Origin of the sequence: Mesorhizobium sp. M0195 (assembly GCF_040322115.1) — a bacterium.
Taxonomy (GTDB): Bacteria; Pseudomonadota; Alphaproteobacteria; order Rhizobiales; family Rhizobiaceae; genus Mesorhizobium.
Genome location: NZ_JAMYSV010000010.1, coordinates 1 through 112,066, shown reverse-complemented (window position 1 = coordinate 112,066; position 112,066 = coordinate 1). Strand labels below are relative to the sequence as shown.

Sequence of the window (112,066 nt, the reverse complement as noted above, 5' to 3'; positions counted from 1 at the left end):
CAACGCACAAGGTCGTCAACGGGTCGGTTCCGGACGATAAGCGAAGGTCCGCTCCTGAAAAGCGTCGGGAATGTCTGGAAATGGCGCAACAACGATGTCCAAGATGGTCGCCGGCAACGTCCGCCATCGGGCAACAGCGAAGATCACCTCAACGGCCCATGGGGCGCGAAGCTGCCGATCATTAGTATTTCCGCGCGCTAGTCGCCAGTCCTGCGATCGCGGCTTGCGAAAGAATAGGCGGGGGCGGGCGAGGCCGCTATTCTGCGCTTGATTGCATCCGTCCTCGACGCTCTGACACAAGATCGAAGCGTAGGGAAAAATCGCACGCCGGCATGCAAAATCGCGACTTGGCGTAGAAATGAGCGGCCCGAGACATAGGTGACGATTTGTACCGGACACATAGGTAACACTTTTCGGTTTTTGCCGGGAGGTGTTGATGCCGTGGAGAGAGTGTTCGGTGATGGAGGAACGTCTTCGCTTTGTGGCTCGCCTGCTCGACGGAGAAGGCATGAGCGCGGTGTGCCGGGAGTTCGGGATCTCGCGCAAGACCGGCTACAAGATCTTCAACCGCTACAGGCAAGAGGGGTTGGAGGCGCTTTGCGACCGCTCGCGGCGGCCGGTACGCTATGCCAACCCACTGCCCAAGCAGATCGAGCGGCTGATCGTCGAGAGCAAGCGCGAGAAGGCGAACTGAGCGAGTGGACAAATTGTCCAGACGGCCCGCTGCCTCACGGTCGGTGGCGGGCTTTATCTTGTGGCAGAAAAGTCACGCAGCTTGAAAATGCCGAGCTTCAACCGCTGCGAGCTTTATTATCCAGCTAAGCGAGGCGTACCCTCGTCGAGGGGCAAAAAGGGGACGCTGCCTCTGAGACTCCTCCGAACTCGCGCCCGCTGCCTGCCTATTTCTTCTGTGAGCATGGCCACGCCGCGAGAAGCGCATTGTGGACGATGCCAGGACCGGCCATGTGACGGATTTCTGGGTGAGCAGCCAGGTAGTTGCAGGTAACATCCTCCACTTGTTTGGAGGAAGCACCAATTGGCACACAAATGAACCGCCTCGGGATAACGTTTGAGCCAGTGGCATCATCTATAACGCATACTGACACCTTGGACATCAGCGATTGCCATAGCGTAGCCCCGCACCAGGACACGACTCCCAGCCGATCCATTGGTGCAGAGCTCGTTCAATGCGTTGCCGTCTTCGAAGTATTCAGCAAGCGCTGAAGGTGCGTACGCACTTATCGCGAGAAGCGCCAATGCCAGCGTTGCTGAATAACCTACCATCGTCTTCATACTGGCACCGGTGTAAGACCGGCTGGGTATTCATTGTAGCCGTCTATCTTGAACTCGAACCCTGTGAGGGCCTCGAAGCCTTCCGCAGCATCGTCAACGTGCTCGAAGCCGCGGCCCAGCTCCTTCCACATGTCGCGGCCTAGTTGCCGCAGATCTGGATTCTTCGCGGACCGGACAGAGTGCAGCCACACAAAAAATCCGACGGCGAGCTCGGGTCGATTTTTGGCCTGGAGATCCCTGATCAGTTGCCCGATTTTCAGCGCAAGCGCGGGCTCCTGCATTTCGCACAGGGCTGGCTCAAGCAGGTTCCAACCTCTCGTTTGGGCTACCAAATTCCTGTGGTTGGTCGCGCAGGCCACGATCATACCGACCTCGGAACCATCCATGGCTCGAAGTCGGCCGACAAACTCCTCCAATTCACGCTTCTGAACGTTCGTCGACCAGCCAAGAACCTTGTTGCCCAACCAGCCCATGATCCCCTCCCAAAGTCCCGGGGCGATAGTGGCAGGAAGGCGCAGGAATGCAAGGAGTGCTCAAGCTTCTGGCGAATAGTCCTCGGGGTGCACCAATTTGGGTGAGGAGAACCACAGGTCTCTGAAGGCGACCAGGGGCAGCGTCCAAGGCTCCCATTTGTCCATGGCGCGCAAGATGAACAGGCCAGCTTCGAAGGCGACCAAAGCGCGCGTTTGTTCAGGCCTATCATGCTTGAGCCAGTCTCGCGTCTCGTTGAGACGCCGGATCCAGACTTTGTTTTCCTCGATAGGGCGAGATCGGTTATCCCGAATGGTCGTCCAAAGGCCGCCCGTCTTCTCAGGCCCCATGTCTTCAGCAGCTCCCGCCAGTGTGACAGTGACGGCAAACTGCCCAGCGTGGAACGCAGCAATCGCGGCTTCGATCTGTTGAACCGCTGCTTCGTGCTTGGTGACCGTGAAGACCCGGTAGAAAGGCCGCTTCTCTCGCATCTGTAGCCCTAGGTGTAGCCCAGTCAGCCAATCGCGCAAAACTGCGGAACTCGAAAACGCCTCTAAGCCTTTGAAATTATTGGCTCCCCGGGCCGGATTCGAACCAGCGACCAACCGGTTAACAGCCGGTTGCTCTACCACTGAGCTACCGGGGAACAGAGGCTCTTGCGTGAGTGGGGCAGCCTATAGCAAACCCGTTTCGGCTTTGCAAAGAAGCATTTCGCATTTTTTCGACGCTTTTTGGCGCGGGGCATCCTGGCAGTGGCCGGCAAGCGCCCTCATATGAGCTGTCTCTCGCCTGTCACGGAACGGAAAAGGCCGTTGCGGCTTTCTCCGGGTGATGGTGGTGCTACTGAAGCAAACGGATCGATATTTCACATGACGGCAATGAGCGACGACCAGCCACCGGCCCGGAAAATCTCGGTCTTCGGCCGCCAGTTCACCATGCCGCGCTCGCGCGGCCTCCGGATTGCGATCGGCGTCGTGCTGATCATCGGCGGCATTCTCGGCTTCTTGCCGATCCTGGGTTTCTGGATGGTGCCGATCGGATTGCTGGTGCTCTCCTACGAATTCGCGTTGGTGCGCCGTCACCGGCGCCGCTTCGTCGTCTGGTGGGAGCGACGCCGCCGGCCGGATTGAGGTTGCCCTGCTGACAGGCGGGAAACAGGGCAATTGTTTGAGAGCGGCGTGGTCATCACCGAGGCTGGTCGAAACAGCTTTCCAGGCGTTCGCAGAGCTCCTTGAGAACGGCGGTAGCCGATGCCAGCCGCGCCCGGTCGCGCGGCGGCAGGCTGTTTGCGCCTTCTATGCTGAGGCGATCGATGGCATAGCGCACAAGCTCTGCAGACTGCGACAATCCGCGCGGTGTGCCGTCTTTCGTAGCTGCTCGACCCATGGCGGAACCCTTCTTTCTGCCCAACGTGGCCGCCGGTTTCGGGTTCCTGTCGCCGAGGATCATCCTTAACGATAAGCTAATATGTTATTGCTAGCATGGCATTGCATTGATAAGCAGTGCCTCGATGTCGGAAGAACCGTTGGGAATGCATGGTGGCCGCTTGACGGCATTTTCGCCGCAACCTATTGGAGCCGGGTGGAACGCCGGGAGCAATGAGGCCTCGTGGCGGAGTGGTTACGCAGAGGACTGCAAATCCTTGCACCCCGGTTCGATTCCGGGCGAGGCCTCCAATGCCCGAGCTCCCGCGCGTCAGCGCCAGGGGGCTTCAGTTCCGGTCGAAACAGCCGCGGCCTTTGCGCGGCAAGCGGATGGTTGGAACATGAGCGCTGATTTTGCCGAACGCCGGGTGAAGATGGTCGACGGCCAGATCCGCACCACCGACGTGACCAGCGCACCGCTGCTCGAGGCTATGCTTGTCGTGCCGCGCGAGGCCTTTGTTGCCCCCGGCCAGCGTGACCTTGCCTATATCGACGAGGACATCCGCATTGCCGATACGGCCGATGGTCCGCGCTATCTGATGGAACCGTCGCCATTGGCCAAGCTGATGCAGCTGGCCGATATCGGCCCAAGCGATTCGGCACTCGATGTCGGCTGCGGCACCGGCTATGCGGCGGCGATCCTGTCGCGGCTGGCAAGGTCCGTCGTCGCGCTGGAAAGCGATCCGGCGCTGGCCGAGACCGCCACTTCGACGCTTGCTGCGCTGGGTTCCGGCAATGTCACCGTGGTCCAGGGACCGTTGCCGCAAGGCCATGCCGCCAATGGGCCTTACGACGTCATCTTGATCGGTGGCAGCGTCGGCGAGGTGCCGGCGGCGCTGTTCGACCAGCTTGCCGAAGGCGGCCGACTCGTCGCCGTTGAAGGGCAGGGCAATTCGGGCGTAGCCCGGCTTTTTTTTAAGACTGGGGGGGTTGTAACGGGAAGACGCGCATTTAATGCGGCAATTAAGCCACTACCGGGATTCGAACGCATTCCCGCCTTCGAATTCTGAGTGATTTTGCCTTGCAGCGAAGGCGTTGTCATGATCGCTTGCGTTTGAACAATCGTTGCTGATCTGCATAACCGGGCGTTTCTGGGGCTTTCAGCGGGGGAACGATAAAAAACGCGGCGCCGGCTGATCAGAAGGAGAAGCCAGCGTGGCGCAGTTCCCGTGCAAAACGAATGAGGGAATATAACGTGCCGTCTGTACGCAAGTTGCTTTTTACCGCCGTCCTCGTTTCGGCGACCGCGCTTTCTCCATTGGCCGCCTCGGCCGAAACCATTCTCGGGGCGCTGTCAAAAGCCTACCAGAACAATTCCTCGCTTAATTCTTCGCGCGCCGGCGCCCGCGTCACCGACGAGGGCGTTGCTATTGCCAAGTCCGGCTACCGCCCGACCATCACCGGTTCCGGAAGTATTGATTATACCGCCAGCCACAGCAACCGGTTGCACCGAAACATCTCGATAACCACCGGCAACTTCGGCGTCGAGATCGATCAGACGCTGTTTGACGGTTTTCAGACCAGGAACAATGTGGCGGCCGCCGAATCGCGGGTCCGCGCTTCGTTCGAAAGCCTGCGCAACGCCGAAGAAAACACTCTCTTCAACGCGGCAAGTGCCTATATGGACGTTATCCGCGACCGTCAGGTCGCCGTGCTGACCGAACAGAACCTGCAATTCCTGACCGAGCAGGCGCGTGCGGCGCGTTCGCGCTTCGAGGTCGGCGAAGGTACGCGCACCGACGTCGCGCAAGCCGACGCCCAGCGCGCCTCCGCGGTGGCGCAGTTGAGTGCCGCCCGCGCCACGGCGCTGGCAAGTGCTGCGACCTATCGCCAGGTCGTCGGCGACGAGCCGGGCAAGCTCAGGCCGGCTGCGCCGGTGTCGAAGCTGTTGCCGTCGAGCCTCGATGCGGCGATCGCGATCGCATCGGCCGAGCATCCGGCCATCCTCGCCACCGCGCATCTGGTCGACGCGGCGGCGTTTTCGGTGAAGTCTGCCGAAGGCGCGCTGCTGCCGCAGCTCTCGGCGTCGGCGGGTGTTTCGAGTGCCATTCGCGGCACCGCGCCGGGCTCGCTCTCCTCGACACAGGATGGCGTAACCAATTCGGCGAACATCGGCGCGACACTGACGATACCGATATATTCCGGCGGCCGCACTTCGGCACTGGTTCGCCAATCAAAGGAATCACTTAGCCAGGCCCGTATCGAGGTCGATGTCAGCCGCGACACCGTGCGCCAGGCTGTGACCTCCGCATGGTCGCAATACACTGCCGCGCAGCAAAGCGTCACGGCCAATCGGCAGGTGGTCGCAGCCGCACAGCTTGCCCTGAACGGCGTCATCGAGGAGCGCAATGTCGGCCAGCGCACCACGCTCGACGTGCTCAACGCGCAGGCGACCCTCATCACCGCCAAGATCAATCTTGTCAGCGCCGAACGCGATGTGGTGGTGGCAAGCTATGCCATCCTCTCGGCGGTTGGCCATTTGTCGGCAGACCGCCTTGCTCTCAACGTGACGAAGTACAGGCCGGAAGAGCATTACGACGCCGTCAAGGACAAGTGGATCGGCCTGCGCACGCCGGACGGCCGCTGATCGCCAGGCCGTGTCTTCAGCCCGCGCTCGAACGACGCGCGGGCTCCAACTCCCGACCCTAATCTGTTGAAATCCGAGATGTCGCCAGATTGGGGATTCTCGCAAGGCGTTCCGTCGGTTACGCTGTTGCCATGATTCGAATCCGGCATTGCCGGACAGGAAATCTGAGAACGAGTCACAAGGGCGGCGGATGTGACGATGGCGACGGCGAGCAGCGTACAGCGCGAACCTTCCATGGAAGAGATACTGGCTTCCATCAGAAGGATCATCGAGGACAGCGATACCGGCCGCAAGCAGCCGGGCGAAGCAGACGAGCTGCGCCAGGATCTGCAACCGGCACCGGCAGCCGGACGCACAGCGGAGGCGGATGCGTTCCGCTCCGAACTGCGCGGCGGACTGGAGATCGCCAAGCCGGCCACGCGGGCCGAGGTGCAGCCAACGGCCGCATCAGTTATTGAGCGCCTGGAAACGCCGCTCCGCCCCGGCCCGGTAAAAGCACCGGTGACGCTGGCTGAGGTGAACGCCGCTCCCGCACCGGCTGCAAAGCCGGATCGGCCTGCGATGGCCAACGCTGGCGAGACGACCGACACCATCATTGCCGATTGGCGGCGCGAGATCGCCGCGGTCGGCGACGCGATGGCCAAGCCGGAGCGCGCCGAGCCACCCCGGACGCCGGACGCCGAGCCGAAAGCCGAGGTTTTCGAGGACGAGGCGACTGCTGGACCTGCGCCGGAGCATTCGGAAATTGGGCCGGAGCTTTCGGAGGGCGGCCCGCAACCTTCGGAACTCGGCCCGGAACCTTCGAAAATCGACCTGGAATCTTCGAAAATCGGCCCGGAATCTTCGAAAGTCGGATTGGCGCGTCCGGCGGCGAGCGAGCCGCCGCCCGCACGCCCGGCGATCCTTTCGGAGCATACGGGCCGGCAGGTTGCCGCCGCCTTCGGCGAGCTTTCCGACGCGTTTGCCAGCCGCAGCAAGAAGACCTTCGACGAGATGGCTGAAGAGATGCTGCGGCCCATGCTGCAGGACTGGCTGGACAACAACCTGCCGACGCTGGTCGAGCGGCTGGTGCGCGAGGAAATCGAGCGCGTCGCGCGCGGCGCACAATAGCAGTTCGGAGGAAACGCCGCCGATAGGCGGCTCGACCGGCGAATTGTCGAAGTCGGCGCTGCCCCTCATCCGCCTTGCCGGCACCTTCTCCCCGCATAGTGAGCGGGAGAAGGGATTGGCCGCAACCTGGGGCGCCTTTTCCGCAACGTTTGTGATTGGCGAAAGCTTCGGTACAGGCGTCTTTCTCCCCGTCACCATACGAGGAGAAATGCCCGGCAGGGCAATGAGGGCGGCGCAAACCTGAAGCGATTGCCTTGCAACATTCAGTTGCGCGAGTTGCACCGAACCATCCCGGCGCTATCTATTGGCCATGCCGCCGTTGCGGTTGACTTGGCAACAACCTTCCGATTTACACCGGACCACAGATTCCGGACAGCGCGGACCGTTTTCCCATGCTCGAAAAGACCTACGACGCCAAAGCCGTCGAGCCGAAGATTGCCAGGATCTGGGAAGAGGCCGACGCGTTTCGGGCCGGCGCCGGGGCCGAGGAGGGGGCTGAAGCCTTCACGATCGTCATCCCGCCGCCGAACGTCACCGGCTCGCTGCATATGGGCCACGCGCTCAACAACACGCTGCAGGACATTCTGGTGCGCTTCGAGCGCATGCGCGGCAAGAACGTGCTGTGGCAGCCGGGGATGGATCATGCCGGCATCGCCACGCAGATGGTGGTCGAGCGCCAGCTGATGGAAAAGCAGATCCACCGCCGCGACCTGACGCGCGATGAGTTCATCGACAAGGTGTGGGAGTGGAAGGCAGAATCCGGCGGCGCCATCCTCAACCAGCTGAAGCGGCTCGGGGCCTCGGCCGACTGGAGCCGGGAGCGCTTCACCATGGACGAGGGCCTGTCCAAGGCCGTGCTCGAAGTGTTCGTGACGCTCTACAAGGAAGGGCTGATCTACAAGGACAAGCGCCTTGTGAACTGGGACCCGAAGCTGTTGACCGCCATCTCGGATCTCGAGGTCGAGCAGCAGGAAGTCAACGGCAACCTCTGGCACTTCCGCTATCCGGTCGAAGGCATGACCTTCGATCCGGAAAATCCGAAGACCTTCATCACCGTTGCGACGACCCGGCCGGAGACGATGCTGGGCGATACGGCTGTCGCAGTCCACCCCGACGACGAGCGTTTCCGGCATCTTGTCGGCAAGAAACTCATCCTGCCGATCGTCGGCCGCAGGATCCCGGTGGTCGCGGACGAGTATTCCGATCCTGAAAAAGGCAGCGGTGCGGTCAAGATCACGCCGGCGCATGACTTCAACGATTTCGAGGTCGGCAAGCGCCACCGGCTGCCGGCGGTCAACATCCTCGCCGTCAATGCGGCGGTGAGCCTCAAGGACAATGAGGACTTTCTCGCCGGGCTGGAAGTGACGCCGGAGCACCAGGCCGTATGGGACAGCCTCGACGGCCTGGACCGTTTCGATGCGCGCAAGAAGATCGTCGAGTTGATGGAGGCGGGCGGCTTTCTCGAGAAGGTCGAGCCGCATCGCCACACGGTGCCGCACGGCGACCGCGGCGGCGTGCCGATCGAGCCGTTTCTGACCGACCAATGGTATGTCAATGCGGCGGAACTGGCCAAGCCGGCGATCGCCTCGGTGCGCGAGAGCCGTACCAATTTCGTGCCCAAAAACTGGGAAAAGACCTATTTCGACTGGATGGAGAACATCCAGCCCTGGTGCATTTCGCGCCAGCTCTGGTGGGGCCACCAGATCCCTGCCTGGTATGGGCCGGACGGGCATGTCTTTGTCGAAAAGACCGAGGAAGAGGCACTCGGTGCCGCCGTCGAATATTATCTGGCGCTGGAAGGGCCGTGGAAGGCCTGGGTCGAGGACAAGCTCGAGAATTTCCAGCCTGGCGAGATCCTGACCCGCGACGAGGACGTGCTCGATACATGGTTCTCGTCGGCGCTGTGGCCGTTCTCGACGCTTGGCTGGCCGGACCAGACGCCGGAGCTGAAGACCTATTACCCGACCGACGTGCTGGTGACCGGTTTTGACATCATCTTCTTCTGGGTCGCCCGCATGATGATGATGGGCCTGCATTTCATGGATCAGGAGCCGTTTCATACCGTCTATGTCCATGCGTTGGTTCGCGACAAGAACGGGCAGAAGATGTCGAAGTCGAAAGGCAACGTCATCGATCCGCTCGAGCTCATCGACGAATACGGCGCCGATGCGCTGCGCTTCACCTTGACGGTGATGGCAGCGCAAGGGCGCGACGTTAAGCTCGATCCGGCCCGCATTGCAGGTTATCGCAATTTCGGCACCAAGCTGTGGAACGCGACGCGCTTCGCCGAGATGAACGAAGTGGCGCGCGACGACGATTTCTGGCTGCAGGACGCCAAGCTGGCGGTCAACCGCTGGATCCTGACGGAGCTGACGCGAGCCGCGCGCGACATAACCGACGGCATCACCTCGTATCGCTTCAACGAGGCGGCGGGTGCTGCCTACCGGTTCGTCTGGAACCAGTTCTGCGACTGGTATCTGGAACTGCTGAAGCCGGTGTTCATGGGCGCCGACGAGGCCGCCAAGGCCGAGAGCAGGGCATGCGTGGCCTTCGTGCTGGACGAGATCTACAAGCTGCTGCATCCGATGATGCCGTTCATGACCGAAGAACTGTGGGCCGAAACCGCCGGCGAGGGCAGGCAACGGCCGTCGCTGCTTTGTCATGCGGCTTGGCCGTCGCCCGACTTCGAGGACGAGGCGGCCGCCGCCGATATTAACTGGCTGGTCGATCTCGTCTCCGGCATCCGCTCGGTGCGTTCGGAGATGAACGTGCCGCCGGCGGCGATCGCACCGCTCGTGGTGATCGGCGCCAACGAAACGACGCGCGAAAGGCTCGAGCGTCAGGGCTCGGCCATCAAGCGTCTGGCGCGGGTCGGCGACATCTCGCTAGCGGAGGCGCCACCCAGGGGATCCGCCCAGATCGTCGTCAACGAGGCGACCATCTGCCTGCCGCTCGGCAGCCTGATCGACCTTGCCGCCGAGGCAGCGCGCCTGCACAAGGAGCTTGCCAAGGTGACCGAGGAAATAGCGCGGCTCTACAAGAAGCTGTCCAACGAGAAATTCGTCGCCAACGCGCCGGAAGAGGTAGTGGAGGCCGAGCGTGAAAAACTCGCCGAATATCGCGAGGCGCAAGAGAAGCTTTCGGTGGCATTGGCGCGGGTGCGCGATGCGGGCTGATCAAACAAACCGGGCCGGCTGGCCGCAATAGATTCGCCGGTCACGAATCTGCTTTCCAGCTAGGCCGCCTGCCACGAAAACAGGCATTCCGCAGCGTAAATCTTGAGGCAAACTGAATGTTTTTGCCCCATTGTTGCCATAATGTAACAATGGCCGGCTGGGCAGGCAAAATTCCCTGTTCCCTGGTGATTTAGGCGGTTTTACCAAGTTTTCTCGTCGATTTGCATTGAGGCGGCCATTTTCCTGCCTCGGTAAGAAGGCCGACACCTTGTCGGAAATGCGGTCCGCCAAGGTATACATGTACGCACGGCGAATTCGTTGTTGCGCCGTTAACCTGAATTGGTTCTAGCTTGATGCAAGGACATTTCGGGGAGGAGATTCATGTGTTGTTCGCGTCTGAACGTGCTGCTGGGCGCGGGGGCTTTTTCGCTGGCTTTTGCCGGGACGGTGCAAGCCGGGGGCTTTGATCGGGGCGGCGTCAACATCGACCAGCTGTTCGACGCGGCGCCATATTCGTTCGATGCGGGCGTCACCTATGTTTCGCCACAGCGCAAGCTGAAGAACGTGCAGCGCCTGGATGGCTCGGGATTGTCGACGTCGGCGGTGGATGTTAGTGGCGACTATGCGGTGCCGCATGTCGGCATCAAGGCCAACATCTTTGAGCCCGTAGACTGTCTTGCCACCTATACGAGACCGTATGGTGCGGACGCAAATTTCGGCATGAACAACGCCTATTCGCCGACAGCGGTCAAATACGCCGTCGACACAGACGATTTCGGTCTCACCTGCTCCTATAAGGTGAACGTCGGCAAGGGCGCCATACGATTCATCGGCGGTGTCTCCTACCAGCAGGTAGACGCGTTTCTTTCCCGTCAGACACTGCTCGCCTTCGGCAATACCGGCCTCGGCATCTTCAAACTATCCGACGAGGCATGGGGTTGGCGTGCGGGCGCAGCCTATGAGATCCCCGAGATCGCTCTGCGCGCCAGCCTGATGTACTCTTCGAGCTACAAATATGACGGGCTGTCGGGAACCGTCGACACGACCGGCTTCAGGGGCGCCTTTCCAGCGGATCTGATTCCCGGCTCTACCGGCGTGTACCCAGTCTCGGCGTCGGCTGAGATACCTCAAGCTCTGGAATTCAAGCTGCAGAGCGGCATAGCTCCTGGCTGGCTGGCCTTTGGTTCCGTCCGCTGGCAGGAGTGGAGCAAGCTTGGCGTCATTGCCATCAATGGCGTGCGCAGTCCGGTAACCGGTGCTCCCTCGCCCGTTTCATTCGATCTGCTTTATCGCGACGGCTGGACGGTCACCGGCGGTATCGGTCACAAGTTCACCGATCAATTGTCGGGCGTGGTTTCGCTGACCTGGGATCGCGGCACCTCGACGACCTCCGGCTATCAGTCGGATACCTGGGCCGTGGCCAGCGGCGTCTCCTATTCGCCGAACGACCAGATCGAGGTCAGGCTCGGCGGCTCGATTGGTGTGCTGACGAGCGGGTCATCGACTTTCAGCGGTGTCGGCGACGAGGCAAATGCCGTCACCTACACTTACGACAACGACCTGCTTCTCGCCGGTTCGGCTTCCGTCAAGATCAAGTTCTAACCACGGATTTTTAAACGACAAAACGGCCGGGCACTGCCCGGTCGGTTCGTTCGGCGCTCGTCCGGCATTCGGCGGCGCAACAATTGCCCCCAAGATGTTCGCTCCTGTAATTGTGACGTTTTGGCAACAGTTTCTGAACAACCCTCGCGCCACCCGGCCGCCCGGGAACATTGCCCATTTCCCGCCATAAACGCGGCGCACCTCGAATTTGTCTCGGGACACGCGCCAAAAGGCTAGGCGAAGAGGCAGGCCGCACCGCCCGCGGCAAGGACGAGTATGGACACCAGAGCGATCTCCAAGGCCAAGCTGCCGAGCCGCCACGTGACCGTTGGTCCCGAGCGGGCGCCGCATCGCTCCTACCTCTATGCGATGGGGCTGTCGGCGGCCGAGATCGCGCAGCCTCTAGTCGGTGTTGCCAGCTGCTGGAACGAGGCCGCACCCTGCAACATCTCGCTGATGCGCCAGGCGCAAGTGGTCAAGAAGGGTGTGGCGGCCGCCAACGGCACGCCACGCGAATTCTGCACCATCACCGTCACTGACGGCATCGCCATGGGTCATCAGGGCATGAAGTCGTCGCTGGTGTCACGCGAGGTCATTGCCGACTCGGTCGAGCTCACCATGCGCGGCCATTGCTACGATGCGCTGGTTGGATTGGCCGGTTGCGACAAGTCGCTGCCCGGCATGATGATGGCCATGGTGCGCCTCAACGTACCGTCGATCTTCATCTATGGTGGCTCGATACTGCCCGGCAGCTACCGTGGCCGGCAGATCACCGTGCAGGACGTGTTCGAGGCGGTGGGCCAGCACTCGGTCGGCACCATCGGCGACGCCGAGCTGCTCGAGATCGAGCAAGCCGCCTGTCCGTCGGCCGGCTCCTGCGGCGCCCAGTTCACCGCCAACACCATGGCCACCGTCGCTGAGGCCATCGGCCTGGCGCTGCCCTATTCCTGCGGCGCGCCTGCACCCTACGAGATGCGTGACCGCTTCAATTTCGCTTCCGGCGAAAAGATCATGGAGCTGATCGCAAGGAACATCCGCCCGCGCGACATCGTTACCATGGAAGCGTTGGAAAATGCCGCGACCGTGGTCTCGGCCACCGGCGGCTCGACCAACGCGGCGCTGCATCTGCCGGCGATCGCGCACGAGGCCGGGATAAAGTTCGATCTTTTCGACGTGGCCAGGATATTTGAGAAGACACCCTACATCGCCGACCTCAAGCCGGGCGGCAAATACGTCGCCAAGGACATGTTCGAGGCCGGCGGCATTCCGCTCTTGATGAAGACGCTGCTCGACCATGGCTACCTTCATGGCGATTGCCTGACGGTGACTGGCCGCACTTTGGCCGAAAATATGGAACATGTTTCCTGGAATGACAGCCAGGATGTGGTCCGTCCCGCCAACAGGCCGATTACCCAGACCGGCGGGGTCGTGGGCTTGAAGGGTAACCTTGCCCCCGAAGGCGCGATCGTGAAGGTCGCCGGCATGACGGAGCTGAAATTCTCGGGTCCGGCGCGCTGCTTCGATTCGGAAGAGGAATGTTTCGAAGCGGTTACGCATCGCAACTATAGGGAAGGCGAGGTTCTCGTCATCCGCTACGAGGGTCCGCGCGGCGGCCCGGGCATGCGCGAAATGCTGTCGACGACGGCGGCTCTCTACGGCCAGGGCATGGGCGGCAAGGTGGCGCTCATCACCGACGGGCGTTTTTCGGGCGCAACGCGCGGTTTCTGCATCGGCCATGTTGGGCCGGAAGCGGCAGTGGGCGGCCCGATCGGGCTGCTTAGGGATGGCGACTTGATCTCGATCGATGCGGTGAACGGCACGATCGAGGTTGCATTGTCCAAAGCCGAACTGGCGGCGAGGGCAAAGGCATGGAAGGCGCGCACGACCGATTATCAGTCGGGCGCGATCTGGAAATACGCACAGACGGTCGGATCTGCCCGCGACGGCGCGGTCACCCATCCTGGCGGTGCCAAAGAAACACACTGCTATGCGGACATCTGAGTTGTTGAGGTCGTCTGTCCTTTCGGCACTGGTTGCGCTCGCCACGTTTGGCGCGACCTTGGGCGCCGTCGGCCAGGCCATGGCCTTCGACGACAAGGTGTTCGACGACAAGACCGGTGTGAAGCCGCAGTCGAGCCCGTGGGCGGTGTTCCAGTTCGGCTTTTCCGCCTACAAGAACGGCCATAAGGAGCAGGCCGCGGAAGCCTATAAATATGCCGCGGAGAACGGCCAGATCGGCGCCACCTGGAAGCTTGCGCGCATGTATGCCGAAGGCGACGGCGTGGCGCGAGACGACTACGCGGCGTTCAAGTTCTTCTCAGAGATCGTCGACCAGGATGTCGAGCCCGGTTCGCCCGAGGAAAGCTATGTTTCGGACGCACTGGTGGCGCTTGGCGACTATCTGAGGAAGGGCATTCCCGGCAGCCCCGTCGAGGAGAACGAGGTGGCGGCCCAGGAATATTACATGCGTGCCGCCGCCAACTACCGCAATCCGAACGCCCAGTTCGAGATGGGCCAGATGTTCCTCAAGGGTGAGGGCGGCGTCAAGGCCAGCGTCAAGCAGGCCGGACGCTGGTTCCAGCTGGCGGCCGAAAAGGGCCATGCGGGCGCGCAGGCGACGCTCGGCAATCTGCTCTTCCAAAGCGGCAAGATCGTGCGGGGGCTGGCGATGATGACCGCGGCGCTCGAACGGGCCTCACCTGCCGACCAGCCATGGATCCGCGGCATGCAGGAAGAAGCGTTTGCCGCCGCCGGCGAAGCCGACCGCCGCACCGCGATCTCGCTGGCCGACGACATCCTCACCAAGGGTGGCGGCGACCAGTAGGCCGGCAGAAATTCCGTTTTGAGATCAATTCTCGTTCGGTTCCGCCGGCATGCCGCTGGGCGTCGGCGTTGAGATCGGCGTGCCTTGCAAATGCGGGGCCGGCGTGTCCTCCGGGCATCCATCCCGCTGCTTTGTCCAGGACGTGTTGTTGAGCACCATCTCGCAACGGGCGAGGTAGCTTTGGCCGGCAGGCGTCAGACAGGCGACCCGGCCGATCTGGAATGATTTGCCGTTGGCAAGGCACTCTGCATCGGCAAAAGCCGGGGTCGCCACCGCCATCGCAAGCGCGCAGCCAATCGGGCAGAGTGCAAATCGAGTAGTCATGGGAACCCCAGCCACCATGATGATTTCGCATCAAGCGCGCGATTTGTGGCGATAAGAGGTCAACTTATCAATGTGCCGCCGGACGGCAGGTCCGGTCAGGCTGGCCGCAGCGCCAGATCGATCGCCACCGGCACGTGGTCGGAGGGTTTTTCCCAGGCGCGCACCTGCTTCTCGATCGAAGCCGAGGAAAACCAGTTGGCGGCTTCGGGCGACAGAAGCAAATGGTCGATGCGGATGCCGTTGTTCTTCTGCCAGGCGCCGGCCTGATAGTCCCAGAACGTAAAGGCGTCCGCGGAGTCGGTGACGGCACGCACGGCTTCGGTGAAGCCGAGATTCTTCAGCCGCCGGAACGCCTGCCGCGTCGCGGGCTGGAACAGTGCATCGCTTAGCCAGTTTTCCGGATATTTCGCGTCGATCGGCTCGGGAATGACATTGTAATCGCCGGCCAGGACCAGCGGCTCTTCCAGAGCAAGCCGCTCCTCGGCCCAGCGCTCAAGTCGCGCCATCCAGGAAAGCTTGTAGGAGAACTTCTTCTCGTCGTCGATCGGGTTGCCGTTCGGCAGATAGATCGAGGCAACGCGCAAGGCGCCCTTGTCGGTCGAGAACACGCCCTCGATGAAACGCGCCTGTTCGTCGGCATCGTCGCCCGGCAAGCCGCGATTGACCTCATCGAAACGCAGCTTCGACAGGATGGCGACGCCGTTGAAGCCTTTTTGGCCGTAAGTCTCGACATTGTAGCCGAGCGCCTCGATCTCGGCGCGAGGAAACTGCTCGTCGACCGTCTTGATCTCCTGCAGGCAGGCGATGTCGGGCGCGCTTTCCGTCAGCCAGTGGGTCAAATTGCCGATGCGGGCGCGAACGCCGTTGATGTTCCAGGTGACGATTTTCATGGCGGCCTCGATAGGCTGGTGGTCCGGAGACTAGCGATCCGGTGGATGACGTTCGACAAGGCCGATCGTATTGCCTGCCGGGTCCTTTAGGAAGGCCATCCATTCGCTTTCCCCGGCCTGGCCGAACAGGCCTTCGGTGTCGCGATGAACGAGCGCCGGCGGCGCGGTGAAGGGGATGCCGGCGGCCTTTGCCGAAGCGTGGAATTCTTCGAGGCCCGATATATCGAGATAGACGGTGCCGGCCGACAGGCCGTCGGTGAAAAGCAGGCGCACGTCACCGGCCAGGATGAAGGCGATGCCCGGCGGGTCGAAACGCGCGTGCAGGCTCATGCCGAGCACTTCGCGCCAGAACGCCAGCGTCGCATCGAGGTCGCGCCCGGCGGAAAGCGCGACCTGACGGACCGCGCCGATGATCGGCATGATCTAGATGGAGAAGCTGGTGCCGCAGCCGCAGGAGGCGACCGCATTCGGGTTTCTGATCTGGAACGACTGGCCCATCAGATCGTCGACGAAATCGATTACCGAGCCGCCCATGTAGACCAGCGACAGGTCGTCGATAAGTACGGTGGCGCCGTCCTTTTCGATGGCGACGTCGTCGTCATTGCGCCTGTCGACCAGATCGAACTTGTAGGAAAAGCCGGAACAGCCGCCGCCCTCGACCGAAACGCGCAGCGCCGTCTTACCGGCTTCGCTCGCCACAATCTTGGCGATCCGCCTGGCGGCGGCGTCGGTCATCTCGACTTTCATGGCAGTCTTGGCATCAGCGCCCATGGGCGTCACCTTGCATTCGGTTTCGTATGATAGGTATGAAGCGCGACGGGGCAAGTCAACTGCGGCATACGCTATGACCAACGAGTTGGGCGACATCGGATTCGGCTATCGGCCGCGCGCGGCCTATGCCAGCGACCCGGCAAAGTCGCGCGGGCGGTTGTTCGACGAGGTGGAAAGCCCGACGCGCACGCCGTTCCAGCGCGACCGCGACCGCATCATCCATTCGACGGCGTTCCGCCGGCTGAAGCACAAGACGCAAGTGTTCGTCGCGCACGAAGGCGACCATTACCGCACGAGGCTGACGCATTCGATCGAGGTCGCGCAAATCGCACGCGCTCTGGCGCGGGCGCTGCGCGGCGACGAGGACCTGGCCGAGGCGGTGGCCCTGGTGCACGACTTCGGCCACACGCCCTTCGGCCATACCGGCGAGGACGCGCTGAATGAGAAGATGGCCGCCTGGGGCGGATTCGACCACAATGCGCAGTCGCTGCGTGTGGTGACGCGGCTGGAGCGGCGCTATGCCGAGTTCGATGGGCTGAACCTCACCTGGGAAACGCTGGAGGGGCTGGTCAAGCACAATGGCCCACTGACCGATGCCAAGGGCAAAGGGCTGAAGGGGCCGGTGCCGCAGGCAATCCGCGACTATTCCGAACTGCACGACCTCGAGCTCGACCGCTTCGCCGGTATCGAGGCGCAGTGCGCCGCAATTGCCGACGACATCGCTTACAACACCCACGACATAGATGACGGCTTGAGGGCAGGGCTGTTGACGCTGGATATGCTGGAGGGCGTTTCGCTGCCGGGGTCGATCCTCAAGGGCGTGCGTCAGCGCTATCCGGCGCTCGATGACGTACGCACCGGCCACGAGCTGATGCGCCGGCAGATCACCATCATGGTCGAGGACGTGATCGTCTCGACGACGGCCAATCTGGCGCGCATCAAGCCCGACAGCGCCGAAGCGGTAAGGGCGGCCGGCGAGACGATGGTGAGCTTCTCCGCCGAAACGGCCGTATCGGAAAAGGAGCTGAAGGCCTTTCTTTACAAGCATCTCTACCGGCACGCGGACGTCATGCGGGTGCGCGCCGAGGCCGACCAGATCGTCCGAGACCTGTTCGACGTCTATTTCGCCGATCCGCGCGCCATGCCGGATGGCTGGCGCGAAGGGCTCGACCGGGCAGAGGACCGCGTCAAGGCGCGCAGTGTTGCCGATTTCCTGGCCGGCATGACGGACACTTATGCGCTCAAGGAACACAGGCGTTTGTTTGACCATACGCCGGATTTGAGCTAGGGCGGGCTCGATTTTGCCGGCCAGCGAGCCGGACCCCTGCAAAACCGTCAGAGCCACAGCAATGAACATCTTCGCCGATTTCAACGCGCGAATCATAAAGGCCGTCGAAGCGCTTGATTTGAAAGACAAGGATGGCGCGTCGCCGGACCTGTCGCGCATCGCTGTCGAGCCGCCGCGCGATGCCAGCCATGGCGACCTCGCGACCAACGCTGCCATGGTGTTGGCCAAGCCGACCGGCCAGAATCCGCGCGCGCTGGCAGAAAGGCTGGCTGAGGCGCTGCGCGCCGACGAGGATATCGCGGCCGCCGAGATCGCCGGCCCGGGCTTCGTCAATCTCAGGCTCAAGGACGGCTTCTGGCAGGCGCATCTGACGGCGCTGCTCGGCGAAGGCCGCAATTACGGCCGCTCGACGATCGGCGGCGGCAAGAAAACCAATGTCGAATATGTCTCGGCCAACCCGACCGGGCCGATGCATGTCGGCCATTGCCGGGGTGCCGTGGTCGGCGACGCGCTCGCCAATCTGATGGCCTTCGCCGGTTACGACGTGACCAAGGAATATGTCATCAACGATGCCGGTTCGCAGATCGACGTGCTCGGACGCTCGGTCATGCTGCGCTACCGCGAGGCGCTTGGCGATGAGATCGGCGACATTCCGGCCGGGCTTTATCCAGGCGACTATCTGATCCCCGTTGGTCAAGCGCTGGCCAGCGAATTCGGCCGCTCCCTGCTGCAGATGCCGGACGAGGAGGCGCTTGCCATCGTCAAGGACAGGACAATCGATGCGATGATGACGATGATCCGCGAGGATCTGGCGCTGCTCAACGTGCATCACGACGTCTTCTTCTCCGAGCGGACGCTGCATGCCAACAATGCGAAGAAGATCCGCTCGGCGATCAACGACCTGACGCTGAAGGGGCACATCTACAAGGGCAAGCTGCCGCCGCCCAAAGGCGAGAAGCCGGACGACTGGGAGGACCGCGAGCAGACGCTGTTCCGCTCGACCGCAGTCGGAGACGACATGGATCGGGCGCTGGTCAAGTCGGACGGCACCTTCACCTATTTCGCCGCCGATGTCGCCTACCTCAAGGACAAGGTCGATCGCGGCTTCGTCGATCTGATCTATGTGCTTGGCGCCGATCATGGCGGCTATGTGAAACGGCTGGAAGCGCTTGCCCGGGCGATTGCCGGCGACGAGGTCAAGCTTACCGTGCTGCTTTGCCAGCTGGTGAGGCTGTTTCGCGCCGGCGAGCCGGTGCGCATGTCGAAGCGGTCGGGCGAGTTCGTGACGTTGCGCGAAGTGGTCGAGGAGGTCGGCCGCGACCCGATCCGCTTCATGATGCTCTATCGCAAGAACGACGCGCCGCTCGACTTCGACTTCGCCAAGGTGACCGAGCAGTCGAAGGATAATCCCGTATTCTACGTGCAGTACGCCTCGGCGCGCTGCCATTCGGTGTTCCGGCAGGCGAGCGAGCAATTGGGCGAGGGCATGTTCGACCGAAACCAGCTGGCCGCCGAAGTGGCTTTGCTGACCGACGAGGGTGAGATCGGCCTGATCAGGAAGCTCGCCGAATATCCTCGGCTGATCGAAGCCGCGGCCCTCGCGCTCGAGCCCCACCGGCTGGCATTTTACCTCTACGAACTCGCTTCCAGCTTCCACGGACACTGGAACCGGGGCACCGACAATCCCGACTTACGTTTTGTTAAGGTTAACGACCGACAATTGACGTATGCCAGACTAGGGCTGGTGCAGGCTGTTTCGGACGTTTTGACGTCCGGCCTGACGCTGATCGGAGCCAATGCGCCCACCGAAATGCGTTAGGTTTGAGTAAAAAACCTGTCACCTTTTGCCCACATTGCGCTGGTAAGGGCCAACCCTACGCGACGTCCATGGCGTCCGAATGAGTGCGAGTTCGGGAACAATAATGGCAGACAGAACCCAGCTGAGAGCAGCCGACCACAACGACATCGCCAACGATGATCCGTTCGCGGAACTGACCAGGATCATGGGGTTCGACCCGCGCCAGCCGGTCAAACCGCAAACGCCGGCCCAGCCGAAAACCGCTGCCGCCGAACCGTCGGTGGACGAGGGCGATTTCGAGATCGATCTCGAGAAGGAGTTGATGGGCGAATTCGGCGCCGACGCCAACGACAATGCTTTCCCTGTCGAGCTTCGCGAGCCGGCACCCGAACCGGCTACCACGGATGAGATGGAGGACGCGCTTGCCGCTTCGTTCGAACAGGATTTCGCGTTCGACGACAGTGCGGTGGATGATGGTGCTGCTGTTGCGGCCGCTCCTGTTGCCGCCGACGAAATTGCCGCCGGCCCCGAAAGGGCGTTCGCTCCCGCTGTCGAGCCGGAGTTCGACGAAGAGTTCGATAATGCCGTCGCCGGCTCGCTCGAAGACGTGTCGCCATTCGAGGACGACCTTTCGAGTGACGATGAACTTGCCGCCTCGCTCGACCAGGATTTTCGGCTCGACGACGGCGTGACCGGCGAGGACGAACCTAGGGCCGCAGCCGAGGCGATCGAGCCGGTCGACCAGCCCGCCTTCGACCCCGCCTTGGACCATGAGTTCGACGACGCCGTGGCAAGCTCGCTCGAAGACGAACTGATGCTCGAAGAGCATGAGCCGATGGAGCAGGCGGTCACCGTTGAAACGGCGGCGCAAGCGGCCGCGCCTGCATTCGATGACGAGTTCGACGACGCGGTTGCAAGCTCGCTTGAAGACGAGCGGATGTTTGACGAGCAGGAGCCGGCCGATAACGCCGCCCCGGCATCGCCGGTGGAGGCGGCCGATGAGAATGCCGGCCATGCCGATGATGCCATGGCCGATGTCGACATGGACTTCGACGTTCGCCCGAACGAGCCTGCCGAAATCGAAGAACCAGAGTTTATCGAAGAGCTGTCGATCGAAGAGCCAGAGGCCGCCCGGCTTTCCGGCACGGCCGCTGAAGCGGCGCTCGACGACGATTTCGATCTGAGCTTCGACGATGCGCCTGCCGAGCACGCCGAACAGCCCGTAGCGCAGGTCGTTGCAGCCGAACCAGCGGCCCAGGCCGCCGCCGTCGTCCCAACGGCCCCAGTGGCCGAGGAACGCAGCCTGGAGGACGAACTGAACGCGCTGTTGGGTGCGATGAGCACACGGCCGGCACAAGCGGTCAACGAACCTCAGACAAGCCAGCAGCCTGCCCAGCAGACTGCCCAGAAGCCCGTGATGGCTGTTCAGCAGCCCATCGCGCCGGTAATTCAGAAGCCAGCAGTGGCTGCTGAACAGCCAATGGCGGCGGTCAAAGACGTCGCCAACGACCCGGTGCATGCTGTCGACGAGCTGGATTGGGAACTCGACGAGCACGAGCCCGCTGAGCCGCAGCAGTCCAGTGCCGCCGATGACGCCGATCTTGGCAGTGTCCTCCTCGATGAGCTTGAAGGCGAGGATTTCGGTGTTGAAGCCGCTGCCGGACCTGCGGGTGACTTAGACAACGATGCGCTCGACGCCGACTTCGCCAGGAACATCGGCCTGGATCATGACTCGGCCGACAAGAGTGCGGCAGCTGTCGCCGAAGAAGACCCGCTCGATGCGCTGAACTGGCTGACGACACGCGCCACGCCGCCCGAGCCGGCCCGCTCGTGGAGCCGCGTGACGCCGGTCGCACAGCCTCAACCCGCCTTTGCAAGCCAGCCGGTGGCTTCGGCGCGTCCGGCACCACCACCGCAACCGGCTGCAACGCCATCCTATCGGGCCGCACCGGTCGAAGAGAGGCCGTCCTATGAAGGCCAGGCATCCCGTGAAGATAGGTCATCCTATGAAGATCGGCCCACCTACATGGAAGCTGCGCCAACCTCGCATCAACAGCCTTCCGCCTATGACGAGATGCCCGATGTCGAGACGGTCGACGTGCCCGAGCGCGTCGTGGCGCTGGCGGACGATCTCGACATTCCGGAGCTCAACTTCGACGATGACGAGCCGGTGGCGCCCGCCTACGACGATCTCGATGCCGATTTTGCCAGCCTTCTCACCGAAATGAATGCCACGGATATAGCGCCGGCCCCGGTGCGCAGTGCTGGCTATGACGATGAATACGATGCCGGCTTCGCGTCTGGCTACAAGCAAGATCGCGGCGAGACGCGCGCCTATGGCACCAAGCCTGCGGAAGCCCCTGTCAGCCCGGCAACCGCTTCCTATGCGGATGCAGCGGACGGTTTCGATCTGGGCTCATTACCCGGCGGCCAGCCGGTTTCGCAAGCCGACGATTTCACCTTCGATGAACTCGACTACGATCCCGAACTGGACGAGGAGATGTCGGTTCCCGGCCTCGCCGAACGCGAGGCCGAAAGGCAGCCGCGCAGGCGCGGGCTGCTGATAGGTGCGGTGGTCGGCGCCGTTGCGATCGCCGGAGGCCTTGGCGCCTTTGCGTTGACCCTCGGCGGCAAGAGCGGCGGCGATGCGCCGGTCATCGTCAAAGCCGACAACAGGCCGATCAAGATCAAGCCGGAAAATCCAGGCGGCACTGTCGTGCCGAACCAGGACAACAAGGTTTATGACGCTGTGGCCAAGGGCGCCAAGCCCGCCGAGCCGGTTCAGCAGAAGCTGGTCACCAATACCGAAGAGCCTGTGGACCTGAAGGCCAACGAACCGGAGAGCCGCGTCGTCGATCTTTCGCCCAATGACCCCGATGCCGCAGACGATATCGACGCACCCGGCACCGAGGCGTCCGATAGCAATGCGTCTGGCACCAACGCGCCTGACACCAGCGCGCCTGACACCAATGCGCTTGGCGCCAGTGCGGCTGGCGCTACCGACACCGCCGCCGCACCAGCGCCCAAGTCCGAGGATCGCATCGCGCAGGTTCTGCAGGAGGTCGACAAGGGTGCCGAGACCGTCGCCGTTGCGCCGCGCAAGGTACGGACCATGGTCGTGAAACCTGACGGCTCGCTGGTGGCGCGCGAGGATCCGGCGCCAGCCGCCCCGCAGATGGCCGCTGCCGAGCCGGCCGATCCGGCGCCGCAGCACGTGGCTCCGGCCGCCCAGGCCGACGCCGCCGCGCAGACCGGCACCGTGCCCCTGATCGACCAAATGACAAGCGACCCGAAGATTGGCGACCCGAAGATTGGCGACCAGCCGAGTGGCGATCAGGCGAGCGGCGATCAGGCCGAAACCTCCAAGCTGCAGCCGGCGCCCAAGCCCGACACAAAGGCTGAAGCCAAGGCCCAGGCGTCAGCCAGCAAGCAGTCGGCCACCACCCCGGCCACGGTTCCGGTGGCGCCGCAGCGCCCGTCCGACCAGCCGGTCGACGTGGTCGGCGAGGTCAAGCCCGATCAGGTTGCTTCCATCGATCCGGCCGCTGCCGGCGCTGGTTCGTGGTCGATACAGATCGCTTCGCAGCCGACAGTCGAAAGCGCCCAGGCGACTTACCAGGATCTGCAGCGCCGCTACGGCAGCGTGCTTTCCGGCCGCACCGCCAACATCGTCAAGGCCGAGATTGCCGGCAAGGGCACCTTCTACCGCGTCCGCGTTCCGGCGCAGTCTCGCAACGAGGCGATCAAACTGTGCACCAGCTACAAGGCCGCCGGCGGCAATTGCTTCGTGTCCCACTAGCGGCACCAAAGCCCCTCGAAAAGCCGGCGCCCGCGCCGGCTTTTTTGCGTGAACGGAAACCTTTGGAGGCAATTGCGGGCGATTCCCTTTGTCGTCGCGAAGCTCTAAACTGTTCCGCATGACCGAATCAAAATCCATGATCCTCGGCTGCGCCGGGAAATCACTGAGCCGCGACGAGATCCGATTCTACCGCAACGAATGCCCGTGGGGCTTCATCCTGTTTGCGCGCAATATCGGCGAGACCGAGCAGATCCGCGATCTGGTCGCCGCCATGCGCGACTGCGTCGGGCGTGCGGACGCGCCGGTATTCATCGACCAGGAGGGCGGCCGCGTGCAGCGCCTGCGGCCGCCGCTGGCGCCAAACTATCCGGCTGCCGGTGCACTCGGCGCCTTGTGGCGCGACGACCATGACGCCGGCACCCGTGCCGCATGGCTAATGGCGCGGCTGCATGCCTTCGACCTGCTGCGCTACGGCATCACGGCGGATTGCCTGCCGGTGCTCGATGTGCCGATCGAGGGCGCCAGCGACGTCATCGGCGCGCGCGCCTATGGCAAGGAGCCGCGCGCCGTCATCGAATTGGGTCGCGCCGCGGCGGAAGGCCTGATGGCAGGCGGCGTGCTGCCGGTGATGAAGCATATTCCCGGTCATGGAAGGGCCTTCGCCGATACGCATTTCGAACTGCCCACCGTCGATGCCTCGATCGGCGACCTGCAGCGGCATGATTTTGCGCCATTCAGGGAGCTCAACCATTTACCGATGGCGATGACGGCGCATGTCGTCTATAGCGCGATCGACCCGAAGAACCCGGCCACCACATCCGGCAAGGTCATCGAAAAGATCATCCGCGGCGAAATCGGCTTCGACGGTCTGTTGATGAGCGACGACACTTCGATGAAGGCACTTTCTGGGGATTTCCCGTCAAAGGCGGCCGCTATCCTTGCGGCGGGCTGCGATCTGGTCCTTCACTGCAACGGCGTGTTCGAGGAGATGGCCGGCATTGCATCGCGAACGACCGGCCTTGAAGGCAAGTCGTTTGAGCGCGCGGAGCGGGCGCTGACCTATATCAGGAACCGTGACGTTGCGGACGAGACCGAGATTCGGGCCGAATTTGCCAGTTATTTCGACGCGGTAGCCTAGCATCAAAGGAAGCTAAGTGGCGGAAGCATTGGACCTGAAGGCCGGCAAGGCCGCACCGATGGACCGCTTGTGGGCCGAGAACGACGATTCCCGGCTGACCGGCGATCCGGCGTTGGTCGTCGATGTGGCCGGTTTCGAAGGTCCGCTCGATCTTCTGCTGCATCTTGCCCGCAATCAGAAGGTCGACCTGTCGCGCATCTCGATCCTGGCGCTGGCCGAACAGTATCTGGCATTCGTCGAGAAGGTGAGGGCGCTCAGGCTGGAGCTTGCCGCCGACTATCTGGTGATGGCAGCGTGGCTGGCGTTTCTCAAGTCGAAGCTCCTGATCCCCAAGCAGCCCGGCGACGAAGGCGAAAGCGGCGAGGAACTGGCGGCGGTGCTGCAGTTCCGGCTGAAGCGGCTGGAGGCGATGCGCGACGCGGCGGCACGGCTGGTCAACCGCAACCGGCTCGGACGCGACGTGTTTGCACGCGGCATGCCGGAGATGGTGATCGTCGAGAGGCGCAATGCCTATTCGGCCTCGCTCTATGACCTGTTGACCGCCTATGCCCAGCAGCGCCAGAAGCAGGCGATCACCAATGTGACGATTGCCAGGCGCGGCGTGTGGTCGCTCAAGGATGCGCGCGACGTGCTGACCAGGCTGATCGGGTCGCTGCGCGACTGGACGGCGCTCGACAGTTTCCTGGTCGAATATCTGGCCGGCCCGGAAGACCGGCGCACCGCGGTTGCCAGCTCGTTTGCCGCGACACTGGAACTGGTGCGCGAAGGCAAGATGGAAATGCGGCAGGACCAGGTGTTCGCGCCGCTTTATCTGCGCGGCCGCGCCCAGGCCATCAAGATAGTCGAGGTGACATCATGAGCGAACGCGCCAACGCTTCGATCATTCCGTTCAAGGTCGAGGACGACGCCGAGCAAGGCGCGGTCGCCGAGAATCCGGCACAAAATCAGGGGCAAAATTTGTCGCGGAATCCTGGCGAGCGGCTGCATATAGCGGAGGCCGTACGGATGGCCGAGGCGATCGTATTCGCCAGCGCCGAGCCGGTCAGCGAAAAACAGCTCACTTCGCGACTGCCCGACGGCATCAACATTGCCGCGGCAATGGCCGAACTGCAGCAGATCTATGCGCGGCGCGGCGTCAATCTGGTGCGCGTCGGCGATGCGTGGGCGTTTCGCACCGCCGGCGACCTCGCCTTCCTGATGAGCCGTGACACGGTGCAGCAGCGCAAACTGTCCCGCGCTGCCCTCGAAGTGCTGGCGATCATCGCCTACCACCAGCCGGTAACGCGCGCCGAGATCGAGGACATCCGCGGCGTCGAGACGTCAAAGGGGACGCTCGACACGCTGATGGAGACCGAATGGGTGAGGATGCGCGGCCGGCGCCGCACGCCCGGCCGTCCCGTCACCTATGGCACGACCGATATTTTCCTCGACCATTTCGCACTGGAGGAGATACGCGATCTCCCCGGCATGGAGGAATTGAAGGGTGCGGGGCTGCTGTCCGGCCGTATGCCGTCGAATTTCTCGGTGCCGCTGCCGCCGGCCGACCCCGATGCGCTCACCGACGACGAGGATCCGCTGACCGATATCGACCTCGAGGAACTCGGCCTTTTGACGCCGCGCGTCACGGAAGATTGAGCCAAGCGCCATCTTAAAGCCACAGGCAGGATGGAACTGCGCCGATTGGTAGCGGGCCGCTGTGCCGAAAGTGCGTGACTTCGGCCACTCATTCATGAACTCTGTCGCAGTTCTGTTTGAATCCGAACCCGAAAGCGCATAGATCAGCGTCTGGGAAACCGTTCGAGAGAGATTTGCTATGGGTTCATTTTCGATTTGGCACTGGATGATCGTTCTGGTGATCGTGCTGCTGGTCTTCGGCCGCGGCAAGATCCCCGAGCTGATGGGCGACATGGCCAAGGGCATCAAGAGCTTCAAGAAGGGCATGGCGGACGACGACGCTGCCGACGACAAGCGTACCGTCGAACACCGTGCCGACGAAACCGTTTCGGTACCGAAGGAAAAGGCCAGCAAAGGCTGAGCCCAAACTTTAGTCGGAACGTATAGCCATGTTCGAAGTCGGCTGGACCGAGATGCTGGTGATCGCGATCGTCATGATCGTGGTCGTCGGGCCCAAGGATTTGCCCAACATGCTGCGCACCTTCGGTCGCACGACGGCGAAGCTGCGCGCCATGGCGTCCGATTTCCAGCGGCAGTTCAACGACGCGTTGAAGGAAGCCGAACTCGACGACGTCAAGAAGTCGGTCGATTCGCTGAGAAGTCTCAATCCGGCAGCCGAGATCAGGAAGCAGCTCAATCCATTCGAACAGGCCGCCGCCGACGTCCGTTCCGGCGTCGACGCCGTGATGAAACCCAAGCCGGCCGTCGATGCCGCCGCTTCGACGGAGCAGGCAGCCGAGCCGCTGAACAACGGCGCAACGACGATGCCGGGCGTCAGCCCGCCGGAGCCGACGCCGGCCACGCCGATCTTTCCGGCGATGACGGACGAGTCCGTCGTGGCGCCGGCCGTGCAGGCGCAAACGGCTGCGGCGGCAGTGCCGCAAAAAGCATCTACGGCAAGGAAGAAGCCGGCGCCCGCGAAAGCCGCGGCCGCCGCGCCGGCCAAGCCGGCAAAGACCGCTGCGCCAAAGGCCGCCGCAAAAGCTGAGCCGAAACCGCAGTCGCCAGCAGCGAAGAAGCCGGCGTCAGCAGCGAAGAAGCCGGCCGCCAGGAAAACGGCGGGAGCCGCCAAGTGAGCGTTTCGGACAAGGAAAAGGACGAGATCGAAAAATCGTCGGCTCCGCTGATGGAGCACCTGATCGAGCTGCGCCGGCGCCTGATCTGGTCGATCGGCGGTTTTTTTGTTGCCTTCCTGGTCTGCTTCTTTTTCGCCAAGCGGCTGTTCAACCTTCTGGTCATTCCGTTCAAATGGGCCACGCAATGGGCTGGGCTCGACCCGCACAAGGTCGAGCTGATCTATACGGCGCCACAGGAATTCTTCTTTACCCAGGTCAAGCTCGCCATGTTCGGCGGCATGGTCATAGCCTTTCCGCTGATCGCCACGCAGATCTACAAATTCATCGCGCCCGGCCTCTACAAGAACGAACGCAATGCCTTCCTGCCGTTCCTGATCGCCTCGCCGATCCTGTTCCTGATGGGCGCGTCGCTGGTCTATTTCTTCTTCACGCCGATGGTGATGTGGTTCTTCCTCGCAATGCAGCAGACCGGCACCAATGACCAGGTGCAGATTTCGCTGCTGCCGAAAGTGTCCGAATATCTCAGTCTGATCATGACGCTGATCTTCTCCTTCGGCCTGGTGTTCCAGTTGCCGGTAGTGACAAGCCTGATGACGCGGGTCGGCATGCTGTCGTCCACGGCCCTTGCCGAGAAGCGCAAATGGGCCATCGTCATCGCCTTCGTCGTGGCGGCGGTGCTGACGCCGCCCGACCCGATGAGCCAGATCGGCCTCGCCATTCCGACGATCCTGCTCTACGAGGTCTCGATCTGGTCGGCCCGGCTGATCGAACGCAGCAAGGAGCGCGACCGTGTGGCTCGCGAAAAACAGGACGCCACGGAAGAGGTGGCCGACAAGCCGGCGGACGCGTCTTCGACGTAGGTTCGGTTGAAGCGGACAGCATCTTTCTTCCGGCCGCTGCAACTTTGTTCTTGCTTTGTGCCGGCAGCTATGCTACTAATTTGGCTATGGTGCCAATTGGCTCCAAAAACCCGCCCACTCAGGGCGGGTTTTTTTGTTTCTTCCTTTTGAAGTTCCGGTGTTGCCGCCTGAGGTCGGCGGGACAGCGCCCCCCTCTGTCCTGCCGGACATCTCCCCCACTTGGGGGGAGATTGGCAACTTCGCCGATGGCTTGCTTTTTCAGCGCCGGAGATTGGCGAAAGCCGCAGTGACGGCCGATCTCCCCACCCGTGGGGGAGATGTCCGGCAGGACAGAGGGGGGCGCGAAGGAACTCTGCCTTGACGCCTTGCATCGATGCGGTTTACCCCCTCTGGCCTACTCAAGGACGAACAGACCATGCTTGACATCAAATGGATTCGCGACAACCCGAAGGCCCTTGTCGAAGCGCTCCAGAAGCGCTCGTGGTCGGCTGAGGATGCGCGGTCCACGGTCGACGACTTGATCGCGGCGGATGAGGCGCGGCGCGAGCATCTGACCGAGCTGCAGGCCAGACAAGAACGCCGCAACGCCGCCTCGAAGGAGATCGGCAATGCCATGCGCTCGGGCGACGCCGCTCTTGCCGAAAGGCTGAAGGCCGAGGTCGGCGAGATCAAGGCCTTCATCCAGAATGGCGAGGCGCGCGAGCGCGAGCTCGACAAGGCGCTGAACGATGTGTTGGCTGTGCTGCCAAACGTGCCGTTCGACGACGTGCCGGTCGGCAAGGACGAGCACGACAACGTCGTCAAGCGCGTCGTCGGCGAGGTGCCGACGCGGCCGAACTGGGTGAAGGAGCATTTCGAGATCGGCGAAGCGCTCGGCATGATGGATTTCGAGCGGGCAGCACGGCTTTCCGGCTCGCGCTTCACCGTACTCAAAAGCGGCCTGGCGCGGATGGAACGCGCGCTCGGCCAGTTCATGCTGGATCTGCACACCACCGAGCACGGCTATGTAGAGATCCAGCCGCCGTTGATGGTGCGCGACGAGGTGCTTTTCGGAACCGGGCAACTGCCGAAATTCGAGGAGGATTTATTCTTCGTTCGGCACGGGGACGGCAGGCTTGGCCTGATCCCAACCGCCGAAGTGCCGCTCACCAATCTCGTTCGCGACGAGATCACGCCGCACGAAAAACTGCCGCTGCGCTATACGGCGCTGACGCCGTGCTTCCGCTCCGAGGCGGGCTCGGCCGGGCGCGACACGCGCGGCATGCTGCGCCAGCACCAGTTCTACAAGGTCGAACTGGTGTCGATCACCGACCAGGAGACTTCGGTTGCCGAGCATGAGCGCATGACCGAATGCGCCGAGGAGGTGCTGAAGCGGCTCGGCCTGCCGTTCCGCACCGTGACGCTGTGCACCGGCGACATGGGCTTTGGTGCGCGCAAGACCTACGACATCGAGGTCTGGCTGCCCGGCCAGAATGCCTATCGCGAGATATCGTCGTGCTCGGTATGCGGCGATTTCCAGGCGCGGCGCATGGACGCCCGCTACAAGGACAAGGACGGCAAGGGCAACCGCTTCGTCCACACGCTGAACGGTTCGGGCACCGCCGTCGGCCGCGCTCTCATTGCCGTCATCGAAAATTACCAGAACGAGGACGGCAGCGTAACCATTCCTGAAGCGCTTCGGCCTTACATGGGCGGTCTGGAAAAGATCGAATCGACATAATGCGCATCCTTCTGACCAACGACGACGGCATCCATGCCGAGGGCCTTGCATCACTCGAACGCATCGCGCACACGCTGTCGGACGACGTCTGGGTGGTGGCACCGGAACAGGATCAGTCCGGCTATGCGCATTCGCTGTCGATCTCGGAGCCGCTGCGGCTCAGGAAAATCGGCGAAAAGCACTTTGCGGTGCGCGGCACGCCGACCGACTGCGTCATCATGGGCGTGAAGAAGATCCTGCCCGAAGCGCCTGACCTGATCCTGTCCGGCGTCAATTCCGGGGCCAACATCGCCGACGACGTCACCTATTCGGGCACGGTCGCCGGCGCCATGGAAGGCGCGCTGCTCGGCGTGCGCTCGATCGCCATCAGCCAGGCCTATTCCTATGTCGGCGAGGACCGCGTCGTTCCCTACGAGACCGCCGAAGCGCTGGCGCCGGCGCTGCTCGAAAAGCTCGTCGCCATGCCGTTGCCGGACGGCGTGCTGCTCAACGTCAATTTTCCGAATTGTACGCCGGAAGAGATCGCCGGAACTGTGGTTACTTCGCAGGGCAAGCTGGTCCACAGCCTGTGGGTCGACGAGCGGCGCGACGGGCGCGGCTTGCCTTACTACTGGCTGCGCTTCGGCCGCGAGCCGGTCGAGGGCAAGCAAGGCACCGACCTCCATGCCTTGCGCAATCGGCTGGTGTCGGTGACGCCGCTGCAGCTCGATCTCACCGCGCATGAAATCCGCGATCAACTGGCCAAGGCGCTCGCATGAACTCAAACCACGCTGCAACGGTCGACGAGCGCGAAGGTTTCGCTGCCTTCCTGCTTCGCCTGCGCGGCAGGGGCACGGTGCCGAAGGCGCTGATCGCCGCCTTTGAGGCGACGCCGCGGCGCGGCTTTCTGTCTCCGCATTTTCACTCCATAGCCTGGTCGGACCGTATGCTGCCGATCGAATGCGGCGAGGCCATCGAAGGCGCCGACCTGCAGGCGGCGGTGATCGCGGCACTTGCGATCGAGCCGGGCAACCGCGTGCTCGAGATCGGCACCGGGTCGGGCTACACGGCGGCGGTGATGTCGCGGCTTGCCGCGCGGATCGTCACCATCGACCGTTACAAGACGCTGGCCGAACAGGCCCGGCAGCGCCTTGAGGCACTCGCCATCGGCAATGTCATCGTGCGTCAGGCGGACGGTTCCAACGGACTGGCCAACGAAGCGCCGTTCGACCGCATCGTTGCCTGGGCGGCCTTCGACAGCCTGCCGCGCTTTCTCCTCGATCAATTGTCGAGCGGCGGCATCGTCATCGCGCCGATCGGACCCGACGAGGGCGAGCAGGTGCTGGCCAAGCTTACCAAGGTCGGCAGCCGCTTCGAACGCGAGGATATCGGCCTGGTGCGCCTGCAGCCGATCCTGCACGGTGTCGCCGCAGTGATCTAGGCTGTGTCGATATTCAGGTGAGGTCGGCCTGCAAATGGCGGTTTCCTCCGCTTCCGGTGCTCATGTACCCAAAAGTACGCTCCGCTCCGGTTCTCGGAACCTACCATTTTCGGCTCGGCCTGACCTGAATCTCGGCACACCCGGCGCCCGGATCCTGGAATATTTTAAGAAAATTTGCGCCTGATTCTACAGGTTTAACCGACCGGTAACATTAACGCGCTTTAATCACACTCAGTTGTACCGGGTCTGTGCGGGTTAGTGCGATGCAATTCAGTGTTTTGAAGGCAAACGGACGCAATCTGGCGCGTGGCTGCGCCGTCCTCATGATCGCAGGCGCTGCGACGGGGTGTAGTTCCCAGGTGGCGCGGTTCAACAGCGTCGACGACGTGTTCACCGCCTCGACCAACAACCAGCGCGCCATCATCGACAAGCAGGATGCTGCCCAGCCCTATCCGGGCGATGTTGCGGCCGCGCCGATCGACGGCAGCCACACCCAGTCGGTCAGCCGCTCAAGCCTCGAACCGGTCACGGCGCAGCAATTGCCACCGCCGGCTCCCGCCCTGGCACCTGCCGCCCGGCCGGTGCGTACCGCTGCCGCGCCGGCCCTGGCGCCTGCCGCTCCTCGTGTCGACAGGACGGCAACCGGCACCGTCGCTCCGGCGGCAAGGCCGTTCAAGAACGCCGAGCCCGACGCGCCGCGCATGGCGACGGCCGCCGGCGCGCCGCATGCAACCGAGATCGTCGTCAAGGACGGCGAGACCATTTCCGGCCTGTCACGGCGCTACGGCGTGCCGGCCGATGCCATCATGAAAGTCAACGGGCTGAGCGCGACCAAGGGGCTGAAGACCGGCCAGAAGCTCGTCATCCCGGCCTATGCGTATTCGAGCAACGGCGCCGCGCCGAAAGTCGCCGACGCCAAGCCCGCGAACGGCACCAGGCACGACCAGCCGGCCGAGGCGCCGGCGAAGGTGGCCGTGCTGCCGCAGCAACCGAAGCTCAGGGAAGGCAAGTCTGCCGCGCAGGTGGACGCCTCGGCTGCCGCGAGCCAGCCGAAGGATGGAAAGACTGCGGCGAAGGTGGCTTCGGCGACGGCCAAACCGGCCGGTGCCGGCGGCACTTACACGGTTCAGCAAGGCGATACGCTGTCCGCCATTGCCAGAAAGACCGGCGTCGGCGTCGTTGCGCTGAAGCAGGCGAACGGCATGCAGGATGGACTGCTCAAGATCGGCCAGACCCTGAAAGTGCCGGCAGGCGGAACCGCTGTCGTCGCCGGCGTGAAGCCGGCAAAGGTCGATCCGGTGACGACGGCCACCACCCAGCCGCCGGCCAAGGCCACGCCGACGCAGACGCTCGCCTCCTACACGCCGCCGAAGAAGGATGCGAAAGTCATCCAGCAGGCCGAGGACGACGATGCGGTGGCGCCGGACGCGACCGGCATCGGCAAGATGCGCTGGCCGGTGCGCGGCCGCGTGATCTCAAGCTTCGGCGGCGGCAAGGACGGCGTCGACATTGCCGTGCCCGAGGGGACGCCGGTCAAGGCGGCTGAAAACGGTGTCGTCATCTATGCCGGTGACGGCCTCAAGGAATTCGGCAACACGGTGCTGGTGCGGCACGAAAACGGTCTGGTCACCGTCTACGGCCACGCCAGCTCGATCGAGGTGCAGCGCGGCCAGAAGGTCAAGCGCGGCCAGGAAATCGCCCTGTCCGGCATGAGCGGCACCACCGACTCGCCGAAACTGCATTTCGAAGTGCGCAAGAACTCGGCGCCGGTCGATCCTTCGACCTATCTCGAATAGACGACGAAAAGCGATTTGCGGGCCACCTGACCTTCAGCCCGCCGAGGAAGTCCGCTCCGCAAGGTGCGGGCTTCTTCTGCTGTTAGCCCTTGAGCGGCTAATCCTTCAGCGGCTTGCCGAGCCTGCCGGCCAGATCCTGGGTGAACTGCCAGGCGACGCGGCCCGAACGGCTGCCGCGCGTCGTCGCCCATTCCAGCGCCTCGGCGCGCAGCGTCTCGGGATCGATGGCGAGATCGTGATGGCGGACATAGCCGTCGATCATGTCGAGATATTCGTCCTGCGAACATTTGTGGAAGCCAAGCCACAGGCCGAAGCGGTCCGACAGCGAAACCTTCTCCTCGACCGCTTCGGACGGATTGATCGCCGTCGAGCGCTCATTGTCGATCATGTCGCGCGGCAACAAATGCCGCCGGTTCGAGGTGGCGTAGAAGATCACGTTGGCCGGGCGGCCCTCGACGCCGCCTTCAAGCGCTGCCTTCAGCGATTTATAGGACGTGTCGTCATGGTCGAATGACAGGTCGTCGCAAAACAGGATAAAGCGTAAGGGCGCTGCCTTCAGCAGGCTCATCAGCTTCGGAAGCGTGTCGATGTCTTCGCGATGGATCTCGATGAGCTTGAGCGGCAGGTCGAGCTTGGTCGAAGCGTTGACCGCGGCGTGCACGGCCTTGACCAGCGACGATTTGCCCATGCCGCGCGCGCCCCACAACAGCACGTTGTTGGCGGCATAGCCGGAGGCGAAGCGCTCGGTGTTGTCGACCAATATGTCGCGGACGCGGTCGACCCCGCGGATCAGGCCGATGTCGACGCGGTTGACCTTGAGCACCGGCTCCAGATAGCCGGGATCGGCCTGCCAGACGAAGCAATCGGCGTCGCCGAGGTCGGTTTGCGGCACCGGCGGCGGCGCGAGGCGGGCGATCGCCTCGATCAGACGGTCGAGCTTCTGGCTCAGGATATCGATGGTGCTGTCGGTCATCTCTTGTCTTTTTGTTCGCATTCGGGACGGTGCGGCAGGCCAACCTACCTGATTTCAGCGGTTTCGAAACTCGTCCCAAGCATTTGTTCGGGCATCATCTTTTGCGAAAACCGAGCGTCGCTTTTCGGGATCACCCTCTAACACGGCTCACCAGGCCGGAAAAGCAGCCGATTTGCCCGGCCGCGCAGTTGCATTGGCAACGTTACCGACTATATTCCGGCCAAATTTGGCGGGGCCGTCAAATTCCCAGAACGGTTTGCGGCTGTTTTTAAAATTCAGGAGTACCTCGATGTTCGTGACACCGGCATACGCCCAAGGCATCGGCGGGGACTCGTCCGCAATGTTTATCCAGATCGTGCCGTTTGCTCTGATTTTCGTGATCATGTATTTTCTGATCATCCGGCCGCAGCGCACGCAGCTGAAGAAGCGCGGCGAGATGCTGGCGGCGGTTCGCCGCGGCGACACCGTTGTCACCGGTGGCGGCTTGGTCGGCAAGGTAACCAAGGTGATCGACGACAACGAGCTCGAGATCGACCTTGGCGGCGGTACCAAGGTGACGGCGCTGCGCTCGACGATCGCCGACGTGCGCGTCAAGGGCGAGCCGGTGGCGAACCAGAACGCCAAGAAATAACCGAATTGTCGGCGGAACGATCCGCGGGCAGGGCTCTGACGAACGACGGCATATGTTCCACCTTTGGCGCCTGAAGATGATCCTGAAGTGGCTTGCCTTGGCCGGCACGGTTGTCTTCCACGCGACTAATATCTTCGCCGCCGGTTTGCATACCACGCGACCCGAATGGCTTGCCGAAAGCCAGTCAATAGTTGAAGCAAGCCAGCAGGATGGTCCACACATCCTGCTCAGGTTGGATGTGACCGACGTGATCGAGGGCCGGCTGAAAGCGACACGCGACGAGGTCCGGTCGCTGCTACGCGAAGCAAGGATCGGCTATACCGGCCTTGCCAGTTCGGCTCGGACCGTTCAGGTGCACATAACAGATCCGGCTCAGCTTGACCTCGCCAAGGCGGCAATCAAAACGGTGACCGATCCTGTCGCGGACAGCGGCGTCCAGGAAATGACCCTGGACGACAGTGAGCCCGGCCTGCTCAAATTCACCGTAACGGATGCAGGTTTGAAGTATCGAACTTCGGCCGCGCTTGCACAGTCGGTTGAAGTCATCAAAGATCGTATCCGCGACCTGGGCGCCACCCACCCGGTGGTTCGGTCAACGAATGAAGACGGCATATTGGTCCGCACGTCGGGCGTTGCCGATCCGCAAAGGCTAGGACAAATTCTCACCCGGCCCGGTCACCTGAGCTTCCAACTCGTTGATCTGTCGATGCAGTCGACGAGGCAATCAGCGGCCGCCCGCCCGTCGGCTCGGCGGTTTTTTATTCGATGGACGATCCTCCGGTTCCCTACTTGATCGAAAATCGGGTTATCCTTTCAGGTAAAAATGTGCTGGATGCGCAAGCAACCCGCAATTTGGCGACCGATGAACGCGTCGTCTCATTCCGACTTGATTCCCGGGGTACGGCGCGTTTCAAATGGGCTACGACGCAATATATCGGCAAGCCGTTTGCGGTTATATTAGACGATAAGGTTATTTCGGCGCCTGTTATCCGAGAGCCCATTGAAGGCGGCACCGGTCAGATATCGGGAAATTTCACCGCTGAAAGCGCCAATGACCTCGCCCTGCTGCTGCGCACCGGCCCCTTGCCAGCAAGATTGACAATCGCCGAGGAAGCACGATAGGGCCGGCCGTGGTCAGAATTAGAAATATGCCCGCAAACCGACCGATGGCGGAATGCTGCCGCTTGTACGCCTGAACGGATAAGAACTGATGCTTTATTTTTCGCGCTTCAAGATGATCCTGATCTGGCTGGCCGTGGCCGCCACAGTGGTCCTCGCTGCGCCCAACCTCTTTTCCGCCAGCACGCTGGCCAAGCTGCCCGACTGGGTGCCGAAGCGACAGATGACGCTCGGCCTCGACCTGCAGGGCGGCTCGCACATCCTGCTCAGGATGGATCCGAACGATCTGATCAAGGATCGGCTGGAGACGACGCGCGACGAAATCAGGACGCTGCTGCGTGACGCCAAGATCGGCTATACCGGCCTTTCCGGAACGGGCCGCACGGTGCAGGTCCGCATCACCGATCCCGCACAGATCGACGCTGCCAAGACAGCCTTGAAACCATTGACCAATCCGGTGGCCGCAGGCCTGTTCAGCGGCGGCTCCATCCAGGAGATGACGCTGGATGATTCCGAGCCCGGCCTGCTCAAATTCTCCGTCACCGATGCGGGAATCAAATATCGCACCTCGACGGCGCTGACGCAGGCGATCCAGGTTGTCGAGCGTCGTGTCAACGAACTCGGCACCACCGAGCCGATCGTGCAGCGCCAAGGCGACGACCGTATCCTGGTGCAGGTGCCTGGTCTGCAGGATCCGCAACGGCTGAAGGAAATTCTTGGCCAGACTGCCAAGCTGACCTTCCAGATGGTCGACCAGTCGATGCCGGTGCAGGATGCGCTGAACGGCCGGCCGCCGCCGGGATCCTCGGTGCTGTATTCGCAGGACGATCCGCCGGTTCCGTACCTGATCGAGAACCGCGTCATCGTTTCGGGTGAAAACCTCGTCGATGCCCAGGCGACGTTCAATTCCCAGACCAACGAGCCGGTTGTTTCGTTCCGGTTCGATTCGAAAGGGGCGCAGCGGTTCGGCCAGGCGACGGCACAGAATGTCGGCAAGCTGTTTGCCATCATCCTCGACAATCAGGTGATTTCGGCGCCGCAGATCCGTGAACCGATCCCCGGCGGTACCGGCCAGATATCGGGAAATTTCACCGCCGAGAGCGCCAACGACCTCGCCGTGCTGCTGCGCGCCGGCGCCTTGCCAGCGACGCTGACGGTAATCGAAGAGCGGACGGTGGGGCCGGGACTTGGCCAGGACTCCATCCATGCCGGCAAGGTCGCCGGCATCATCGGGTCGATCCTGGTGGTGGCATTCATGTTCGTCGCCTACGGTTTCCTCGGCTTCCTCGCCAACATCGCGCTGGCGGTGCATGTGGCGATGATCGTCGGGCTGCTGTCGCTGCTTGGAGCGACACTGACCCTCCCCGGTATCGCCGGTATCGTGCTGACCATCGGCATGGCGGTCGATTCGAACGTTCTCATCTATGAACGCATCCGCGAGGAGCGACGTGCCGGCCGCTCGGTCATTCAGGCAATCGATACCGGTTTCAGCAAGGCGCTGGCGACCATCGTCGATTCCAACGTGACCTCACTGATCGCGACCGTGGTGCTGTTCTGGCTCGGAACCGGGCCGGTGAAGGGCTTTGCCGTCACCTATGCCATCGGCATCCTGACCACGGTCTTCACCGCCTTCACCTTCACACGCCTGCTCGTGTCGATCTGGCTTCGCCGCGCCCGTCCGAAGGAGTTGCCGCGGGCGCCTGTGACGTTCATTCCACCAGGCACGAAAATTCCGTTCATGGGTATCCGCCGCTGGACGTTCACACTGTCCAGCGTGCTTTCGGTGCTGTCGGTCATCGGCTTCATGACCATCGACATAAATTACGGCATCGATTTCAAGGGCGGCTCACTGATCGAGGTGCAGTCCAAGGTCGGCAATGCCGATCTGGCCGACATCCGCGGCAGGCTGACGGAACTTAATATCGGCGAGGTGCAGGTTCAGCAGTTCGGCGAACCGAACGACGTGCTGATCCGCGTCGGCACGCAGGCGGGCGGCGAGAACGCTGAGCAGACCGTCATCGACAAGGTGCGCGGCGAGCTGCAGGATCAGTATGATTTCCGCCGCGTCGAAGTGGTGGGGCCGACGGTCTCGGGCGAGCTTGCCAAGCAAGGCACCATCGCCATGCTTATCGCGCTGCTCGGCATCCTGATCTATGTCTGGTTCCGCTTCGAATGGCAGTTCGCGGTCGGCGCCATCGTTGCGACCGTGCACGACGTGGTCATGACGATCGGCTTCTTCGTCATCACCGGCCTGGAATTCAACCAATCGTCGCTGGCGGCGATCCTCACCATCATCGGTTATTCGCTCAACGATACGATCGTCGTCTATGACCGCGTTCGCGAGGATCTGCGAAAATACAAGCGAATGCCGCTGCCGCAACTGCTGAACAACGCCATCAACGAGACGCTGTCGAGGACGACGCTGACCTCGGTGACGACGATCCTGGCGTTGCTGGCGCTGGTGCTGTTCGGCGGCGAGGTGATCCGCTCGTTCACCATGGCGATGCTGTTCGGCGTCGTGTTCGGCACCTATTCGTCGATCTTTATCGCCGCGCCACTGCTTATCCTGTTCAAGCTGCGGCCGCAGGCCACAGCGTCCGATGAGGAAAAGCCGGTGGGCGGCGGCAAAGCCATAGCTACCTGACGGCTTGCCTCAAAAGTGGCCAAGGGCATCGTCATCCGCGAGGCGCATTTCCCGGGCCGCGCACCGATCGAGGCTTACGGCAATGGCGGTTTCCGCTTTGCCGACATGTCGCATCGCGGCTCGCTGCTGTGCCTGCCTTCGGGCATCTATGGCTGGGAGCCGGCCGATCCATTGGCGCTGACGGCAGCGGATTTCGCCAAGCTGTTCAACGAGGCCGCCAAGGTTGAGATCCTGTTGGTCGGCAGCGGCAAGGATCTGAGGCCATTGCCTGCCGCGCTGCGTACGGCGCTGAAAGAAGCGGGCATTTCCGCCGATCCGATGTCGACGGGGGCGGCGGTGCGGACCTATAATGTGCTGCTGGCGGAAGATCGCGCCGTGGCCGCAGCGCTCATCGCCGTCGACTGACGTGGCCGAAAACACCAAAGTCGTCATGGACACGGTGCGTGCCGCCGACCATGACCGCTATCTCAGTGTGCTCTATGCGCCCGACAACAAGCGCGACGCGCTGTTTTCGCTCTATGCCTTCAATGCCGAAGTCGCCGGCATACGCGATCGCATCCACGAGGCGCTGCCGGGCGAGGTGCGGCTGCAATGGTGGCGAGACGTCATCGCCGCCGAAGAGGATCGGACTCAGATCGGCCATCCCGTGGCGGACGCGCTGAGGGCGGCGATTTCCGCCCACCGCCTGCCTAAGGCCGCCTTCGAGAACATGCTCGAAGCGCGCATCTTCGATCTCTATGACGATCCGATGCCGTCGCGCACCGATCTCGAAGGCTATTGCGGCGAGACTGCCGCAGCACTCATCCAGCTTGCGGCGATGGTGCTCGATCCGGTCCAAGCACCACGCTTTGCCGAACTTGCCGGCAGGGCAGGTTGTGCGCAAGCGATGACCGGTCTCCTGCTTCTGTTGCCGCTGCATGGCAAGCGGGGACAGTGCTTTGTCCCGGCCGATATTTTGGCTGCGGCGGGATCGTCGCCGCAAGAGTTCGTTACAGGTGACGGCGGGCCGGGCGCGGAACGCGCGGTCGCCGCGATGATCGCGCTGGCACGCGAGCATCTTTCCGCTTTCGAGCAGGGGGCGTCCACCCTGCCGGTTTCACTGCGTCCGGCGTTTCTGCCGCTGGCTCTGACGCGCGCCTATCTCGACAGAATAGAGAATGCCCGCCGCTCGCCTCTCAAGGATGTGGCGCGGCTCTCAGCCCTGCGCCGGCATTGGCTGTTGTTCCGGCGCGCCACGCAAGGCTGGACAGCGGTATAAAGGCCGGAATTCGGGGAACCGGAACCGTAGCTGCCGCCGCGAGGGAATTCCATTACGATGGGTCGCTCGATCCGCCGTCGCGCATCAACACTTCATAGTCGCGCCCCCCATAGAAGATGTTGACGATACGGACGAGGTCATCGCCGACAATATAGGCGATAATAGCCGAGTGCTCGAACGGCACCGTTCGTAAACCCGGTGCAATGTCGTCGCGCGGTCGGCCGCCACGCGGTGCATTGCCAATATTTCCACAGCGCACCTTGATCCGATCGACGAAACTGTTGGCTATGTTTTCGCTTCCACCATTATCGAGGATGTAGGCGGCAATCGATTCCAGGTCTATGAGCGCGCTTTCGTTAAGAACTACGGCGAGACGCTGAATCATTGCTGTCTCTCGCCAATTCCGAAATCCTGTTCTTTACTCTCGTGATTGCCTGGTCCAGTGGGATGTCAGGCCTCGTGTCCTCGATCGATGTCTTTACGCGTGCCCTGATCGAGGCCATGCGCTCGGCATGTTCTTCCTCTTCGCGCCGAAAGGCGCGAAGTGCCGCGCGGACGACCTCGCTCGCCGATCCATAGGAGCCGTCCTCGACCTTTTCGCGGATCATGCGCGCCATGGCGGGGGTGATCGTGACTGAAAGTTTCTCGGCGGATTCCATAGATTTAGCCTCGGGTTAGGAGTGGGATATTATCCTACTCCTCCGCCGAGCAATCCGCAAGAACGAAGACCGGAACCTTATTCCGCCGCCTCTGACCGCGCGGGCATCCCCAGCCATTCGCGGCAGTCGGCGAGCGCACGCGATGTCACCGCGTGCCGCTTGGCGACCGTCTTGTCCTTGCCGCGCAGCCGCTTGCCTTCGATCTTTGGCGCCTCCACGGGCGGGAACAGGCCGAAATTGACATTCATTGGCTGGAAAGAGCGCTTTCCCGGCTCGTCGTCGGAGACAATGTGGCCACCGGTGATGTGGTTGAGCAATGCGCCGAAGGCGGTGGTCAAGGGCGGCAGCGACGGCGCGTGGCCAAGCCTTTCGGCGGCGGCGAAACGCCCGGCAAGCAAGCCGATGGCGGCGCTCTCGACATAGCCCTCGCAGCCGGTGATCTGGCCGGCAAAACGCAGGCCGGGCCGCGACTTCAACTGCAGCGAAGCGTCGAGCAGCGTCGGCGAATTGATGTAGGTGTTTCGGTGCAGGCCGCCGAGGCGGGCGAACTCGGCGTTTTCCAGCCCGGGGATGGTGCGGAATATGCGCACCTGCTCGGCGTGCTTCAGCTTGGTCTGAAAGCCGACCATGTTATAGAGCGTGCCCAGCGCATTGTCCTGGCGAAGCTGAACGACGGCATACGCCTTTACAGACGAATTATGCGCATTGGTCAGTCCCATCGGCTTCATCGGCCCGTAGCGCAATGTCTCGACGCCGCGCTCGGCCATCACTTCGATCGGCAGGCAGCCGTCGAAATAGGGCGTGCCTTCCCATTGCTTGAATTCGGTTTTCTGGCCGTGGACCAGCGCCTGCACGAAGGCAAGGTACTGCTCCTTATCCATCGGGCAGTTGATGTAGTCCTTGCCGGTGCCGCCGGGGCCGACCTTGTCGTAGCGCGACTGGAACCAGCAGATGTCCATGTCAATCGTGTCGAAATGGACGATCGGCGCGATGGCGTCGAAGAAGGCGAGCGCGTCGGCGCCGGTTGCTTCCGCGATCGACTGGGCGAGCGACGGCGCTGTCAACGGTCCGGTGGCAACGATCGCCTGGTCCCACTCCGTCGGCGGCAGGCCGGGCACTTCCTCACGCTGGATGGTGATGAGCGGATGGGTTTCGAGCGTTCTGGTCACCGCGTCAGAAAACCCGTCGCGGTCGACGGCAAGCGCACCGCCGGCCGGCACCTTGTGAGCATCGCCGGCGCTCATGATCAGTGAACCGGCCAGCCGCATTTCGGCGTGCAGCAGGCCGACGGCATTGGTTTGCGCATCGTCGGAGCGGAAGGAATTGGAACAGACGAGCTCGGCCAGTCCGTCGGTCTTGTGCGCGTCGGTACCGCGGACGGGACGCATTTCATGCAGGACAACGGGAACGCCGGCTTCGGCCGCCTGCCAGGCGGCTTCGGAGCCGGCGAGACCGCCGCCGATGACGTGAATGGGATTGTTGCTCATGAGCGCCGAAATAGTCGCTTGGCGCAAGAATTGCAATTGCCACGCGGGAGAATGGCTGACGGGGGAAGCCGCCTCAAAACAACAACACCCGCCGGGGGAGGAGGTCCGGCGGGTGTCGTTTTGTTGGTCGATCCTCGGGAGGAGGTGAAGATCGACCGTATTCGTCATTGCCGGGGAGGAGGTCGGCTTTGACGAAATTCTTTTCGCCATTTGAAGGGCGCGAAACCCTTTTAGAAACAACCTGGAAACAGCGCCCGCCGGGGGAGGAGGTCCGGCGGGCGCCGTTTTTGTGGTCAACCCTCGGGAGGAGGTGAAGGCTGACCGTATCCGTCAGGGTCGGGGAGGAGGTCGACCCTGGCGAAATTCTTGTGGTTAGATCGCCTTGCGAGCGATCATCTTGATTTCGTCGCGGACGATGCCGAGATCGTTGAGCTGGCGGTTCGACAGGCGACCCAGCTCGGTAACCGTCTCGCGGTAGACGCGCCAGTTACGGTAGTTGCGGATCAGGTTCATTGTCGTTCTCTTTTCAAACTGGTTCGGACCATTTGCGGCCCGAAGGATTAGACCGACTTGCGGGCGACGTAGTGAATGTCGCTGCGGCTGATGCCGAGATCGGTCAGTTCACGGGTGCTCAGGCGGCTCAGCTCGGACACGGTGTCCCTATAGCGGCGCCAGTTGCGATAGTTGCGGATCAGGTTCATGGTAGTCTCGTTTCGTCTTTCTTTCGGATCATTCCGTCTTTGTGTGCACCGTGAAAATAGGTGGGGTCATATCGATTTAAAAGCGCTATTGGTGCATGGCAGCAATGCAATTTGTGCAATGCAACATTAACGCGCGTCCGGTTTTCCGCCCAGATCGGAAAATGCCGTTAGGTCAAACGCTTGGCCGGACAAGCTAAAAGGAACCAAGCAGAGGGGGAGGGGCATGGCGAGCTATTCGTCACGGGTCAGGTCGGATATCGCACGATGGCAACAGGCCGGCCTGATCGACGCGCCGACAGCCGTTGCGCTGACGCGCGACGTCGAGGCAAACGAACGCAAATCGCTGAGTTTCGGCTCGATCCTGGCGATGATGGCGGCGCTGCTGTTCGGCGCCGCTATCCTGATCTTCATCGCCGCCAACTGGGAAGTCATCCCGCGGTTGGTGCGGGTCGCGGCACTTTTTGCGGTTATCCTTGCCGGCTATGTCGGCGGGGCGGTGCTGAAGATGCGCGACCATGCGGCGATCGGCGAGGCGCTGTGGATCGTCGCGGCAGCAGCGTTCGGCGGATCGATCGCGCTGATCGGCCAGATGTATCATTTGTCGGGCGACGAGGCCTCGGCCTTGATCACCTGGGGCGCCGGCACGGCGCTGGCGGCGGTGGCGCTGCGCTCAAACCCGCTGACCGTCGCTGCCGTCGGCATCGCCGATGCCTGGCTGTTCCTGAGAGGGTTCGACTACTTCCGGCGCACGGAATTTCCGCATCTCTTCGTGGTCATGGCGCTAATTCTGTTCGCCGTTTCGTTCTGGACGCGCAGCCAGACGGCGCGCCACCTGATCATCCTGTCGGTCCTTTTCTACCTCGTGCTGTTGGCCATGGAATACGACACGCTGCAAGTCGCCATCCCGCTCGTTGCCGCGTCGGTGCTGCTTTTTACCGCTGCGATCTTTGCTGCCGGGCCGGTCGAGAGGGTTTTGCAACTCGGCGGCAGGTTACCCTTGCACGCGCTGATCGGCTTTCTCACCGGCCTGGCGATGATCCAATTCGAACTGGCGGATGAAAGCAGCTACAATAGCGGCTTCGCCATTGCCTCGGCTGTTGCGCTGGCCGGCATCGTCGCGGCGATCGTGCTGGGCGGCCGCGAGAGCCGGGGACTGCGCTGGGTTGCCTATGCCGGCTTCGCCTTCGAACTCGCCATCATCTATGTGGTGATGCTGCAATCAATGCTCGACACGGCAGGCTTCTTCCTTGCGGCGGCGGTGCTTCTCGCCGTTCTTGCTTTCATTATCATCCGCATAGAAAAGCGCATGAACGCCTCGAACATGACAGGAGCGGCGGCATGATGACCGGCAAAAGACTGATCATCTCGGCGCTGGTCGTGGCGCTCGTCCAGATTGGCTTTCTGAGCTGGATCATCGCCGGACGCGCGGCAATCCTGCGCGATGGCAAGCAGGTCCTGCTCAGAGTCGAGCCGATCGATCCGCGCGATCTCTTGCGCGGTGACTACATTCTGCTCGGCTACGATATTTCGCGCATACCGGTGAAACTGATCGGCAACATTCCGGCCGGCAAGCTTTCCAGCGAGGAAACGTCGATCGTGGTCAGGCTGAAGCAGGGCGCCGATGGCTATTGGGGGCCGACCGCGGCTTGGTTCGGGCAAGCGCCGGCGCCGGCAGCATCCGGCGAAGCCGATATCGTCGGACACGTCTCCGAGGGCTGGGATATCAGCCAGGGAGCAACGACGATCGCGCCGGAGTACGGCATCGAGCGCTTCTATCTGCCGGAAGGCGAGGGGATAACGATCCAGAACGACATGCGGGTGCGGCCGTTCGGCATCCGCGTGGCGATCGCGGCCAACGGCACGGCGCAGATCAAGGCGCTGGTCGACGGCGACAAGACACTGTTCGAGGAGCCGCTTTATTAGAATTAGATCGCGCGACGGCCTTGCCAATGATCCTCCTTCGCCAGGGCTTCGGAGGAGCTTCGAGTGGCCTGCCACCCGAAGCTCGAAGAGCGAGGATGGTGCGGATGAAGGGACTCGAACCCCCACGCCTTTCGGCACTGGAACCTAAATCTGTTCCGCTAAGGGAGCTGGTGCGGGTAGAGGGACTCGAACCCCCATGTTTCTCAACGCTTGGACCTAAACCAAGTGCGTCTACCAGTTCCGCCATACCCGCGAAAGTTTGTCACTTCGTCACCGTTTGTCACGGGCATTGTCACAAGTCAACGCGGCGGTTTTGGTAGCGGGGTCGGGGTCATTCACCCGATTCCTGGGGCGTAAGCGATGTGCTCCTCACACATTGGTCGTATAGGGTATCAATGCCAATTAAACTCTTGGCACTGAGCGCCGGGCTGCAAGCCGTCTTTCCAGAGGTGGTGATTGGGCTAGAAGACGGGCGACGTGGAGGAGCGACGGATGGATTTGCTCGGGGATCGCATACTTGGAAAGGCCATACGACAGCTAAACCATTCACCCGACGATTTTTCCGTCGTTTTTGAAGATGGCGCTATTACTGCTTGGACCCCAGTGGATGTCGCTATCAGTTTCGGTATTGATCCGGTCGTCGTGGAGGAGCTGCAATGGTCGGGCGAACGGCTCACGATTGTCACGAGTGGCGGTAATATTCGCATTGGACGCGTTCCGATTACCTCAAATCCAGAAACCTTCGCTTATGGTGCCGCTGATGATCCTTCCATCATCATCGTGGATCGGGGAGAGGAATAGTGGATCTTGGCCGCAGTCGGCCCGACTAGGGCTTGTGCCACCACCATTTCAAGAAGCGCGCAATCGCGATCAGTCCGGCCACGACGCCGAACACGCTTGCGGTCAGGGTGAGCACCTGCCCGAGGTCGAGAGTGATTATCATGGGAGCGTTCCTTTCAAGACAGATCTCGCCATTGAGAAAAGTTCTAACAAGGAACTGCTAAGATAAGCGGTGAGCCGTGGCGCGATGTCAATGGCTTAAGTGCAGTTGTCCCGAGACGCCTTGGGGAAACAAACAAATAGCAATCGGCATTAACAGGAATAGAGTGGAACCAACGGACATAGATCGGAACGAACTTACTCGAAACGGGCCGATCACGTTTGTATGACTTGGCGGGGGACGACCCTTTCCTGGTCGGCAGCCTTTGAGCGTCTACCCATTCTTCACAACCTCCAGCTTCGGCTTGTTGTCATCGAGGCTGTCACCGAGAATGTCGCCGGCAAGGTCCAGATCACCGGTAGCCAGCTTGGCGTATTTGGGGGTGGTCTCTATGCGCTTGTGGCCGAGCCACGTATGGATGCGCTTGAGGTCGACGCCGTTCTTGACCAGCCAGCTCGCACAGGTGTGCCGCAGCGTATGGACCACAACATCGTCCCACCCGAGGGTCTTCTGCATCTCGTCCCACATCCCACAGGTCTCGGAGGTGATGTGCCTTTCCATCCGAGCCTTTCATATGTTGGAACGGTCCCCTGATATCTGGGTAGGCACCATGTAGCCATCATTCTGTCAATGTCAGAGCCCACATCGGCACCATTGGCCGGAGTGCAAAGATGGTTGAAAATCGGCCGCGGCTGTGACAAAAGGCGTGTCGAATGTGACGGGACGCGACGATCCGCTTCTGCAGAATGTGATAAGAAGTAGGAAAAACAAAGACTTATTCACATTTTGGAGCGTATTTCTGGAGGATTTGTGCCGCGTTGAGCGGACAGATCGCCAAGTCCCGCACCAAAAGCCATTCCCGGCAAGATCATACCGGCAGGCTGTAAGCGGCAGGGGCCGTTTGACGGCCTCATTGGTGGAAACAAAGGTTTTATGATGCAGGTCACCGAAACGCTCAACTCCGGTCTCAAGCGCGAGATCAAGATCACCGTGCCGGCTGGTGACATGGAAGCCAAGCTGATGGCGCGGCTCTCCGATGCCAGGAACAAGGTCCGCATCAACGGCTTCCGCCCCGGCAAGGTGCCGGTGCAGCATCTGCGCAAAGTATACGGCAAGTCGTTCATGGCCGAAGTGGTCAACGAGATCCTCAACGATTCGACCCGTTCGATCATCACCGGGCGCGGCGAAAAGGCTGCCATGCAGCCCGAAGTGATCATGACCGAGGACGAGAAGGAAGCCGAGAAGATCCTGGCAGGCGGTGCCGACTTCGAGTTCCGCCTGAACTATGAGGTCATTCCGCCGATCGAGATCAAGGATTTCTCCGACATCAAGGTGACGCGCCAGGTGTTCGACGTGCCGGATGAAGAGATCGATGAGCAGGTCAAGCGTGTCGCTGAATCTGCCCGCACTTACGAGCCGAAGACCGGCAAGGCCGCCGAGGGCGACCGCGTGACCATCGATTACGTCGGCAAGATCGACGGCGAAGCCTTCAACGGCGGCGCCGGCACCGATCAGCCGCTGGTGCTCGGCTCGAAGGAATTCATCCCCGGCTTCGAGGACCAGCTGGTCGGCAGCAAGGCCGGCGACGAGAAGCAGGTCACGGTTACCTTCCCGGAAAACTACCAGGCGGCGCATCTGGCCGGCAAGGAAGCCACTTTTGACGTGACGGTCAAGGAAGTGTCGAAGCCCGGCGCGCTTGAGATTAACGACGAGATGGCCAAGAATCTCGGCCTGGAATCGCTGGAGCGCCTGCGCGAGGTGGTGCGCGGTCAGATCGAGAACCAGTTCGGCTCGATAACGCGCCAGAAAGTCAAGCGGCAGTTGCTCGACCAGCTCGACGCTGCCTACTCGTTCGAGGCCCCGTCCAAGCTCGTCGAGGCCGAGTTCAACAACATCTGGAACCAGGTCAATCGCGATCTCGAAGCCGCCGGGCGCACCTTTGCCGACGAAGAGACGACGGAAGAAGAAGCGCGTGCTGAATACATGCGGCTTGCCGAGCGCCGCGTGCGTCTCGGCCTGGTTCTCGCCGAAATCGGCGAGAAGGCCGGCGTCACGGTGACGGACGAGGAACTGCAGCGCGGCCTGTTCGAGCAGGTACGCCGCTACCCGGCCAACCAGCAGCAGGAAGCCTTCGAATTCTATCGCAACAATCCCGAAGCGCTGAACACGTTGCGCGCGCCGATGTTCGAAGAGAAGGTGGTCGACCATCTGCTCGGCCAGATTTCGGTCACCGATGTCAAGGTCAGCAATGAAGAACTGCTGGCCGACGACGAGGATACGGAGACAACCAAGGCCAAGCCGGCGAAGAAGGCGGCTGCGAAAAAAGCGGACGCAAAGAAGGCCGACGACGACGCCGAAGAGCCGAAGAAAAAGGCCGCGCCGAAGAAGAAGGCCGCCAAGGACGCTGAATAACGTTCCTGCTGAATTCCGAAAGGCCGCCTTCTCGAGGCGGCCTTTTTCGTTGTGGCGCAGACGCAACGGATTTCACGTATCTGGCGGTCGAGGTAGCGATACGAAGCTTTGATGATTATCTGCGCTGGGTTGCGAAATCGCAGCGGTTGTTGGAGGCATCGTTGAGACAGTTCTTCGGTATCGGAAGCGTGGCGGCGGCGTTCCTGCTTGCGTCGGTCTTCGGCATTGCCCAGGCTGATACGGTTCTCGACAACTGGCGGTTCGACAAGAGCAGCGATGGCCTTGTCACCGCCTCGCTTTACGCGACCAACAAGCTCATCACCGGTGGCGGCGCATTGAGCTACAGCCCGGTGTTGACGATCGCCTGCCGGACCGCCGGCGAACCGCGTTGGAGCGAATGGCTGCAGCTGAGCGATACAGTGTCCGCCAGCCGAACCATCGCCATGTCGGTGACTGTCGACCAATCCGCCAAGCTCAACGAAAGCTGGTCGGTCGGGCCGCATAGCAGGATGCTGGTCCGCGACGGTGCCGATGGCATCAGGCGACTGATTTCCGCGGACCGGTTGCTGCTGTCCTGGCGGTTCGGGCTGCTGTCGGGGCGCGGCAAAGCCGAGTTTGACCTCGCCGGAGTTGAAGAGGCGGTCGGCCGGATCGCCACCACCTGCAACACCAAATTGCCTTGAGCGGATTGTCCGCATTGATCCATTGCATGATCGAACTCTACCTGCCGGCCCGGTTCCGTGGTATGTAGGTGCCCCAACTCCAGGCAGTGGATATCCGTTCTGCCATTCAAGAGCGCATGCCAGCGGACTAAAGGTGGGCCTGCGCAGGTCAGCCAGGCAAATCGGCGATCAGGGAGGAAATGCCATGCGTGCCATTGTGTTTTTTATCGTAATGTCCGTCGCCACCGTCATTGCCGGCCCCTCGCGGGCACAGGATGCGGCGGCGGGTGAGAAGGTCTTCGCCAAATGCAAGGTCTGCCACGTCGCAGACAAGGACCAGAACAAGGTCGGTCCGTCGCTGAACGGCGTCATCGGCCGAACGGCCGGCACGCATCCAGGGTTCAGCTATTCCAAGGCGATGACCGAGGCCGGCAAGTCGGGCGTCAAATGGGACGAAGCCACGCTGACGACCTACCTTCGCGATCCCAAGGCGATGGTCAAAGGAACGAAGATGGCGTTTCCCGGCCTCAAGAAGGACGAGGATATCGCCAATGTCATTGCCTACCTGAAACAATTCTCCAAATAGCGCGGCTCTTCCGCCGGATCTTGGTATCGCAAACAGGTCGAGGCATAGCCTCGGCCGCAATCTGCCGGCAGTGTCGGTGGGGAGGGCGGCTCGTTGCAAAAAAGACATTGGCCGGCTAGGCTGCCGTTCCCATCGGTGGTCGTCTGAATGTCGACTGAAGAAAGCCGTCTCAAGGATACCGGCATCCGCCTCTCGGAGGCGACGGCGGGTGATTTCATTGCGCTCTTGAAACCACGGGTCATGGCGCTTGCAGTGTTTACTGCCTTCGTCGGCCTGATGATGGCGCCCGGCGTGATGAATCCAGTTATCGCCGTAATCGCCATCGGCGCAATCGCGGTTGGAGCGGGAGCCGCCGGCGCTCTCAATATGTGGTACGACGCAGACATAGACGCCTTGATGTCTCGCACGTCCAAGCGACCAATTCCGTCCGGTCGCGTCACGCCTGGCGAAGCTCTCGGCTTCGGTCTGGTGCTTTCCGCACTGTCGGTCATGACGCTCGGCGTGTTGGTGGGGTGGCTCGCCGCATCGTTGTTGGCGTTCACCATCTTTTTCTATGTCGTTATCTACACAATGTGGCTGAAGCGCTCGACGCCACAGAATATCGTCATAGGCGGCGCGGCAGGCGCCCTTCCTCCGGTGATCGGATGGGCGGCCGCAACAGGCGCAATCGGCATTGAAAGTCTCATTCTGTTTCTGATTATTTTCCTCTGGACGCCGCCTCATTTCTGGGCGCTGGCCCTTTTCAAGGTCGGCGACTATGCCGCGGCCGGCATCCCGATGATGCCGAATGTGGCCGGCCAGCACTCGACCAGAAAACAAATCTTCGCCTATTCGTTGCTCTTGGCGCCAATCGGCGTGCTCCCTTGGGGCTTCGGCTTCGCGAGCGGATATTTCGGCACTGCTTCAGCCGCGTTGGGTGCAGGTTTCATTTGGCAGGCCTGGAAGGTTCTCGTCGCCGACAAGGAGATGAAGCCGGCAAAGGCGCTGTTTGCGTATTCGATTGTTTATCTTTTCGCAATATTTGCGGCGTTGCTTGCCGACACCATTGTAATGCGAGTGATCGCTTCAGCCGGCTATTGACCCCGGCTCAAAAAAATCACGTTGGCAGAGCACAAAATCCCAGCAACAGCAGAATAACGACGCCAAGGCCGAGTACGAGAACTGTCCTTCCGTCCATGACCTTCACCTTCGACTAGAAGAGCATATCGAAGAACCACGTCCGTAGCTAGTCGGGCTACCCGGGACCTCCTACTCCCGGGTCTTCCTACAAAGCGCGACAAGTCCCCCGCATGAGAGTATATTGATCATGGTGCAGGTCGCGGTTTGCGTGGGCCAATCATGCAGAACGGCAGCACCGTAAAACGCGACCTTACCGGACCTGGTCTGGAGGAATGGTCATGGCAAGCTTTCACGTGATAGCAGGCGCCAGCGAGACGCTGGAACATACGAGAATTCGAAAAATCGGCGTCTCCGATCTTTTTGATGCGCTCAGGCGTGGCGTCGATGATTTCATGGTCAAGCCGTCGCACATCGTATTTCTCTGCCTGATCTATCCGATTGCCGGAGTCGTGCTTGCTGTCTGGACATCAGGCAACAACACGCTGCCGTTGCTGTTTCCGCTTGTGTCCGGCTTTGCGCTGATTGGTCCGTTCGCGGCGATCGGCCTCTATGAGATCAGTCGGCGGCGGGAAGCCGGGCTCGACGCCTCATGGAGACACGCCTTTGAGGTCAGGAGTTCTCCAGCGCTGCCGGCTATTGCAGCGGTCGGCGTCATGCTGCTTGCCATCTTCATCGCCTGGCTTTTGACGGCCCAGATATTTTACCAGACCCTGTTCGGCCCGGCGCCGCCGCAATCGCTGTCCAGCTTCATCAGTGAAATATTCGCCACGGGACGCGGCTGGACGCTCATCATCCTGGGTCACGCCATCGGCTTCGTGTTCGCCGCGGTTGTGTTGTGCACCACGGTCGTCGCATTCCCGTTGTTGCTCGACCGCGATGTCGGCGCCTACGAAGCCATCCACACCTCGGTGCGCGTTGTCCTGGCCAACCCGATCGTGATGGCGGTGTGGGGCCTTATTGTCGCCGTCGCCCTGATCATCGGATCGCTGCCAGTGTTCGCCGGGTTGGCAGTAGTGCTGCCGATCCTTGGTCATGCCACCTGGCATGTTTACCGGAAAGTTGTGGAATCGCCGCCGGCGACCAGACCGTGAGTTGAAAAAATGCACTCTGCCCGCACCGGCGAAAGTGCCGGGGCGGGCAGGGTGAGGCAGAGCTTTCAATAGGCGGGGTGGCTGAAACGGGCCTGGCGCGCGTCCTTTGTCAGGTCGCGGAAATCTTTGCCGCTCACATGCACAAGCGTCTTGTGGTCGCCGCCCTCGAAATAGATTTCGGGAGCGCCGCCGAGGCTTTCATCGAGAACCACCGGCACATCATAGGCAGCGCCGATCGGCGGCACAGCGCCGACGTCGCAATCGCCGAATAACGAGACCACCTCGTCTTCGGACGCCAGCCCAAGAGGCTTGTCCATGACATCCTGCAATGTCGCGAGTTCTATCCTGTGCGTGCTTGGAACCACGGCGAGCGCGTAGCCACGGTCGTGGTGAACGACCACCGATTTGGCCATTATGCTGCCGGGCACATGTGCCGCAATGGCGGATTGTCTGCTTGTCGCGGTGCGGTGATGCTCGACGGTGTCGTAGGAAATTCCTTTCCTATCGATGAAGTCCTTCAATCTGTTTGCGATGGTCATCTTGGGCGCCCCTTGCTGGTGTTCGCGACGCATGTGGAAACGCCGGCATCGCCTGTCGTTTCCGATATCAACAGAAATGGACCAGCCGTGGATTGTTTCAAGGCTAAGCCTCAAGGACCGGACCGCGTGGATCCGGACTGCATGTCAGGGCCCGGCCCCGAAAAACGCCATTCGGGTGAGCAGCGTGTAGTCCGCTTCGAAGACCATCATCGTCACGAACACCAGCACCAGCACGGGCGGCAGGATGATCGCATATGTCAGCGCCAGCCGTTCCCAGGCCATGTGCATGAAGATGGCGACGATCAGTCCGGCCTTGAGCATCATGAAGATCAGGATCAGCGACCATCTGAGATAGCCATGGAGACCGAAATAGTCGACCAGATAGGAGCAGGTGCTGAGGATGAACAGCCATGCCCACACCACCAGATAGAGCTTGATCGGGTGCTCCTGATGAACCTCCGCCGGGGTAACGCCGGTCGTCGTCGCATCATGCCTATGGGCGCTGTCCAGTGCGTGTTGTCCCAGGCCGTTTGCGGTTGCTTCAGCCATGTCCTGCCTCTCACCAAAGATAGAAAAATGCGAAAATGAACACCCAGACCAGGTCGACGAAATGCCAGTAGAGCCCCATGATTTCGACGTTCTCGTAGCGCCCCCTCCGGCTGGTGAAGAAGCCGGGCCGTCCGACGTCGAAATCCCCGCGCCAGACCTTTCGCGCCACGATGATCAGGAAGATCACCCCGATCGTCACATGCGTGCCGTGGAAGCCGGTAATCATGAAAAAGGATGCGCCGAACTGTGCAGCGCCCCAGGGATTGCTCCAAGGCCGCACGCCCTCGGTGATCAGCTTGGTCCATTCGAAGGCCTGCATGCCGACGAAGGTCGCGCCGAGTGCTGCGGTCAAGAGCATCAGGACTGCCGTCTTGCGGCGGTCGCGGCGGTAGCCGAAATTGACCGCCATGGCCATCGTTCCGCTGCTCGAGATCAGCACGAAGGTCATGATGGCGATAAGGATCAGTGGAATGTCGGAGCCGCCGATGCGCAGGGCGAAAACCTCGCTCGGATTGGGCCACGGCACGCGTGTTGAGATACGCGCGGTCATGTAGGAGAGCAGGAAGCAGCCGAAGATGAACGTGTCGCTGAGCAGGAAGATCCACATCATGGCCTTGCCCCAGGACACGTTTTTGAACGCCCGCTGATCCGAGGACCAGTCGGCGGCGATGCCTTGCCAGCCTGCGGGCCGCGGCTCTGTTCGGCCGATGTGGGCCAGTGTCGTCTCTGCCATCCGCCCGTTCCTCCTAGGTCAGCAACCCTCGGCAAATGTCGATTAAAGTCGAAGCCCAGCCGGCCAGAAGCGCAAAGATGGCGAGCCAGACGAAAAGCAGGAAATGCCAGTACATCGCGCACAGCTCGACACTGAGGCGAAGCCGCTGCGGCTGCGCTCCGTTCCAGGCACCGACGCTCGTTCTGCCCAGCCCGACCAGTCCTCCCAGTATATGCAGGCCATGCATTCCCGTTAGCAGGTAGAAGAAGCTGTTGGCCGGATTGGATGCCAGAAAATAGCCGTCCGCACTCAGTTCCCGCCATGCCACAAGCTGTCCAATCAGGAAGACGAGCGCCGTGAGTCCAGCTGTGGCGAGGCCGAGCCTGACCATGTCCACTTGACCCTTGCGCGCCGCGAGCGAAGCGCACTGTATCGCAATGCTGCTCAAGACCAGTACGCCGGTGTTAAGCCAGAGCAGGGGCGGGATGGGCAGAGGCCGCCAATCCGACAGCGCCATGCGCATGAAGTAAGCACTGGTGAACAGCGCGAACAGGCAGCCGACGACGGCAAGGAAGACGCCGAGACCGATCTTTGCGGTCGGCAGCGCCGATCGGTCCAGAGCGACAAAATCCCCGGCCATGCTTTGCTCGAGCCACGGCTTCGTCATTAGCCGCTGATGGGAAAGCCACCACCCAGCAATACCGGCGATCACGAGCAGGAAGACCAGGATTACGCTCATGCCGGCTCCCTGGAGGGCGCGAAGGAGCCCGGAACGTTTTGTGGTATGAAGTCCTCCTTGGCTCCCGGTACGCTGTAGTCATAGGCCCAGCGATAGACGATCGGCAAATCCTTGCCGAAATTGCCGTGGGCGGGCGGTGTTTGCGGCGTCTGCCACTCGAGCGTCGTTGCCCGCCACGGATTGCCGCCAGCCTCACGGCCATGGCGGATGCTCCAGATGAGGTTGAACAGAAACACAATCTGGGCAAAACCGACCATAAAAGCCATGATGCTGATAAACGAGTTCAGGTGGTGGGCCGATTCCGTCATGATCGTCATGTCGGTCAATTCGTTGTAGCGCCGCGGCACGCCCATCAAGCCGAGATAGTGCATGGGAAAGAAAATCAGATAGGCGCCGAGAAAGGTGATCCAGAAGTGGAACCGGCCCAGTGTCTCGTTCAGCATCCGGCCGGTGACCTTTGGGTACCAGTGGTAGATCGCCCCGAAAATCACGAGGATCGGCGCAACCCCCATGACCATATGGAAATGGGCGACGACGAACATCGTGTCCGACAGCGGAACGTCGACGACGACATTGCCGAGAAACAAGCCGGTCAGCCCGCCATTGACGAAGGTAACAATGAAGGCGAGGGCGAAAAGCATTGGAATGGTGAGGTGGATATCGCCGCGCCACAGCGTCAGCACCCAATTGTAGACCTTGATGGCGGTCGGAACGGCGATGATCAGTGTCGTGGTGGCGAAGAAGAAGCCGAAATAGGGATGCATGCCGCTGACATACATATGGTGCGCCCAGACTACGAAGCTCAACGCGCCGATGCCGACGATGGCCCAGACCATCATGCGGTAGCCGAAGATGTTCTTGCGCGCATGGGTGCTGATCAGGTCGGACACGATGCCGAAGGCCGGAAGCGCAACGATGTAGACCTCCGGGTGGCCGAAGAACCAGAACAGATGCTGGAACAGGATCGGGCTGCCGCCGCCGTGCTGCAACTGTTCGCCCATCTCGACGATCGCCGGCATGAAGAAGCTGGTGCCGAGCGCCCGGTCGAGAAGCATCATCACGCAGGCGACGAACAGCGCCGGGAAGGCGAGCAGCGCCATGACGGTGGCGGTGAAAATACCCCAGACAGTGAGCGGAAGGCGCATCAGCGTCATGCCGCGCGTGCGGCCCTGCAGCACCGTCACGACATAGTTCAGGCCGCCCATAGTAAAGCCGATGATGAACAGGATCAGCGAGACGAGCATCAGGATGATGCCCCAGTCCTGGCCGCCGGGCGTACCGGTCATGATCGCCTGCGGCGGATAGAGCGTCCAGCCGGCACCCGTCGGTCCGCCGGGCGCGAAAAAGCTCGACACCAGAACCAGCACGGCCAGCAGATAGATCCAGTAGCTCAGCATGTTGACATAGGGAAAGACCATGTCGCGAGCGCCGACCATCAGCGGAATCAGGTAGTTGCCGAAGCCGCCCAGGAAGAGTGCGGTGAGCAGGTAGATCACCATGATCATGCCGTGCATGGTGATGAACTGGTAGTAGGCTTCCGGGGTGATGAAGTCGAATGTGCCGGGGAAGCCGAGCTGCAGCCGCATCAGCCAGGAAAGCACCAGCGCGACCATGCCGATCGCTGTCGCCGTCGCCGAATACTGGATGGCAATGACCTTGGCGTCCTGCGAGAAAACGTATTTCGTCCACCAGCTGTGCGGATGGTAGAGTTCCATTTCCGCGACTTCGGCCGGCGGTACCGCATCTGCAGGTGTGATATCGACCATAGGAACACCTCCGTGCCCTTTTCGGCCAGCCCGACAGTTCGGGCTTGCCGCACTATTTTCAATCCCGACGGCGCACCGTCGTTTCGGTTTCCTACTCTGCCGAGCCCATCTGTTGGGGCGCGGACAGCTGCGCAAAAGTCTGCTGCTGGCCAAGCCACGCCAGATAGTCTTCCTGCGTATCGACCATGACCACGCCATGCATCATCGGATGTCCCTGGCCGCAGAGTTCGGCACACAGGACCTGGAAGGTTCCGGTCTTGGTCGGAGTGAACCAGAAATAGGTGACCGAGCCCGGGATCATGTCCATCTTGGCGCGGAATTCCGGCACGTAGAAATCGTGCAGCACATCGATCGAGCGGAGCAGCATCTTGACCGGTTTGCCAACCGGGAGGTGCAGGTCGGCCGCTTCCACTACGACATCGTCCTGGCCGTTGGCATCGGTGGCGATGACGCCGAGTGGATTTTCAGCGTTGACGTCGCGAGTGTCGGATGTGCCGAGCTTGCCGTCCTTGCCGGGCAGGCGGAAACTCCATTGCCACTGCTGGCCGACGACTTCGACCTCGGTTGCGTCGCTTGGAACGTTAACGAACCGGCTCCAGACGAACAGGCCAGGAACGAGCAAAGCCGTGACGCCAACCGCGGTGACGACCGTCAGCCAGGATTCGAGCCGCCTGTTCTCAGGTTCATATGCCGCCTGATTGCCTTCCCGATGACGGAAGCGGAAGACGCAATAGGCCATGAAAAGAACCACGGCGGCGAAGACGACGCCGGTGATCCAGAAAGTTATGATGATGGTGTTGTCGATATAGTCCCAGTTCGAGGCAATCGGCGTCCACCACCATGGGCTCAGGAAGTGGAACAACACCGAGCCCACGACTATCAGAACGAGTACAAGCGCAACGGCCATGTCCCGGTTCCTCCCGGTATTCCAAGCGGCGCAAGCCGTCCCGGGAAATACCAAGTGCATCATAACTTGATTTGCGATGAAAATTCTAGAGCCGGCTGTGGGAAGGGCAAAAATACCATTTCGCGGCGCTGGCGGTCCTTCGGTTCGGCGGTGACAGCGGAAGGCAATGGCGAGCACGCCGAATGCGCCTGGCAGAACCACCGGAACGGCGATCGCCGGGGATACCTTCCACCTGCTCGACCGACAGCTCGACGAAGGGAGCGGCGTCACCTTATTTGCCGGCAGATGTCACCCGCCAAACTGTGTTGCCGACGTCGTCGGCTATGAGCAGGGCCCCGGTTTTGTCGACAGCCAGGCCGACAGGCCGGCCGCGCGCCTTGTTGTCCTTGTTCAGGAAGTCGGTCACCACGTCGGTAGCGACGCCGCTAGGATGGCCGCCGTTGAATGGTACGAACACCACCTTGTAGCCATTGAAGCGCGTGCGGTTCCAGCTGCCGTGTTCGCCAACGAAAGCGCCGCCGCGATATGCCTCGGGGAGGTTGTTTGCCGTATAGAAGGCCAGTCCCAGAGGGGCGACGTGGGAACTCAGCGCATAGTCCGGAACGATCGCTTTCGCGACCAGGTCCGGACGCTGGGGCATGACGCGGGGATCGAGATGCTGGCCATAATAGCTGTACGGCCATCCGTAGAAGCCGCCATCCTTTACCGAGGTCAGATAATCCGGCACGAGATTGGGGCCGAGCTCGTCGCGCTCATTGATCACGGCCCAGAGCGCCCCGGTCTGCGGCTCCCAGCTCAGGCCGTTTGGATTGCGCAAACCGCTGGCGAAAATGCGCGACTGGCCGGTGGCCCTGTCCACCTGCCAGATGGCGGCGCGGTTCTTCTCGGCCTCGATGCCGTTTTCGGCGACGTTGCTGTTCGAGCCGATGCCGACATAGAGCAGCGAGCCGTCGGGGCTTGCCACCAGGCTCTTCGTCCAATGGTGGTCGATCGGGCCGCCGGGCAGGGCGGTTAGCGGCGTTCCGGGCGCGGTGATCTTGGTTTCACCGGTGTTGTAGGGATAGCGGACGATGGAATCGGTATTGGCGACGTAGAGATCGCTTCCCACCAGCGCCACGCCGAAGGGGGAGCTCAGGTGGTCGAGGAAGACGCTGGTCAGCTCCGGCTTGCCATCGCCGTCGGCGTCGCGCAGCAGCGTAACGCGGTTGCTCGGGCCGCTGTCGCCGCCCGAGGTGACCCAGGACTCGATCCAGCCCATCACCAAATCCTTGGGCCGTTTGATCGGTTCGCCGCCCGGCGCCTTGGACTCGACCACCAGGACATCGCCATTGGGCAGCACATAAAGCGACCGCGGATGCTGCAGGCCGTTGGCAAAGGCCTGGATCTGGAGCCCCTGCGCGACGGTCGGCTTTTCGTCGTTCTTCCACCCGACCACGGAAGCGAGATGCATGGGCGGGAAGAAATATTGGATCGGCTCGGGCAGGTTTGGATTCGGCCCTATCTGACTGCCGGGATCCGGGTCGTTGCCACTGCACGCTGCAAGAGTGATCGCCGCAGCGCAAGTAAAGATGGACGCCGCGATGCGCCCGGCTTGTCTGATGGAGCTTTCTACGCGCATCAATCCGCCACTCCGACGTGATGCCGGTAAACCATGGACCAGCCCAGCCAACCGGTGAAGATGAGGATGAGCACGACAACCGCCGAGAGGATCAAGCCGGTGGGAACGATGGAGGTCCATGCATCGCGGGTGTGCACGAGCATGTTGATGATGGACAACGCCAGCGCCAGCAGATTGCCGAGCACGTGCGGCCAGGCGGGAGGCTGTGCCCTTATCAGCGGATTAGCCAGAAAATCGATCAACCCCGCGATCGCTGCAAGGCAGCCCATGATCACGCCGACGGTAACCAGCCAAGCGGAGAAGTCAGCCCACATCATCTCCGCTGTTCGCCAGTAGGCCAGATCCGTCAGCAGGGTGCCGACGAAGCAGGCGATCGGAAACGGCACCAGCATCGGATGAACGGGATGTCCTGCAATCCTGGCCGTCGAACGCGGATTGTCACCGACCATGATGCGCCATCCTTCTTGGTTCTCGTCCAGACAACCGCCTACCCGGCCTCCGGCGGCTGTTGCCGAGAGGCCGGCAGACGACCGATCGATCTGTCAGGCCCAAAAAGGGCGCTGGCTGGCTGCGCCTGCTAGGCGGCCGACTGGGTCGGCGGGTTCTGATACATCATCCAGAGCTCGATCGCCGCCAGCACCGCGACCAGAATGCCGATCACGACATGCACGGTCATCGCCGTTGTCGCCTGGAATCCAAGCACCCAGGGCGATACGAGAACCCACAGCCCGACGACCAGGTTCACCCACTCTTCCCACACGGCAAATGCTGCGAGGGCGGCAACCGACAGCACGACGATCAAGATTCCGCTGCCGAGGGCGTTCTGCGTCTGCGGGCCTGCCGCAAACGTGAAGATCCAGGGAGAGAAGAACAGAATTGCCCCAAGGATCAGGTTGGCTACGTCACAGAGCCTGGCGTTTGTCCACTGGTTCATGGCATCCTCCATAGGGAGCGTTTATGGCTCCCGAGTTCGGCAAGGTGGTGCCTGAGTTCGGCGAGATGCGCCCGAAGCCGCTCACTCCGTGTCACGGTAGTGCCCTGCCCAGCTGGAATTCGCATCTGGCGGTACTCCAGCCAAATCCGGCTATCTAACTGAATTCCGGGCTTTATGTTCCATTCGGCACCGGCACGCCTGGATCACTTGGTGGTGATCGAGCGATCCAAAGCTGCCTGTCAGGGGGCGGCGGGGCGGCGGCGCGTAGCTCATTCTGTCTTTTTATCGAGCCGGTGAAACATTTCTTATGGATCGCAGTTCTTGGATCCAGAGGAGTTGAATAAGGGCAACCTGCTTGCACGGGAGGAGCACGGAAGGCACAACTATAAATACGCTCTGCATAGAATACTTCGCAACGAGAAGCTCTCGCTTGTCTTGGTTGCCGCCGAAGCTTGTTTGAAAGACGGCGGTCGCCGCCGAAAAGATTTTCTAAATGAAAATAGCCCAGATCGCGCCACTAACCGAATCCGTGCCGCCCCGAACCTACGGTGGAACCGAGCGAATTGTTTCGTATCTGACCGAAGAACTTGTCCGACAGGGCCACGAGGTGACGTTGTTCGCCAGCGCCGATTCTCGTACCTCAGCCGAGCTGGTGCCGTGTTGCGACGTCGCGCTGCGCCTGAATCCCAGGGTCCAGGACGGTGGTCCGCACCACGTCATGATGCTTGAACGGGTGCGCCGGCGAGCCGATGAATTCGACGTTTTGCATTTCCACGTCGATGTTCTGCACTTCCCCATCATTCGGGATTTTGCCAGACGAACGGTTACCACGCTTCACGGCAGGCTCGACCTGCCCGATCTGGCGCAACTTTATGCTATGTTCGACGATGTTCCCCTGGTCTCGATCTCCTTCGACCAGCGCCGGCCCGTGCCGCCCGTCAATTGGATTGGAACGGTGCACCATGGCCTGCCCCGCGACCTTCTGCCATTCCACCCGAACACCTCTGGCTATCTTGCGTTTCTCGGTCGTATCTCGCCGGAAAAGGGGCCGGAAGCGGCCATAGAAATAGCAGCGCGGGCCGGGTTTCCCCTGAAGATCGCCGCCAAGATTGACAAGGTGGACCAGTCGTTCTGGAAGGAAAGGGTCGAGCCGCAAGTGCTGCGGCATTCGAACGTGGAGTTCATTGGCGAAATCGATGAGCGGCAAAAGGCGGATTTTCTGGGCAATGCGAAAGCGCTTTTGTTCCCGATCGACTGGCCGGAACCCTTCGGGCTCGTGACGATCGAAGCAATGGCCTGCGGTACGCCGGTGATTGCGTTCCGGCGTGGCGCCGTCCCGGAGATCATCGATGACGGTGTGTCCGGATGGATCGTGGATACGGTGGAGGAAGCTGTGGGCGCGCTCCGGCGCATCGACAGCCTCGATCGCGCACGAGTGCGGCAGACGTTCGAGAAGCGGTTCACGGTCGAGCGCATGTGCAGCGATTATGTGGCACTCTACCGAGCACTCACGAGCGGCATGGCAGACGCAGTTGACCCCACAAACGAGATCTCCAGAAACATCGCGATGGTGGCCGCGGGGGGCTGAGGAACTGACTAATCCACATGCAGACCACGACGGTGACGTCAGGGGGCACCTGCGGGGTCTTGTCGCCGGGCACGGCGACTGCGCCAGAAGCTTTTGATCAGCAGCAAGCTTTCCCGGGGCTATGGCTTTCGCGAGCGGTGGCACACTGCCGCCGCCCAGTCCGGATTGACGCGCGATACTTTCGCTGCAAAGGTACTTTAACGACTTGTTTACCATGCGTCAGTCAGGGGTGGGGGAATTTGGAACGGTTTTTGGGTGCGAACCGCCTTAATTGGGATGATCGGGCCGAACTGCACTCGACCGACACAACGGGCAGCTACCACATCGAGAATGTGCTGGCCGGCGGATCCAATCTTTATGAGCTGGAAACGCGCGAGGTCGGCGATATTGCCGGCAAGGATATCGTCCACCTGCAGTGTCACATCGGCCTCGACACGATCAGCCTGAAGAATCTCGGCGCAGGCAGTGTGACGGGGCTCGACTTTTCACCGGCGGCGATCGCGGCGGCGCGGGATTTTGCTGCGAAGGCAGGCACCGACGTGCGCTTCGTGGAAGCGCCACTGTTCGAAGCGGTGGAAGCGCTCGGTCGGACCTTTGACATCGCTTACGTTACATGGGGCTCGGTAAACTGGCTGGACGACGTGTTCCGTTGGGCGCGGGTGGTTGCCGACCTCCTGAGACCCGGCGGCCGTCTCTACATGGCCGAGGGCCATCCATTGATGTTTCAGTGCGATCGAAAGGCCGCGGCCCTGGAATTGAAGCACGACTGGCGAACGCCGATAGCTCGGCCGCTCGCCTGGAACGAGGAACTGACCTACACCGGCGATGACCGCATCCTGAAGCATCCTCGCTATTATGAATGGATCCACCCGATCAGTGACGTGGTGAATGCGCTGATTTCAGCTGGTCTGACGCTCGATTTTCTCAATGAGCATGACACTGTTTCGTGGCAGCACTTTTCATTTGCCGTGCGGGCCGGCAAGGATATGTACGGCTTGCCAGAGAACTCTCCCAAGATACCGATGGCCTATTCCATTGGCGCGACGAAGCGTAGCATCGGCAAGATACCATACCTTGTGTCTCCCAAGGCGATCGAGGGGCACTAGTCCAGGTCGACGCTCCTGAGTACTCGGGTCGGAGCGTCGAAGTTTGCAATCGCTCGCGCTCCTCGATCTTCCGAAGGATCGCCGGCGCCAGCGCATCTCAACTCAATCAGTGGGACGATGTCAGTGGAAATCGGCAGCTGGCTCCAGCCGCTCGGGCCTGCAACATCAGCAACGGGTCGGAAAGCGCAAAAGCTCTAAGGAGCGTGAAGGTGACATTAAACATTGAAAGCTAATGTTCCTCATCGGGTCGACCCGGGAACCTGAAATGGCACTTGAGGAATCGCCTATTGGCTTTTTTCCGCGCTAAGTTCGGCGGCATCAAGGAGGTCGTCTTTTCGTCGGCAAACATTCCGGCGGCGATCGCGCTTATCGTCATACTTATCAGCGCCGCGTTCGCGGAGCACCAGAACAAAGTCGTCTCGGACCAGGCCGTCCGTGCGGACGTGTTGACCAAGGTCAATCTCATCCGCGCCAAGCTCGAAGGCAATATCAACGGAAACCTTCAACTCGTGCGTGGATTGGTCGCCGCCGTCGTGACCGAGCCTTATATGGGACAGCAACGCTTCGCCTCGCTGGCGAGCAATCTATTTGGCGCCGACTCGCAATTGAACAATATTGCCGGCGCGCCCGATCTGGTCGTTTCCCTGATGTACCCGATGGAGGGTAATGAGCAGGCGATGGGCCTGGACTACCGCAAGAACGAGCGGCAGCGTGCGGCTGCGCTGAGGGCGCGAGATGAACGCAAGCTGGTGCTTGCCGGTCCCGTCGAGCTGAAGCAGGGGGGACAAGGCTTCATCGGCCGCTTTCCGGTTTTCGTGCCCAGCGCGGGCAACACGGAAAGGTTCTGGGGCATTATTTCAGCCGTTGTCGACGTGCAGCGCCTTTACAAAGCGAGCGGCATGCTTGACGACGATCTCGGGATCGACGTAGCGCTGATCGGCAGGGACGCCCTCGGTCACCGAGGTGGTCAATTCTACGGCAATGAGGAGATCAGCAAAAGCGATCCGGTGACGGCTGACGTTTTGCTTCCTTCCGGCTCGTGGCAGCTCGCTGCCATTCCCAAGAACGGCTGGCCTTCGACGCCAAGTAACGCATGGTTGTTGCGCGCGATCATGGCGACGGCCGGGGCCTTGGTTGTGTTCCCTTTCCTGGTCACTGGTCGTCTGATAGGCGAAAGACAGCGCAATTATGCGGAATTGCGCCGATTGTCACGACGCCTCGAACTCGCTCTGGAAGCTTCGGCTATCGGGGTTTGGGAACACGATCTCGCGACCAACGAGCTTACATGGGATGAACGCGTCAATGAAATATATGGCAAACCAGCGGGGGAGCACCGGGGCTACACAGACTGGGCGGGAGCGATCCATCCAGATGATCTGGCTGGCGCCAACGCAGATTTCGATACGGCGGTGGCCAGCGGACGACCATATTTGTCGGAGTACCGGATTGTGCGCCCGAATGGCGAGGTCCGTCATGTCCGGTCCAAGGCGATCCTTTACCGGGCCACAAACGACACCCCAAAAATGATCGGCGCGGAATGGGACGTGACTGCCGACGTCCTGCTGAACAAGGATCTGGTTCGCGCAAAACAGCTGTCGGAGTCGAAAAATGCAGAACTCGAGTCGGCCAAGGCGCGCATAGAGCACATTGCGCTTCATGACTCGCTGACCGGCTTGCCCAACCGGCGTTACCTCGACCAGGTACTGGAAGACTACGCGGCAAACGCCAGGCGCTCAGGCGGGCGTGCGGCACTGCTTCACATCGATCTGGATCGGTTCAAGCACATCAACGATACGCTGGGCCACGCCGCCGGTGACGCGATGCTGGTTCACGCGTCGACAGTCCTCAGATCGAAGGTCGGCGACGAAGGATTCGTCGCCCGCATTGGAGGAGACGAATTCATCGTTCTGTGCGTGGTACGCGACGATACCAAGCAACTGGCGCTGCTTGCCGATCGGGTCATCAGCCAGATGCGCGAGCCCGTCTATTATCAGGGCCACCGGTGCCGTTTTGGCGTCAGCGTGGGTATAGCTGTCGACAACGGAAAAGATGTCGAAGCCAAACACCTGCTGGTGAACGCAGATATCGCGCTTTACCGAGCAAAGAGCCGAGGGCGCAATCGATACGAATTCTTCACTGACGCGATGCAAAGCGAAATCGTCGATACAAAACGGATTGCCGACGAAATTCTCGGCGGCCTCGAGCGCAACGAGTTCATCCCGTTCTACCAGCCCCAATTTGACGCAAAGACGCTCGAAATCGTTGGGGTTGAGGCGCTGGCGAGGTGGCAACATCCAGTAAAGGGTATTTTGGCGCCCGACATCTTCCTGAGGATTGCGGAAGAACTGAACGTCGTCTCGATCATCGACCAAGCCATATTGAAGCAATCGCTTTCGGATTTCGAAGAGTGGTCCGCTGCAAAACTTAACATTCCACGGGTGTCGGTCAATGTCTCGGCGAGGCGCCTTCAAGACGAGGAGCTTATCAAGAGCCTACGAGAACAAGATATCAAGAGAGGAACAGTTTCGTTCGAGCTTGTTGAGTCGATTTTCCTGGACGAGAACGACGATCTTGTCACGTGGAACATCGAGCAAATAAAAGAACTGGGGATTGACATCGAAATAGACGATTTTGGTACCGGCTACGCTTCGATGGTCAGTTTGCTGAAGTTGCAGCCGCGCCGGCTGAAGATAGATCGGCAGCTGGTCACCCCAATCGTCAAATCGCCGCAGAGAAGGCAGGTTGTCTCGTCGATCATCGAAATCGGCAAATCGCTGGGTATCGAGGTCGTGGCGGAAGGCGTCGAGACGATGCAGCACGCACGGCTACTCAAGGGCCTGGGCTGCGACATATTGCAGGGTTATGCCTTCGGCCACCCGTTAGACTCCGAGGGACTTAAGACATTTGTCCGATCGCGGCGCCTGCGCACGGCCAGCTGAGCCTCGGCGCCAGAATTTATCGAGCCGACCGCCTTGAGGTTGCGGTACATAGGCGCACAGCGGACAAAGCTGAAAACAACGCCAAACCTCAGATCAGCAGCAGGCCCTTCATGCTGGAGTGGCCTTTCCTGCCGATGATGATGTGGTCGTGAACGGCAATGCCAAGCGGTTTGGCCGTCTCTATGATCAGCTTGGTCATCTCGATGTCGGCGCGCGACGGCGTCGGGTCTCCCGACGGATGATTATGCGCCAGAATGATCGCCCTCGCAGAGAGCTCCAGGGCGCGCCTGACCACCTCGCGCGGATAGACCGGTGTGTGGTCGACGGTGCCGACCTGCTGCACTTCGTCGGCGATCAGCGCGTTTTTCTTGTCGAGGAACAGGATGCGGAACTGCTCGCGCTCCTCGAAGGCCATCACCGACCGGCAGTATTCGAGAACCTGCGTCCAGGTCGACAACAGCTCGCGGCCGGCGATCTCGCCGCGCGCCATGCGCTGCGCCGTTGCCGCAACCACCTTGAGGTCGAGCGCCACCGCCGGGCCGATGCCCTTCACTTCCTGCAGGCGCTCGACGGGCGCGCCGAGGACCTCGGCCAATGTACCGAAGCGTGACAGCAAGGCCTTGGCGACCGGCTTGGTGTCGGCGCGCGGGATCAGCCGGAACAAAAGAAGCTCGAGCAGTTCGTAGTCGGGGAGGGTGTTAGGACTGGCGGCGAAGCGCTCGCGCAAGCGGTCGCGATGGCCGAGATAATGCGGCTTGTCGGCGGCCACCGCCTTCGCAGGCGATCGCACCGGCCTTTCGGGAAAGAAGGCCCGCTCGTCGTCGTCACCGTTCATGGCTGCCCACCCAGCATTTGCCGGGCACGGTAACGCCCCGATCTGCCAGACACTAGGCCCGCAGGCCGGGGCGGTCGAGGTTTTTTGGCGACAGCGTGAAGATCTCGCAGCCGGTCTCGGTGACGCCGATCGTGTGTTCGTACTGCGCCGACAGCGAACGGTCGCGCGTCACCGCGGTCCAGCCGTCCGACAGCACTTTCACATGCGGCCGGCCGAGATTGATCATTGGCTCGACGGTGAAGATCATGCCCGGCCGCATCTCGACGCCTTCGCTGGCGCTGCCGTAATGCAGGATATTCGGCGCGTCGTGAAACAGCCGGCCGACGCCGTGGCCGCAGAAATCGCGCACCACCGAGCAACGCTCGGCTTCGGCATAGGTCTGGATGGCGGCGCCGATGGCGCCGGTGCGGGCGCCCGGCTTGATTGCCGCGATGCCGCGCATCAGGCACTCATACGTGACTTCGAGCAGCCGCTCCGCGGCACGCTTGATCGTGCCCACCGGATACATGCGCGAGGAGTCGCCATGCCAGCCGTCGAGTATATAGGTGACGTCGATATTGACGATATCGCCATCCTTCAACGGCTTGCTGTCGGGTATGCCGTGACAGACGACGTGGTTGATCGAGGTGCAGGATGATTTCGTGTAGCCGCGGTAGTTGAGTGTCGCCGGAAGCGCGCCATGGTCCATGCCGAACTCGAAGACGAAGCGATCGATCGCTTCGGTGGTGACGCCGGGCGCCACCATCGATACCAGTTCGTCGAGGCAGCGCGCGGTGAGATCGCAAGCCTTGCGCATGCCGATAAAGCCTTCCTCGTCGTAAAGACGGATCTGGCCGGTGTTTCTGAGCGGTGCCGTGGCGGCGTCGAGATAGGTGACCATTTTTATCCGTCTTGCAGGGATGCGAGGGCTGGATGAGCCCCCGCCAGAGAAATCTCCCCAGATTTGGCACTGGAAGGCGCAAGGTTCAAGGACGAACTGCCGGCGACGGTCGAGGACCTGCGATATTCACGCCAGGGGGCGTCCTCCTTTGCCTGTAGCGGCCTAATGCTTCCGCCGGGTTCATTGGCTACCGCAGTGACGACACATTTCTAGGCGAGAAGTCGGCCCAAGCATGAAGCCGCCACGGCAACTTTTTATGCCGAACGATGTTGCTGCGGGGGTGTCGGTTCGGGAGAGGTCGAATGGACAGACTGCAATTTGCGGTGCCGGTGCGTATCGCGCCTGTGCCCGGCCAGCCGGTCGAGGAAATCTACAGTGTCGAGCAGGCGCTCGATTTGCTGCAAACGTGGCCGGTTCGCCGGAAGGGGCCAACCTACCAGGCCGCGTTCAATGCCTGTTTTGGCGCCACGGTGGACATCGTCGAGACCGAAGACGCATGGCGGGCCTTCATGGCCTTTTGCCGGGTGAGCGGCTTGCTTGCCAGGGACATGATGGTTCCTCCGCGCAAGCGCGGCGGCGAGGCGAGGGGGCTGAGGGCGTAGGGAGCCGTCGACACGATCCGCAGTCTGTCTTCGCCCCTTTGCTGACACCCCCTCAGAGTGGGTAGGGTCCAGCCACGCTTGCCAGCATCACGCTGGCGATAGACATATGCCAAGTTGAAATTGCTGGTACGCCCAAGGGGCGTGCTTGTTTCTCGCAAGATCAAGCACTTAGGTTGCCCAACCGGTCGCAGGGCCCCCATTGAAAACATTGCAGCTTTCGCCGCGTTGTCCAACCGGCCTTCCGATGATGAGCGAAAGGATTGCGTCGGCACCGACGCAATCGGAAGCGTAGCATCGCGGAACTCGCAAGATCCCGCGCCGACGGCCGACGAACACGCCGGCATGGCTTGGTGGAACGCGCTGGACGAAGGCGGCCGGCGCGACTGGATGCAGCAGGCCGGTAACACTGGGCGCGCTGCAGACGCATGGAAAGCCTATAAGCGCGCATGTCCGAATACCGTCGGTAGTGGCGACGGTATTCGCACCGCGGCTGCCGAAAACTGGTCGGAGTTGGCGGCGAAAGCCCACGTCGTCGACGCTGCCAGTCGGTTATTTGGCGCCAGAGCTGCGCGCCAGCTGTGGCAGGATCTCGGTCTACCGGCAGTTGGCAAATCCCCCGGACCCCCTGATTTGAGCTTGCTGCACTACGTCGCCGCATTCGTCGAGGCGCGCCTGGTCGCAGACTGCCGGGTCGGCATCGCCGCGCGGCAGCTTCACAAGGCCTACATTGAATGGGCGGACGAGACGATCGCGCCTCATCTGACCCTCACGAGGTTTGGATTGCTGATGCAGAAGACCGCCATTCGGCGTGTTGCCGGCCGCATCGTCACCTATGAAGCGCGGTTCAAATGACTAAAACCCCGTACCCCCGCTTTAGGTCAGCGCACTGCCGGAAAGTGGCGTTTTCGTTGTTTTCATTAGCTTTTCCGGCGCGACACTTGCGACACCTTGCGACACTTCGCGACACCTTGTTCAGCGAGATAAAGGTAACAATTTCAAATAGTTGCGACACCCTGCGATACTTATACGCGTCCCTATATGCGAGAGAATTTAAAAAACAAAACTCAATTTTATAGCCTATAGGCGACGAAAAGTGCCGCAAGTATCGAACCTATTGATATCTCACGATAAACTATCGCTTAAAGTATCGCTAAAGTATCGCTAAGTGTCGCTAAAGGTGGTGAATTGGAATGATGGATAAGGGTCATCAGTTGGCAGCCGGCAGGGCCGTAATCCGCAATGCGGATGTCATTGGTCTGAGGACTGTGCGGCGACCCTGTCCAAGCCGGTCGCCAGCAAGGGGCTCGGCAATACCGACCCCCTTTTCGGCTGACCCCACCCCCGGTGTAGGGACCGTATCAAGGGCCTCTGACCTATACGGGCCCGGGGGAGCCCGGGATTTTTCTAGTAAGTGATCTCGCAACCGGTACACGCACAAACGCGTGTGCACACGTGCTGCACACATCATACAACCTGAAGGGGAACTGCAATGACAAACAAGACGATTGAAGCCGTGATGCGGCTTTCAGCCAAACTCGGCTCGATGAGCGCCTTCGGCCAGCTTTCCGCCAAGCTCAACCAGGTCAACCAGAAAGCGCTGGCGTTCAATCGGACGCAAACCACGATGGCGCGCACCTCTATGCTCGCCATGAATGCCGTGCGAGGCGTGATTGGCTACCAGGTCGTTCGCGGTGCCGGCGCGCTGGTGACCAACTTCGCCGACGCCGAACGCCGGCTGACGAGAATCGCCGTCAACGCCGATGCCGGCAAGGACAAGCTTGGCGAGATGTTCCGCACCGTCGACCGTGCCGCGCTCGACTATGCGATGACGCAGGACGGCATCACGGACGGTCTCGAAGCACTTGTCGCTTCCGGCCGCAGCGTCGACGATGCGCTGTCTTTCCTGCCTTCCGTCGCCGCCACCGCGCAGGCCGCCGGCGCCGATATTGCCGACATCGCCACTACGGCAGATGCGATCGGAAGCTCGTTCAAGTTTACCGGCGACAACATGCAGCGCGCCTTCGACATCCTGGTTACGTTGGGCAAAGAGGGCAAGTTCGAACTGAAGGACATGGCCCAGTATCTGCCGTCGCTGGCGCCGGCCATGGCAGCGCTCGGCTACGAGGGCGAGAAGGGTTTGGGCAAGCTGGGATCGATGCTGCAGACAGTGCGCCTGCAAACCGGTGACGCCAGCTCGGCCGCCACCAATTTGCAGAACGTGTTGCAGAAGATGGAATCGAATGAGACGGCGAAGAGCTTCTCTAAGTTCGGCGTCGATCTGCGCAAGGAAATGGCCAAGGCGCGCAAGGAAGGTCGCGACCTGATCGATGTGTTCATCGAACTGACCGAGCGGGCGCTCAAGGGCGACCTGTCGAAGATCCCGCAGCTGTTCACCGATGCCCAGTTCATGCAAGGCATGCGCGCCCTGTTGCAAGGGCGCGGCGCCATGGAAGGTTTCCAGAAGGCGATTGAGAATGTCGACGGTTCGACGATGCGCGATCTTGGTGTGATCCTCGACGGGAACAAGGCGAAGATCGACAGGATGGCCGCTTCATGGGAGCGCATGAGCAGGGCCATCGGCGGCGGCATTGCGCCTGCCGCGACCGGCGCCATGGACTTCGTCAGCTCCAATATGGACAAGGCGCAGTTCATCAACGCGCAACTCGACAAGGAAGGCATGGGCTTTTGGGAAAAGCGCATGTGGTGGGCGCGCAACGGCTTCGACAATCATGACCAGGGGATGAAGGCCTTTAAGGGCGGCTGGCGTTCGCCGGAAGGCTTGATCGCCGCCAAGGGGCCAATGAGCGCCAGCCCGGAACTGCCGTCGAGGCGTCAGGACCAGCCGGGCCGCATACCGCTGCCGACCGCGCGCCCCGTCGCGCCAACCGTGGCCGAGCAGTACCGGCTCTACGGTCGCGGGCACGCCGCCGCCGTTCGCAACAGCGTTCAGCTCGAGAAGCCGGGCGCCGGCTATTTTGGCAACGAGATCGATTTCAGCGCAATGGACCGGGCCACAGCCGCGGCGACTGCCGATCTCAAGGGGGCCTTCGACGACGGTGGCCGCTCGATCGCAGAGTCCGCGAGGTCGATCAATGAGGCCGCCAGGGAAGGCGGCAGTACCTTCGCATCGATGCTGGCGGGTGTAGGTAAGCAACTCGGCGTTGACGCCGCCGCCGCGTTCAATGCGAACGTTCGGCCGGTCCCGATCGCTAAGCAGCTGTCCGTCAGAGCCGATACTGGACGCTCGGAAGCGGGCCGCATGATGGGGCCGCGTTAGTGGGTATCGACGGCGAATTTCTATCTCAGCGGTTTCAGCAGCTCGGCGATGAGCACACAGAGCTGGTCAGGATCGCTTGCGCCATGGCCGAGATCGACGACCGGGAGGACCGGCTGTTTCGCAGGCTGATGATCGCCGAAGCAAGCAATCGTATCGCCGATCTCTGGCAGGAAGTCGCCGCACACCTGGCGGACGGGGGCGCGGGGGCCGATGCCTAAAAAGAAGTCGATCTCGTTGCCCGGCCGCACCTCACGGCCATTTCAGTCCTCTTCCCGTGAAACATTGCCGACGTTTCACGCTCGGGTCGCGCCTTTGCTGCCGGCGTTGAGCATCGCCACGGCGCAAGCGGCTGCGGTGCGACGGGCGACCGCGCGAGGCCACACCATGGGCACCTGGCATCGCGACCAGGGCGAATGGCGCACGGCTTGTGAGCGGTGTGGGGAAAAGCTCGACCTGGCGACAGGCGCGCTCAGCGCGGCCGGCGTGGCGGCCGTGAAGGCGCAGGGCGGCATTGCTGGCGAGATGGAAGGCGGCATCGTCTACGTGCTTGGCAGCGCGTTGGAGCCCTGTCCTCGCTGATCAAAATGCGACAGTTTGCGGGCAGGGCGCAGAGATTGAGGGGGATAGGGGGAGTGCTTATTTGGACAGTAATTCCTCTTCCCAAGCACCGCGGCGGAACGATCGGATATCGATCTCGCCCTGGTCATCCCACTCGATATTCATGACCTTCTTTTTGACATGGATATCTAGACCATACGGAAGGTTCTCGGCTCTTATGCCAAGCACGGCGCATTGATACTTTGAAGCGTCATCAGGCGCATGTATCTTTTGAAAGGGTGTACGATAGGATATGATCATGTCGCCTATCTTCGCAACATATCCGAATTTGTCCCATTGCCCTCGGTGAGACCTAATCAGCCCGATCGCGTGATTTCTTATTCTTATTGCATCATCTAATTTTGACATCTGTATTCCTATTCCTTCTTTAGTGCCCTAAACGCTGCGCCTGCTCGCGCCGCGACTTCCGCTTCGTAGACATCCTTCCGCAAGCGCACCCCCGGTCCGTCGCCGTTCTTGTCGATGAAGACGATCCCGGCCGCTTCCAAGGCCTCGCGAATGTCATCCACGGTCCTCGGGTAGGGAACCCTTTTTCCGGTCTCAAATGTGGCGATCGTCGCTGTCGCTACATGCGATGCCTCGGCCAGCTGGTCCTGGGACCAAGCGATCAATGCCCGTGCTGCCCTACACTGCGCCGGAGAGATTGTCAATTTCATGCAGCCTTGAATGAAAACAGTTGACTTTAGATTTCCTGCAGAGTTATAGGAAAAATATAACTTAGATGCAAGGGGAGAAACTCTCTAATGCCGAACGCACTCGTTGCGGCAGCCGCCGAAGGCTTGCTGTCAATTAACCGCCGTCAGGTCCTTCATGGCCTGGCAGCATCGTCAGCCGCCGCCGCTGCCTTGGTGGCGGCTATTCCGGCCGCGCCTGCCGCCGAGCATCCCGACGCCGACCTTTTCTGGCTTGATCAGGAAATGGCGGAAGCCGAGGCCCAGATGAACCTGGCGGACAAGGCCTGCTGTCGGGCCGGCAAGATCGCAGACAAGCTCTATCCGCCGCAGCCTGCCGCATGGGCGGAACCGCGCATGCCGGACGACGTCCACGAAATGGTTGCATCCATGCTTGTTCGGGACCTTGCAATTCCGGAGAAACAGCCGGCGCCTTTGCGTGATTTTCACAAGTCTCGTGAAGAGCAGCGGGCCGCGCACAGGGCTTTGCAGGATGCCTTCCTTGATAAGGTGGATGAGATAAATCGCCAGGCCGGCGTTGATGCCGCCGAGGCCGCCTACCGCGCGCGCTCTGCGGAGTTTTACAAGGTCGGCGATCGCATTTTGGCAATGCCGGCCAACACCTTGGAGGGTATCCTCGTCAAGCTCCGGGCGGCCGACAAAATTGACGCAAAGAGCGAGGCCTTGATTTCGATCGCCGCCGACATCAGGCGCCTCGCAGGGGAGGCGTCGTGATGGGTAAAACCCCCCGGCGCCCCGACGCCAAGCTCCTCCGGCTCGAGGCCAAATTCAACGCCGCGAGCGATCTATGGAACGAGGCCACGCACCGGACGGCGAAGCTCGAGGATCAGCTTGAAGAGGCGATTAAGCGTCTCAGATCGCGTCTCATGCCGCGCATCGCAAAGGCGGAAAAGAAGGAGGAGAAAAGGGCCGCAGCTTTCGGTCGCGCGCTCGATAAGGTCATGAAGACCAAGGCCAATACCATTGAGGGCCTGGCCGTGAAAGTCAGGGTTCGCGAGCGCGATTACACGGACGACGAGGATCTGGAGATAACCATCCTCCGAAGCCTAATCGACGACATCAGGGCGATGAGCCGAAGCGGCTGATGCCACACATGATGAATTGCGCTGCTACTTTCTTGTTGACGGATTTTGAGAGTCGGTGCTATTTAGCTCCTATGAATAGCACCGACTCTCAAGATTTGGTCGAACCTCGGTACACTACGCCGGAGGTTCTTGCTGTCACGCGGCTCCGGCCGGAGGTCCTGCAAACCTGGGTCAACAGGGGTGGGAAATCCGAGATGAATACCCCGCTTCGGGAAGTCTTCGGCGCGCGCAATCCCGGCCGAGGCAACCGGCGGCTCTATTCGGCTATCGACGTGGTCAAGCTGGCTATCATGCGCCGCATGGCGGACCTCGAAGTGTCGCTGTCACAGTCCGTCGAGATGGCAGAAGCCGCCGGCAAGACCTTGTTACGCGGCGATGGGATGGACTGGAACACCTACATCATGCTGCGGCCGTCGGGCGCGACCGCCAAGCTGGTCGAAGTCGATCACGTCAGTGGCTACACGCTCGGCAGGTTTCTCCCCCTTCACGGTGATCCGCGCAGCATCCGGCTTGATTCGATCGTCGAGGATTTCGAAGGCCTGCCCGGCATTGGCAGCCGCCGCGACAAGATCCCCTTGGCGGCCGGCGGGTCGCCGGATCGTCCCATCAATCCCGAGAAGCGGGAAGCACTGGCACGGCGCGGGATACACGCCGAGCCGGTCATTGTTTTCCCCCTCGGCGAGATCGTCAACGGCGCGCTCGCGCAACTCTCTGAATTCGAACGCAAGGAAATTCCGTGATGGCCGACATCTATCAGAATGGCGAATTGATCCTGCACGGCCCGGTCTTCAAAGACGCATGGGGCCCGAATTCGTTCACTTCGCACGATGTCATCGCCGCACTGGCGCAGCACGGCAGCAAGCCGCTCACGGTGCGGCTGAACTGCCCGGGCGGCGATGCCTTCGATGGCATCGGCATCTACAACGCGCTTGCACGCCACAAGGCGGGCGTCAGCGTCGTCGTGGAAGGCCTGGCCGCGTCGGCCGGTTCGCTGATCGCCATGGCCGGCAGCGAAATCACCATGTGCGCGGGCGCCATGATGATGTTGCACGAGGCCCATGGCGTCACGGTAGGGCCGGCCTCGGAGCAGCTCAAGCAGGCCGAGCTTCTCGACCGCCTGAGTGGCGAATACGCCAGCATCTATGCAGCGCGGTCTGGCGCGGCGCCGGATGCCGTGCGCGCCTCGATGAAGGACGAAATCTGGTTCACGGCCGAAGAAGCCCTCGAGGCCGGCTACGCGACCAAGGTCGACAAGGCGAAGGCGAAGTCATTCGCGGCCTTCGATTATCGCGCCTATGCCAAGGCGCCGGAAGCGCTGAAGGCGCTGGCGCTAAAGAACAACTGGACTGCCGGCGAGAGGCCGCTTTCGGCCTCGGCCGAGAAGGATCGCGCCGACAAGCTGCAGGCCGAGCTGGATGCTTTGAAGGCGTCCAGCCAGACCGAAAAAGACCGGCAGACGCAGGCATCGGCCTATGAAGCCAGCCGCCTGGCGGCCATGCGGATGCCGATATCCGGACTGGCGCAGCCTGGCAATCGCGGCAGTCGCAGCGGGCCCACTACCTGGAACGACTTCCTCCCAAAGTAAGGACTAGAACCGATGAGCGCAGCTCCCAAACCCAATCCCGCCGATCTCTTCGACCCGATGGCGATTGCCATGTTGAACCGGCACTCGCCGGGTATCGTCCGCGCCGCCTTTGGCGACGACGTATCGCGTGCGCATCCTGGCATGGGTCTCCGCGATGCGGCGGCTGCGGTCGCCTCGAAGACCGGAGGGCGCACCGAAATCCGCGCCATGATGACGACGGATGATTTTCTGAAAATCCTGTCGGATACGGTCTCTGTCTCGGCGCTGGCGGCGCAGATCATCAATTACCCCGAGATCCTGCGCATCTCTCACGAAACCACCTACGAGGATTTCCGCGAGAAGGAGAGCGTCCAGGGTGGTCTGTTCCCCGAGTTGCTCCCGCCTGGTGAGGGCGGAGAGGTGCAGTATGGGACGATCGGGGAGCGCAAGGAAAAGACCTTTGCCGTCATTCGCTCGCGGATGATCGAGATCACGACGGAAGCGCTAGTCAACGACAATCTCGGCTTGCTGGTGCAGCCGGCGCTTCGCATCGGCGAAACCGTGCTCGACGGCAAGGCGCGCGTGATCGTCAACCGGATCGAGTCGAACCCGGTGCTGTCCGATGGCGTCGCCGTGTTCCACGCCAGCCACGGCAACCTGGCTGGTGCCGGTGCGGTGCTGGATGTGACGACGCTTTCGGCGGGGCGGCTCGCCATGCGCCGGCAGAAGGACATCGACGGGCTACGCGACATCGGCGTTCAACCCTCCTTCCTGGTAATTCCGCCCGAGCTCGAAACGACCGCCGAGCAGCTGCTCGCCGCGATCACGGCCACCTCGGTCGACGAGGTCAACCCGTTCTCGGGCAAGCTGACGCCGGTCGTTGAACATCGGCTCGCCGACCCGAAGGCCTGGTACCTATTCGCCCGGCCGGAGCGGCAGATGAGCCTCGAGCATGGCACCGTCAACGGCATGGACGATCCGGAGGTGCGTACAGAGGCTCCAATCAACCGGCACGCGGTCATCACTCGCGTTTCCACCGCCTTCGGCGCCGGATGGATCGACTATCGCGGCGCCTACAAAAACGCCGGACCGGCGTAAAATCAGGAGAAATCGACAATGAGAAACCTTGTCCAGGATGGCCATACGGTGCCGTTGACGGCGCCCGTCGACCGCGCGCCGGGAGATATCGTTTGCGTCGGCAGCATCGTCGGCATCGCCGTCGGCGCTGCCGCCAGCGGCCAAGTCGTGCAGACGCGGCTTGAGGGCGTCTTCAAGGACCTGCCGCTGAAGAGCGGTGATGTCTTCGCCGCCGGCACTCTCGCCTACTATGTGGTTGCCGACGACGAGCTGACGACGACTGCCGGCACCAACAAAAAATTTGGTGTTGCGCTTGGTGGCGGTCAGTTCAGGCTCAACGGCGCGTTCTAGGAATCTGCCGGGACCTTCAGGGGCGCGCGGTTCGTCCTCTCACGCCAATTCCGCCCGGCAAATAGTCATGATCCGGGATTGGTTGAAATCGCATGAGAAGGCCTGTCGCGCTCGGATGTACAGCGCGGCAAGCCAAAGCGGATGCAGCCGGGTGGATGGTTGCCCCGGCTGCATCCGCAACTTTCTCACCGGATCCGGAAAGCTAGCCCTCATGGCCAATAGATCTGCTCTCATTACCCAGGCGGACGCGACGCGCCTCTTCAAGGCGGCCAAGCTCGCTGGCTATGATCGAGCCAAGTTTGTTTCCTATCCCGATGGCCGCGTCGAGGTGCAGGTTGAAACCACGCGCCGGGGGGCGCAGAGTGGCGATGACGCCAGCGAATGGGACGATGTCCTTTCATGAAACGCCGCGCGGCCAACCCATTCCCCGGCGTCTCGCCGGCCCCCGATCGCCACGGCAAAATGCGTTGGCGCTTCCGGAAAAAGGGCGTGCCGCAGACCTATCTGCCAGGCGAATACGGCTCGATTGAATTCCGCAAAGCCTATGAGGCCGCGCTGCAAGGATCCCGCGCGGCCGCGATGCCTTCCCGGCACCAATACGGCACATTCGATTGGCTGATTGAGCACTACAAGCGCTCGCCGAAGTGGAAGAAGCTTCGACCGATCTCGCAGTACAATCTCGGCAAGGACTTTGATCGCTTCAGCAAGGTTTATGGGAAGCGGCGTGTCGCTACTTTGCGGACAGAGCACGTCGAGGCGATCATCGGCAAGAAAGCCGACACGCCGTCGGCGGCCAATCACCTGCTGAAATTGCTTCGCAGGCTATGCCGTTTTGCAATGCGTAAGAAGCTGATCGCCGTCGACCCGACGCTCGACGTGGAACGCTATGCCGAAAACTCTGACGGTTTCCATACCTGGACCGAAGACGAGATCATCCAGTTCGAGGCGCATCACGGCAAAGCGTCCAAGGCGGTTCTCGCGTTGCGGCTGATCCTCAATTCCGGTGCGGCTCGGCAAGACGTCGTCAAGCTGGGGCGCCAGAGCGTGCGCCACGGGCGAATCGCTTATCGCCGCGGCAAGACCGGCGGCGACGTGGACTTGCCTATCATCGAGGAGCTCGAAGAAGTTTTAGCGCTGGTCCCTGGCGATCGGATGCTGTTTCTCACGCACACCGGCGATAGGCCGTACAAGCCGACGACATTTGGCAATTGGTTTCATGATCAGTGCGTCGATGCCGGACTGCCGCACTGCGCCTCTCATGGCCTCAGAAAGGCCGGTGCGACGCGCCTTGGTAATGCCGGCGCGAGCGAATTGGAGATCATGACTTTCCTCGGCCATAGCACTCCCGACGAGGCGCGGACCTATGTCAAGAAGTTCAACCGGAAACGGTTGAGCGACACCGGCATGGAGAAGGTGTCTAGGGCAAAAAGAGAACAGGATTTGTCCAACCCGGTAGAAAAGTTGGACATTCACCGCCGCAAGGCTTTGAAAGAAAAGGGAAATTAGATGAAGGTGGTACGCCCAAGGGGAATCGAACCCCTGTTACCGCCGTGAAAGGGCGGTGTCCTGACCGCTAGACGATGGGCGCGCTCAGATGTGAGCGCTTATAGTTGCGTCGCGACAAACCGGCAACCCGTCTGCCGCCGGCTGCGACAACTTTTTTCCTTTGGCTCCAAACCGCGTCTTTCCGACAGCCAAGCTGGTTTTGCGGCATGATGTAGCGTCGCCGAGCGAACTTCGCAGTGGCCGAAGAACCTCGCCCTAACCGCGCCTGCGGCAACGCCAGTTCCAGTCGCGCTCGGGGCCGACATCGACATGGACGGATTCGGTGTGGCAGTAGGTGCCGACGCCGCCGCGGCCCGGCATGGTGCGGATGTAGCTTGCCAGTTCCCACTTCGAGACGCCGGGAACCTGGATGTCGGCGGCGGCGCAGTACATGTGCAGCGAATTCTTGGCGCCGTTGGCGCGGCGGTTGCGGGCCGGATCGCGATAGCCGGAGGTGACCGTCATCTTGCGGCCGTAGTGGCCTTCGATCGTCTTCAGCACGCGAACCAGCGACGGCTTCAAGCAGGCGACATCGACGCTTTCGTTCTGTTTCAGGAGGCCGTTGGGCGCCAGCCGGGCAAGGCCGGCGGCGGAGGCGACCTGGTAGGCGCCACCCGAACCTTCGTCTTCGTTGAGATCGACGTCGCTCTCATCGTCGAGGCCGGATTTGCGCTTGATCTCGAACAGCGCCGTCTGGCGCACGCCCGGCAGCGCATCGGCCGTGAAATGGCTGGTATCGCCGGTCGACACCAGCTGCACCGGCTTTTCAGCCGGATTGGCCGAGGCCAGGGTAACGGTGGGTTTTGCCGCAGGCGTCGCCTTGGCCTGCACGACCGCTGCCTGCCCGCCCGATCTGCTGTTGGCCGGCGATGCTGCCGAAGCGGGGGTGGCGCTGAACAGCGAGGCCAGGAAGTTTTTCTTCGGTGCGTAGGCCTGTGGCTGCGGCATCTCGCCGGCGGTTACATAGACCGGGTTGTTCGTCGCCGCCGCGGCGGCCTTGGCGTCGGGCTTCGATGCATCAGCACTGTTCTGTGCCACGGCCTGTTCGGCCGTCTGGGCGTTTGGTTGCAGCGGCTGCGGCGTGTGTCCCGCGATCGTCTCGGCTGCCGTTGGAACGGCGATCGGGAAGCCGGCATCGGGCTTGGCCCCTGGCTTGGCTATTGGCACATAGGCGACTTGCTCGGGAAGGTTGGCGTCACCGTCGGCATTCATCGTCATTTGTGCGGTTGTCATCTGCGACGATGATGCGGCCGTGCTGGCCTGGGGCGCACCGGCGGCCGTGCTGATTTCGGTAGCCGAGGTATTGTAGCCTGGCATGCCGACCGACATGGTCGGGTCGCCGGCCGAGGTGCAGGACGCCAGGAGCACCGAGAAAAGCGCCGCCACAATGGCGCGGCTTTCTCCCTTCGCGAGGCGCGATCCTGCTGATCTCAAAACAAAATTCCCCCTCGATATCCGACCGGTTCGTCATTGGCGCGGCGCCGAAACGTCTCGTCGAAATGACCCTTGTTCCCCGAACCGGAAACGAGACCTGTGTCAAATCTGCAAGCCTCAAAGTAATTTGGCGGCTAGAGGATGAATCAAGGCTGCTCAGGGTTGACGGCACCATTTCGCCCGCTTTTGGCGGCGCGTCAACTCACCACACATTACAGATGGTTACACGCGCACCTTGACATAGGTGCCGGGGGCTTCGCCTAGAACTTGCATGTGCTCGCCCGGTTTGCGGGCCGGAACGGGGGTATTGTCCTTGGCTTCGATCCAGCGTTGCCAGTGCGGCCACCAGGAACCGGGGTGGGCTGTGGCCCGGGCGAGCCATTGGTCAAAGTCGCCGGCCGGCTTGCCGCCGGTCCAGTATTGATATTTTTGCGCCGCCGGCGGATTGACGACCCCGGCGATGTGGCCGGAGCCGGCCATGACGTAGTCGACCTCGCCGCCGAAATATTTCGAGCCGAGGAATACCGATAGCGCCGGCGCGATGTGGTCCTCCTTAGAGGCGAGGTTGTAGACCGGAATGGTAACGTCCTTCAGCGAAACCGTGCGGCCCGCCAGTTCCATCATGCCTTGCGAGAGCCTGTTCTCGAGATAGCAATTGCGCAAATAGAAGGAATGGTTGGCAGCGCCCATGCGGGTCGAATCGGCATTCCAGTAGAGCAGGTCGAAGGGCAGGGGATCCTTGCCGCGCATGTAGTTGTTGACGACATAGGGCCAGATCAGGTCGCCCGAGCGCAGCATGTTGAAGGCAGTCGCCATCTTGGTGCCGTCGAGATAGCCTTTCTCGTTCATCGCCTTCTCGACGGCCGCGACCTGCTCCTCGTCGACGAACACTTTTAGATCGCCGGCATAGGTGAAATCGACTTGGGTCGTGAAGAAGGTGGCGGATTTGATGCGGTGGTCGCCTTCCTGCGCCATCAGCGCCAGGGCCGCCGCCAGAAGCGTGCCGCCGACGCAATAGCCGATGGCGTTGACCTGCCTTTCGCCGGTTGCCTTCTCGATCGTGTCGAGGCCGTATTGCAGGCCCTCCCTGATATAGGCCTCCCAACTCTTGGCGCCGTGCCGCTCGTCCGGGTTGATCCAGGAGATTACGAACACGGTGTGGCCTTGCTCGACCGCCCAGCGAATGAAGGATTTTTGCGGGTTGAGATCGAGGATGTAGTATTTGTTGATCCATGGCGGGCAGATCAGCAGCGGCCGCTTGAGCACGGTGTCGGTAGTCGGCTCGTATTGCAGGATTTCGGCGACGTCGCTGCGGCCGACCACCTTACCCGGCGTGGCGGCGAGATTCTTGCCGATCTCGAAGGGCGAATAATCTGCCTGCCGCAGCTTCAGGTCGCCCTTGCCCGCGGCGATGTCCTCGGCGAGCATCTTCATGCCGCGCACCAGGTTTTCGCCGTTCGAGGCGACAGTCTCGCGAAACAATTCCGGATTGGTCAGGATGAAATTCGACGGCGAGATGGCATTGGACACCTGCTTGACATAAAAGCCGGCCTTGTGGCGGGTATGCTCGTCCAGGCCGTCGGCGTGCTCGACCAGTTCGGCCGCCCAGCGCGAGGTGACCAGATACGCCTGTTTGAGGAAATCGAAGAAGGCGTTGCGGCCCCATTCCGGGTCCTGGAAACGCTTGTCGCCGCGCTCGGGCTTGACCGCATCCTCGGCGTCCTCGGCGCCGGCGCCGACGCGCTGGACAGCATTGGCCCAGACGGTCATGTAGCCGGAAAACAGCCGCGTTTGCGCCTCCAGCGCGCGCTGCGGGTCGGAGAGCCAGTACTCGGTGAGCTTGGAGAACGTCTTCACCATGTCGACGACCGGCTCGGCGACGTGATCGCGTACCTCGCCCTTTTCCCGCGGCTCGGCCCATGCCGAGGCGGCTTTGCCGGCCTGCTCGATCATGCGGGCCATGTTCAGAGCGAATCGTTCCGGGTCCTTCACCAGATATTGCTCGACGGTCGAAGGTTGGTCATCTTCCGCTTTGCCCGAATCGGGTGTTTTGGCCATGGTTCGCGGGGTTCCTCCCGAAGCGTTTTGTTGACATATTACCATGGGATATCGAACAGGGTCCAATGTGCTCTAACCCGGCCGCCAGGAAAACAATATGACGATTAATATTGGCAAGAACGTTTTTTCCGGCACTGGTCGTTTTTGCCGCATGGCGCTCGTCATGTTGGCGATGGCCGGTTGCACGAGCAGCAACATGGAAGGTGCGGCGCCCGCCACCGGCCTTGTCGGCGCGAAGGACACCGGTTCCTATCCGAACCTGAACATCCGGCCGCAGGTGGCGGCCGAGCAATTCACCGACGAGGAAAAGAACGCCAAGCTCGCCCAACTGAAGGCCGAGAAGCAGAGCCAGACCGCCAAGGGCGGCGGCGTCAAGGTTGCGGACCAGGCAGCGCTGGACCAGCTGGCAAAAAAACACGGCGCCGAGGCGCTGAAGCAGATCGAAGGCAAATGCGACCCCGCTCTCGACCCTAGTTGCAAATAAGCTTATACGCGCGACCGCAACCTCACTGTCTGGAACTGCCATGGAAGAATTTCACAAGGTCCGCCGGCTTCCGCCCTATGTCTTCGAACAGGTCAACCGCCTGAAGGCCAGCGCCCGTTCGCGCGGCGCCGACATCATCGATCTTGGCATGGGCAATCCGGACCTGCCGACGCCCAAGGCCATCGTCGACAAATTATGCGAGGTGGTGCGCGATCCGCGCACGCACCGATATTCGTCGTCGCGCGGCATTCCGGGTCTGCGCCGTGCACAGGCCAACTACTATGCCCGCCGCTTCGGCGTGAAGCTCGACCCGGACAGCCAGGTGGTGGCGACGCTCGGCTCGAAGGAGGGCTTCGCCAATATGGCACAGGCGATCACCGCCCCCGGCGACGTGATCCTGTGCCCCAATCCGACCTATCCGATCCACGCCTTCGGCTTCATTATGTCGGGCGGCGTCATCCGCTCGCTGCAGGTCGAGCCGGACGACGGCTTTATCCCGGCCCTGGAGCGCGGCATCCGCCATTCGATCCCGAAGCCGCTGGCTCTGATCCTCAATTATCCGTCCAACCCGACGGCACTGGTCGCTTCGCTCGATTTCTACAAGGAGGTGGTGGCCTTCGCCAGGAAGAACGACATCATCATCCTGTCGGATCTTGCCTATTCGGAGATTTATTTCGACGGCAATCCGCCGCCTTCGGTGCTGCAGGTGCCGGGCGCCATAGACGTCGCCGTCGAGTTCACCTCGATGTCGAAGACCTTTTCGATGCCGGGCTGGCGTATGGGTTTTGCGGTCGGCAATGAACGGCTGATCTCGGCGCTGACGCGGGTGAAATCCTATCTCGACTATGGCGCCTTCACGCCGATCCAGGTGGCGGCGGCGCATGCACTGAACGGCGACGGCGCCGACATCGCCGAAGTGCGCGACGTCTACCGCAAACGCCGCGATGTCATGGTCGACTCCTTCAGCCGTGCCGGATGGACCATTCCCGCACCGGCGGCATCGATGTTCGCCTGGGCGCCGATCCCGGAGCCGTTCAAGCACCTTGGCTCGCTTGAGTTCTCCAAGCTCCTGATCGAGCACGCCGACGTCGCGGTGGCGCCGGGCGTCGGCTTCGGCGAGCATGGCGACGATCACGTGCGCATCGCGCTGGTCGAAAACGAGCATCGGATCCGGCAAGCGGCGCGCAACATCAAGCGCTTCCTCGCATCCAGCGCCAAGCAGCCGAATAATGTCGTACCGCTCGCCGCGCATCGCTGATCTTATACACATCGACCGAATTGTTGAGGGGCGTCGCCGGACATGGCTGAAGCGTTGCGTGTTGGAATTGCCGGCCTCGGCACCGTCGGTGCGTCTGTGGCCCGTGTGCTGCGCGACAAGGCGGCCGAACTGACGCGGCAGTGCGGACGCGATATCGTGGTGTCGGCGGTTTCGGCCCGCGATCCCAAACGCGACCGCGGCGTTGATCTTGGCACAGCACAGTGGTTCGACGATGCCGTCAAGATGGCGCAGATCGCCGAGATAGATGTCTTCGTCGAGCTGATCGGCGGCGACGAAGGCCCGTCGCGCTCGTCCGTCAAAGCGGCGCTCGAGGCCGGCCGACATGTCGTTACCGCAAACAAGGCATTGCTTGCCAAGCACGGGGTGGCATTGGCCGAGATCGCCGAGAGGAAAGGCGTGCTGCTCAATTACGAGGCGGCGGTGGCCGGCGGCATTCCGGTTATCAAGACAATGCGCGAGGCGATGGCCGGCAATTCGGTGACCCGCGTTTTCGGCATCCTCAACGGTACCTGCAACTACATACTGACACGCATGGAGGCCGAGGGCCTGTCCTTCGATGCCTGCCTGAAGGATGCGCAACGGCTGGGCTACGCCGAAGCCGACCCGACCTTCGACATCGAGGGCCATGACACTGCCCACAAGCTGTCGATCCTGACCAGCCTGGCCTTCGGCACGAGGATCGCAGCCAACGATATCTATATGGAGGGCATCTCCAACATCAGCCAGGCCGATATCCGTGCGGCCGGCGATCTCGGCTACCGGATCAAGCTGCTTGGCGTCGCCCAACGCACCGAAAGCGGCATCGAGCAGCGCGTGCATCCGACCATGGTGCCGACGGCCTCGGTCATCGCGCAAGTGCACGGCGTCACCAATGCGGTGGCCATCGAGACCGACATCCTCGGCGAATTGCTGCTCTCCGGCCCCGGTGCCGGCGGCAACGCCACCGCATCGGCGGTGATCGGCGACATTGCCGACATCGCCAAGAGCCGGCCTGGCTTCCAGCATGGTCCGGTCTTCGGTCGGCCGGCGAAGGAATTGAAGCCTTACAAAAAGGCGCAGATGCGCAGCCATGCCGGGGGTTATTTCATCCGGCTGACCGTGCACGACCGCCTCGGCGTCTTCGCGGCAATAGCGAAGCGCATGGCCGACAACGACATTTCCCTGGAATCGATCGTCCAGCATGCCGCCGGGCCGGAAACCGAGGCACAGAAGACGGTCATCCTGGTGACCCACGAGACGACCGAGGCGGCGGTGCGCAAGGCCGTCGACGGCATCACCAGGGACAGCCTTCTGACCGACAAGCCGCAAGTCATCCGCATCGAGCGGGCCGGATAGCAGTCTCACATTTTGCCTTTAATCGTTTGATATTGCTGCGCTTTAAAAAGGCCCGGCGCAGGTCTTGCTGTTGTCACGGGGCTTTGACACAAGAAGCGCGTCTCTGGCGGGAGGCCAATGCATGTCGCCAAAAAGTGGGCAGCGGTTTTGGGACAACGACATGCATAAAAACAAAGTGCCAACGAGGATTGTCCATCGATGAATGTGGCCCAGAACATTGTCGCCGGCCTCGACCGGATACTGACCATGGAAGTGGTGCGCGTCACCGAACGCGCAGCGGTCGCGGCCGCCAGATTGCGCGGACGCGGCGACGAGAAGGCCGCCGACCAGGTTGCGGTCGATGCCATGCGGCAGGAGCTCAACCGTCTTGCCATCAACGGCACGGTGGTGATCGGCGAAGGCGAGCGCGACGAGGCGCCGATGCTTTATATCGGCGAGGAAGTCGGTACCGGCAAAGGCCCGGCTGTCGACATCGCACTCGATCCGCTCGAAGGCACGACGATCTGCGCCAAGAACCTGCCCAACGCATTGGCCGTTATTGCCATTGCCGAAAAAGGCAGCCTTTTGTTCGCGCCGGATGTCTATATGGACAAGATTGCGATCGGCCCGGGCTATGCCGACGGCATCATCGACATCGATGCCTCCCCGGCCGAAAACATCGCCAGCCTCGCCAGGGCCAAGGGCGTGCCGGTGGCGGAGATCACCGCCTGTATTCTCGACCGGCCACGCCATGGCGCGTTGATCGAAGCCGTGCGGGCGACCGGCGCCGCGATCCGTCTGATCGGCGACGGTGATGTCGCCGGGGTCATCCACACCACCGATCCGGACGAGACCGGTATCGATATCTATCTCGGCACCGGAGGCGCGCCGGAAGGCGTGCTCGCAGCTGCCGCCTTGCGCTGCACCGGTGGCCAGATGCAGGGCAGGTTGATCCTCGATACGCCGGAAAAGCTGGCGCGCGCCGCCAAGATGGGCATCTCCGACACCAAACGGATCTACCACACGCAAGACATGGCACGCGGCGACGTGCTGTTTGCCGCGACCGGCGTCACCGACGGCAATTTGCTGGCCGGCGTCAAGTTCGGCCGCAATTTCATCACCACGCACACGATCGTGCTGCGCTCGTCATCGCGGACCGTGCGCGAAATCAAGGCCAGGCATCAGGATCTGGAAAAGTTTTGATTTCGACTCAGTTAGCCGTTGCATATTGTGCGCAATGACAAATTGCAGACGGCGCACCACGTGACGGGGGAAAGACGCTTTTTCCTCGATGTAAGGCAATCGGCCACCGGCGTTTCCTGGGAACACCGGCTGACCGAGCGCCAGGACATGGCCGCGCTCGCCATCGCGCAAGGTTATGGCGTGCCCGACATCGTGGCGCGCGTGCTGGCCGGGCGCGGCGTCACCGCCGATCAGACCGAGCGGTTCCTCGATCCGACCATCCGCAACCTGCTGCCCGACCCGGCATCGCTGACCGACATGGACAAGGCCGCCTCTCGTATCGCCCAGGCGGTGATGGCCAGGGAAAAGGTAGCGATCTTTGGCGACTACGATGTCGACGGCGCCGCCTCGTCGGCGCTGCTCAAGCGCTTTCTCGCGCATTTCTCGGTGGCGTCGGAGATCTACATACCGGACCGCATCTTCGAGGGTTACGGCCCCAATCCGGAAGCGATGCGCGAACTCGTCTCGCGCGGCGCGACGCTGATCGTCACAGTCGATTGCGGCACCAACAGCGCTGCTTCCATCGACGCCGCAAAGGCCGCCGGCGCCGACGTCGTGGTGCTCGATCACCATCAGGTCGGCGGGCCGTTGCCGGCGGCGGCTGCGGTCGTCAACCCAAATCGCGAGGACGACCTTTCCGGCCAAGGTCATCTCTGTGCCGCCGGCGTCGTCTTCCTTTGCCTGGTGCAGACCGCGAAGATCCTGCGCGGCCGCTTGCCGGATGCCGCACCGCCGGACCTGCTTGCCCTGCTCGACCTGGTGGCGCTGGGCACAGTCTGCGACGTGGTGCCGCTCACCGGCGTCAACCGCGCCTTCGTGGTCAAGGGGCTGCAGGTGGCGCGGCAGCAGAGAAACGAAGGGCTGGCGGCGTTGGCGCGGGTCTCGCGTATAGGCGAGCCGATCAGCACGTTCCATCTGGCCTTTCTGATCGGTCCGCGCATCAATGCCGGCGGGCGCATCGGCGACGCAGCACTTGGCAGCCGCCTGCTTGCAACCGACGACCCGGTCGAAGCTCGCACCATTGCCGAGACGCTGGATCGACTCAACCAGGAGCGGCAGTCGATGGAGCAGGAGATGCTGGCCGCGGCGCGCTCAGAGGCGGACGCCGAGCTTGCCGGCGGCAATGGTCCGGCCATCGTGGTCACAGCCAGCAGCAACTGGCACCCGGGCATTGTCGGCCTACTTGCCTCGCGGCTCAAGGACCATGCGCGCCGGCCGGCATTTGCCATCGCCTTCAACGCCAATGGTGTCGGTACCGGTTCAGGCCGTTCAGTGTCTGGCTTCGACCTCGGCCGGCTGGTGCGCGAGGCTGCCGATGCCGGGCTGATCCTCAAGGGTGGCGGTCACGGAATGGCGGCAGGCATCACTGTCGAGCGGGCGAAGCTCGGTGAACTCAGGGCTTTCTTCGAAGAGCGCGCGGCGGTGGACGTGTTCCGCCTGCAAGGCGAGGAGAGCCTGGCGATCGACGGTGCGCTTGCCGCCGAGGGCGCGACGCTCGCGCTGCTCGATGCACTTGAGAGGGCAGGGCCGTTCGGCGCAGGGCATGTCGCGCCGGTGTTCGCGCTGCCGCGCCACCGGCTTGTCGATGCGCGGGCGGTCGGCACCAACCACATCCGCGCCGACCTGCAGTCGGAAAGCGGCGGCCGCATCCAGGCGATCGCCTTTCGCGCCGTCGATACCGCGCTCGGCGAATTCCTGTTCAAGAACAGGGGTAAACCGGTGCATGTAGCCGGCTCGCTGTCGGGCAACCACTGGAACGGCAACCGCACGGTGCAATTTCGTATCGTCGACGCGGCGCTTGCCTGAGAAGCTCGCTGTCCGCTCTGCCTAAGCGAGGACGGTCTGCAGCCGGGTCAGATCGCCGATCTGGGCCATCGTTGCCTGGTAGCCGATACGGATTGCTTCGTCGGCGCGGTGGAATTCGGTCAGGCCAATATGGCTGAGCTTCGGCTGCAGCGATATGTCCGGCGGGTCGCCGGCCAGCCTGGCGCGCGAAATGCGGTCCTGGATGATGTTGAAGGCCTCTACCATGACGCCGGTGATGCCGAGCCGCGTCTCGCGCGACTGGCGTTCGGGATCGGCGTGGCCGGCCCGCGGCGCGTCTTTCTCGATGACCAGCTCGCCGGCGCTGTGCTTGATCACCGCGGCGCGGCCGAACAGATCGTAGTGAAGGTTCACCGCGACCACGAGCGGCTGCTCGTAGGCACGGCAAACCGAGACCGGCACCGGATTGACCAGGGCGCCGTCAACCAGCACACGCCCGTTGCAGGCGACCGGCTCGAACACGCCGGGCAGCGCGTAGGAGGCGCGCATGGCGGTGCTCAACGAGCCGCTCGACAGCCATATCTCATGGCCGGTGCGGATTTCCGAAGCGACGCAGACGAACGGTTTTGGCAGGTCCTCGAAGCGGATGCCGGCTATGTGCTCGCGCAGCCGCGCATCGAGCTTCATGCCACCGAACAGGCCGCTGCCGCGTAGATTGAGGTCGAGAAGGCCAAAAATGCGCCGCCTGGTCAGGCTGCGGGCGAATTCTTCCAACTCGTCGAGCTTGCCGGCAACATAGCAGCCGCCGACCAGCGCGCCGATCGAGGTGCCGGCGATCATCGACACTTCGATGCCGGCTTCGTCAAGCGCGCGCAGCACGCCGATATGCGCCCAGCCGCGCGCACAGCCGCCGCCCAATGCCAGCGAAATCGCTGTTTTGCCCGGAGATTTGGTTTCGGATGCGCCCGCGGCCGAGGAGAGGCCATTCGCCTCTCGAACGTCAGGTCTGTTGCGCAATGACGCCCACTCGAGCATCACAATCTCCCTTGTCCCACGGTCATCCTACAGGCGGGCCGTATCGAAATCATGAATACACGTGGCTGAAGTGCTGCGAATGGTTCATATTGATGGTGTATTGGGCTTTCGATAGGTTTTTTCCGCATCGAACAGCGGCTTGCTGCCGTCGCTGGCAAGCGTCCCTTTGCCATCGCTCAGCCCCACCGTCCGATAAAAGCATGAACGTCGGCCGGTGTGACAAGTTGCTTCATGACCCAGCACTTTGACGCGCAACCATATCGCGTCCTGGTCACAATCCGTGAGCATCTCGACGACCTGCTGGACATTGCCCGAGGTTTCGCCCTTCTTCCACAGCTCGTTGCGCGAACGCGACCAGTAGTGCGCGATGCCGGTCTCGAGCGTCAGCGCCAGCGCCTCGGCATTCATATGCGCGACCATCAGCAGCATGCCGTCTTCGGCATCGGTGACGACGGCGGTGACGAGGCCGCCGGCATCGAAGCGCGGCGAAAGGACCGTGCCTTCCTCAAGCGCCTTCTTGTCTGAGGGAGCTTTCGGGAATTCCAATGCCGACATTCGCCGGTCCTTATTTAACGAAGGTGGGGCGGATCTGATCAGTTCCGCCGCCGCGCACCATGGTGACGAAGCGGACCTGCTCTTCGGGTGTATCCTTGAAGGCGCCGGTGAAGGTCGAGGTCAGCGTGGTGGAGCCCTGTTTGCGGATACCGCGCATGGCCATGCACATATGCTCGGCCTCGAGCATGACGGCGACGCCGCGCGGATTGAGCACGTCCTGGATGACGCCGGCAATCTGCGCCGTCATCGCTTCCTGGGTCTGCAGGCGATGGGCGAAGATGTCGACGACGCGGGCGATCTTGGACAGGCCGACAACCTTGCCGTCAGGCAGATAGCCGACATGCGCCTTGCCGATGATCGGCACCATGTGATGCTCGCAATGCGAGTGGAAGGATATGTCCTTGACGAGGACGAGGTCGTCATAGCCGGCGACTTCCTCGAAGGTGCGGCCAAGTTCCTCGGCTGGGCACATATCATAACCGTTGAACATTTCGCGGAATGCCTTGGTGACGCGCTTCGGCGTGTCGATCAGGCCCTCGCGGTCAGGGTTGTCGCCGGTCCAGCGCAGCAAGATGCGCACAGCGGCTTCGACTTCGGCCTCGCTCGGCCGGTCGGTGACCGGCTTTTCCATATAGGCGGACCGCGGCATGAGTTTCTTGATAACGGCGTCCATAAAGGCGTCTCCCGTAGTTCCTCTCTCAGGAGGAACGAGTTGAACGGACCACGACCTTTCGGGTGTCAGAAACTCGCCCGGTTTCCAGCCCGTAAGTGGCGTGAACAGAATTGGGCACGACGAGGTTTGTGGTCGCCTTGTCGATACCCGACTACCGCCATTATATATGTTCGTGCCGAGCGAAAGGAAGACGCCAGAGCGGCAATGACTGTTCGCTGGGCGGCGACGGATTGGAAAAATATGATCGACGATGTCTACAATGCGAAAATTCTGGGTTTTGCCGGAAACATCGCACGGATCGGCCGGCTCGACCGGCCCGACGCAACCGCACGAGCACATTCCAAGCTGTGCGGCTCGACGGTGACCGTCGATCTGAAGATGGATGATGGGGTCGTCAGCGATTTCGCGCATGACGTGAAGGCCTGTGCGCTTGGCCAGGCGTCCTCTTCGATCATGGCGCAGCATGTCGTCGGCGCCAGCGCCGAAGAATTGCGCAGCGTGCGCGAGACGATGCTGAAGATGCTGAAGGAAAATGGTCCGCCGCCCGAAGGCCGCTTCGCCGACCTGAAATATCTGGAACCGGTGCGCGACTATAAGGCGCGCCACGCCTCGACCATGCTGACCTTCGACGCAGTGGTCGACGCCATCGGTCAGATTGAGAAGAAGCGGGCCGAGGAGGCGGCCTAGATCTCGGCAAGGAAACGCCGGCTTTCGGCGAATTCCGCCCGGACCCAGTCGGCAAAAGCCCTGGCCGGCTCTGAAAGGTCATTCAGCCTTCTGGCCACCAGCCAATAGGCGCCGGACGCGACGTCGATGTCGAAAGGCTTGATCAGCGCGCCGGACGCAAGTTCTTCGCCGATCTGCAGAAGATCGCCCAGCGCGACACCATGTCCAAGCAAAGCTGCCTGCTTCGAAAGCGAAGCATCCGCCAGCATCGGGCCGCGCGCAGGCACGGCCTCAGCCGTCACGCCAGCCGCTTCGAACCAGCGCGCCCAAGCCTGACGGTTTTCTTCGTGCAGCAATGCGTAGCGACCAAGGTCGATCGGTTTTTCCAGAGCTGGCCCGGATGCAAGAAGCGCCGGCGACAGGACTGGTGAATCGACGACCGCGGCAAGCTGTTCGGCTTCGCTGCGTGGCCATGAGGTGGCGTGCGCACTGAAGCGCAGGGCAAGTTCGGGCTGATCGCTGCGAAACTCTATCAACCTCGGGTCGACCTCAAGGGAAACGTCGATATCGGGTCGCAACTCGCGAAAGCGGTTGAGCCGCGGGACCAGCCATACGGATGCAAGCGATGGCTCGACGCTGACACGGACCACGGACTGCGTCTGGGCCGCCGTCAACTCCGAAAGCAGCCTGTCGATGCCCTCGAAACTTCTGACCAACTGGTCGAGCAGCCGCCGGCCGGTGTCGGTCAACTCGACGCGGCGATGATGGCGGAAGAACAGAGGTTGGCGCAGGAAGGCTTCGAGCTCGCGGATCTGGCGGCTGATCGCTGCCTGCGAGACGTAAAGCTCCGCGGCCGCACGGCTGAAGCTCAGGTGACGACCGGCTGCTTCGAAGCTTCTGAGAGCCGTCAGGGGGAGGTGTCCGCGCTTCATTCGCATAACTCAGAGTTATCTGACGTGGACGTTATACTCGTTTGAAGGGCAAGGCCAGCGGCGCTCTAATCGGCGCTCAAGGAGTGCTGCCATGATCCAGTTTCTCAACGTTCTGGGCGATGTCGTACGGATCGCGACGTTTCAATGGCATGACGAGAAACCCATAGGGATTGGTGCGAGGAGAGGCCGCCGACCAGCGTCGCCGTATGCCGGAAGCCGACGCCCGACCGCTACCCGACTCGCCGTGCCAGGCCATGACGGGATTGCCGAAACGCCATTGCGTTTCTGGCCCGATGCGCACATCTATCGTGTTGAAAAACGTGATGTGGAGACTGCGGTGGTTGGCCAATATCGGCATGCGCGCGGTGCCAGGCCGATTCGACAAGGACGCAACTGGCCCGGCCCGTGGCGCAAGACGCCGGGCCGCCTCTTCGGTACCGCGCTTGTCCGACTCTACCAGCTGACGCTGTCTGGCTTTGTCGGCAATTCCTGCCGGCATTTGCCGACCTGTTCCGAATACGCGCACGAAGCGATCGCCCGCCACGGGCTGTGGGCCGGTGGCTGGATGGGGTTTTTCCGGGTGCTGCGCTGCGGACCGTTCGGAACGCACGGCATCGACCGCGTACCGGAGATCCTGGCTGATCGTTACCGTTGGTTCACGCCATGGCGGTACTGGCGGATCGGGAAAAAACGTGGCGACCTGGACAGTTGACCGCAACTGTTCGGTGCACAACCGGACCGCTTTTACGATCTGGTAGGGTTAACCGCAGCTTGCGCGGACATAGCGCATTTAAGACAAAATCGAGACAAGACGTCTGGCTAAGCCGCTCCTGACACCCTTCAGGAGAGATTGCCAAATGCGCCGGATAGATCGTCTTCCCTTCGTTTTCGCCGTGGTTCTCTATGTCCTGGCGTGGCTGTTGGGTTTTCCGATCCGTGCGCAATCGGCGCCGCTCGGGGACGTCGAATGCACGCTGATCGTCGACGCCGCAGGCGGCGAGACGCTGTATCGCGAAGGGACCTGCGATCAGCGCGTCAGCCCCGCCTCCACGTTCAAGGTTCCGCTGGCGCTGATCGGCTACGATGCTGGAATCCTGAGCGACGAGCACACGCCAAGCTGGGAGTACAAGGCAGAGTTCAATGCGCCGAAACGGGACCGCAAGACCGTCGACCCGACGATCTGGGAAAGGGATTCGGTCATATGGTTCTCACGCGAGATTACGCGCCGGCTCGGCAGCAAACAATTTGCCGGCTATGTGTCGAAATTCGAGTATGGCAACACGGACGTTTCCGGAACTCCCGGCAAGAATGATGGACTCACCCATTCCTGGGTGAATTCTTCGCTCGAGATATCGCCCGTCGAGCAGGTCGATTTCCTGCGCAGGCTGCTGGCGCGAAAACTGCCGGTTTCGAACAAGGCCCACGCCATGACCGGTGCGATCATACCGACGTTTCGAGCGGGCGATTGGACGGTGCAGGGCAAGACTGGAACGACCAGGCTCGGCGACAGCGCCGACAAGCGCTCGCTTGGCTGGTTTGTCGGCTGGGCGCAGACCGATGCTCGCAAGATCGTCTTTGCCCGCCTGGTAATCGATACGGAACGTTCCGACACGCCCAAGGGACCCAAGACGCGGGCGATGTTCCTGAACGAGCTGCCGAATCTCGTCAGGTGACCTATATCCGGCTTTACGGCGCCGAAAACTGTCCATAAAAGACCGCTCGCCGCCGGACGCATCCGGCTCTTACTGATGCATGTCGTAGCCCCAAAACCGCTAGGCAGTTTTGGGCGACATGCATTTCACCACCCGCGCTCGTTTGCGGGACTGGATAGGAGAATCTTATGCTGAATTCCGTTTCCCTGACATTTCCCGATGGCTCCGTCCGCGACTACGACGCGGCGATGACCGGCGCCGACCTGGCGGAATCGATCTCGAAGTCGCTGGCCAAGAAGGCCGTTGCCTATTCGATCGACGGCACGCTGCGCGATCTTTCCGACCCGATCGGCAAGCCGGGCAAGGTCGAGATCATCACTCGCGAGGACCCGCGCGCGCTGGAGCTCATCCGTCACGATGCAGCCCATGTGCTGGCCGAGGCCGTGCAGGAACTTTGGCCGGGTACGCAGGTGACTATCGGGCCGGTGATCGAAAACGGATTCTACTACGATTTTGCTCGCAACGAGCCGTTCACGCCCGACGATTTCCCGGTGATCGAGAAGAAAATGCGCGAGATCATTGCGCGCAACAAGCCGTTCACCAAAGAGGTATGGTCGCGTGAAAAGGCGAAAAGGATCTTTGCCGACAAGGGCGAGCGCTACAAACTGGAGCTGATCGACGCCATTCCCGAGGATCAGGATCTCAAGATCTATGCGCAGGGCGACTGGTTAGACCTTTGCCGCGGCCCGCATATGGCCTCGACCGGCCAGATCGGCAGCGCCTTCAAGCTGATGAAGGTCGCCGGCGCCTATTGGCGCGGCGATTCGAACAACCCGATGCTGACGCGCATCTACGGCACGGCCTGGGCCGACCAGGCGCAGCTCGAAGCCTACCAGACGATGCTGGAGGAGGCCGAGAAGCGCGACCACAGGAAGCTCGGCCGTGAGATGGACCTGTTCCATTTCCAGGAGGAGGGGCCGGGCGTCGTGTTCTGGCACGCCAAAGGCTGGAGGATGTTCCAGAACCTGGCCAATTACATGCGTCGCCGCCTCGACGAGCAGGGCTATCAGGAAGTCAACGCGCCGCAGGTGCTCGACAAGAGCCTGTGGGAGACGTCCGGGCACTGGGGCTGGTACCGGGACAACATGTTCAAGGTGACGGTTGCTGGCGACGACACCGACGACGACCGGGTGTTTGCGCTGAAGCCGATGAACTGCCCCGGCCACGTCCAAATCTTCAAGCACGGGCTGAAGTCCTACCGCGATCTGCCGGTAAAACTTGCGGAATTCGGCAATGTGCATCGCTATGAGCCGTCCGGCGCGCTGCACGGGTTGATGCGCGTGCGCGGCTTTACCCAGGACGATGCCCACATCTTCTGCACCGAGGAACAGCTCGCCGACGAGTGCATCAAGATCAACGATCTGATCCTCTCGACCTATGCGGATTTCGGCTTCGACGAAATCACCGTCAAGCTGGCGACCCGCCCCGAAAAACGGGTCGGCACCGACGCGATGTGGGATCATGCTGAGGGCGTGCTGCAGGACGTGCTCGACAAGATCGCGGCGCGGTCGGGCAACCGGATCAAGACGGGCGTCAATCCGGGTGAGGGCACGTTCTACGGGCCGAAGTTCGAATATGTGCTGAAGGACGCCATCGGCCGCGAATGGCAGTGCGGCACCACACAGGTCGACTTCAACCTGCCGGAGCGTTTTGGCGCCTTCTACATCGGCTCCGATTCGGAAAAGAAGCAGCCGGTGATGGTGCATCGTGCCATCTGCGGTTCCATGGAGCGGTTTCTAGGCATCCTGATCGAGAATTATTCGGGCCATTTCCCGCTCTGGTTCGCACCGCTGCAGGTGGTGGTGGCGACGATCACTTCCGATGCCGACGATTACGCCCAAAAGGTCGTTGCGCAGCTGAAGGCGGCCGGGCTGATTGCCGAAGCCGACCTGCGCAACGAGAAGATCAACTACAAGGTCCGGGAGCATTCGCTGGCCAAGGTCCCGGTCATCCTCGTCTGTGGCAAGCGCGAGGCCGAGGAAGAAACGGTCAATATCCGCCGTCTCGGTTCGCGCGACCAGGAATCGCTTGGTCTCGCAGCTGCCGTGAAGCTGCTTGCCGACGAGGCGGTGACACCCGACCGCAAGCGCCGCGCGGCCTGAACCAGCCGACCTGCAATGAATGCCGGTGGAGCGATCCACCGCCATTTTCATATGCCTGTCACGCCGCGCGCCTATCCGGCTATCCGGTTGGCGCGACGCATGCGCAAGGCAGCTTAGAGAGGCAGGGCTTAGTCGGCGCCTTCCTCGGAATCGATGGCCGAAGCCTCTGTGGCCAGAACCTCGATGTCCTGGTTGTGCCCAGCCACCACCGTAAAATCCTTCTGGTAGATGCGGTCGCGGTTCTTGGCGATGATGGTGTAGTCGCCCTCGGCCAGCACCATCGAGGCAAAGGCACCGACGGTTTCCTTGATCGGATCGCCGGATTCGTTCAGCAGCGACCAGGAGGTGTCGGCGATCGCCTCGCCGCCCGGTTCGCGCACCAGCTTCATGGTCATCTCGGCCGCACGGTGCTCGACGGTCGCTTCAGTCAGCTTGCCGGCCTCGACGCGGATGTCGGAGCGGATGACCGCGTTCACAGCGCCATAGGTCGAAACAACGTGGTAGGTGCCGGCATTGAGCCGCACGACGCTGTTCGGCTCGACATCGGGTATGATCAGGGCGCGATCGCCGTCGGCCGCGGCGTGGCTCTCATAGATCGAGAAGCGCAGCTTCTTCGGCGGTATGCGCACCCCACCGGACAGCACGGCATCGAGCTTGAGGCCGCCGGCATCGAGCACGAGGCTCTCGCGCTTGGCTTCCTTGCCCACGGTGATGCGCTTGGTGGCGCCGGCCCGCCCGTAGGAGGCGTGGACCAGATAGGAACCCGGCTCGAGCTGGAATACGGCGGTACCGCCATGAGCGGAGGCGACCATCGGCAACTTGCCGTCGCTGGCCGATTCGGGCTTGAAGACGCGCCAGACGATGCCGCGCGTGATGTCGGCGCCCTTGTCTGTCAATTGCGCCGACAGCGTGATTGCCCCGCTGCTCCCCAACACCAGCGATGTCTCGCTTTTCGGAGGCGCATAGCCCGAAATTCCGGGAAGTTTCAGTTCGCCGAGGCCGTCCACATCCTGGGCGACGGCGAGCGAAACCGGCACCATCAACAGTGCGGCAGCGAGCCATATCAGGAAAAGACGCAATGTCCCCTCAAACATGCCTTGCGTTGAAGCCCAAGGCGGTGGCAATTTCAAGGCTTAAGAGTCCGGTCGGCTTCTGCTACAGGGCTCTTTGTCCGGCGCGCTGCGCCAATGCCCAAGCCGCCCGATGTCCCGATGGTGCGCTTCAGCTCAAATTCCAGGAGACTTGCGCCCATGGCGTCGCCGATCATCGATTTTCTGCTGACCCGAAATTCCGCGCCGATCCCAGATTTGAAAGAGCCGGCACCGGGCGATACGGAGATCGCGACGATGATCGCCGCCGCCTCGCGGGTGCCGGACCACGGCCGGCTGGAGCCCTGGCGTTTCGTCCTCTATCGCGGCGAAGCTCGCGTCGAGATCGGCAAGAAGCTGGCGGCACTTGCCGAGCAGCGCGAAGGACCGCTGCCGGAAGGCCGTCGCAACCAGGAATTGGCGCGCTTTTCGCGGGCGCCGCTGGTTATCGGCGTGATCTCGATCCCCAGGGAAAATCCAAAGATCCCGCAATGGGAGATGTTCCTGTCCGGCGGCATGGCCGCGATGAACCTGATGCTCGCCGCCAATGCGCTGGGCTACGGCACCAACATGATCAGCAACTGGTATTCCGACGTGCCCGAGGGCAGGGCGATCCTCGGCCTGGCGCCACATGAGCGGGTCGTAGGCTTCGTCCATATCGGCTCCTACCAGGGGCCGGCACCGGAGCGGCCACGGCCCGATCCGGCAAAGCTCTATGCCGATTATTCGGGGCCGTGGGTGGGATAATTTCGGCGCGAAACAGACCTAAGCGCCAAGCCCAGCTACCCTGGCCCGCGCCAGGAGCCGCTCGGCCAGTTTTAGATGCGGACGGTCGTACATCTTGCCGTCGATTCCGACGACGCCGGGGTTTCCCGCCGCCTTAAAGGCCTCGACGATCGCCAGGGCGCTTGTCACCGCTTGCGCCGAAGGCGTGAAGGCGGCGTTGATGACCGGCACCTGCGCCGGATGGATCGCCATCTTGCCGGTGAAACCGTCGCGCTCGGCCTCGGCGCATTCGGCCTCGAAGCCCGCCATGTCGCGAAAGTCCGGAAAGACGGTGTCGATTGCCGCGACTTCCGCGGCACTTGCGGCAAGCATGGTCATGGTGCGGGCGAGGCGGAACACATCCGTGTAGCGGCCATTCGCGTCGCGTGTCGCGCGCGCGCCGATCGCCGCCGACAAATCTTCGGCCCCCCAGGTGACGCCGACAAGCCGCGCGCTTGCACGGGCGTAGGTCGCTGCGGCCAAGACGCCTGCGGCCGTTTCTGTGATGATCGGCAGGATCTTTATAGCTCCATCCGGCCGGCCGCTTTCAGCTTCGTGCACCCTGAGCTTGGCCGAGAGATGCTGGACATCCAGTCCGCTGTTCGACTTAGGCAGCATGATGCCGTCTGGTTTTGCCGGCACGAGCGCTGCCAGATCGTCGTCGGTCAGTCCGGTCGAAAGATCGTTGACGCGCACATAGATCGCGGAGCTGGTTTGGTGCCTGTGCCCGGCGATGAAACGCGCCGCTGTGTCGCGAGCCAGCCCCTTGTTCTGCGGGGCAATCGAATCCTCGAGGTCGACGATGACCACGTCGGCGCCCACGCCAAAGCCCTTCTCCAGCTTCTTTTCTGAATCGCCGGGAACGAAGAGCAGTGAACGCATCTTCACACCGCCTTTTTCATCATCATCGTCTGCCTCGTGCATTTGGCAACCAGCACGTCGTTCTGGTTATAGGCGCGATGCTCGAACTCGACGATACCGCGGTCCGGTTTGGACCTGGAATCGCGCACCGAAACCACCGTGGTCTCGACGCGAATGGTGTCGCCGTGGAAGACGGGGTGCGGAAACACCGTCTCCTTCATGCCGAGATTGGCGATGGTGGTGCCGACGGTGATGTCGTTGACCGAGATGCCGATCATCAGGCCCAGCGTGAACAGCGAATTGACCAGCGGCTTGCCCCATTCGCTCTTGGCGGCGAAATCGAAATCGATGTGCAGCGGCTGCGGGTTCAGCGTCATCACCGAAAACAGCATATTGTCGCTTTCGGTCACGGTCTTGCGCAGCGCGTGCTTGAACACATGGCCGACAGCGAACTCCTCAAGATAAAGCCCGGCCATGGTCGATCTCCTCTGCTGCTTAAGGGGTGATAGGCGTTGCATACCGGGCTCGCAAGCCAGTTAACGAACATGGTGAACCGTTCGTAAACCATTTGTGCCTACGGTCGCGACAGGGGCCAGAAGCGTTCTGGCAAAGGGCGTAAGCAGGCGACATGGTCGTTTCGCATTTCCTGAAATGGATCCACACGGCGAAGGTGTCGGAGCGCGTTGCAGCGGCAAGCGCACTTGCTCGCGCATATGTCGATTCGGACCTGCCTTTCGAGGACCGCTGCGCTGCGGAGGCGGCACTGACATTGCTGCTCGATGACGCATCGTCGAAGGTGCGACTGGCGATCGCCGACGCGCTTTCCATGAGCCATCATGCGCCGCCGCAGATCGTCAGCGCGCTGGCCTCGGACCAGCCGGAAGTCGCAGCCCTGGTGCTGGCGCGGTCGCCACTGCTTACTGATGCCGACCTGATTGATCGGGTTGCCGGCGGCCAGAAAGCGACGCAGAAGGTGATCGCCGACCGGCCGCGGGTGTCGATGTCGGTTGCGGCGGCGATCGCCGAGATCGGCGAGCCGGAGGCCTGCACCACGCTGCTCGCCAACAGCGGCGCCGACATCGCATCGATCAGCTTTCGGCGCATGGCCGAGCGGCACGGCCATCTGCCTCTGGTACGCGAGGCGCTGATTGCCGATGCGCGCCTGCCCGCCGATTGTCGGCATTTGCTGCTGGTCAAAGTGGGCGAGACGCTCAAGGGCTCGCCGCTGGTGCTGGCGCTGATGGGCGCCGCAAGAGCCGAGCGGGTCACTCGCGATGCCTGCGTCAAAGCTTCCGTGACATTGATCGAAGGCACGCGTGCCGAGGAACATACAGCGCTTGTCGAACATCTGCGTCTGCGCGGTGACCTGACCGCAAGCTTCGTCATCCGCACCATCGCGCACGGCAAGGTCGACTTCTTTGGTTCGGCCCTGGTCGCGCTCAGCCAGCAATCCGAACAACGGGTGAGAGCACTGCTGGCCGGCGGCCATGACGTGGCGCTGCAGGCACTGTTCCGCAGCGCCGGGCTTGCCGCCGCCACCCACGCAATCATCCTGCGCGCGCTGAAGGTCTGGCGCGAGGTCGCCAATGGCAAACGCCTCGCCGGCGTGCAGGAAGTCAGCTGGCTGATGCTGAAGGAATTGGGCGGGCAGTCCGCCGAGGGCGATCTTGCCGGGCTGGTCAAGTCGATCCATCTCGACGCGTTGCGCGAGAACGCGCGCGAGCACGCGCTGGCGATCGCGGCTGCCTAAAGCAATTCCAGGAAAACTGTGAAACGGTTTTCCGTCCGGAATTGCTTTAAAACAAAGGAAAGAGCGGTTCGGCGTTTCCGTGAACGCTGAACCGTTCCAGGCCTCGTCCTTCGCGAAAATATCCGGATCGCAACAACCGCCGTCTGTGGCTCACCTGGCAGAAGACGCTCAGATATCCAGCACTTCCGTCTCGGCGAATTCCGCGCGTTCCTGGATGAAGCGGAAACGGGCCTCGGGCTTGGTGCCCATCAGTGCGTCGACAGCATCCTTGGTGGCCGCCTCGGCCTCGATCACATCGACCCTGAGCAGCGTGCGCTTTCTCGGGTCCATGGTGGTTTCCTTGAGCTGGGCGGCCATCATTTCGCCCAGCCCCTTGAAGCGGCCGATCTCGACCTTGCCGCGCCCGGTGAATTCGGTGCGCAGGAGTTCGTCCTTATGCGCGTCGTTGCGGGCATAGCCGACCTTGCCGCCTTGGCGGATCGAATAAAGCGGCGGGACCGCCAGGTAGAGATGGCCGCCGCGGACCAGGTTTGGCATCTCCTGGTAGAAAAAGGTGATCAGCAGCGAGGCGATATGGGCGCCGTCGACATCGGCATCGGTCATGATGATGACCCGGTCGTAACGCAGGTCCTCGTCGCGGTATTTCGAGCGCGTGCCGCAGCCCAAGGCCTGGATCAGGTCGGATATCTGCTGGTTGCCGGCAAGCTTGTCGCTGCCGGCACTGGCGACGTTGAGGATCTTGCCGCGCAGCGGCAGCACCGCCTGGCTGGCGCGGTCGCGCGCCTGCTTTGCCGAACCGCCGGCCGAATCGCCCTCGACGATAAAGAGCTCGGCGCCGGCGGCGGCATTCTGCGTGCAGTCGGCGAGCTTGCCGGGCAGGCGCAGCTTGCGCACCGCACTCTTGCGCGACACTTCCTTTTCCTGGCGGCGGCGCACCCGTTCGTCGGCGCGCGCGATCACCCATTCGAGCAGTTTCGAGGCCTCCTGCGGATTGTCCGCCAGCCAGTGGTCGAACGGGTCGCGGATGGCGGTTTCGACGATGCGGATCGCCTCGATCGTCGCCAGCCTGTCCTTGGTCTGGCCGACGAATTCCGGTTCGCGGATGAACACCGACAGCATGCCCGCCGCCGAGATCATCACATCCTCGGAAGTGACGATCGAGGCGCGCTTGTTGCCGACCAGATCGGCGTAGGCGCGCAAGCCGCGCGTCAGCACGTTGCGGAAGCCGGCCTCATGCGTGCCGCCTTCGGCGGTCGGAATGGTGTTGCAATAGGAATTGATAAAACCGTCGCCGCCGAACCAGGTCACGGCCCATTCGAGCGAGCCGTGACCGCCCTGCTTCTCGCTCTTGCCGGCGAACATTTCACGGGTCACCTGGAATTCGTCGCCGAGCGAGGCTTTCAGATAGTCCTTGAGGCCGCCCGGAAAATGGAATTCTGCCTTGGCCGGCGTCGTGTCCTTTTCCTTGATCAGCGAGGGATCGCAGGTCCAGCGGATTTCGACGCCGCCGAACAGATAGGCCTTTGACCGCGCCATGCGGTAGAGCCGCGCCGGCTCGAAAGCAGCACCCTTGCCGAAAATCTGCTCGTCTGGATGGAAGCGGATCTTCGTGCCGCGCCGGTTATGCACGTCGCCGAGCTGCTCAAGGCCGGTCACCGGAACGCCTCGTGAGAAGCGCTGGCGATAGAGCTTGCGCCCAATCGCGACCTCGACCTCGAGATGGTCGGACAGCGCGTTGACGACGGAAACGCCGACACCGTGCAGGCCGCCGGACGTCTCGTAAACCTTACTGTCGAACTTGCCGCCTGAATGCAGCGTCGTCATGATGAGTTCGAGCGCCGGCTTCTTGAATTTCGGGTGCGGATCGACCGGAATGCCGCGGCCGTTGTCGGTGACTGACAGGTATCCGTCGGCGGAAAGCTCGACATCGATGAAGGTCGCATGGCCGGCGACCGCCTCGTCCATCGAGTTGTCGATGACCTCGGCGAACAGATGGTGCATCGCCTTGTCGTCGGTGCCGCCAATGTACATGCCCGGGCGGCGGCGCACCGGCTCCAGCCCCTCCAGCACCTCGATGTCGGCGGCACTGTAACTCTCGCTGGCGTCGCGGGGCGCCGGCCGCTTCGCCGCCTGCACCAGCGGATCGGCCGGGCGCGTGGCGGCGCGAGCCGGCTGCGGCTGCTTGTCCAATTTGGCGAAAAGATCGTTGTTGTCGTCCATGCCGGTCCTGGATTCCGATGCTGCGAATCACCACCCGATACTGCCACGCTTTTCGCGGGCAGGCGACGGAGGTTCCTGTTACGTTCGAGGATAGAGCCTCTTACTGCAAAACCATTCGACAGCCAAGCGGCGGAAACGAAGTTGGAGCATCGACGTTTTGTAAACCCTGTCCGAAGGTTACGCCGGAAGATTGGCTAAAAAGCGGTATTTGCGGACTGTCGCTGACCTAGAATGCAGCGGAACCCTCAAGAGGCTGTCGCTTAAGCATGTTGGATTACAGTTCGCTCCTGCTCGCGGCGGCGCTGTCGGGCACGTGCCTCAGCATCACCATGTTCGCCATCTGGTTCAGCGCGCCACAGGCACGCTTTGTGCTGACGGTGGCGTGTGGCATTCTCGTGCTCGTCGCACATGTGGTGTTGTTCTGGCATTACACCAGGGATCCAAGCCTCTGGCTTTGCCAGATCGTGCTTGCGCCTCTCAGCCTCGGTTTCCTGATTATCTGCCTGTCGGCCATGCAATATCTCGGCGTAGGCGATTACAGGCGCGCCATCTTGCCGACCTTGGTTGCGATGGCTGTTTGCGCGGGCGCGACGTATCTCGGGTTTGATGGTGTCGGCTTTATTGTCACCTACGCGACGGTAACGGCGCTGCTCTCGCTCATCGGGGCGATGTTCTGGATTGAGGGTGGTCACGATCGCCGGATATTGCTGGTCGTCTCGTTCCTGAGCGGCGTCTGTGCGCTGTCGTTTGGACTTTGCGGCGCGGTCCTGCTGGTCAAGGGGCAATGGGTGCTGGGTGTTGCGCCCGACAATTGGGCCGAGCGGGTGAATTCCGTCGTAGCCGTCGCCTGCATGACCGGGCTCGGCGCATTGACGCTCTCCCTGCACCATTTGCAGGCGCAGATCGAATTGAAGGCCGAGACGATGACCGATCCATTGACCGGGCTGATGAACCGGCGGGCGTTGACGGCACTCTACGGCGAGCGGGTCTTCGGCCCGTTCATGTCCGTCGCCATGTTCGACCTCGACCATTTCAAGAGGACGAACGACGTTTTCGGTCATCCGGTCGGCGACCAGGTTCTGCGCCGCTTTGCCGCCGTCATCAGGAAATACGCCAGGACCGGCGTCGACGCGTTCCGGTTGGGCGGCGAGGAGTTCGTGCTCGTCATGTCGCGGATGCCGGAAGAGAAGGCCTATGACATTGCGAGCAAGATCAGCGTCGCCTTCGGCACGGAAGTCGTGGCCACACAACTTGGTCCGTTGCGAAGCACAGTCAGCGGCGGCATCGGCTTTGGCGGAACAAACGGCACCGGTCTCGACGATGTGCTGGCCGAAGCCGACGCAGCACTCTATGCGGCCAAGCGCGCCGGGCGAAATCGCGTCGTCGTTCGGGACCGGGCGAGCAAGGCCGACGGGCCGGCCTTGCGTTCTGCCTGATTGGGGTTTCTATCTTCTTGTTAGACCCATGATCTTGTCGGAAAACCGGATTCCACTTTTCGGAATCATGATCTATTCCGCCGCACCCAGATATTCCGACAGCGGCGGGCAGGAGCAGACCAGGTTGCGGTCGCCGGCGACATTGTCGATGCGTGACACCGGCGGCCAGTACTTTGCTGCCGTATCGGCATCGCCGGCGGGGTAGGCCGCCTCCAGACGCGAATAGGGATGGGTCCATTGGCCGGCCAGTGCCTCGGCGGCGGTGTGCGGAGCGTTGACCAGAGGATTGTCGGCCAACGGCCATTCGCCCTTCGCCACCTTGGCTGCCTCGCCGGCTATGGCGATCATGGCCTCGCAGAAACGATCCAACTCGCGCTTGGGCTCGGATTCGGTCGGCTCCACCATCAGCGTGCCAGCGACCGGGAACGACATGGTCGGCGCGTGGAAGCCATAGTCGATCAGCCGCTTGGCGATATCGTCGACGCTGATGCCGGCGCTGTCCTTGAGCACGCGGGTGTCGAGGATGCATTCATGCGCGACGCGTCCGTTGCGCCCCTTGTAAAGCAGGGGGAAATGCTCGCCAAGCCGCGTCGCCACATAGTTGGCGGAGATGATCGCCGTCTCGGTTGCCTGCTTCAGGCCGGAAGCGCCCATCATGCGAATATACATCCAGGTGATCGGCAGGATCGAGGCGCTGCCGAACGGTGCTGCCGCCACGGCATGGACCGAGCCTTCGGTGACGTGGCCGGGCAGATGCGGCTTCAGATGTGCTTTGACGCCGATCGGGCCGACGCCGGGGCCGCCGCCGCCATGCGGGATGCAGAAGGTCTTGTGCAGGTTCATGTGGCAGACATCGGCGCCGATATCGCCGGGACGGGCGAGGCCGACCAGTGCGTTGAGGTTGGCGCCGTCGAAATAGACCTGGCCGCCATGGCTGTGGACGAGGGCGCAGAGGTCGCGCGCCCCTTCCTCGAAGACGCCATGCGTCGAAGGATAGGTGAACATCAGCGCCGCGAGATTATGCGCATGCTCGGCCGCCTTGGCCTGCAGGTCGTCCATGTCGATATTGCCGTCCTCGGTGCAGCGCACGACGACGACGCTCATGCCGGCCATGGCCGCACTTGCCGGATTGGTGCCATGCGCCGAGGAGGGGATCAGGCAGACGGTGCGATGGCCTTCGCCGCGTGACAGATGATAGCGGCGAATGGCGAGCAGCCCGGCATATTCGCCCTGGCTGCCAGCATTGGGCTGCAGGGTCACCGCGTCGAAGCCGGTGATCTCCGCCAGCCAGCCTTCCAGCTCGTCGATCATGGCGCGATAGCCTATCGAATGGTTTGCCGGGGCGAAGGGATGCAGGTTGGCGACATCAGGCCAGCTCACCGGCATCATTTCGGCGGCGGCGTTGAGCTTCATGGTGCAGGAGCCGAGCGGGATCATGGCGCGGTCAAGCGCCAGGTCCTTGTCGGCCAGCCGGCGCAGGAAGCGCATCATGTCGGTTTCCGAGTGGTTTTCGCGGAAGACGGGCTGGGTGAGGAACTCCTTGCCGCGCGGTTTTCCGGGCGTGGAACTGCCGGCGGCAACGCCGGCCTTAGCGCCGAAAAGTGCTGCGATCGCCTCCAGATCGGCTTCGGTGGAGGTCTCGTCGAAGCTGATGCCGACATGGTCGGCGTCGATGACGCGCAGCAGGCGGCCCGTCTTTTCTGCGGCGGCGGCAATCGCGCCGGCTCTGCCCTTCACTTCCGCAGTCACCGTGTCGAAGCGGCTTTCGCCGATCACCGAAACGCCCGCTGCCTTGAGGCCGACGGCCAGGCAGTTGGCCAGCGTGTGGACGCGGCCGGCAATCGCCTGCAGCCCGGCAGGGCCATGCCAGATCGCGTAGGCCGTCGCCATATTGGCGAGCAACGCCTGTGCGGTGCAGATGTTGGAGGTCGCCTTGTCGCGGCGGATATGCTGTTCGCGTGTCTGCAAAGCCAGGCGATAACCGGGACGGCCCTTGCTATCCGTCGACTGGCCAACAAGCCGGCCGGGCATCAGCCGCGTCAGCCTGTCGGAGACGGCGCAATAGGCGGCGTGCGGCCCGCCAAAGCCCATCGGCACGCCAAAACGCTGCATCGGGCCGACGGCGATGTCGGCGCCAAGCCTGGCCGGCGCATCGGTCAGCGTCAAGCCAAGCGGGTCGGCGATGAAGACGACCAGCGCGCCGGCGGCACGGGCCTTGTCGATCGCTGCCTTGTGATTGCCGTAGACGCCGAATGTATCGGGCCAGGAGACCAGCAGGGCGGCGGTGTTGTCGTCGATCACCTCGCCGTCCACCTCGATGCCGAGGGGCTCGGCGCGGGTGCGCACGACGTCCAGCGTCTGCGGGTGCGGCGTGCCGGCCAGTGCCACCTTGGTGCGCTTGTCGCGATGATGGCGCAGCGCAATGCCGACCGCTTCGGCCACCGCCGTCGCCTCGTCGAGCAGCGAGGCCGATGCCACCGGCAGGCCGGTCAATTCTGTCACCAGCGTCTGGAAGTTGAACAGCATTTCCAGCCGGCCCTGGCTGATCTCGGCCTGGTAAGGCGTGTAGGCGGTATACCAGGCCGGGTTCTCGAACAGGTTGCGCTGGATCACCGGCGGCACATGGACGCCATGATAGCCGGCACCGATAAAGCTCTTCAGCACCGTGTTCTTTGCCATCGTCGCCGCGAGCTCGGCCAGCGCTTCCGCTTCGCTTGCGGGGGCGGGCAGGGCCAGCGGCCGGTCGAGCCGGATCGACTTCGGCACTGCCTGACTGATCAGGGTCTCGACCGAAGGGACGCCGATCGTCGCCAGCATGGCTCTGACGTCATGGAGGCCCGGGCCGATATGGCGAGCCGAGAAGGGGTAGGGTGCTGCGGTCATCTTCCTGGTCCTGCTATCAACCAATATGGGCTTTGTAAGCGGCTTCATCGAGGAGCCCATCGAGCTGGCTCTCATTGGCCAGCTTCATCTTCCACAGCCAGCCGTCGCCGGTTGCCGCCGAATTGACGAGCGAAGGATCGGCCGACAGCGCGGTATTGGCCTCGGTGATCTCGCCGTCGACCGGCGCGTAGACATCCGATGCGGCCTTGACCGATTCGACCACCACGGCGGTGTCGCCCTTGGCTAGCTTTCTGCCCAATTCCGGCAGCTCGACAAAGACGAGGTCGCCGAGCTGCTGCTGTGCGTAGTCGGTGATGCCGACCGTGGCGACGCCGCCCTCGACGCGAAGCCATTCGTGATCTTCGGTGAAATAGGTCTTTGCCATTGAAATCATCCTTTGCGGTAGCGATGGGGCGTGAAGGGCAAGGGGTGGATGTCGACCGGGATTTTCGTCCCGCGGACATCGGCGAACAGTTTTGCGCCGGATTTGGCAAGCGGCGTCTGGACGTAGCCCATGGCGACCGGATGACCGGCCGAGGGGCCGAAGCCGCCAGAGGTGACATGGCCGGCAGGGTTGCCGTCGGCATCGAAAAGGGCAGCACCGGCGCGCACCGGCTGGCGGCCTTCCGGCTTCAGGCCGACGCGTTTTTGCGCTGGACCACGCTCCAGGATGGCACGCAGCGCATCGGCGCCGATGAAGGCGCCCGAGGCGCGAACCTCCTTGGGGATGGCCCACATCAGCCCGGCGCTGGCCGGATCGATCTCCGGCGTGATGTCCAGCCCGTGCAGGCACAGTCCGGCTTCAAGCCGCAGGCTGTCGCGGGCGGCAAGGCCGACCCACATCACCCGCTCGTCCTCGAGCAGCCTGGCGACGAGGTTTCTTGCATCCGCTTCCGGCAGGCCGATCTCGAAGCCGTCTTCGCCGGTATAGCCGGACCGGCTCATGAACCATTTTTCGCGCGGCTCGATACCGTGCATGAACACCAGCGAACCCGTCTCGATGCCGGCGCGGGAAAGGGCAGCCCATGCTTCGGGGCCCTGGATGGCAAGGAAGACGCGGTCGAGTGCGTCCACCTTCACGTCGAAATCGCCCTCTGCTTCGAAATTTTTGGCCAATGCGCGCAGATGCTTTTCGTCGGCGGCGGCATTGCCGGCATTGGCGACCATCATGAAGCGCTCGGCGCCAAGCCTGGTGACGATCAGATCGTCCAGAATGCCGGCGGCCTCGTTGAGGAAGAACGTATATTTGGACAGGGAAACCTCAAGCGCGCCGGCATCGAACGGGCAGGCGCGGTTCAGAAGCGCTGCTGCCCCCGAACCGCTGATTTCGAACAGCTTCATGTGCGAGATGTCGAACAGGCCGGCATGCTCGCGGCTGTGCAGATGCTCTTTCATCACACCGGCCGGATAGGTCAGCGGCATCGACCAGCCGGCGAAGGCGCCAAAGCGCGCACCGCCTGCCACATGCAGATCTTCGAGGGGGAGGTGTTTGGTGTCGTCGCCCGTCATGTCATCTCCAGAGTCGCACGCAAGCGGCCGCGAATGGCGACCAGTCCGTGCCCCTCTGTCTGAAGCCTGAGAGACTCGCGCCCCGTAACTCTGTCGGCAGCGCTTACACCTTCGGCGCGGGGGCAAGCCCCGACTTTCCAGAGTGTCTTTCCCGTCTACGGTTCTTTTGCCTGAGAGATTTCGGGCGATTTCCCCTTCGGCGGCAGCTCTCGCTGCTCTCTCCCGCAAACAGGTAGGACTCGGTCAGGAGCCCTCGACTCGTCATCCATAGCCCGTGGACGACACCTTGTCACCTGCCAGCGACATTTTTACTGGCAAGTCTTCGCTGCCTCGTCGCGAACAGGTCGCGACCCTATTGTTTTGGGGGCTCGGGCTTGGCTGTCTCGAAGCGCGACATCCATTTGAAGCTGCCGAACCAGTAGCGGCGAACGCCGCCTATGGTGCCGTCGGCGGTGCGCGCGCCGATCCAGTTGTTGACGTATTGGATGAGGCGGACATCGTCCGGCCGCATGGCAAACGCTTCCGGCGTCCGCAACAGCGGGCCGCCCACCAGCTTGAGCCTGGCGTCATAAAGCCTGGCGGCCATTTGCGGCGTCGGCGATGTCGCCACCATCGCCTGTGCTTGCCCGCTGATGACGGCGGCGACAACATCGGCCGCATTGTCGAATGAAACGATGGCCGCTTTCGGGAATGCTTCCCTCGCGGCGGCTTCGTCCGTCGAGTTGGAGAGTACGGCGATCTTGTAGCCCGGCGCGGCCAGTGCCTTGCCCGGTCTTTTCCCAAGGCTGGCGATCGTCGCCACCATGCGGATATCGGCGGTACCGGTCTGGTCGGAGAACACCACCTCGCGTGCGCGTTCCGGCGTGCTGGCGTAGCCCGCCGCGATCATGTCGAAATCACCCTTGAGCAATCGCGTCTTGAGGTCGTTCCATGGCACCTCGACCAGCTTCAGGTCGACGCCGAGATCGGACGCCAGCGCACTGGTCAGGTCGACATCATAGCCGGCGAACTTTCCGTCGGCCTTCTTGAGGATCCATGGCGGATTAAGCGCGACGCCGACCGTCAGTGTCTTCTGATCGATGATGCGCTTGAGGCTGTCGTCCGCCCGGGCTGGCAGCAGCGACAAAGCCAACCATGCAGAAAGGGCAAGTATAATAGTGGCGATAATCTTAGCGCGCATTAATATAACCTCACTGAGCCCGTCCGGTTGTCAGACTTACACAGAGGTGCCATTCTGTCGATAGCGGACCCTGATGGAGAGTTGCGATGTCGGCACGGATGGCGGTTACCGGTTCGATGATGTTCCTGGGTTGCATCCTGGGCAACCCGGCGAAACTTTCGTTGATGCCGGCGGCAGCGCAGGCTGCGGGGGCAAAACGCGTGGTCTGCTCCAGCGCCGATTACCGTTATTCCTATTGCGGGGTCGATACGCGACGTGGCGTGCAGTTGACCTCCCGTCTATCGAAGGCGCGTTGCGTATACGGTAGAAGCTGGGGCTATGACGGCGGCGGCATCTGGGTCGACAATGGTTGCTCGGCCGAATTCGCGGTCGCCGGCCCCAACCGCAATCCCTCTGCTGGCGACGTTGCCGCAGCCATTATCGTCGGCGGCGTGGTAGGCGCCATTCTCGACAACAGCAATTCGCATCGCCATCATTCCGATAATTACTATCCGAAGCCGCGCCCGCGCCGTTACGACCAATCAATCGATCCGACGCCGCAATTCGACAATCAGGGCAATCCCAACTTCGATACCCACGGCAACTACCAAGGACCGCACGGGCTGGGGAAGCTCGTCACCCCGGACGATAATCCCGACCTCAATCCGGCCCTGCGCAGCGACGGCGACGACAGCGACGACAGCGACGACGACAGTTAGTTTAGGTGAAACTGAGGTCAAGTTTCAGTCAGATGCCGCCGTACCAATCGTAGCCATTGTCCTCCCAATAGCCGCCTCTGCCGCCGCCGATATTGGCGAAGCCGTCGACCAGCTCGATCTTGTAGAGGTATTTCGGCATCTTGTAGCCGAGCTGGCGCTCGACGCGGACGCGCAGCGGCGCGCCGTTCTCGACCGGCAGCGGCTTGCCGTTGAGGCCATAGGCAAGGATCGTCTGCGGATGACGGGCATCGATCAGGTCGATCGAGCCGTAATATTTGATATCGCCGGCAAGGCTGCGGTCGATCGTATCGAGGCAGTGGAACATGACATAGCGCGCCTGCGGCTTGACCACGGCCTGGTCGAGCACCAGCGACAGCGGCGTGCCGGTCCATTTGGCAATGCAGCTCCAGCCTTCGACGCAGTCGTGGCGGGTGATCTGGGTGCGGCTCGGCATGTTCATCAGCTGCTCGCGGGTCAGCGACAGCGGCTTTTCGACAAGGCCGGAAACCTCCAGCCGCCAGTCGGCGAAATCGCTGGCGAGCAGGCCCTTGTAGAAATCGTCGTCGGGTGTGGTGACGCCGTTCGGCCGCTGCGGCTGGCGAATGTCGGCCTCGGTGAATTCCGGCGCCAGCGCATCAGCGCCGGCAAGCAGTCGCTGCGCCCGCCAGGTCAGGCCATTGGCGCTTTCGAGGAAGCTGCGCAGGCTGTCGCCGACGCCAAGCTGGCTGTCGAAGGCGTCGCAGCCCGACAGCATGATGCCGGAAAGGCCGAGGCTGGCCGAGGTCAGGAACTTTCTTCGGCTTATCTGTAGCTTGGGGCTGATCTCGAATTTCGCCATGTCAGGCACTCCTCTCTGGCGCATTGTCGGCATGCGCCGGCGGGTCGGTTCGATACCAGCCGGTGATGATTGAGCGCAGCTCGTTGATCGGACCGGCGGCCAGGATCATCAGGATGTGGATAATGAAGAAGGCGACGAGCAGCAGCATCACCGTGAAATGAATGGTGCGCGCCGTCTGTCGGCCGCCGAGCAAATCGTTCAGGAACGGCAGGACCGAATCCATGCTCGGCGACATGGCAAGGCCGGTGATGATCATCAGCGGCAGCAGCACGAACAGCACGCCGCCATAAGCCATCTTCTGCAAGGTGTTGTATTCGCGCCTGTGGTGAAACCTGAACCTGGCGTGGTCGACAATGTCTTGCGGCAGCCGCCTGATGTCATCGAGGCGCGGGGCAAGATCGCGGCGCAAATGGCCGTTGATGAGGCTGGCGACCAGCCAGACCAGCAGCGTGGTGGTCAGCACCCAGGCAAAGAAGAAATGAACGACGCGCGCGGTGCCGAGATCGTAATAGGAAGGGATCGTCGCCCAGGACGGGAAAGCCCGGGAAGTCTCCTGGCCGGCCGGACCCGACCAGCCGAGCACGCCGGTGGTATCGAAGCGCTTGCCGAAGATTTCGGTATAGCCGCGCGGGCCAGCCGCGGTATTCTCGGCGCCGATGGCGAAGATGGTGTTGTTGTAGCCAAAGCCCGACTCCTTGCCGATGTAGAGCTGCGGGCGGGCGTTGAAGATCTGCAGGCCGGAAAGCAGCATGAAGAACAGCGCGGTCGCCCATAGCCAATGCGTCAGCCGCGTCCAGCGTGACTGGCGATAGATCAGTGTCGCATCCGTCGAAGCAGCGCTATCTGCTCCGGTGCTGGCTTCGCCTCTGGCAACTGATTCCATATCTTCCGTGCCTCCCTGCCAAGCGGTTCCACATGGCCTGTCAGATCTCTTCTCCTCCCAATACGTCGCCAGCCTACGCGATGTTTCACCCGATCACGGATTTATTACGGACTGCCAAGGCTGACGGCGAGGTTGACCGCGGCTGCCACGATGACCGTGTTGAAGAAGAACGACAGGATCGAATGCACAAGCACGACACGGCGCATTTGCGAGGTCGTGATGTTGGTGTCGGCGGTTTGCGCCGTCATTCCGATCACCGTGGCGAAATAGAGGAAATCCGAGCCTTCCGGCCGTTTGCCTCCGGGGAAGTCGAGGCCGCCGACCGGAATCCTCTTTTTGGTGTCGCCATCCATCGCGTCGCCGTCCATCCAGTAGAGATGCGCGTAGTGAAGTGCGGCCATGGCATGGATGGTCAACCAGCCAAGCGGGATGGACAGCAGCGCCACCGTAAGCTCGACGGCGTCCGCGCTCTTCTCCCTGTTGATCAATTGAAACAACGAAATGATGGCAATAGCGACCACAACCAGAGTGACCGCGAAGATCGCCAGTACCGGCAGGTCCGTGTCGCCTGCATTCTTGCGCAGATAGCTGCCGGTAAGCCGTGGCATGTGGGCGATGACAAGAACGAGATAGGCGGCAAAGAACACGTTGGCGCCGATCGAATAGGCAAGCGGCGCACGCCAGATCAGCGCTGCGCCAAAGGCTGCCACGCCGATGCAGGCCGACACCGCGAACAGCGTGTGGCGTCGCATGGGCATCTTGGTCGTGGTACCGGTCGCCATGGTTTTCAGTCCGCTGGCGCGGATTTCAGCGCTCGCCGTAGGATGCGGTCAAGCTCGCCTAGGAACCGCGAGCGATCCTGCGGCGCGAAGCTCGAATTGTAGCCCTTGCTCTCGCCGGTTTCGCGCAGGTGCTGCTTGAGGTCGCGCATCGCCACCGCCATGCCGATCGTTTCGGGCGTAAACGGGCGTCCGGTCGGACCAAGTACGTGGGCGCCAAGCGCCACCGCGCGCGCGGCAAGCGGGATATCGGCGGTCACCACAATGTCGTTGGACCGGGCATTTTCGACGATCCAGTCGTCGGCGGCATCGGCGCCCTTGGAGACGACGACATTGCGGATCATCGGATCGCGCGACGGACGCAAGCCGCCATTGGAGACGAAGGTGACGACGATGCCGTGCCGCTCGGCGACTTTTTCGACCTCGGCCTTCACCGGGCAAGCGTCGGCGTCGACGAGAATAGCAGGTGCGGGCATCGTTGTTCCAAATGTGAAAGAGCCGGGCGGCGTCGCCCGGCTCGATCGATGATGGTCGAGCGGCTACTAGGCCGGCAACGCGCCGGATCTTTTGGCCGTCCAGGTGGCGATATAGTCCATCAGGCCAGGATTGAGGCAATCATAAGGTTCGAGCCCGATCGACTTCAGCTGTGACCTTATGCCGTCCATGCGGCTCGGATCGACACCGGATTCAATGATCGACGAGACAAAGGCGGTGAAGCCCGGAGGCGACCAGCCATCCTCCTGGAAGCGTTCCGGAT

110 protein-coding genes, 4 tRNA genes, 2 pseudogenes and 1 riboswitch are annotated in these 112,066 nt (G+C 62.0%); of the genes and pseudogenes, 66 read left to right on the top strand and 50 right to left on the bottom strand.

The genetic code is table 11. The features are described 5' to 3' along the window. Positions 1-436 precede the first annotated feature (436 nt). Positions 437-685, top strand: a pseudogene (locus tag NKJ12_RS20090) (helix-turn-helix domain-containing protein); the annotation flags it as partial. Between the two features lie 214 nt (positions 686-899). Here NKJ12_RS20090 and NKJ12_RS20085 read toward each other — a convergent pair. From NKJ12_RS20085 to NKJ12_RS20070, 4 genes are all read right to left on the bottom strand, one after another. Beyond that, positions 900-1,115 carry a Rap1a/Tai family immunity protein gene (locus NKJ12_RS20085; RefSeq protein WP_352704554.1) on the bottom strand — a complete coding sequence of 72 codons (216 nt, stop codon included), beginning with the start codon at positions 1,113-1,115 and terminating at the stop codon, positions 900-902. 174 nt (positions 1,116-1,289) lie between these two features. Continuing rightward, entirely contained in the window at positions 1,290-1,766 is a 477-nt protein-coding gene (locus tag NKJ12_RS20080; RefSeq protein WP_352704552.1) for a hypothetical protein, read from the bottom strand. Positions 1,767-1,826: 60 nt separating this feature from the next. Then, on the bottom strand, positions 1,827-2,255 hold the full coding sequence (locus NKJ12_RS20075; protein ID WP_352689941.1) for a hypothetical protein: 429 nt from the start codon (positions 2,253-2,255) through the stop codon (positions 1,827-1,829). 80 nt (positions 2,256-2,335) lie between these two features. Continuing rightward, positions 2,336-2,410, bottom strand: a tRNA-Asn gene (locus tag NKJ12_RS20070). Positions 2,411-2,633: 223 nt separating this feature from the next. On the opposite strand from NKJ12_RS20070, the gene NKJ12_RS20065 reads away from it, so the two are divergent. From NKJ12_RS20065 to NKJ12_RS20025, 9 genes are all read left to right on the top strand, one after another. Beyond that, positions 2,634-2,894 carry a hypothetical protein gene (locus NKJ12_RS20065; protein ID WP_254818304.1) on the top strand — a complete coding sequence of 87 codons (261 nt, stop codon included), beginning with the start codon at positions 2,634-2,636 and terminating at the stop codon, positions 2,892-2,894. 472 nt (positions 2,895-3,366) lie between these two features. Continuing rightward, a tRNA-Cys gene (locus tag NKJ12_RS20060) sits at positions 3,367-3,440 on the top strand. Between the two features lie 89 nt (positions 3,441-3,529). After that, positions 3,530-4,198 carry a protein-L-isoaspartate O-methyltransferase family protein gene (locus tag NKJ12_RS20055; RefSeq protein WP_352689942.1) on the top strand — a complete coding sequence of 223 codons (669 nt, stop codon included), beginning with the start codon at positions 3,530-3,532 and terminating at the stop codon, positions 4,196-4,198. A gap of 185 nt (positions 4,199-4,383) precedes the next feature. Next, the gene (locus NKJ12_RS20050) at positions 4,384-5,775 is read left to right on the top strand and encodes a TolC family outer membrane protein (protein ID WP_352505833.1); all 1,392 of its coding nucleotides are present in this window, start codon (positions 4,384-4,386) and stop codon (positions 5,773-5,775) included. Positions 5,776-5,973: 198 nt separating this feature from the next. Next, positions 5,974-6,885: a DUF2497 domain-containing protein gene (locus NKJ12_RS20045; RefSeq protein ID WP_352689943.1), complete on the top strand. Its 912-nt coding sequence runs from the start codon at positions 5,974-5,976 to the stop codon at positions 6,883-6,885. Between the two features lie 392 nt (positions 6,886-7,277). Further along, complete coding sequence (locus NKJ12_RS20040; protein WP_352505835.1) at positions 7,278-10,061, top strand: valine--tRNA ligase; 2,784 nt, start codon at positions 7,278-7,280, stop codon at positions 10,059-10,061. A 381-nt stretch (positions 10,062-10,442) separates the two neighbouring features. Further along, positions 10,443-11,663 (top strand): OmpP1/FadL family transporter, encoded by a 1,221-nt coding sequence (locus tag NKJ12_RS20035; protein ID WP_352704548.1) that lies wholly within the window; start codon positions 10,443-10,445, stop codon positions 11,661-11,663. A gap of 276 nt (positions 11,664-11,939) precedes the next feature. Continuing rightward, positions 11,940-13,664, top strand: coding sequence for a dihydroxy-acid dehydratase (ilvD, locus tag NKJ12_RS20030; RefSeq protein ID WP_254818310.1), 1,725 nt, complete (start codon positions 11,940-11,942; stop codon positions 13,662-13,664). Then, complete coding sequence (locus NKJ12_RS20025; protein ID WP_023678939.1) at positions 13,651-14,487, top strand: tetratricopeptide repeat protein; 837 nt, start codon at positions 13,651-13,653, stop codon at positions 14,485-14,487. The genes ilvD and NKJ12_RS20025 overlap by 14 nt, the downstream gene beginning before the upstream one ends. Before the next feature lie 24 nt (positions 14,488-14,511). On the opposite strand, the gene NKJ12_RS20020 is transcribed toward NKJ12_RS20025, so the two are convergent. From NKJ12_RS20020 to erpA, 4 genes are all read right to left on the bottom strand, one after another. Then, on the bottom strand, positions 14,512-14,829 hold the full coding sequence (locus NKJ12_RS20020) for a hypothetical protein (protein ID WP_352704546.1): 318 nt from the start codon (positions 14,827-14,829) through the stop codon (positions 14,512-14,514). A 77-nt stretch (positions 14,830-14,906) separates the two neighbouring features. After that, entirely contained in the window at positions 14,907-15,701 is a 795-nt protein-coding gene (gene xth, locus NKJ12_RS20015) for an exodeoxyribonuclease III (protein ID WP_352704544.1), read from the bottom strand. A 30-nt stretch (positions 15,702-15,731) separates the two neighbouring features. Then, entirely contained in the window at positions 15,732-16,121 is a 390-nt protein-coding gene (locus NKJ12_RS20010) for a VOC family protein (RefSeq protein ID WP_352704543.1), read from the bottom strand. 3 nt (positions 16,122-16,124) lie between these two features. Beyond that, complete coding sequence (erpA, locus tag NKJ12_RS20005) at positions 16,125-16,472, bottom strand: iron-sulfur cluster insertion protein ErpA (protein ID WP_254818314.1); 348 nt, start codon at positions 16,470-16,472, stop codon at positions 16,125-16,127. Positions 16,473-16,545: 73 nt separating this feature from the next. On the opposite strand from erpA, the gene NKJ12_RS20000 reads away from it, so the two are divergent. The 13 genes from NKJ12_RS20000 (at position 16,546) to NKJ12_RS19940 (ending at position 33,041) form a co-directional block, all read left to right on the top strand. Then, positions 16,546-17,760 carry a deoxyguanosinetriphosphate triphosphohydrolase gene (locus NKJ12_RS20000; RefSeq protein WP_254818315.1) on the top strand — a complete coding sequence of 405 codons (1,215 nt, stop codon included), beginning with the start codon at positions 16,546-16,548 and terminating at the stop codon, positions 17,758-17,760. Positions 17,761-17,821: 61 nt separating this feature from the next. Beyond that, entirely contained in the window at positions 17,822-19,579 is a 1,758-nt protein-coding gene (gene argS, locus NKJ12_RS19995) for an arginine--tRNA ligase (protein WP_352704541.1), read from the top strand. A 103-nt stretch (positions 19,580-19,682) separates the two neighbouring features. Then, a complete protein-coding gene (locus tag NKJ12_RS19990) occupies positions 19,683-23,357 on the top strand; it encodes an SPOR domain-containing protein (RefSeq protein ID WP_352704539.1) in 3,675 nt (1,224 codons plus the stop codon). A 118-nt stretch (positions 23,358-23,475) separates the two neighbouring features. After that, on the top strand, positions 23,476-24,495 hold the full coding sequence (gene nagZ / locus NKJ12_RS19985) for a beta-N-acetylhexosaminidase (RefSeq protein ID WP_352505845.1): 1,020 nt from the start codon (positions 23,476-23,478) through the stop codon (positions 24,493-24,495). 58 nt (positions 24,496-24,553) lie between these two features. After that, a complete protein-coding gene (locus NKJ12_RS19980; RefSeq protein WP_352689972.1) occupies positions 24,554-25,354 on the top strand; it encodes a segregation and condensation protein A in 801 nt (266 codons plus the stop codon). Further along, complete coding sequence (scpB, locus tag NKJ12_RS19975) at positions 25,351-26,130, top strand: SMC-Scp complex subunit ScpB (protein WP_352689947.1); 780 nt, start codon at positions 25,351-25,353, stop codon at positions 26,128-26,130. Before NKJ12_RS19980 ends, scpB begins: the two co-directional genes overlap by 4 nt. A gap of 178 nt (positions 26,131-26,308) precedes the next feature. Beyond that, positions 26,309-26,530: a twin-arginine translocase TatA/TatE family subunit gene (locus NKJ12_RS19970; protein ID WP_352505846.1), complete on the top strand. Its 222-nt coding sequence runs from the start codon at positions 26,309-26,311 to the stop codon at positions 26,528-26,530. 28 nt (positions 26,531-26,558) lie between these two features. Continuing rightward, positions 26,559-27,245, top strand: coding sequence for a Sec-independent protein translocase protein TatB (gene tatB, locus NKJ12_RS19965; protein ID WP_352505848.1), 687 nt, complete (start codon positions 26,559-26,561; stop codon positions 27,243-27,245). Further along, on the top strand, positions 27,242-28,105 hold the full coding sequence (gene tatC / locus NKJ12_RS19960; RefSeq protein WP_254818322.1) for a twin-arginine translocase subunit TatC: 864 nt from the start codon (positions 27,242-27,244) through the stop codon (positions 28,103-28,105). The genes tatB and tatC overlap by 4 nt, the downstream gene beginning before the upstream one ends. Before the next feature lie 415 nt (positions 28,106-28,520). Further along, positions 28,521-29,825 carry a serine--tRNA ligase gene (gene serS, locus NKJ12_RS19955; protein WP_352505849.1) on the top strand — a complete coding sequence of 435 codons (1,305 nt, stop codon included), beginning with the start codon at positions 28,521-28,523 and terminating at the stop codon, positions 29,823-29,825. After that, the gene (surE, locus tag NKJ12_RS19950; RefSeq protein ID WP_352505850.1) at positions 29,825-30,583 is read left to right on the top strand and encodes a 5'/3'-nucleotidase SurE; all 759 of its coding nucleotides are present in this window, start codon (positions 29,825-29,827) and stop codon (positions 30,581-30,583) included. Before serS ends, surE begins: the two co-directional genes overlap by 1 nt. Next, positions 30,580-31,245 carry a protein-L-isoaspartate(D-aspartate) O-methyltransferase gene (locus NKJ12_RS19945; protein WP_352479785.1) on the top strand — a complete coding sequence of 222 codons (666 nt, stop codon included), beginning with the start codon at positions 30,580-30,582 and terminating at the stop codon, positions 31,243-31,245. The genes surE and NKJ12_RS19945 overlap by 4 nt, the downstream gene beginning before the upstream one ends. Before the next feature lie 263 nt (positions 31,246-31,508). Continuing rightward, positions 31,509-33,041, top strand: coding sequence for a peptidoglycan DD-metalloendopeptidase family protein (locus NKJ12_RS19940; protein WP_352704536.1), 1,533 nt, complete (start codon positions 31,509-31,511; stop codon positions 33,039-33,041). Positions 33,042-33,138: 97 nt separating this feature from the next. Here the strand turns inward: NKJ12_RS19940 and NKJ12_RS19935 are convergent, their stop codons facing one another. Together NKJ12_RS19935 and NKJ12_RS19930 are read right to left on the bottom strand one after the other, a co-directional pair. Beyond that, positions 33,139-34,014 (bottom strand): ATP-binding protein, encoded by an 876-nt coding sequence (locus NKJ12_RS19935; RefSeq protein WP_352704534.1) that lies wholly within the window; start codon positions 34,012-34,014, stop codon positions 33,139-33,141. 147 nt (positions 34,015-34,161) lie between these two features. Beyond that, complete coding sequence (locus NKJ12_RS19930) at positions 34,162-34,398, bottom strand: hypothetical protein (RefSeq protein WP_254818400.1); 237 nt, start codon at positions 34,396-34,398, stop codon at positions 34,162-34,164. On the opposite strand from NKJ12_RS19930, the gene yajC reads away from it, so the two are divergent. The 6 genes from yajC to NKJ12_RS19900 all read left to right on the top strand — a co-directional run bounded on the left by yajC (position 34,304) and on the right by NKJ12_RS19900 (position 39,666). Continuing rightward, positions 34,304-34,645, top strand: coding sequence for a preprotein translocase subunit YajC (gene yajC / locus NKJ12_RS19925; protein ID WP_352451381.1), 342 nt, complete (start codon positions 34,304-34,306; stop codon positions 34,643-34,645). The genes NKJ12_RS19930 and yajC overlap by 95 nt on opposite strands. Positions 34,646-34,721: 76 nt before the next feature. After that, on the top strand, positions 34,722-35,438 hold the full coding sequence (locus tag NKJ12_RS19920) for a protein translocase subunit SecD/SecF (RefSeq protein ID WP_352704533.1): 717 nt from the start codon (positions 34,722-34,724) through the stop codon (positions 35,436-35,438). After that, positions 35,411-35,767: a SecDF P1 head subdomain-containing protein gene (locus NKJ12_RS19915; RefSeq protein ID WP_352704531.1), complete on the top strand. Its 357-nt coding sequence runs from the start codon at positions 35,411-35,413 to the stop codon at positions 35,765-35,767. The genes NKJ12_RS19920 and NKJ12_RS19915 overlap by 28 nt, the downstream gene beginning before the upstream one ends. A gap of 88 nt (positions 35,768-35,855) precedes the next feature. Further along, on the top strand, positions 35,856-38,408 hold the full coding sequence (secDF, locus tag NKJ12_RS19910) for a protein translocase subunit SecDF (protein WP_352505853.1): 2,553 nt from the start codon (positions 35,856-35,858) through the stop codon (positions 38,406-38,408). A 15-nt stretch (positions 38,409-38,423) separates the two neighbouring features. Continuing rightward, a complete protein-coding gene (locus NKJ12_RS19905) occupies positions 38,424-38,813 on the top strand; it encodes an Mth938-like domain-containing protein (protein WP_352505854.1) in 390 nt (129 codons plus the stop codon). A 25-nt stretch (positions 38,814-38,838) separates the two neighbouring features. Next, complete coding sequence (locus tag NKJ12_RS19900; protein WP_502905720.1) at positions 38,839-39,666, top strand: phytoene/squalene synthase family protein; 828 nt, start codon at positions 38,839-38,841, stop codon at positions 39,664-39,666. 52 nt (positions 39,667-39,718) lie between these two features. On the opposite strand, the gene NKJ12_RS19895 is transcribed toward NKJ12_RS19900, so the two are convergent. The 5 genes from NKJ12_RS19895 to NKJ12_RS19875 all read right to left on the bottom strand — a co-directional run bounded on the left by NKJ12_RS19895 (position 39,719) and on the right by NKJ12_RS19875 (position 42,513). Further along, a complete protein-coding gene (locus tag NKJ12_RS19895) occupies positions 39,719-40,051 on the bottom strand; it encodes a type II toxin-antitoxin system RelE/ParE family toxin (protein ID WP_352704527.1) in 333 nt (110 codons plus the stop codon). Then, the gene (locus NKJ12_RS19890; RefSeq protein ID WP_352704525.1) at positions 40,023-40,325 is read right to left on the bottom strand and encodes a type II toxin-antitoxin system ParD family antitoxin; all 303 of its coding nucleotides are present in this window, start codon (positions 40,323-40,325) and stop codon (positions 40,023-40,025) included. Before NKJ12_RS19890 ends, NKJ12_RS19895 begins: the two co-directional genes overlap by 29 nt. A 77-nt stretch (positions 40,326-40,402) precedes the next feature. Next, the gene (trmFO, locus tag NKJ12_RS19885; RefSeq protein ID WP_352704523.1) at positions 40,403-41,812 is read right to left on the bottom strand and encodes a methylenetetrahydrofolate--tRNA-(uracil(54)-C(5))-methyltransferase (FADH(2)-oxidizing) TrmFO; all 1,410 of its coding nucleotides are present in this window, start codon (positions 41,810-41,812) and stop codon (positions 40,403-40,405) included. Between the two features lie 372 nt (positions 41,813-42,184). Further along, positions 42,185-42,325: a DUF1127 domain-containing protein gene (locus NKJ12_RS19880; RefSeq protein ID WP_254818334.1), complete on the bottom strand. Its 141-nt coding sequence runs from the start codon at positions 42,323-42,325 to the stop codon at positions 42,185-42,187. A gap of 47 nt (positions 42,326-42,372) precedes the next feature. Then, positions 42,373-42,513 (bottom strand): DUF1127 domain-containing protein, encoded by a 141-nt coding sequence (locus tag NKJ12_RS19875; protein ID WP_254818335.1) that lies wholly within the window; start codon positions 42,511-42,513, stop codon positions 42,373-42,375. A 223-nt stretch (positions 42,514-42,736) separates the two neighbouring features. Here NKJ12_RS19875 and NKJ12_RS19870 point away from each other — a divergent pair, with 223 nt between their 5' ends. Both NKJ12_RS19870 and NKJ12_RS19865 read left to right on the top strand, forming a co-directional pair. Then, the gene (locus NKJ12_RS19870) at positions 42,737-43,855 is read left to right on the top strand and encodes a DUF2157 domain-containing protein (RefSeq protein WP_352704521.1); all 1,119 of its coding nucleotides are present in this window, start codon (positions 42,737-42,739) and stop codon (positions 43,853-43,855) included. Then, a complete protein-coding gene (locus NKJ12_RS19865; protein WP_352704519.1) occupies positions 43,852-44,436 on the top strand; it encodes a GDYXXLXY domain-containing protein in 585 nt (194 codons plus the stop codon). Before NKJ12_RS19870 ends, NKJ12_RS19865 begins: the two co-directional genes overlap by 4 nt. Before the next feature lie 168 nt (positions 44,437-44,604). Here the strand turns inward: NKJ12_RS19865 and NKJ12_RS19860 are convergent. Beyond that, positions 44,605-44,689 (bottom strand) — tRNA-Leu (locus tag NKJ12_RS19860). 239 nt (positions 44,690-44,928) lie between these two features. Here NKJ12_RS19860 and NKJ12_RS19855 point away from each other — a divergent pair. Continuing rightward, entirely contained in the window at positions 44,929-45,237 is a 309-nt protein-coding gene (locus NKJ12_RS19855; RefSeq protein ID WP_352704517.1) for a hypothetical protein, read from the top strand. A 412-nt stretch (positions 45,238-45,649) separates the two neighbouring features. Here the strand turns inward: NKJ12_RS19855 and NKJ12_RS19850 are convergent, their stop codons facing one another. Then, the gene (locus NKJ12_RS19850; RefSeq protein ID WP_352704515.1) at positions 45,650-45,937 is read right to left on the bottom strand and encodes a tyrosine-type recombinase/integrase; all 288 of its coding nucleotides are present in this window, start codon (positions 45,935-45,937) and stop codon (positions 45,650-45,652) included. A 375-nt stretch (positions 45,938-46,312) separates the two neighbouring features. Between NKJ12_RS19850 and tig the strand changes: the two genes are divergently transcribed. The 5 genes from tig (at position 46,313) to NKJ12_RS19825 (ending at position 51,246) form a co-directional block, all read left to right on the top strand. Then, the gene (tig, locus tag NKJ12_RS19845) at positions 46,313-47,788 is read left to right on the top strand and encodes a trigger factor (RefSeq protein ID WP_352704656.1); all 1,476 of its coding nucleotides are present in this window, start codon (positions 46,313-46,315) and stop codon (positions 47,786-47,788) included. A gap of 161 nt (positions 47,789-47,949) precedes the next feature. Beyond that, on the top strand, positions 47,950-48,471 hold the full coding sequence (locus NKJ12_RS19840; protein ID WP_352646695.1) for a hypothetical protein: 522 nt from the start codon (positions 47,950-47,952) through the stop codon (positions 48,469-48,471). Between the two features lie 211 nt (positions 48,472-48,682). After that, positions 48,683-49,036: a c-type cytochrome gene (locus NKJ12_RS19835; RefSeq protein ID WP_502904012.1), complete on the top strand. Its 354-nt coding sequence runs from the start codon at positions 48,683-48,685 to the stop codon at positions 49,034-49,036. 147 nt (positions 49,037-49,183) lie between these two features. Further along, a complete protein-coding gene (locus tag NKJ12_RS19830; RefSeq protein WP_352704513.1) occupies positions 49,184-50,116 on the top strand; it encodes a heme o synthase in 933 nt (310 codons plus the stop codon). Positions 50,117-50,433: 317 nt separating this feature from the next. Further along, positions 50,434-51,246, top strand: coding sequence for a DUF2189 domain-containing protein (locus tag NKJ12_RS19825; RefSeq protein ID WP_254818341.1), 813 nt, complete (start codon positions 50,434-50,436; stop codon positions 51,244-51,246). 65 nt (positions 51,247-51,311) lie between these two features. On the opposite strand, the gene NKJ12_RS19820 is transcribed toward NKJ12_RS19825, so the two are convergent. The 9 genes from NKJ12_RS19820 to NKJ12_RS19780 all read right to left on the bottom strand — a co-directional run bounded on the left by NKJ12_RS19820 (position 51,312) and on the right by NKJ12_RS19780 (position 59,010). Beyond that, positions 51,312-51,785 carry an aminoacyl-tRNA deacylase gene (locus tag NKJ12_RS19820; RefSeq protein ID WP_352704511.1) on the bottom strand — a complete coding sequence of 158 codons (474 nt, stop codon included), beginning with the start codon at positions 51,783-51,785 and terminating at the stop codon, positions 51,312-51,314. Between the two features lie 144 nt (positions 51,786-51,929). After that, complete coding sequence (locus NKJ12_RS19815) at positions 51,930-52,334, bottom strand: cytochrome C oxidase subunit IV family protein (RefSeq protein WP_352479772.1); 405 nt, start codon at positions 52,332-52,334, stop codon at positions 51,930-51,932. Between the two features lie 10 nt (positions 52,335-52,344). After that, complete coding sequence (locus NKJ12_RS19810; protein WP_352704509.1) at positions 52,345-53,067, bottom strand: heme-copper oxidase subunit III family protein; 723 nt, start codon at positions 53,065-53,067, stop codon at positions 52,345-52,347. A gap of 13 nt (positions 53,068-53,080) precedes the next feature. Next, a complete protein-coding gene (locus NKJ12_RS19805; protein ID WP_352508764.1) occupies positions 53,081-53,785 on the bottom strand; it encodes a cytochrome c oxidase subunit 3 in 705 nt (234 codons plus the stop codon). Then, complete coding sequence (gene ctaD, locus NKJ12_RS19800; RefSeq protein ID WP_254818346.1) at positions 53,782-55,551, bottom strand: cytochrome c oxidase subunit I; 1,770 nt, start codon at positions 55,549-55,551, stop codon at positions 53,782-53,784. The genes NKJ12_RS19805 and ctaD overlap by 4 nt, the downstream gene beginning before the upstream one ends. 91 nt (positions 55,552-55,642) lie before the next feature. Further along, complete coding sequence (coxB, locus tag NKJ12_RS19795; protein ID WP_254818347.1) at positions 55,643-56,458, bottom strand: cytochrome c oxidase subunit II; 816 nt, start codon at positions 56,456-56,458, stop codon at positions 55,643-55,645. 271 nt (positions 56,459-56,729) lie between these two features. Further along, positions 56,730-58,076, bottom strand: a complete 1,347-nt coding sequence (locus NKJ12_RS19790) for a PQQ-dependent sugar dehydrogenase (protein WP_352704507.1) — start codon at positions 58,074-58,076, stop codon at positions 56,730-56,732. Beyond that, positions 58,076-58,525 carry a DUF2231 domain-containing protein gene (locus NKJ12_RS19785; protein ID WP_352704505.1) on the bottom strand — a complete coding sequence of 150 codons (450 nt, stop codon included), beginning with the start codon at positions 58,523-58,525 and terminating at the stop codon, positions 58,076-58,078. The genes NKJ12_RS19790 and NKJ12_RS19785 overlap by 1 nt, the downstream gene beginning before the upstream one ends. A gap of 128 nt (positions 58,526-58,653) precedes the next feature. After that, positions 58,654-59,010 (bottom strand): SPW repeat protein, encoded by a 357-nt coding sequence (locus NKJ12_RS19780; protein ID WP_254818350.1) that lies wholly within the window; start codon positions 59,008-59,010, stop codon positions 58,654-58,656. Between the two features lie 493 nt (positions 59,011-59,503). Here NKJ12_RS19780 and NKJ12_RS19775 point away from each other — a divergent pair, with 493 nt between their 5' ends. The 3 genes from NKJ12_RS19775 to NKJ12_RS19765 all read left to right on the top strand — a co-directional run bounded on the left by NKJ12_RS19775 (position 59,504) and on the right by NKJ12_RS19765 (position 64,643). After that, the gene (locus NKJ12_RS19775; protein ID WP_352704503.1) at positions 59,504-60,598 is read left to right on the top strand and encodes a glycosyltransferase family 4 protein; all 1,095 of its coding nucleotides are present in this window, start codon (positions 59,504-59,506) and stop codon (positions 60,596-60,598) included. Positions 60,599-60,837: 239 nt separating this feature from the next. Beyond that, a complete protein-coding gene (locus tag NKJ12_RS19770; protein ID WP_254818352.1) occupies positions 60,838-61,704 on the top strand; it encodes a class I SAM-dependent methyltransferase in 867 nt (288 codons plus the stop codon). A 359-nt stretch (positions 61,705-62,063) separates the two neighbouring features. Further along, positions 62,064-64,643 (top strand): bifunctional diguanylate cyclase/phosphodiesterase, encoded by a 2,580-nt coding sequence (locus NKJ12_RS19765; RefSeq protein ID WP_352704654.1) that lies wholly within the window; start codon positions 62,064-62,066, stop codon positions 64,641-64,643. A gap of 88 nt (positions 64,644-64,731) precedes the next feature. Here NKJ12_RS19765 and radC read toward each other — a convergent pair whose 3' ends face one another. Then, the gene (gene radC, locus NKJ12_RS19760) at positions 64,732-65,478 is read right to left on the bottom strand and encodes a RadC family protein (protein ID WP_352704501.1); all 747 of its coding nucleotides are present in this window, start codon (positions 65,476-65,478) and stop codon (positions 64,732-64,734) included. Positions 65,479-65,530: 52 nt separating this feature from the next. Continuing rightward, positions 65,531-66,358: a type I methionyl aminopeptidase gene (gene map / locus NKJ12_RS19755; RefSeq protein ID WP_254818354.1), complete on the bottom strand. Its 828-nt coding sequence runs from the start codon at positions 66,356-66,358 to the stop codon at positions 65,531-65,533. 302 nt (positions 66,359-66,660) lie between these two features. On the opposite strand from map, the gene NKJ12_RS19750 reads away from it, so the two are divergent. From NKJ12_RS19750 to NKJ12_RS19730, 5 genes are all read left to right on the top strand, one after another. Further along, the gene (locus tag NKJ12_RS19750; protein ID WP_352704499.1) at positions 66,661-66,960 is read left to right on the top strand and encodes a DUF982 domain-containing protein; all 300 of its coding nucleotides are present in this window, start codon (positions 66,661-66,663) and stop codon (positions 66,958-66,960) included. A gap of 114 nt (positions 66,961-67,074) precedes the next feature. After that, the gene (locus NKJ12_RS19745; RefSeq protein WP_352704497.1) at positions 67,075-67,812 is read left to right on the top strand and encodes a hypothetical protein; all 738 of its coding nucleotides are present in this window, start codon (positions 67,075-67,077) and stop codon (positions 67,810-67,812) included. A gap of 637 nt (positions 67,813-68,449) precedes the next feature. Further along, positions 68,450-70,237: a phage tail tape measure protein gene (locus tag NKJ12_RS19740; protein ID WP_352704495.1), complete on the top strand. Its 1,788-nt coding sequence runs from the start codon at positions 68,450-68,452 to the stop codon at positions 70,235-70,237. Positions 70,238-70,320: 83 nt separating this feature from the next. Beyond that, positions 70,321-70,455: a hypothetical protein gene (locus NKJ12_RS19735; RefSeq protein ID WP_352704493.1), complete on the top strand. Its 135-nt coding sequence runs from the start codon at positions 70,321-70,323 to the stop codon at positions 70,453-70,455. After that, positions 70,448-70,816: a hypothetical protein gene (locus tag NKJ12_RS19730; RefSeq protein WP_352704492.1), complete on the top strand. Its 369-nt coding sequence runs from the start codon at positions 70,448-70,450 to the stop codon at positions 70,814-70,816. Before NKJ12_RS19735 ends, NKJ12_RS19730 begins: the two co-directional genes overlap by 8 nt. A gap of 57 nt (positions 70,817-70,873) precedes the next feature. Here the strand turns inward: NKJ12_RS19730 and NKJ12_RS19725 are convergent, their stop codons facing one another. Both NKJ12_RS19725 and NKJ12_RS19720 read right to left on the bottom strand, forming a co-directional pair. Continuing rightward, complete coding sequence (locus tag NKJ12_RS19725; protein ID WP_352704490.1) at positions 70,874-71,095, bottom strand: hypothetical protein; 222 nt, start codon at positions 71,093-71,095, stop codon at positions 70,874-70,876. 116 nt (positions 71,096-71,211) lie between these two features. Next, positions 71,212-71,505, bottom strand: coding sequence for a helix-turn-helix domain-containing protein (locus tag NKJ12_RS19720; RefSeq protein WP_352704652.1), 294 nt, complete (start codon positions 71,503-71,505; stop codon positions 71,212-71,214). Between the two features lie 198 nt (positions 71,506-71,703). Here NKJ12_RS19720 and NKJ12_RS19715 point away from each other — a divergent pair, with 198 nt between their 5' ends. The 8 genes from NKJ12_RS19715 (at position 71,704) to NKJ12_RS19680 (ending at position 77,130) form a co-directional block, all read left to right on the top strand. Continuing rightward, entirely contained in the window at positions 71,704-72,261 is a 558-nt protein-coding gene (locus NKJ12_RS19715; RefSeq protein WP_352704488.1) for a hypothetical protein, read from the top strand. Then, entirely contained in the window at positions 72,258-72,632 is a 375-nt protein-coding gene (locus NKJ12_RS19710) for a hypothetical protein (protein ID WP_352704486.1), read from the top strand. Before NKJ12_RS19715 ends, NKJ12_RS19710 begins: the two co-directional genes overlap by 4 nt. Before the next feature lie 272 nt (positions 72,633-72,904). Continuing rightward, entirely contained in the window at positions 72,905-73,372 is a 468-nt protein-coding gene (locus tag NKJ12_RS19705) for a hypothetical protein (RefSeq protein WP_352704484.1), read from the top strand. After that, positions 73,372-74,217: a head maturation protease, ClpP-related gene (locus tag NKJ12_RS19700; RefSeq protein ID WP_352704482.1), complete on the top strand. Its 846-nt coding sequence runs from the start codon at positions 73,372-73,374 to the stop codon at positions 74,215-74,217. The genes NKJ12_RS19705 and NKJ12_RS19700 overlap by 1 nt, the downstream gene beginning before the upstream one ends. Positions 74,218-74,229: 12 nt before the next feature. Beyond that, complete coding sequence (locus NKJ12_RS19695) at positions 74,230-75,294, top strand: phage major capsid protein (protein WP_352704480.1); 1,065 nt, start codon at positions 74,230-74,232, stop codon at positions 75,292-75,294. Between the two features lie 18 nt (positions 75,295-75,312). Next, complete coding sequence (locus tag NKJ12_RS19690; protein ID WP_352704478.1) at positions 75,313-75,624, top strand: DUF2190 family protein; 312 nt, start codon at positions 75,313-75,315, stop codon at positions 75,622-75,624. Positions 75,625-75,691: 67 nt separating this feature from the next. Then, the gene (locus NKJ12_RS19685) at positions 75,692-76,027 is read left to right on the top strand and encodes a hypothetical protein (protein ID WP_352704476.1); all 336 of its coding nucleotides are present in this window, start codon (positions 75,692-75,694) and stop codon (positions 76,025-76,027) included. After that, positions 76,024-77,130, top strand: a complete 1,107-nt coding sequence (locus tag NKJ12_RS19680; RefSeq protein WP_352704474.1) for a tyrosine-type recombinase/integrase — start codon at positions 76,024-76,026, stop codon at positions 77,128-77,130. The genes NKJ12_RS19685 and NKJ12_RS19680 overlap by 4 nt, the downstream gene beginning before the upstream one ends. Before the next feature lie 7 nt (positions 77,131-77,137). Here the strand turns inward: NKJ12_RS19680 and NKJ12_RS19675 are convergent. The 3 genes from NKJ12_RS19675 to phaC all read right to left on the bottom strand — a co-directional run bounded on the left by NKJ12_RS19675 (position 77,138) and on the right by phaC (position 80,661). After that, positions 77,138-77,212, bottom strand: a tRNA-Glu gene (locus tag NKJ12_RS19675). Positions 77,213-77,385: 173 nt separating this feature from the next. After that, entirely contained in the window at positions 77,386-78,498 is a 1,113-nt protein-coding gene (locus NKJ12_RS19670; protein WP_352704650.1) for a YcbK family protein, read from the bottom strand. A 327-nt stretch (positions 78,499-78,825) separates the two neighbouring features. Then, positions 78,826-80,661 carry a class I poly(R)-hydroxyalkanoic acid synthase gene (gene phaC / locus NKJ12_RS19665; RefSeq protein ID WP_352704472.1) on the bottom strand — a complete coding sequence of 612 codons (1,836 nt, stop codon included), beginning with the start codon at positions 80,659-80,661 and terminating at the stop codon, positions 78,826-78,828. 97 nt (positions 80,662-80,758) lie between these two features. Between phaC and NKJ12_RS19660 the strand changes: the two genes are divergently transcribed. The 5 genes from NKJ12_RS19660 to recJ all read left to right on the top strand — a co-directional run bounded on the left by NKJ12_RS19660 (position 80,759) and on the right by recJ (position 86,786). Then, on the top strand, positions 80,759-81,145 hold the full coding sequence (locus NKJ12_RS19660; RefSeq protein WP_352704470.1) for a hypothetical protein: 387 nt from the start codon (positions 80,759-80,761) through the stop codon (positions 81,143-81,145). 40 nt (positions 81,146-81,185) lie between these two features. Then, entirely contained in the window at positions 81,186-82,403 is a 1,218-nt protein-coding gene (locus NKJ12_RS19655; protein ID WP_254818358.1) for an LL-diaminopimelate aminotransferase, read from the top strand. A 42-nt stretch (positions 82,404-82,445) separates the two neighbouring features. Beyond that, entirely contained in the window at positions 82,446-83,759 is a 1,314-nt protein-coding gene (locus NKJ12_RS19650) for a homoserine dehydrogenase (RefSeq protein WP_352704468.1), read from the top strand. 198 nt (positions 83,760-83,957) lie between these two features. Further along, positions 83,958-84,941, top strand: a complete 984-nt coding sequence (gene glpX / locus NKJ12_RS19645; RefSeq protein ID WP_352704466.1) for a class II fructose-bisphosphatase — start codon at positions 83,958-83,960, stop codon at positions 84,939-84,941. 60 nt (positions 84,942-85,001) lie between these two features. Next, the gene (recJ, locus tag NKJ12_RS19640; RefSeq protein ID WP_352704464.1) at positions 85,002-86,786 is read left to right on the top strand and encodes a single-stranded-DNA-specific exonuclease RecJ; all 1,785 of its coding nucleotides are present in this window, start codon (positions 85,002-85,004) and stop codon (positions 86,784-86,786) included. A gap of 21 nt (positions 86,787-86,807) precedes the next feature. On the opposite strand, the gene NKJ12_RS19635 is transcribed toward recJ, so the two are convergent. The 3 genes from NKJ12_RS19635 to folE all read right to left on the bottom strand — a co-directional run bounded on the left by NKJ12_RS19635 (position 86,808) and on the right by folE (position 89,007). Further along, positions 86,808-87,779 carry a patatin family protein gene (locus NKJ12_RS19635; protein WP_254818362.1) on the bottom strand — a complete coding sequence of 324 codons (972 nt, stop codon included), beginning with the start codon at positions 87,777-87,779 and terminating at the stop codon, positions 86,808-86,810. Between the two features lie 84 nt (positions 87,780-87,863). After that, on the bottom strand, positions 87,864-88,334 hold the full coding sequence (hisI, locus tag NKJ12_RS19630) for a phosphoribosyl-AMP cyclohydrolase (RefSeq protein ID WP_352704462.1): 471 nt from the start codon (positions 88,332-88,334) through the stop codon (positions 87,864-87,866). A 10-nt stretch (positions 88,335-88,344) separates the two neighbouring features. Then, positions 88,345-89,007, bottom strand: coding sequence for a GTP cyclohydrolase I FolE (folE, locus tag NKJ12_RS19625; RefSeq protein ID WP_352704460.1), 663 nt, complete (start codon positions 89,005-89,007; stop codon positions 88,345-88,347). 240 nt (positions 89,008-89,247) lie between these two features. Between folE and NKJ12_RS19620 the strand changes: the two genes are divergently transcribed. Further along, positions 89,248-89,694: an iron-sulfur cluster assembly scaffold protein gene (locus NKJ12_RS19620; protein ID WP_023678879.1), complete on the top strand. Its 447-nt coding sequence runs from the start codon at positions 89,248-89,250 to the stop codon at positions 89,692-89,694. On the opposite strand, the gene NKJ12_RS19615 is transcribed toward NKJ12_RS19620, so the two are convergent. Then, complete coding sequence (locus NKJ12_RS19615) at positions 89,691-90,605, bottom strand: LysR substrate-binding domain-containing protein (protein WP_352689963.1); 915 nt, start codon at positions 90,603-90,605, stop codon at positions 89,691-89,693. The two genes, NKJ12_RS19620 and NKJ12_RS19615, sit on opposite strands and share 4 nt — an antisense overlap. Positions 90,606-90,942: 337 nt before the next feature. Here NKJ12_RS19615 and yidD point away from each other — a divergent pair, with 337 nt between their 5' ends. From yidD to thrS, 3 genes are all read left to right on the top strand, one after another. Then, positions 90,943-91,317 carry a membrane protein insertion efficiency factor YidD gene (yidD, locus tag NKJ12_RS19610; protein ID WP_352689975.1) on the top strand — a complete coding sequence of 125 codons (375 nt, stop codon included), beginning with the start codon at positions 90,943-90,945 and terminating at the stop codon, positions 91,315-91,317. 145 nt (positions 91,318-91,462) lie between these two features. After that, complete coding sequence (gene blaOXA, locus NKJ12_RS19605; RefSeq protein ID WP_352689964.1) at positions 91,463-92,278, top strand: class D beta-lactamase; 816 nt, start codon at positions 91,463-91,465, stop codon at positions 92,276-92,278. A gap of 167 nt (positions 92,279-92,445) precedes the next feature. Further along, positions 92,446-94,419, top strand: a complete 1,974-nt coding sequence (gene thrS / locus NKJ12_RS19600) for a threonine--tRNA ligase (protein WP_352689965.1) — start codon at positions 92,446-92,448, stop codon at positions 94,417-94,419. Between the two features lie 128 nt (positions 94,420-94,547). Here thrS and NKJ12_RS19595 read toward each other — a convergent pair whose 3' ends face one another. Further along, entirely contained in the window at positions 94,548-95,513 is a 966-nt protein-coding gene (locus NKJ12_RS19595) for an RgsD C-terminal domain-containing protein (protein ID WP_254818398.1), read from the bottom strand. Between the two features lie 156 nt (positions 95,514-95,669). On the opposite strand from NKJ12_RS19595, the gene NKJ12_RS19590 reads away from it, so the two are divergent. Further along, entirely contained in the window at positions 95,670-96,254 is a 585-nt protein-coding gene (locus NKJ12_RS19590; protein ID WP_254818370.1) for a nitroreductase family protein, read from the top strand. A gap of 18 nt (positions 96,255-96,272) precedes the next feature. Here the strand turns inward: NKJ12_RS19590 and NKJ12_RS19585 are convergent, their stop codons facing one another. Both NKJ12_RS19585 and NKJ12_RS19580 read right to left on the bottom strand, forming a co-directional pair. Beyond that, entirely contained in the window at positions 96,273-97,154 is an 882-nt protein-coding gene (locus NKJ12_RS19585) for an HpcH/HpaI aldolase/citrate lyase family protein (protein ID WP_352704458.1), read from the bottom strand. Positions 97,155-97,156: 2 nt separating this feature from the next. Continuing rightward, positions 97,157-97,609 carry a MaoC family dehydratase gene (locus NKJ12_RS19580; protein ID WP_352704456.1) on the bottom strand — a complete coding sequence of 151 codons (453 nt, stop codon included), beginning with the start codon at positions 97,607-97,609 and terminating at the stop codon, positions 97,157-97,159. A gap of 152 nt (positions 97,610-97,761) precedes the next feature. Between NKJ12_RS19580 and NKJ12_RS19575 the strand changes: the two genes are divergently transcribed. Further along, positions 97,762-98,883, top strand: coding sequence for a DUF2336 domain-containing protein (locus NKJ12_RS19575; protein WP_352704454.1), 1,122 nt, complete (start codon positions 97,762-97,764; stop codon positions 98,881-98,883). Positions 98,884-99,051: 168 nt separating this feature from the next. Here NKJ12_RS19575 and parE read toward each other — a convergent pair whose 3' ends face one another. Next, entirely contained in the window at positions 99,052-101,103 is a 2,052-nt protein-coding gene (gene parE, locus NKJ12_RS19570; RefSeq protein WP_352704452.1) for a DNA topoisomerase IV subunit B, read from the bottom strand. 266 nt (positions 101,104-101,369) lie between these two features. Between parE and NKJ12_RS19565 the strand changes: the two genes are divergently transcribed. Continuing rightward, positions 101,370-102,539: a GGDEF domain-containing protein gene (locus tag NKJ12_RS19565; RefSeq protein WP_352704451.1), complete on the top strand. Its 1,170-nt coding sequence runs from the start codon at positions 101,370-101,372 to the stop codon at positions 102,537-102,539. Between the two features lie 72 nt (positions 102,540-102,611). On the opposite strand, the gene gcvP is transcribed toward NKJ12_RS19565, so the two are convergent. The 4 genes from gcvP to NKJ12_RS19545 form a co-directional block, all read right to left on the bottom strand. After that, a complete protein-coding gene (gene gcvP / locus NKJ12_RS19560) occupies positions 102,612-105,422 on the bottom strand; it encodes an aminomethyl-transferring glycine dehydrogenase (protein WP_352704449.1) in 2,811 nt (936 codons plus the stop codon). Positions 105,423-105,438: 16 nt separating this feature from the next. Beyond that, on the bottom strand, positions 105,439-105,807 hold the full coding sequence (gcvH, locus tag NKJ12_RS19555) for a glycine cleavage system protein GcvH (RefSeq protein WP_352508741.1): 369 nt from the start codon (positions 105,805-105,807) through the stop codon (positions 105,439-105,441). A gap of 5 nt (positions 105,808-105,812) precedes the next feature. After that, complete coding sequence (gene gcvT, locus NKJ12_RS19550; RefSeq protein ID WP_352689967.1) at positions 105,813-106,931, bottom strand: glycine cleavage system aminomethyltransferase GcvT; 1,119 nt, start codon at positions 106,929-106,931, stop codon at positions 105,813-105,815. Positions 106,932-107,079: 148 nt separating this feature from the next. After that, positions 107,080-107,166, bottom strand: a riboswitch (glycine riboswitch). A gap of 117 nt (positions 107,167-107,283) precedes the next feature. After that, the gene (locus NKJ12_RS19545; RefSeq protein WP_352704447.1) at positions 107,284-108,111 is read right to left on the bottom strand and encodes a transporter substrate-binding domain-containing protein; all 828 of its coding nucleotides are present in this window, start codon (positions 108,109-108,111) and stop codon (positions 107,284-107,286) included. Positions 108,112-108,197: 86 nt separating this feature from the next. Between NKJ12_RS19545 and NKJ12_RS19540 the strand changes: the two genes are divergently transcribed. Next, entirely contained in the window at positions 108,198-108,809 is a 612-nt protein-coding gene (locus NKJ12_RS19540; protein WP_352704445.1) for a DUF3011 domain-containing protein, read from the top strand. A gap of 28 nt (positions 108,810-108,837) precedes the next feature. On the opposite strand, the gene NKJ12_RS19535 is transcribed toward NKJ12_RS19540, so the two are convergent. The 5 genes and pseudogenes from NKJ12_RS19535 to NKJ12_RS19515 all read right to left on the bottom strand — a co-directional run. Beyond that, positions 108,838-109,647, bottom strand: a complete 810-nt coding sequence (locus tag NKJ12_RS19535) for a molybdopterin-binding protein (RefSeq protein ID WP_352704443.1) — start codon at positions 109,645-109,647, stop codon at positions 108,838-108,840. Position 109,648: 1 nt separating this feature from the next. Further along, positions 109,649-110,530, bottom strand: a complete 882-nt coding sequence (locus NKJ12_RS19530) for a cytochrome b/b6 domain-containing protein (protein ID WP_352704441.1) — start codon at positions 110,528-110,530, stop codon at positions 109,649-109,651. A gap of 104 nt (positions 110,531-110,634) precedes the next feature. Further along, entirely contained in the window at positions 110,635-111,312 is a 678-nt protein-coding gene (locus NKJ12_RS19525) for a DUF1345 domain-containing protein (RefSeq protein WP_352508735.1), read from the bottom strand. 5 nt (positions 111,313-111,317) lie between these two features. Further along, a complete protein-coding gene (locus NKJ12_RS19520; RefSeq protein WP_254818384.1) occupies positions 111,318-111,785 on the bottom strand; it encodes a YaiI/YqxD family protein in 468 nt (155 codons plus the stop codon). 66 nt (positions 111,786-111,851) lie between these two features. Continuing rightward, positions 111,852-112,066, bottom strand: a pseudogene (locus NKJ12_RS19515) (S-(hydroxymethyl)glutathione synthase); the annotation flags it as partial.

Coding starts and splice junctions, on each gene's coding strand:
- NKJ12_RS20085 (WP_352704554.1), bottom strand. CDS start 1,115: ATGTCCAAGGTGTCAGTATGCGTTATAGATGATGCCACTGGCTCAAAC.
- NKJ12_RS20080 (WP_352704552.1), bottom strand. CDS start 1,766: ATGGGCTGGTTGGGCAACAAGGTTCTTGGCTGGTCGACGAACGTTCAG.
- NKJ12_RS20075 (WP_352689941.1), bottom strand. CDS start 2,255: ATGCGAGAGAAGCGGCCTTTCTACCGGGTCTTCACGGTCACCAAGCAC.
- NKJ12_RS20065 (WP_254818304.1), top strand. CDS start 2,634: ATGACGGCAATGAGCGACGACCAGCCACCGGCCCGGAAAATCTCGGTC.
- NKJ12_RS20055 (WP_352689942.1), top strand. CDS start 3,530: ATGAGCGCTGATTTTGCCGAACGCCGGGTGAAGATGGTCGACGGCCAG.
- NKJ12_RS20045 (WP_352689943.1), top strand. CDS start 5,974: ATGGCGACGGCGAGCAGCGTACAGCGCGAACCTTCCATGGAAGAGATA.
- NKJ12_RS20040 (WP_352505835.1), top strand. CDS start 7,278: ATGCTCGAAAAGACCTACGACGCCAAAGCCGTCGAGCCGAAGATTGCC.
- NKJ12_RS20035 (WP_352704548.1), top strand. CDS start 10,443: ATGTGTTGTTCGCGTCTGAACGTGCTGCTGGGCGCGGGGGCTTTTTCG.
- ilvD (WP_254818310.1), top strand. CDS start 11,940: ATGGACACCAGAGCGATCTCCAAGGCCAAGCTGCCGAGCCGCCACGTG.
- NKJ12_RS20025 (WP_023678939.1), top strand. CDS start 13,651: ATGCGGACATCTGAGTTGTTGAGGTCGTCTGTCCTTTCGGCACTGGTT.
- NKJ12_RS20020 (WP_352704546.1), bottom strand. CDS start 14,829: ATGGTGGCTGGGGTTCCCATGACTACTCGATTTGCACTCTGCCCGATT.
- xth (WP_352704544.1), bottom strand. CDS start 15,701: ATGAAAATCGTCACCTGGAACATCAACGGCGTTCGCGCCCGCATCGGC.
- NKJ12_RS20010 (WP_352704543.1), bottom strand. CDS start 16,121: ATGCCGATCATCGGCGCGGTCCGTCAGGTCGCGCTTTCCGCCGGGCGC.
- erpA (WP_254818314.1), bottom strand. CDS start 16,472: ATGGGCGCTGATGCCAAGACTGCCATGAAAGTCGAGATGACCGACGCC.
- NKJ12_RS20000 (WP_254818315.1), top strand. CDS start 16,546: ATGACCAACGAGTTGGGCGACATCGGATTCGGCTATCGGCCGCGCGCG.
- argS (WP_352704541.1), top strand. CDS start 17,822: ATGAACATCTTCGCCGATTTCAACGCGCGAATCATAAAGGCCGTCGAA.
- NKJ12_RS19990 (WP_352704539.1), top strand. CDS start 19,683: ATGGCAGACAGAACCCAGCTGAGAGCAGCCGACCACAACGACATCGCC.
- nagZ (WP_352505845.1), top strand. CDS start 23,476: ATGACCGAATCAAAATCCATGATCCTCGGCTGCGCCGGGAAATCACTG.
- NKJ12_RS19980 (WP_352689972.1), top strand. CDS start 24,554: ATGGACCGCTTGTGGGCCGAGAACGACGATTCCCGGCTGACCGGCGAT.
- scpB (WP_352689947.1), top strand. CDS start 25,351: ATGAGCGAACGCGCCAACGCTTCGATCATTCCGTTCAAGGTCGAGGAC.
- NKJ12_RS19970 (WP_352505846.1), top strand. CDS start 26,309: ATGGGTTCATTTTCGATTTGGCACTGGATGATCGTTCTGGTGATCGTG.
- tatB (WP_352505848.1), top strand. CDS start 26,559: ATGTTCGAAGTCGGCTGGACCGAGATGCTGGTGATCGCGATCGTCATG.
- serS (WP_352505849.1), top strand. CDS start 28,521: ATGCTTGACATCAAATGGATTCGCGACAACCCGAAGGCCCTTGTCGAA.
- surE (WP_352505850.1), top strand. CDS start 29,825: ATGCGCATCCTTCTGACCAACGACGACGGCATCCATGCCGAGGGCCTT.
- NKJ12_RS19945 (WP_352479785.1), top strand. CDS start 30,580: ATGAACTCAAACCACGCTGCAACGGTCGACGAGCGCGAAGGTTTCGCT.
- NKJ12_RS19940 (WP_352704536.1), top strand. CDS start 31,509: ATGCAATTCAGTGTTTTGAAGGCAAACGGACGCAATCTGGCGCGTGGC.
- NKJ12_RS19935 (WP_352704534.1), bottom strand. CDS start 34,014: ATGACCGACAGCACCATCGATATCCTGAGCCAGAAGCTCGACCGTCTG.
- yajC (WP_352451381.1), top strand. CDS start 34,304: ATGTTCGTGACACCGGCATACGCCCAAGGCATCGGCGGGGACTCGTCC.
- NKJ12_RS19930 (WP_254818400.1), bottom strand. CDS start 34,398: ATGATCACGAAAATCAGAGCAAACGGCACGATCTGGATAAACATTGCG.
- NKJ12_RS19920 (WP_352704533.1), top strand. CDS start 34,722: ATGATCCTGAAGTGGCTTGCCTTGGCCGGCACGGTTGTCTTCCACGCG.
- NKJ12_RS19915 (WP_352704531.1), top strand. CDS start 35,411: ATGGACGATCCTCCGGTTCCCTACTTGATCGAAAATCGGGTTATCCTT.
- secDF (WP_352505853.1), top strand. CDS start 35,856: ATGCTTTATTTTTCGCGCTTCAAGATGATCCTGATCTGGCTGGCCGTG.
- NKJ12_RS19900 (WP_502905720.1), top strand. CDS start 38,839: ATGGACACGGTGCGTGCCGCCGACCATGACCGCTATCTCAGTGTGCTC.
- NKJ12_RS19895 (WP_352704527.1), bottom strand. CDS start 40,051: ATGATTCAGCGTCTCGCCGTAGTTCTTAACGAAAGCGCGCTCATAGAC.
- NKJ12_RS19890 (WP_352704525.1), bottom strand. CDS start 40,325: ATGGAATCCGCCGAGAAACTTTCAGTCACGATCACCCCCGCCATGGCG.
- trmFO (WP_352704523.1), bottom strand. CDS start 41,812: ATGAGCAACAATCCCATTCACGTCATCGGCGGCGGTCTCGCCGGCTCC.
- NKJ12_RS19880 (WP_254818334.1), bottom strand. CDS start 42,325: ATGAACCTGATCCGCAACTACCGTAACTGGCGCGTCTACCGCGAGACG.
- NKJ12_RS19875 (WP_254818335.1), bottom strand. CDS start 42,513: ATGAACCTGATCCGCAACTATCGCAACTGGCGCCGCTATAGGGACACC.
- NKJ12_RS19870 (WP_352704521.1), top strand. CDS start 42,737: ATGGCGAGCTATTCGTCACGGGTCAGGTCGGATATCGCACGATGGCAA.
- NKJ12_RS19865 (WP_352704519.1), top strand. CDS start 43,852: ATGATGACCGGCAAAAGACTGATCATCTCGGCGCTGGTCGTGGCGCTC.
- NKJ12_RS19855 (WP_352704517.1), top strand. CDS start 44,929: ATGGATTTGCTCGGGGATCGCATACTTGGAAAGGCCATACGACAGCTA.
- NKJ12_RS19850 (WP_352704515.1), bottom strand. CDS start 45,937: ATGGAAAGGCACATCACCTCCGAGACCTGTGGGATGTGGGACGAGATG.
- tig (WP_352704656.1), top strand. CDS start 46,313: ATGCAGGTCACCGAAACGCTCAACTCCGGTCTCAAGCGCGAGATCAAG.
- NKJ12_RS19835 (WP_502904012.1), top strand. CDS start 48,683: ATGTCCGTCGCCACCGTCATTGCCGGCCCCTCGCGGGCACAGGATGCG.
- NKJ12_RS19830 (WP_352704513.1), top strand. CDS start 49,184: ATGTCGACTGAAGAAAGCCGTCTCAAGGATACCGGCATCCGCCTCTCG.
- NKJ12_RS19825 (WP_254818341.1), top strand. CDS start 50,434: ATGGCAAGCTTTCACGTGATAGCAGGCGCCAGCGAGACGCTGGAACAT.
- NKJ12_RS19820 (WP_352704511.1), bottom strand. CDS start 51,785: ATGACCATCGCAAACAGATTGAAGGACTTCATCGATAGGAAAGGAATT.
- NKJ12_RS19815 (WP_352479772.1), bottom strand. CDS start 52,334: ATGGCTGAAGCAACCGCAAACGGCCTGGGACAACACGCACTGGACAGC.
- NKJ12_RS19810 (WP_352704509.1), bottom strand. CDS start 53,067: ATGGCAGAGACGACACTGGCCCACATCGGCCGAACAGAGCCGCGGCCC.
- NKJ12_RS19805 (WP_352508764.1), bottom strand. CDS start 53,785: ATGAGCGTAATCCTGGTCTTCCTGCTCGTGATCGCCGGTATTGCTGGG.
- ctaD (WP_254818346.1), bottom strand. CDS start 55,551: ATGGTCGATATCACACCTGCAGATGCGGTACCGCCGGCCGAAGTCGCG.
- coxB (WP_254818347.1), bottom strand. CDS start 56,458: ATGGCCGTTGCGCTTGTACTCGTTCTGATAGTCGTGGGCTCGGTGTTG.
- NKJ12_RS19790 (WP_352704507.1), bottom strand. CDS start 58,076: ATGCGCGTAGAAAGCTCCATCAGACAAGCCGGGCGCATCGCGGCGTCC.
- NKJ12_RS19785 (WP_352704505.1), bottom strand. CDS start 58,525: ATGGTCGGTGACAATCCGCGTTCGACGGCCAGGATTGCAGGACATCCC.
- NKJ12_RS19780 (WP_254818350.1), bottom strand. CDS start 59,010: ATGAACCAGTGGACAAACGCCAGGCTCTGTGACGTAGCCAACCTGATC.
- NKJ12_RS19775 (WP_352704503.1), top strand. CDS start 59,504: ATGAAAATAGCCCAGATCGCGCCACTAACCGAATCCGTGCCGCCCCGA.
- radC (WP_352704501.1), bottom strand. CDS start 65,478: ATGAACGGTGACGACGACGAGCGGGCCTTCTTTCCCGAAAGGCCGGTG.
- map (WP_254818354.1), bottom strand. CDS start 66,358: ATGGTCACCTATCTCGACGCCGCCACGGCACCGCTCAGAAACACCGGC.
- NKJ12_RS19750 (WP_352704499.1), top strand. CDS start 66,661: ATGGACAGACTGCAATTTGCGGTGCCGGTGCGTATCGCGCCTGTGCCC.
- NKJ12_RS19740 (WP_352704495.1), top strand. CDS start 68,450: ATGACAAACAAGACGATTGAAGCCGTGATGCGGCTTTCAGCCAAACTC.
- NKJ12_RS19735 (WP_352704493.1), top strand. CDS start 70,321: ATGGCCGAGATCGACGACCGGGAGGACCGGCTGTTTCGCAGGCTGATG.
- NKJ12_RS19730 (WP_352704492.1), top strand. CDS start 70,448: ATGCCTAAAAAGAAGTCGATCTCGTTGCCCGGCCGCACCTCACGGCCA.
- NKJ12_RS19725 (WP_352704490.1), bottom strand. CDS start 71,095: ATGATCATATCCTATCGTACACCCTTTCAAAAGATACATGCGCCTGAT.
- NKJ12_RS19700 (WP_352704482.1), top strand. CDS start 73,372: ATGGCCGACATCTATCAGAATGGCGAATTGATCCTGCACGGCCCGGTC.
- NKJ12_RS19695 (WP_352704480.1), top strand. CDS start 74,230: ATGAGCGCAGCTCCCAAACCCAATCCCGCCGATCTCTTCGACCCGATG.
- NKJ12_RS19690 (WP_352704478.1), top strand. CDS start 75,313: ATGAGAAACCTTGTCCAGGATGGCCATACGGTGCCGTTGACGGCGCCC.
- NKJ12_RS19685 (WP_352704476.1), top strand. CDS start 75,692: ATGATCCGGGATTGGTTGAAATCGCATGAGAAGGCCTGTCGCGCTCGG.
- NKJ12_RS19680 (WP_352704474.1), top strand. CDS start 76,024: ATGAAACGCCGCGCGGCCAACCCATTCCCCGGCGTCTCGCCGGCCCCC.
- NKJ12_RS19670 (WP_352704650.1), bottom strand. CDS start 78,498: ATGTCGGTCGGCATGCCAGGCTACAATACCTCGGCTACCGAAATCAGC.
- phaC (WP_352704472.1), bottom strand. CDS start 80,661: ATGGCCAAAACACCCGATTCGGGCAAAGCGGAAGATGACCAACCTTCG.
- NKJ12_RS19660 (WP_352704470.1), top strand. CDS start 80,759: ATGACGATTAATATTGGCAAGAACGTTTTTTCCGGCACTGGTCGTTTT.
- NKJ12_RS19655 (WP_254818358.1), top strand. CDS start 81,186: ATGGAAGAATTTCACAAGGTCCGCCGGCTTCCGCCCTATGTCTTCGAA.
- NKJ12_RS19650 (WP_352704468.1), top strand. CDS start 82,446: ATGGCTGAAGCGTTGCGTGTTGGAATTGCCGGCCTCGGCACCGTCGGT.
- glpX (WP_352704466.1), top strand. CDS start 83,958: ATGAATGTGGCCCAGAACATTGTCGCCGGCCTCGACCGGATACTGACC.
- NKJ12_RS19635 (WP_254818362.1), bottom strand. CDS start 87,779: ATGCTCGAGTGGGCGTCATTGCGCAACAGACCTGACGTTCGAGAGGCG.
- hisI (WP_352704462.1), bottom strand. CDS start 88,334: ATGTCGGCATTGGAATTCCCGAAAGCTCCCTCAGACAAGAAGGCGCTT.
- folE (WP_352704460.1), bottom strand. CDS start 89,007: ATGGACGCCGTTATCAAGAAACTCATGCCGCGGTCCGCCTATATGGAA.
- NKJ12_RS19620 (WP_023678879.1), top strand. CDS start 89,248: ATGATCGACGATGTCTACAATGCGAAAATTCTGGGTTTTGCCGGAAAC.
- NKJ12_RS19615 (WP_352689963.1), bottom strand. CDS start 90,605: ATGAAGCGCGGACACCTCCCCCTGACGGCTCTCAGAAGCTTCGAAGCA.
- blaOXA (WP_352689964.1), top strand. CDS start 91,463: ATGCGCCGGATAGATCGTCTTCCCTTCGTTTTCGCCGTGGTTCTCTAT.
- thrS (WP_352689965.1), top strand. CDS start 92,446: ATGCTGAATTCCGTTTCCCTGACATTTCCCGATGGCTCCGTCCGCGAC.
- NKJ12_RS19595 (WP_254818398.1), bottom strand. CDS start 95,513: ATGTTTGAGGGGACATTGCGTCTTTTCCTGATATGGCTCGCTGCCGCA.
- NKJ12_RS19590 (WP_254818370.1), top strand. CDS start 95,670: ATGGCGTCGCCGATCATCGATTTTCTGCTGACCCGAAATTCCGCGCCG.
- NKJ12_RS19585 (WP_352704458.1), bottom strand. CDS start 97,154: ATGCGTTCACTGCTCTTCGTTCCCGGCGATTCAGAAAAGAAGCTGGAG.
- NKJ12_RS19580 (WP_352704456.1), bottom strand. CDS start 97,609: ATGGCCGGGCTTTATCTTGAGGAGTTCGCTGTCGGCCATGTGTTCAAG.
- NKJ12_RS19575 (WP_352704454.1), top strand. CDS start 97,762: ATGGTCGTTTCGCATTTCCTGAAATGGATCCACACGGCGAAGGTGTCG.
- parE (WP_352704452.1), bottom strand. CDS start 101,103: ATGGACGACAACAACGATCTTTTCGCCAAATTGGACAAGCAGCCGCAG.
- NKJ12_RS19565 (WP_352704451.1), top strand. CDS start 101,370: ATGTTGGATTACAGTTCGCTCCTGCTCGCGGCGGCGCTGTCGGGCACG.
- gcvP (WP_352704449.1), bottom strand. CDS start 105,422: ATGACCGCAGCACCCTACCCCTTCTCGGCTCGCCATATCGGCCCGGGC.
- gcvH (WP_352508741.1), bottom strand. CDS start 105,807: ATGGCAAAGACCTATTTCACCGAAGATCACGAATGGCTTCGCGTCGAG.
- gcvT (WP_352689967.1), bottom strand. CDS start 106,931: ATGACGGGCGACGACACCAAACACCTCCCCCTCGAAGATCTGCATGTG.
- NKJ12_RS19545 (WP_352704447.1), bottom strand. CDS start 108,111: ATGCGCGCTAAGATTATCGCCACTATTATACTTGCCCTTTCTGCATGG.
- NKJ12_RS19540 (WP_352704445.1), top strand. CDS start 108,198: ATGTCGGCACGGATGGCGGTTACCGGTTCGATGATGTTCCTGGGTTGC.
- NKJ12_RS19535 (WP_352704443.1), bottom strand. CDS start 109,647: ATGGCGAAATTCGAGATCAGCCCCAAGCTACAGATAAGCCGAAGAAAG.
- NKJ12_RS19530 (WP_352704441.1), bottom strand. CDS start 110,530: ATGGAATCAGTTGCCAGAGGCGAAGCCAGCACCGGAGCAGATAGCGCT.
- NKJ12_RS19525 (WP_352508735.1), bottom strand. CDS start 111,312: ATGGCGACCGGTACCACGACCAAGATGCCCATGCGACGCCACACGCTG.
- NKJ12_RS19520 (WP_254818384.1), bottom strand. CDS start 111,785: ATGCCCGCACCTGCTATTCTCGTCGACGCCGACGCTTGCCCGGTGAAG.